The organism is Mycoplana azooxidifex (genome assembly GCF_014196765.1).
GTDB lineage: Bacteria > Pseudomonadota > Alphaproteobacteria > Rhizobiales > Rhizobiaceae > Mycoplana > Mycoplana azooxidifex.
Map to the genome: position 1 here is coordinate 392512 of NZ_JACIEE010000001.1, position 113251 is coordinate 505762.

General features: G+C 65.7%; 98 protein-coding genes, 1 tRNA gene, 1 other RNA gene and 5 pseudogenes (1 of these 105 cut by a window edge). 48 read left to right on the forward strand and 57 right to left on the reverse strand.

Annotation, left to right across the window (positions count from 1 at the left end; all coding sequences use genetic code 11):
* Positions 1-71 precede the first annotated feature (71 nt).
* Positions 72-923, reverse strand: a complete 852-nt coding sequence (locus GGQ64_RS01880) for a MetQ/NlpA family ABC transporter substrate-binding protein (protein ID WP_183798275.1) — start codon at positions 921-923, stop codon at positions 72-74.
* Positions 924-1284: 361 nt separating this feature from the next.
* Here GGQ64_RS01880 and GGQ64_RS01885 point away from each other — a divergent pair, with 361 nt between their 5' ends.
* Positions 1285-3084 carry an ABC transporter ATP-binding protein/permease gene (locus GGQ64_RS01885; RefSeq protein WP_183798277.1) on the forward strand — a complete coding sequence of 600 codons (1800 nt, stop codon included), beginning with the start codon at positions 1285-1287 and terminating at the stop codon, positions 3082-3084.
* Positions 3085-3123: 39 nt separating this feature from the next.
* Here the strand turns inward: GGQ64_RS01885 and GGQ64_RS01890 are convergent, their stop codons facing one another.
* A complete protein-coding gene (locus GGQ64_RS01890) occupies positions 3124-3585 on the reverse strand; it encodes an Lrp/AsnC family transcriptional regulator (RefSeq protein WP_183798279.1) in 462 nt (153 codons plus the stop codon).
* 124 nt (positions 3586-3709) lie between these two features.
* Between GGQ64_RS01890 and alr the strand changes: the two genes are divergently transcribed.
* The 3 genes from alr (at position 3710) to GGQ64_RS01905 (ending at position 6682) form a co-directional block, all read left to right on the forward strand.
* Positions 3710-4825, forward strand: coding sequence for an alanine racemase (gene alr, locus GGQ64_RS01895; RefSeq protein WP_183798281.1), 1116 nt, complete (start codon positions 3710-3712; stop codon positions 4823-4825).
* A 39-nt stretch (positions 4826-4864) separates the two neighbouring features.
* On the forward strand, positions 4865-6115 hold the full coding sequence (locus GGQ64_RS01900) for a D-amino acid dehydrogenase (protein WP_183798283.1): 1251 nt from the start codon (positions 4865-4867) through the stop codon (positions 6113-6115).
* A 237-nt stretch (positions 6116-6352) separates the two neighbouring features.
* On the forward strand, positions 6353-6682 hold the full coding sequence (locus GGQ64_RS01905) for a hypothetical protein (protein ID WP_183798285.1): 330 nt from the start codon (positions 6353-6355) through the stop codon (positions 6680-6682).
* 289 nt (positions 6683-6971) lie between these two features.
* Here the strand turns inward: GGQ64_RS01905 and GGQ64_RS01910 are convergent, their stop codons facing one another.
* Genes GGQ64_RS01910 through GGQ64_RS01920 form a run of 3 tightly spaced genes read right to left on the reverse strand, consistent with a single transcriptional unit; the run spans position 6972 to position 9073 of the window.
* A complete protein-coding gene (locus GGQ64_RS01910) occupies positions 6972-7688 on the reverse strand; it encodes a DUF6065 family protein (RefSeq protein WP_183798287.1) in 717 nt (238 codons plus the stop codon).
* A 48-nt stretch (positions 7689-7736) separates the two neighbouring features.
* On the reverse strand, positions 7737-8534 hold the full coding sequence (locus GGQ64_RS01915; RefSeq protein WP_183798289.1) for an anti-sigma factor: 798 nt from the start codon (positions 8532-8534) through the stop codon (positions 7737-7739).
* A complete protein-coding gene (locus GGQ64_RS01920; protein WP_183799103.1) occupies positions 8531-9073 on the reverse strand; it encodes an RNA polymerase sigma factor in 543 nt (180 codons plus the stop codon). Before GGQ64_RS01920 ends, GGQ64_RS01915 begins: the two co-directional genes overlap by 4 nt.
* Before the next feature lie 108 nt (positions 9074-9181).
* On the opposite strand from GGQ64_RS01920, the gene GGQ64_RS01925 reads away from it, so the two are divergent.
* Complete coding sequence (locus tag GGQ64_RS01925; RefSeq protein WP_343059384.1) at positions 9182-10585, forward strand: S8 family serine peptidase; 1404 nt, start codon at positions 9182-9184, stop codon at positions 10583-10585.
* A gap of 93 nt (positions 10586-10678) precedes the next feature.
* Here GGQ64_RS01925 and GGQ64_RS01930 read toward each other — a convergent pair whose 3' ends face one another.
* Together GGQ64_RS01930 and GGQ64_RS01935 are read right to left on the reverse strand one after the other, a co-directional pair.
* Positions 10679-13873: an efflux RND transporter permease subunit gene (locus GGQ64_RS01930; RefSeq protein WP_183798291.1), complete on the reverse strand. Its 3195-nt coding sequence runs from the start codon at positions 13871-13873 to the stop codon at positions 10679-10681.
* 3 nt (positions 13874-13876) lie between these two features.
* A complete protein-coding gene (locus GGQ64_RS01935; protein ID WP_183798293.1) occupies positions 13877-14998 on the reverse strand; it encodes an efflux RND transporter periplasmic adaptor subunit in 1122 nt (373 codons plus the stop codon).
* Positions 14999-15262: 264 nt separating this feature from the next.
* Here GGQ64_RS01935 and GGQ64_RS01940 point away from each other — a divergent pair, with 264 nt between their 5' ends.
* Positions 15263-15619 (forward strand): YbaN family protein, encoded by a 357-nt coding sequence (locus GGQ64_RS01940; RefSeq protein WP_183799109.1) that lies wholly within the window; start codon positions 15263-15265, stop codon positions 15617-15619.
* A 95-nt stretch (positions 15620-15714) separates the two neighbouring features.
* Positions 15715-16902 (forward strand): L-2-hydroxyglutarate oxidase, encoded by a 1188-nt coding sequence (gene lhgO, locus GGQ64_RS01945; RefSeq protein WP_183798295.1) that lies wholly within the window; start codon positions 15715-15717, stop codon positions 16900-16902.
* A gap of 113 nt (positions 16903-17015) precedes the next feature.
* Here lhgO and GGQ64_RS01950 read toward each other — a convergent pair whose 3' ends face one another.
* Positions 17016-18965: a pyrroloquinoline quinone-dependent dehydrogenase gene (locus tag GGQ64_RS01950; RefSeq protein ID WP_246422234.1), complete on the reverse strand. Its 1950-nt coding sequence runs from the start codon at positions 18963-18965 to the stop codon at positions 17016-17018.
* 29 nt (positions 18966-18994) lie between these two features.
* Positions 18995-19357 (reverse strand): hypothetical protein, encoded by a 363-nt coding sequence (locus GGQ64_RS01955; protein WP_183798299.1) that lies wholly within the window; start codon positions 19355-19357, stop codon positions 18995-18997.
* Between the two features lie 234 nt (positions 19358-19591).
* Here GGQ64_RS01955 and GGQ64_RS01960 point away from each other — a divergent pair, with 234 nt between their 5' ends.
* Positions 19592-20752 carry a calcium:cation antiporter gene (locus GGQ64_RS01960; RefSeq protein ID WP_183799112.1) on the forward strand — a complete coding sequence of 387 codons (1161 nt, stop codon included), beginning with the start codon at positions 19592-19594 and terminating at the stop codon, positions 20750-20752.
* A 51-nt stretch (positions 20753-20803) separates the two neighbouring features.
* A complete protein-coding gene (locus GGQ64_RS01965) occupies positions 20804-21394 on the forward strand; it encodes a DedA family protein (RefSeq protein WP_183798301.1) in 591 nt (196 codons plus the stop codon).
* Between the two features lie 26 nt (positions 21395-21420).
* Here the strand turns inward: GGQ64_RS01965 and GGQ64_RS01970 are convergent, their stop codons facing one another.
* The 4 genes from GGQ64_RS01970 to GGQ64_RS01985 form a co-directional block, all read right to left on the reverse strand.
* A complete protein-coding gene (locus tag GGQ64_RS01970) occupies positions 21421-22281 on the reverse strand; it encodes a shikimate dehydrogenase (RefSeq protein WP_183798303.1) in 861 nt (286 codons plus the stop codon).
* Positions 22282-22343: 62 nt separating this feature from the next.
* Complete coding sequence (locus GGQ64_RS01975; protein WP_183798305.1) at positions 22344-23360, reverse strand: TRAP transporter substrate-binding protein; 1017 nt, start codon at positions 23358-23360, stop codon at positions 22344-22346.
* Between the two features lie 76 nt (positions 23361-23436).
* Positions 23437-24717, reverse strand: coding sequence for a TRAP transporter large permease subunit (locus GGQ64_RS01980; RefSeq protein ID WP_183798307.1), 1281 nt, complete (start codon positions 24715-24717; stop codon positions 23437-23439).
* A 10-nt stretch (positions 24718-24727) separates the two neighbouring features.
* Positions 24728-25291, reverse strand: a complete 564-nt coding sequence (locus GGQ64_RS01985) for a TRAP transporter small permease (protein WP_183798309.1) — start codon at positions 25289-25291, stop codon at positions 24728-24730.
* Between the two features lie 267 nt (positions 25292-25558).
* On the opposite strand from GGQ64_RS01985, the gene GGQ64_RS01990 reads away from it, so the two are divergent.
* Positions 25559-26206, forward strand: coding sequence for a TetR/AcrR family transcriptional regulator (locus GGQ64_RS01990; RefSeq protein ID WP_183798311.1), 648 nt, complete (start codon positions 25559-25561; stop codon positions 26204-26206).
* A 20-nt stretch (positions 26207-26226) separates the two neighbouring features.
* On the opposite strand, the gene GGQ64_RS01995 is transcribed toward GGQ64_RS01990, so the two are convergent.
* Both GGQ64_RS01995 and GGQ64_RS02000 read right to left on the reverse strand, forming a co-directional pair.
* Positions 26227-27225 (reverse strand): ABC transporter permease, encoded by a 999-nt coding sequence (locus GGQ64_RS01995; protein ID WP_183798313.1) that lies wholly within the window; start codon positions 27223-27225, stop codon positions 26227-26229.
* A gap of 49 nt (positions 27226-27274) precedes the next feature.
* A complete protein-coding gene (locus GGQ64_RS02000) occupies positions 27275-28018 on the reverse strand; it encodes an ATP-binding cassette domain-containing protein (protein WP_246422281.1) in 744 nt (247 codons plus the stop codon).
* Positions 28019-28265: 247 nt separating this feature from the next.
* Between GGQ64_RS02000 and GGQ64_RS28280 the strand changes: the two are divergent.
* The 4 genes and pseudogenes from GGQ64_RS28280 to GGQ64_RS02015 all read left to right on the forward strand — a co-directional run.
* Positions 28266-28379 (forward strand): annotated as a pseudogene (locus GGQ64_RS28280) (NAD-dependent epimerase/dehydratase family protein); the annotation flags it as partial.
* Positions 28372-28542: pseudogene (locus GGQ64_RS02005) on the forward strand (NAD-dependent epimerase/dehydratase family protein); the annotation flags it as partial. The pseudogenes GGQ64_RS28280 and GGQ64_RS02005, both read left to right, overlap by 8 nt.
* Before the next feature lie 49 nt (positions 28543-28591).
* The gene (locus GGQ64_RS02010; protein ID WP_183798317.1) at positions 28592-29584 is read left to right on the forward strand and encodes a substrate-binding domain-containing protein; all 993 of its coding nucleotides are present in this window, start codon (positions 28592-28594) and stop codon (positions 29582-29584) included.
* 150 nt (positions 29585-29734) lie between these two features.
* Complete coding sequence (locus GGQ64_RS02015) at positions 29735-30625, forward strand: NAD-dependent epimerase/dehydratase family protein (protein ID WP_183798319.1); 891 nt, start codon at positions 29735-29737, stop codon at positions 30623-30625.
* A 216-nt stretch (positions 30626-30841) separates the two neighbouring features.
* Here the strand turns inward: GGQ64_RS02015 and GGQ64_RS02020 are convergent, their stop codons facing one another.
* Entirely contained in the window at positions 30842-31363 is a 522-nt protein-coding gene (locus GGQ64_RS02020) for a BA14K family protein (RefSeq protein ID WP_183798321.1), read from the reverse strand.
* Positions 31364-31618: 255 nt separating this feature from the next.
* Here GGQ64_RS02020 and gltS point away from each other — a divergent pair, with 255 nt between their 5' ends.
* From gltS to GGQ64_RS02035, 3 genes are all read left to right on the forward strand, one after another.
* Positions 31619-32824, forward strand: coding sequence for a sodium/glutamate symporter (gene gltS / locus GGQ64_RS02025; RefSeq protein ID WP_183798323.1), 1206 nt, complete (start codon positions 31619-31621; stop codon positions 32822-32824).
* Between the two features lie 130 nt (positions 32825-32954).
* Positions 32955-33212, forward strand: coding sequence for a hypothetical protein (locus GGQ64_RS02030; RefSeq protein ID WP_183798325.1), 258 nt, complete (start codon positions 32955-32957; stop codon positions 33210-33212).
* Between the two features lie 109 nt (positions 33213-33321).
* Complete coding sequence (locus GGQ64_RS02035; protein WP_183798327.1) at positions 33322-33603, forward strand: DUF2934 domain-containing protein; 282 nt, start codon at positions 33322-33324, stop codon at positions 33601-33603.
* A 186-nt stretch (positions 33604-33789) separates the two neighbouring features.
* On the opposite strand, the gene GGQ64_RS02040 is transcribed toward GGQ64_RS02035, so the two are convergent.
* Both GGQ64_RS02040 and GGQ64_RS02045 read right to left on the reverse strand, forming a co-directional pair.
* Positions 33790-34956 (reverse strand): N-acetylneuraminate epimerase, encoded by a 1167-nt coding sequence (locus tag GGQ64_RS02040; protein ID WP_183798330.1) that lies wholly within the window; start codon positions 34954-34956, stop codon positions 33790-33792.
* A 57-nt stretch (positions 34957-35013) separates the two neighbouring features.
* Complete coding sequence (locus tag GGQ64_RS02045) at positions 35014-36552, reverse strand: putative N-acetylmannosamine-6-phosphate 2-epimerase (protein WP_183798331.1); 1539 nt, start codon at positions 36550-36552, stop codon at positions 35014-35016.
* A 235-nt stretch (positions 36553-36787) separates the two neighbouring features.
* On the opposite strand from GGQ64_RS02045, the gene GGQ64_RS02050 reads away from it, so the two are divergent.
* The 7 genes from GGQ64_RS02050 to GGQ64_RS02080 all read left to right on the forward strand — a co-directional run bounded on the left by GGQ64_RS02050 (position 36788) and on the right by GGQ64_RS02080 (position 43965).
* Positions 36788-37519 (forward strand): FadR/GntR family transcriptional regulator, encoded by a 732-nt coding sequence (locus GGQ64_RS02050; protein ID WP_183798333.1) that lies wholly within the window; start codon positions 36788-36790, stop codon positions 37517-37519.
* On the forward strand, positions 37516-39102 hold the full coding sequence (locus GGQ64_RS02055; protein WP_183798335.1) for an ABC transporter substrate-binding protein: 1587 nt from the start codon (positions 37516-37518) through the stop codon (positions 39100-39102). The genes GGQ64_RS02050 and GGQ64_RS02055 overlap by 4 nt, the downstream gene beginning before the upstream one ends.
* A gap of 88 nt (positions 39103-39190) precedes the next feature.
* Positions 39191-40150 carry an ABC transporter permease gene (locus GGQ64_RS02060; RefSeq protein ID WP_183798337.1) on the forward strand — a complete coding sequence of 320 codons (960 nt, stop codon included), beginning with the start codon at positions 39191-39193 and terminating at the stop codon, positions 40148-40150.
* A complete protein-coding gene (locus GGQ64_RS02065; protein WP_183798339.1) occupies positions 40116-41024 on the forward strand; it encodes an ABC transporter permease in 909 nt (302 codons plus the stop codon). The genes GGQ64_RS02060 and GGQ64_RS02065 overlap by 35 nt, the downstream gene beginning before the upstream one ends.
* A 21-nt stretch (positions 41025-41045) precedes the next feature.
* Positions 41046-41963 (forward strand): dihydrodipicolinate synthase family protein, encoded by a 918-nt coding sequence (locus GGQ64_RS02070; protein ID WP_183798341.1) that lies wholly within the window; start codon positions 41046-41048, stop codon positions 41961-41963.
* A gap of 8 nt (positions 41964-41971) precedes the next feature.
* Positions 41972-42988, forward strand: a complete 1017-nt coding sequence (locus GGQ64_RS02075; protein WP_183798343.1) for an ABC transporter ATP-binding protein — start codon at positions 41972-41974, stop codon at positions 42986-42988.
* Positions 42985-43965, forward strand: a complete 981-nt coding sequence (locus GGQ64_RS02080; protein WP_183798344.1) for an ABC transporter ATP-binding protein — start codon at positions 42985-42987, stop codon at positions 43963-43965. Before GGQ64_RS02075 ends, GGQ64_RS02080 begins: the two co-directional genes overlap by 4 nt.
* Positions 43966-44166: 201 nt before the next feature.
* On the opposite strand, the gene GGQ64_RS02085 is transcribed toward GGQ64_RS02080, so the two are convergent.
* Together GGQ64_RS02085 and GGQ64_RS02090 are read right to left on the reverse strand one after the other, a co-directional pair.
* A complete protein-coding gene (locus GGQ64_RS02085; RefSeq protein WP_183798346.1) occupies positions 44167-45156 on the reverse strand; it encodes a Gfo/Idh/MocA family protein in 990 nt (329 codons plus the stop codon).
* Between the two features lie 2 nt (positions 45157-45158).
* Positions 45159-46139: a Gfo/Idh/MocA family protein gene (locus tag GGQ64_RS02090; RefSeq protein ID WP_183798348.1), complete on the reverse strand. Its 981-nt coding sequence runs from the start codon at positions 46137-46139 to the stop codon at positions 45159-45161.
* Positions 46140-46493: 354 nt separating this feature from the next.
* On the opposite strand from GGQ64_RS02090, the gene GGQ64_RS02095 reads away from it, so the two are divergent.
* Entirely contained in the window at positions 46494-47555 is a 1062-nt protein-coding gene (locus GGQ64_RS02095) for a GlxA family transcriptional regulator (protein ID WP_425488475.1), read from the forward strand.
* An 84-nt stretch (positions 47556-47639) separates the two neighbouring features.
* Here GGQ64_RS02095 and GGQ64_RS02100 read toward each other — a convergent pair.
* From GGQ64_RS02100 to GGQ64_RS02115, 4 genes are all read right to left on the reverse strand, one after another.
* Positions 47640-47715: transfer RNA gene (locus tag GGQ64_RS02100), tRNA-Lys, on the reverse strand.
* 210 nt (positions 47716-47925) lie between these two features.
* On the reverse strand, positions 47926-48840 hold the full coding sequence (locus GGQ64_RS02105; RefSeq protein WP_183798350.1) for a PhzF family phenazine biosynthesis isomerase: 915 nt from the start codon (positions 48838-48840) through the stop codon (positions 47926-47928).
* 96 nt (positions 48841-48936) lie between these two features.
* The gene (locus GGQ64_RS02110) at positions 48937-49695 is read right to left on the reverse strand and encodes an NUDIX hydrolase (protein ID WP_183798352.1); all 759 of its coding nucleotides are present in this window, start codon (positions 49693-49695) and stop codon (positions 48937-48939) included.
* Positions 49695-50798 carry an endonuclease/exonuclease/phosphatase family protein gene (locus GGQ64_RS02115; RefSeq protein ID WP_183798354.1) on the reverse strand — a complete coding sequence of 368 codons (1104 nt, stop codon included), beginning with the start codon at positions 50796-50798 and terminating at the stop codon, positions 49695-49697. Before GGQ64_RS02115 ends, GGQ64_RS02110 begins: the two co-directional genes overlap by 1 nt.
* 200 nt (positions 50799-50998) lie before the next feature.
* On the opposite strand from GGQ64_RS02115, the gene GGQ64_RS02120 reads away from it, so the two are divergent.
* Positions 50999-52612 carry a hypothetical protein gene (locus GGQ64_RS02120; protein ID WP_183798355.1) on the forward strand — a complete coding sequence of 538 codons (1614 nt, stop codon included), beginning with the start codon at positions 50999-51001 and terminating at the stop codon, positions 52610-52612.
* A 46-nt stretch (positions 52613-52658) separates the two neighbouring features.
* On the opposite strand, the gene GGQ64_RS02125 is transcribed toward GGQ64_RS02120, so the two are convergent.
* The 6 genes from GGQ64_RS02125 to GGQ64_RS02150 form a co-directional block, all read right to left on the reverse strand.
* On the reverse strand, positions 52659-53684 hold the full coding sequence (locus tag GGQ64_RS02125) for an ATP-binding cassette domain-containing protein (protein WP_183798357.1): 1026 nt from the start codon (positions 53682-53684) through the stop codon (positions 52659-52661).
* On the reverse strand, positions 53672-55363 hold the full coding sequence (locus GGQ64_RS02130) for an ABC transporter permease (RefSeq protein WP_183798359.1): 1692 nt from the start codon (positions 55361-55363) through the stop codon (positions 53672-53674). The genes GGQ64_RS02125 and GGQ64_RS02130 overlap by 13 nt, the downstream gene beginning before the upstream one ends.
* A gap of 6 nt (positions 55364-55369) precedes the next feature.
* Positions 55370-56350 (reverse strand): ABC transporter substrate-binding protein, encoded by a 981-nt coding sequence (locus GGQ64_RS02135; RefSeq protein WP_183798361.1) that lies wholly within the window; start codon positions 56348-56350, stop codon positions 55370-55372.
* 231 nt (positions 56351-56581) lie between these two features.
* Positions 56582-57808: an aminotransferase-like domain-containing protein gene (locus GGQ64_RS02140; RefSeq protein ID WP_183798363.1), complete on the reverse strand. Its 1227-nt coding sequence runs from the start codon at positions 57806-57808 to the stop codon at positions 56582-56584.
* Between the two features lie 141 nt (positions 57809-57949).
* Complete coding sequence (locus GGQ64_RS02145; RefSeq protein ID WP_183798365.1) at positions 57950-60523, reverse strand: sensor domain-containing protein; 2574 nt, start codon at positions 60521-60523, stop codon at positions 57950-57952.
* Between the two features lie 122 nt (positions 60524-60645).
* A complete protein-coding gene (locus GGQ64_RS02150) occupies positions 60646-61200 on the reverse strand; it encodes an alpha/beta hydrolase (protein ID WP_183798367.1) in 555 nt (184 codons plus the stop codon).
* A 182-nt stretch (positions 61201-61382) separates the two neighbouring features.
* On the opposite strand from GGQ64_RS02150, the gene GGQ64_RS02155 reads away from it, so the two are divergent.
* A complete protein-coding gene (locus GGQ64_RS02155; protein WP_183798369.1) occupies positions 61383-62183 on the forward strand; it encodes a DUF2189 domain-containing protein in 801 nt (266 codons plus the stop codon).
* A gap of 645 nt (positions 62184-62828) precedes the next feature.
* Here GGQ64_RS02155 and GGQ64_RS02160 read toward each other — a convergent pair.
* The 5 genes from GGQ64_RS02160 to GGQ64_RS02180 all read right to left on the reverse strand — a co-directional run bounded on the left by GGQ64_RS02160 (position 62829) and on the right by GGQ64_RS02180 (position 67195).
* The gene (locus GGQ64_RS02160; protein WP_246422286.1) at positions 62829-63182 is read right to left on the reverse strand and encodes a hypothetical protein; all 354 of its coding nucleotides are present in this window, start codon (positions 63180-63182) and stop codon (positions 62829-62831) included.
* Positions 63183-63256: 74 nt separating this feature from the next.
* Positions 63257-63910 (reverse strand): L,D-transpeptidase, encoded by a 654-nt coding sequence (locus GGQ64_RS02165; RefSeq protein WP_183799121.1) that lies wholly within the window; start codon positions 63908-63910, stop codon positions 63257-63259.
* Positions 63911-63951: 41 nt separating this feature from the next.
* Entirely contained in the window at positions 63952-64881 is a 930-nt protein-coding gene (locus tag GGQ64_RS02170) for an ABC transporter substrate-binding protein (protein WP_246422289.1), read from the reverse strand.
* A 563-nt stretch (positions 64882-65444) separates the two neighbouring features.
* Positions 65445-66464 carry a ketol-acid reductoisomerase gene (gene ilvC, locus GGQ64_RS02175; protein WP_183798373.1) on the reverse strand — a complete coding sequence of 340 codons (1020 nt, stop codon included), beginning with the start codon at positions 66462-66464 and terminating at the stop codon, positions 65445-65447.
* 44 nt (positions 66465-66508) lie between these two features.
* Positions 66509-67195, reverse strand: coding sequence for a TetR/AcrR family transcriptional regulator C-terminal domain-containing protein (locus GGQ64_RS02180; RefSeq protein WP_183798376.1), 687 nt, complete (start codon positions 67193-67195; stop codon positions 66509-66511).
* A 440-nt stretch (positions 67196-67635) separates the two neighbouring features.
* Here GGQ64_RS02180 and GGQ64_RS02185 point away from each other — a divergent pair, with 440 nt between their 5' ends.
* The gene (locus tag GGQ64_RS02185) at positions 67636-68019 is read left to right on the forward strand and encodes a BRA0787 family protein (protein ID WP_183798378.1); all 384 of its coding nucleotides are present in this window, start codon (positions 67636-67638) and stop codon (positions 68017-68019) included.
* A gap of 295 nt (positions 68020-68314) precedes the next feature.
* Positions 68315-68524, forward strand: coding sequence for a cold-shock protein (locus GGQ64_RS02190; protein ID WP_183798380.1), 210 nt, complete (start codon positions 68315-68317; stop codon positions 68522-68524).
* A 153-nt stretch (positions 68525-68677) separates the two neighbouring features.
* Here GGQ64_RS02190 and GGQ64_RS02195 read toward each other — a convergent pair.
* Together GGQ64_RS02195 and GGQ64_RS02200 are read right to left on the reverse strand one after the other, a co-directional pair.
* Positions 68678-69931, reverse strand: a pseudogene (locus GGQ64_RS02195) (NAD(P)/FAD-dependent oxidoreductase); the annotation flags it as partial.
* Positions 69932-70092: 161 nt separating this feature from the next.
* Positions 70093-70509 carry a winged helix-turn-helix transcriptional regulator gene (locus tag GGQ64_RS02200; RefSeq protein ID WP_183798384.1) on the reverse strand — a complete coding sequence of 139 codons (417 nt, stop codon included), beginning with the start codon at positions 70507-70509 and terminating at the stop codon, positions 70093-70095.
* 147 nt (positions 70510-70656) lie between these two features.
* Between GGQ64_RS02200 and GGQ64_RS02205 the strand changes: the two genes are divergently transcribed.
* Positions 70657-71544: an NmrA family NAD(P)-binding protein gene (locus GGQ64_RS02205; RefSeq protein WP_183798386.1), complete on the forward strand. Its 888-nt coding sequence runs from the start codon at positions 70657-70659 to the stop codon at positions 71542-71544.
* 42 nt (positions 71545-71586) lie between these two features.
* Here GGQ64_RS02205 and GGQ64_RS02210 read toward each other — a convergent pair whose 3' ends face one another.
* Positions 71587-72339, reverse strand: a complete 753-nt coding sequence (locus GGQ64_RS02210; RefSeq protein ID WP_183798388.1) for a pyridoxine 5'-phosphate synthase — start codon at positions 72337-72339, stop codon at positions 71587-71589.
* 275 nt (positions 72340-72614) lie between these two features.
* Between GGQ64_RS02210 and GGQ64_RS02215 the strand changes: the two genes are divergently transcribed.
* Together GGQ64_RS02215 and GGQ64_RS02220 are read left to right on the forward strand one after the other, a co-directional pair.
* The gene (locus GGQ64_RS02215) at positions 72615-73733 is read left to right on the forward strand and encodes a hypothetical protein (protein ID WP_183798390.1); all 1119 of its coding nucleotides are present in this window, start codon (positions 72615-72617) and stop codon (positions 73731-73733) included.
* A 215-nt stretch (positions 73734-73948) separates the two neighbouring features.
* Positions 73949-74620 carry a MerR family transcriptional regulator gene (locus GGQ64_RS02220; protein WP_183798392.1) on the forward strand — a complete coding sequence of 224 codons (672 nt, stop codon included), beginning with the start codon at positions 73949-73951 and terminating at the stop codon, positions 74618-74620.
* Positions 74621-74660: 40 nt separating this feature from the next.
* On the opposite strand, the gene GGQ64_RS02225 is transcribed toward GGQ64_RS02220, so the two are convergent.
* Positions 74661-75788, reverse strand: a complete 1128-nt coding sequence (locus GGQ64_RS02225) for an ATP-dependent DNA helicase (RefSeq protein ID WP_183798394.1) — start codon at positions 75786-75788, stop codon at positions 74661-74663.
* Between the two features lie 205 nt (positions 75789-75993).
* Here GGQ64_RS02225 and GGQ64_RS02230 point away from each other — a divergent pair, with 205 nt between their 5' ends.
* From GGQ64_RS02230 to ligD, 3 genes are all read left to right on the forward strand, one after another.
* Entirely contained in the window at positions 75994-77082 is a 1089-nt protein-coding gene (locus GGQ64_RS02230; RefSeq protein ID WP_425488476.1) for an AbrB family transcriptional regulator, read from the forward strand.
* A 164-nt stretch (positions 77083-77246) separates the two neighbouring features.
* Positions 77247-78149: a non-homologous end joining protein Ku gene (gene ku, locus GGQ64_RS02235; RefSeq protein ID WP_183798399.1), complete on the forward strand. Its 903-nt coding sequence runs from the start codon at positions 77247-77249 to the stop codon at positions 78147-78149.
* Positions 78150-78152: 3 nt separating this feature from the next.
* Entirely contained in the window at positions 78153-80759 is a 2607-nt protein-coding gene (gene ligD / locus GGQ64_RS02240) for a DNA ligase D (RefSeq protein WP_183798401.1), read from the forward strand.
* 56 nt (positions 80760-80815) lie between these two features.
* Here the strand turns inward: ligD and ku (GGQ64_RS02245) are convergent, their stop codons facing one another.
* Positions 80816-81625: a non-homologous end joining protein Ku gene (gene ku, locus GGQ64_RS02245; protein WP_183798404.1), complete on the reverse strand. Its 810-nt coding sequence runs from the start codon at positions 81623-81625 to the stop codon at positions 80816-80818.
* 214 nt (positions 81626-81839) lie between these two features.
* Between ku (GGQ64_RS02245) and GGQ64_RS02250 the strand changes: the two genes are divergently transcribed.
* The 3 genes from GGQ64_RS02250 to GGQ64_RS02260 are packed head-to-tail and all read left to right on the forward strand — an operon-like array spanning position 81840 to position 83579.
* Positions 81840-82220, forward strand: coding sequence for a COG4315 family predicted lipoprotein (locus tag GGQ64_RS02250; RefSeq protein ID WP_183799124.1), 381 nt, complete (start codon positions 81840-81842; stop codon positions 82218-82220).
* Complete coding sequence (locus GGQ64_RS02255) at positions 82204-82785, forward strand: RNA polymerase sigma factor (protein WP_183798406.1); 582 nt, start codon at positions 82204-82206, stop codon at positions 82783-82785. The genes GGQ64_RS02250 and GGQ64_RS02255 overlap by 17 nt, the downstream gene beginning before the upstream one ends.
* Positions 82782-83579, forward strand: coding sequence for an anti-sigma factor family protein (locus GGQ64_RS02260; protein ID WP_183798408.1), 798 nt, complete (start codon positions 82782-82784; stop codon positions 83577-83579). Before GGQ64_RS02255 ends, GGQ64_RS02260 begins: the two co-directional genes overlap by 4 nt.
* A 19-nt stretch (positions 83580-83598) precedes the next feature.
* Here the strand turns inward: GGQ64_RS02260 and GGQ64_RS02265 are convergent.
* Positions 83599-84185: pseudogene (locus GGQ64_RS02265) on the reverse strand (LysE family translocator).
* A gap of 124 nt (positions 84186-84309) precedes the next feature.
* Between GGQ64_RS02265 and GGQ64_RS02270 the strand changes: the two are divergent.
* Complete coding sequence (locus GGQ64_RS02270) at positions 84310-85155, forward strand: aldo/keto reductase (RefSeq protein ID WP_183798410.1); 846 nt, start codon at positions 84310-84312, stop codon at positions 85153-85155.
* Between the two features lie 92 nt (positions 85156-85247).
* A pseudogene (locus GGQ64_RS02275) lies at positions 85248-85400 on the forward strand (DUF2269 family protein); the annotation flags it as partial.
* A 6-nt stretch (positions 85401-85406) separates the two neighbouring features.
* Here the strand turns inward: GGQ64_RS02275 and ilvN are convergent.
* Together ilvN and GGQ64_RS02285 are read right to left on the reverse strand one after the other, a co-directional pair.
* Positions 85407-85979, reverse strand: coding sequence for an acetolactate synthase small subunit (ilvN, locus tag GGQ64_RS02280; protein ID WP_183798414.1), 573 nt, complete (start codon positions 85977-85979; stop codon positions 85407-85409).
* Between the two features lie 23 nt (positions 85980-86002).
* Positions 86003-87781 (reverse strand): acetolactate synthase 3 large subunit, encoded by a 1779-nt coding sequence (locus GGQ64_RS02285; RefSeq protein ID WP_183798416.1) that lies wholly within the window; start codon positions 87779-87781, stop codon positions 86003-86005.
* Positions 87782-88189: 408 nt separating this feature from the next.
* Between GGQ64_RS02285 and GGQ64_RS02290 the strand changes: the two genes are divergently transcribed.
* Positions 88190-90220 carry an ATP-binding protein gene (locus GGQ64_RS02290; RefSeq protein WP_183799127.1) on the forward strand — a complete coding sequence of 677 codons (2031 nt, stop codon included), beginning with the start codon at positions 88190-88192 and terminating at the stop codon, positions 90218-90220.
* Between the two features lie 135 nt (positions 90221-90355).
* Here the strand turns inward: GGQ64_RS02290 and miaA are convergent, their stop codons facing one another.
* A complete protein-coding gene (gene miaA, locus GGQ64_RS02295; RefSeq protein ID WP_183798419.1) occupies positions 90356-91270 on the reverse strand; it encodes a tRNA (adenosine(37)-N6)-dimethylallyltransferase MiaA in 915 nt (304 codons plus the stop codon).
* Between miaA and serB the strand changes: the two genes are divergently transcribed.
* Both serB and GGQ64_RS02305 read left to right on the forward strand, forming a co-directional pair.
* Entirely contained in the window at positions 91269-92171 is a 903-nt protein-coding gene (serB, locus tag GGQ64_RS02300) for a phosphoserine phosphatase SerB (protein ID WP_183798421.1), read from the forward strand. The genes miaA and serB overlap by 2 nt on opposite strands.
* Positions 92168-92749 carry a GNAT family N-acetyltransferase gene (locus GGQ64_RS02305; protein ID WP_183798424.1) on the forward strand — a complete coding sequence of 194 codons (582 nt, stop codon included), beginning with the start codon at positions 92168-92170 and terminating at the stop codon, positions 92747-92749. Before serB ends, GGQ64_RS02305 begins: the two co-directional genes overlap by 4 nt.
* A 151-nt stretch (positions 92750-92900) precedes the next feature.
* Here GGQ64_RS02305 and GGQ64_RS02310 read toward each other — a convergent pair whose 3' ends face one another.
* The 8 genes from GGQ64_RS02310 to GGQ64_RS02345 form a co-directional block, all read right to left on the reverse strand.
* Positions 92901-94517, reverse strand: coding sequence for a DegQ family serine endoprotease (locus GGQ64_RS02310; RefSeq protein ID WP_183798427.1), 1617 nt, complete (start codon positions 94515-94517; stop codon positions 92901-92903).
* A 238-nt stretch (positions 94518-94755) separates the two neighbouring features.
* Complete coding sequence (locus tag GGQ64_RS02315; RefSeq protein WP_183798430.1) at positions 94756-94941, reverse strand: DUF2065 domain-containing protein; 186 nt, start codon at positions 94939-94941, stop codon at positions 94756-94758.
* Between the two features lie 10 nt (positions 94942-94951).
* Positions 94952-95902, reverse strand: coding sequence for a protease modulator HflC (gene hflC, locus GGQ64_RS02320; protein ID WP_183798432.1), 951 nt, complete (start codon positions 95900-95902; stop codon positions 94952-94954).
* Complete coding sequence (gene hflK / locus GGQ64_RS02325; protein ID WP_183798436.1) at positions 95899-97029, reverse strand: FtsH protease activity modulator HflK; 1131 nt, start codon at positions 97027-97029, stop codon at positions 95899-95901. Before hflK ends, hflC begins: the two co-directional genes overlap by 4 nt.
* A gap of 167 nt (positions 97030-97196) precedes the next feature.
* Positions 97197-97718, reverse strand: coding sequence for a dihydrofolate reductase (locus GGQ64_RS02330; RefSeq protein ID WP_183798439.1), 522 nt, complete (start codon positions 97716-97718; stop codon positions 97197-97199).
* A gap of 37 nt (positions 97719-97755) precedes the next feature.
* A complete protein-coding gene (locus GGQ64_RS02335) occupies positions 97756-98343 on the reverse strand; it encodes a glutathione S-transferase family protein (protein ID WP_183798442.1) in 588 nt (195 codons plus the stop codon).
* Between the two features lie 44 nt (positions 98344-98387).
* Positions 98388-99182, reverse strand: a complete 795-nt coding sequence (locus tag GGQ64_RS02340) for a thymidylate synthase (protein WP_183798445.1) — start codon at positions 99180-99182, stop codon at positions 98388-98390.
* Between the two features lie 134 nt (positions 99183-99316).
* Positions 99317-99628: a DUF2853 family protein gene (locus tag GGQ64_RS02345; protein ID WP_183798448.1), complete on the reverse strand. Its 312-nt coding sequence runs from the start codon at positions 99626-99628 to the stop codon at positions 99317-99319.
* Between the two features lie 183 nt (positions 99629-99811).
* Here GGQ64_RS02345 and ssrA point away from each other — a divergent pair.
* From ssrA to GGQ64_RS02365, 4 genes are all read left to right on the forward strand, one after another.
* Positions 99812-100169, forward strand: a transfer-messenger RNA (tmRNA) gene (gene ssrA / locus GGQ64_RS02350).
* A 174-nt stretch (positions 100170-100343) separates the two neighbouring features.
* Positions 100344-100868 (forward strand): SspB family protein, encoded by a 525-nt coding sequence (locus GGQ64_RS02355; RefSeq protein ID WP_183798452.1) that lies wholly within the window; start codon positions 100344-100346, stop codon positions 100866-100868.
* A gap of 10 nt (positions 100869-100878) precedes the next feature.
* On the forward strand, positions 100879-101064 hold the full coding sequence (locus tag GGQ64_RS02360; protein WP_183798455.1) for a DUF4169 family protein: 186 nt from the start codon (positions 100879-100881) through the stop codon (positions 101062-101064).
* Positions 101065-101155: 91 nt separating this feature from the next.
* Positions 101156-101380, forward strand: a complete 225-nt coding sequence (locus GGQ64_RS02365; RefSeq protein WP_183798458.1) for a ribbon-helix-helix domain-containing protein — start codon at positions 101156-101158, stop codon at positions 101378-101380.
* 40 nt (positions 101381-101420) lie between these two features.
* Here the strand turns inward: GGQ64_RS02365 and GGQ64_RS02370 are convergent, their stop codons facing one another.
* Together GGQ64_RS02370 and GGQ64_RS02375 are read right to left on the reverse strand one after the other, a co-directional pair.
* Positions 101421-105155, reverse strand: a complete 3735-nt coding sequence (locus tag GGQ64_RS02370) for an AsmA family protein (protein ID WP_343059389.1) — start codon at positions 105153-105155, stop codon at positions 101421-101423.
* A gap of 131 nt (positions 105156-105286) precedes the next feature.
* The gene (locus tag GGQ64_RS02375) at positions 105287-106699 is read right to left on the reverse strand and encodes an FAD-binding oxidoreductase (protein ID WP_183798461.1); all 1413 of its coding nucleotides are present in this window, start codon (positions 106697-106699) and stop codon (positions 105287-105289) included.
* A 167-nt stretch (positions 106700-106866) separates the two neighbouring features.
* Between GGQ64_RS02375 and GGQ64_RS02380 the strand changes: the two genes are divergently transcribed.
* Positions 106867-107100 carry a hypothetical protein gene (locus GGQ64_RS02380; RefSeq protein ID WP_183798464.1) on the forward strand — a complete coding sequence of 78 codons (234 nt, stop codon included), beginning with the start codon at positions 106867-106869 and terminating at the stop codon, positions 107098-107100.
* Positions 107101-107184: 84 nt separating this feature from the next.
* On the opposite strand, the gene GGQ64_RS28040 is transcribed toward GGQ64_RS02380, so the two are convergent.
* The 3 genes from GGQ64_RS28040 to GGQ64_RS02395 form a co-directional block, all read right to left on the reverse strand.
* Entirely contained in the window at positions 107185-108834 is a 1650-nt protein-coding gene (locus GGQ64_RS28040; protein WP_281380464.1) for an MJ1477/TM1410 family putative glycoside hydrolase, read from the reverse strand.
* 174 nt (positions 108835-109008) lie between these two features.
* Positions 109009-112200, reverse strand: a complete 3192-nt coding sequence (locus tag GGQ64_RS02390) for an efflux RND transporter permease subunit (RefSeq protein WP_183798467.1) — start codon at positions 112198-112200, stop codon at positions 109009-109011.
* Positions 112200-113251, reverse strand: partial view of an efflux RND transporter periplasmic adaptor subunit gene (locus tag GGQ64_RS02395; protein ID WP_183798469.1) — the 3' portion only. It continues 139 nt past the right edge of the window; 1052 of the gene's 1191 nt are visible here — the last part of the coding sequence; its start codon lies off the right edge, out of view — the gene reads right to left on this strand; it ends in the stop codon at positions 112200-112202. Before GGQ64_RS02395 ends, GGQ64_RS02390 begins: the two co-directional genes overlap by 1 nt.

A 113251-nucleotide genomic window follows, 5' to 3' on the forward strand; every position in this document is an offset into this window, starting at 1 on the left:
ATCCGCAATGACGCGACGGCCCGCGGGCGAGCCGCAGGCCGTCGAATGTTCAACCGCAAGGGCGGTTCAGGTCAATAAGCGGCCGTGCCGGTGCCCTTGTAGACGCGGTCGAATTCCGCATTGACCGTGTCGTTCTGGTAGGAGGAGACGAGCGTCTTCACCCACAGCGCGTTCTGGTCGGCCTCGCGCACGGCGATGAAGTTGCGGTAGGGATTGTCCGCGATCTTCTCCTGGGCGATGCGGTTTTCCGCCGTAAGCCCGCTCTTCAGCGCCCAGTCGGTGTTGACGACGGCAGCGTCGAGATCGTCAGTGGAGCGGCCGACGATGCCCGCGTCGAGTTCCTTGATCTCGACGTTCTTCGGGTTCTCGGCAATGTCGGCGATCGTCGCCAGGATGCCCGCACCGTCCCTGAGCTTGATCACGCCCTGGTCCTGCAGCACGAGCAGCGCGCGGCCCTCGTTGGACGGGTCGTTCGGCACGCCGATGACCGCGCCCTCGCCGATATCGGCGATGCTGGCAAGCTTCTTGGAGTAGACGCCGATCGGCCAGACAGCGGTGTAGCCGGCGACGACGATCTTGTATCCGTGCGCCTGGATCTGGTTTTCGAGGTACGGACCGTGCTGGAAGGCGTTGGCGTCGATCTCGCCGCGCTCGAGCGCCTCGTTCGGCTGGGTATAGTCGTTGAAGGTGACGACCTCGACGGTCAGCCCCTTCTTCTCGGCCTCGGCGGCCACGACACGCCACACATCCTCGTCCTCGCCGCTCATGATGCCGACCTTGACCGTCGTCTTGTCCTCGGCCGATGCCGGCGCCGGCATCGCCGACGAGAGGAAGACTGCCGCTGTCGCAGCGAGGATCGCCGACAGCCCGGCGCGGCGGCTGACGTGAAGACGGTCGAGGGCGTGGTAAAGAGCGTTGGTCATGAACTTCCTGCTTTCGCTGCTGGAGCGGGCCCTTGGGAGGATCACCCGCTTGTTTCGCCTCCGTTAGATCGCAAATGCCCACACATAAGGCAACGGTCGGCCATTTCTTAGGCAGATGACGTGCGGAAATACCTTTCGTCCGCAAGCGCTTTCAAGGGAATTTTCCACCGTTCCGGTCGATTTCATGGATGCGATCCGCTCGAAAGGGCCGTGTGCGACTAGCCGCCGCCGCAATTCCACAAGTCACAACTATGCGTCCCGTCGGCCTTGCCGTTTGCCGTCGACGGTGTTCCAGTGTCGCAACCGCCCCTTCTTCGCAGGCGAGTCTGGGCGGAGCGCCCCTGCAGGGAAGGAATGCATGATGGCCAGTATCACCGCTCAGAACGGCAGCTCCGCCCCGCCGGCAGAGGTGGCGGAAGAGAGCCTATGGAAGCAGCTGACGACGGTCAGGCGCATCTTTCAGGCTTCGCCCGTCTTCAGGACATTGCTCGCCATTTCCGCCGGCAGCTTCTTCGTAGTCGTCTTCACCGCACTCGGCCAGGTCGTCCTCAACCAGTGGAACCAGCCGTTCTACGATGCGATCGAACGGCGCAACGTCGGCGCCTTCTTCCACCAGCTGCAGATCTTCGCCGGCATTGCCGGCGTCATGGTGCTCCTCAACATATCCCAGCAGTGGCTGAACCAGCGGTTCCGGCTGAAAGTGCGCGAGGGGCTCACCCGCGACCTGATCTGCGAATGGATGCTGCCGCGCCGCGCCTTCCGGCTGGCCAACGCCGGGGCGATAGGGGTCAATCCCGACCAGCGCATGCAGGAGGACGCCGGGCACCTCGCCGACCTGACGACCGACCTCGCCTTCGGGCTGCTGCAGTCGTCGATCCTTCTCGTCTCCTTCGTCGGCGTCCTTTGGTCGCTTTCGGAGGGATTTGCGTTCAACATCGGCGGCCGGATCGTCGACATTCCCGGCTACATGGTATGGGCGGCCATCATCTATGCCGGCTCCGCCTCCTGGCTCAGCTGGCGCGTCGGCCGCCCGCTGATCGCGCTCAACAGCGAACGCTACAATCGCGAGGCGGCCCTGCGCTTCACCATGATGCGGGTGAACGAGCACATCGATTCCATCTCGCTCGCCGGCGGCGAGACCGGCGAACGACAGAAGCTGGAAAACGACCTCGGCTCCGTGCTCCTGGCGATGCGCAACATCTTCCGGGCGCAGATCAACCTCTCCTGGGTGGTCGACAGCTATGGCTGGGTCACGGTCGTGGCACCGATCCTCGTCGCCGCACCCGTCTATTTCTCCGGGCATATCAGCTTTGGCGGGCTGATGATGGCGGTGGGCGCCTTCAACCAGGTTCACACGTCGCTGCGCTGGTTCGTCGCCAATATCGGCGCGATCACCGACTGGCGCGCGACGCTGCACCGCGTCACCGCCTTCCGCAGCGCCCTTCTGGAGACCGACGCGCTCAACGAGGCCGAGGGGCACATCGAGTTCGTCCTCAACGACGTCAACCGCATGACCATCGACCGGCTCGACGTCGTCTCGCCCAGCGGCCGCACGCGGCTGGAAGAGCCGCACGTCGAGATCAAGGCCGGCGAAAGGGTCGTGATCACCGCCGATCCAGGCATCGGCAAGACGCTCCTGTTCCGTGCGCTGGCGGGGCTGTGGCCGCTCGGCAGCGGGCGGGTCGGCCTGCCGAAGGACGAGGCGATCACCTTCCTGCCGCGCACCCCCTACATGCCGCCCGGCAAGCTGAGGGAAATCCTGTCCTATCCGCACGGCAACACCTTCAGCGAAGCGGACCTGGCCGGCGCGCTTTCCAGGGTCGGGCTGCAGCGCATGGTGCCGATGCTCGACACCGAGGCCCGCTGGGAAAGGGAACTGAGCGACGACGACGAACGCCTGCTCGCCTTTGCCCGCATCCTGCTGCACAAGCCGCGCTGGATCGTGATGGACGAGGTGCTGGAGGCGATGGAACCGCAATGCCTGCGCCGCGTGCTCGCCATTCTCCAGGATGATCTGGAGGACGCGACCGTGGTCAGCATCGGCCGCCCGGTGCCAGAAAGAAACCTGTTCTCCCGCAGACTGCAGCTGATCAAGGAACCGAGGCCCTCCGAGCGCCTCTCGACACGGCCCGACAAGAGCCTGGAGGGCACCCCTGCCTGAACCGCCTCTGTACGCCTCTGAATGCCCGCGGCCGCCTCGTCAGCGGGGCGGCAGCCGCGTCGACAGGATGTTGCGGATGGAAAAGCTCGAATGGATGCGCAGGACGCCCGGCAGCTTCGCCAGGATCTCCTTGTGGATCCTCTCGAATTCGCCCGCACTTTCCACCTCGACCCGCAGCAGGTAGTCCGATCCGCCGGTCATCAGGTAGCACTCCTGGATCTCCGGGTGCCGGCGCACCGCGTTCTCGAAGCGGTTCAGGTATTCCTCGGTCTGCCGCTCCAGCGAGATGTTGATGATCACCGCGATCGGGCTTTCGCCCTCCGCACTGCTGATCAGCGCCGTATAGCCGCGGATCACGCCCGATTGTTCCAGAAGGCCGATGCGCCGCAGGCAGGCCGAGGGCGACAGGCCGACCTCCTGCGCCAGCTTCGCATTGGTGATGCGCGCGTCCAGCCGCAATAGCCGGATGATGTTGCGGTCGATCGCGTCCAGGCCCTTCATGCAGTTTCTCTCAATCGTTCGGATAAAATTCGATAAATCGACCACAATTGGAATATCAGAGCAATAATTCGAAGAAAAGTGCCCGATCGTTTCAATAGCCTCAGGAGGAAGCTGGAGTCGGGCCGTGAACACACATTCCATAGAAATTCTCAGCCGAGACGGCGCTCCGGGCTACCTGTCCATTGACCTTGATGCCCTGCGGCAGAACTATCGATACCTGTGCGCGCGCACCGCTCCCGTGCCTGTCGCAGCGGTCGTCAAGGCGAACGCCTACGGCCTCGATGTCGCCCGCGTCGCGCCTGTGCTGCGCGATGCCGGCTGCCGCGACTTCTTCGTTGCCCATGTCGGCGAGGCACACCGCCTCAGGCAATTCGTCGACGGCGCCCGCATCTTCGTCCTCAATGGCCTGCAGCCCGGCGCCGAGGACGGCTGTGCCGATGCGGGCATCGTCCCGGTCCTCAATTCCCTCGAGCAGGCACGGAACTGGACGCAGACGGCCGCGATGCGTGGCCGGCGCCTTCCCGCCGTCCTGCAGGTCGATACCGGCATGTCGCGGCTCGGCCTGCCGCCGGAAGAGGCATCGGCCCTTGCCGCCGACGGCACCCTGCGCGACCGCCTGGAGCTTCTGTTCCTCATGAGCCACCTCGCCAGCGGCGACGCATCCGAAGACGTCCAGAACAGCGACCAGCTTGCCGCCATGAAGCAGGCCTCAGCCCTCTTCCCCAGCCTTCCGGTCTGCTTTGCCAATTCCGGCGGCGTCTTCCTTGGGGCCGGTTTTCACGGTGATCTGGCGCGCTCCGGCATCGCCCTCTATGGCGGCATGCCGACGGATGCGATCGACAACCCGATGAAGCCGGTGGTCCGGCTCGACGTGCGCGTGATCCAAACCCGCACCGTACCCGCCGGCGCGCGCATCGGCTACGGCGGCGCACATGTGACGACGGCCGAGACCCGGCTTGCGACGATCGCCGCCGGCTATGCCGACGGCCTGCCGCGCAGCCTTGGCCACAGGGGAGCGGCCTTTTTCGACGGCGTCCGCCTGCCGATCGTCGGGCGCGTGTCGATGGACAGCATCACCCTCGACATCGGCGCCCTGCCCGCGGGCACGCTGAAGCTCGGCAGCCTCGTGGAACTGATCGGCCCACACCAGACGCTGGAGGCGATCGCCGCCGACGCCGGCACCATTTCCTACGAAATTCTGACTTCCCTCGGCGATCGCTATCACCGCGACTATCGCTGAACCCGCATCCGCACACGCATTTGCATCCATGGGGCAAACATGAAGATCACCATTCTCGGCGCCGGCGTCATCGGCGTGACGTCCGCCTACTATCTCGCAAAAGCCGGCCACGAGGTGACCGTGCTCGACCGCCAGCCCGGGCCGGCGCTGGAGACAAGCTTTGCCAATGCCGGCGAGATCTCGCCGGGCTACGCCTCACCCTGGGCAGCACCCGGCATCCCGCAGAAGGCAATCAAGTGGCTGTTCATGAAGCACGCGCCGCTGATCATCCGACCGATGGCGGATGCCGCCACCTGGCGCTGGATGATGGCGATGCTTTCCAACTGCACGAGCGCGCGCTACGCGACCAACAAGGGGCGGATGGTGCGGCTTGCCGAATACAGCCGCGACTGCCTGATCGCGCTGCGCGAAGAGACCGGCATCGCCTACGACCACCGCACCCAGGGCACGCTTCAGCTGTTCCGCACGCAGAAGCAGCTCGACGGCATCGGCAAGGACGTCGAAGTGCTGCGCGCCGACGGCGTGCCCTACGAGGTGCTGGATCCCGCCGGTTGCATCAAGGCCGAGCCGGGGCTTGCCAGGGTGAAGGACAGGATCGTCGGCGGCCTGCGGCTTCCCAACGACGAGACCGGCGACTGCTTCAAGTTCACCAACAGCCTGCAGGACCACGCCGAAGCGCTCGGCGTGACCTTCCGCTACGGCGTCGACATCCGCGGCCTGAAGCTCATGGGCGACCGGATCGCCGGCGTCATGACCGCCGACGGCTTCGTCCAGTCCGACCTCTTCGTCGCGGCCCTCGGCAGCTACACGCCGGCCATGCTGAAGCCGCTCGGGCTGACGGCGCCGATCTATCCGGTCAAGGGCTACTCGATCACCGTGCCGATCGTCGACGAGAGCCGCGCGCCCATCTCCACCATCATGGACGAGACCTACAAGATCGCCATCACGAGGCTCGGCGACCGTATCCGCGTCGGCGGCATGGCCGAGATCGCCGGCTTCAACGACGACCTGCCGCAGGCCCGACGCGCTACCCTTTCGCACTCCGTCGAGGATCTCTTCGGCGGCGCCGGCGACCAGTCGAAGGCCACCTTCTGGTCCGGCCTGCGACCGATGACGCCGGACGGCACCCCGATCATCGGCGCCACCCGCTTTTCGAACCTGTACGTCAATTCCGGCCACGGCACCCTCGGCTGGACCATGGCCTGCGGCTCCGGCCGCGTGCTCGCCGACCTCATCAGCGGCCGCGAGCCGGAGATCGAAACGGCCGACCTCGGGCTCGCACGATACTGAGAAGCAAGCGGCGACTCCGGCCGACCCTAACGGCGCGCCGGCACCGTGGCGGTCGTGACCGGGACGATATCGCCATTGCCAGGCCCCGGTTCTCTCGCCGCGGCCCGCCGAAGACAGCGGATCCGCCCCCACGCCTGGCAGCGTGGGAGGCGGTAAGGCGACCCTCTCGGGCGGCCATGGAGATCGACCAACCGTCAATCGTCGCTCGACGAATTCGAAGAAGAGTTCGAGCTCGAGTTGCTCGACGAATTCGATGAACCGTTTGAACTCGAGTTGCTGGAAGAGTTCGACGAACCGTTCGAGTTCGAGTTGCTGGAGGAGTTGGACGAGCGATTGGAGCTGGAATTGCTCGACGAGTTCGAGCTCTTGTTGGAACTGGAATTGGAGTTCGAATTGGAATTGGAGTTCGAGCTCGAATTGGAGCTGGAGTTCGAGTTCGAATTGGAGTTCGAGTTGGAGTTCGAGTTGCGCGATGAGTTCGACGAACTGTTGGAATCGCGTCTCGAATTCCAGCCACTCTTGCGGTCGTCGTCGCGGTCGCCTCTCGCGTACGAAGTCTTGTTGTGACGGGTGATCTTCTCGAGGAAGCGGGCGACCGGGTCATCGGCAACGGCGGGTGCGGGCGCGACGGTGCCGACCACCAGAAATGCGCTCAGGATTGCTATCAGCTTCTTCATGGTTTTCTCCATAATGTCCAGCAGCCCTTCCGGCTGCCATGGAGAAACGCGCACCATCGGAAACTATTCCAAAAAATAAACAATAATTTCAATTTCTTATGCTGATTATTTAAGGCAAACGGGTCTGTCGCCGTTGCGCGTGGCAGCGGCGACAGAAAGCGCAGGACGGGGCGTCCTGATCAGCGCTGGGCGCGGGCAAACCTGCGGTACCAGCCGTCCGAGGCGAGTGTCTTTCGGAAGATGTTCTGTCGCACCGCGCCTTCCTCCTCGTTCTCGGCGCGGATTTCTCCGGCCAGATCGGTGGTCTCCCGCCGGAAAGGGATGATCTGGACGATGGGTGTGCCCCTTTCCAGCACATGCAGGCCGTCCTCGCCGGTGGCGAAGAAGGGGAAATGGATTTCCGACTGATAGGTGTCCGTGTCGACGATACCGGCGACGATCTCGAAGGTCCCGTTGGGGCGATTGAGCGGCGGCACGAACAGGCAGCTCCAGCCGGGTGGCGTGCGGATCGTCCAGAAATTGTGGAACTTGCACGGCGGCAACGGCTCACGCGGATTGCCGGCAACCTGATGGGATGCATGATTGCTGACCAGCGTCCGGTCGAAATCCCAGCCGCAATCCACCTGCCTGCCGCCGTCCGAAATCTCCATGCGGACGGTGCCGGCCAGGCCGATCACCCAACCGGCGGCCATGGCATCGAGAAACGGCATGCAGCGCTTCACGGTCAGCCCGCTGTTGCTGGGCGACACCTGCTGTTCCGTGACGGCAGGCAGCTTGCGGAACCAGTCCGGCAACGCCGTCTTAGCGCGCACCGGCGGCGGGATCACCCCTTCATCTTCCTTGCGGCAGAGAAAGGTCAGTTTGGGCTGCGTCTTCCGCAGGAGGGTGAGTGCCATCGCTGTTCTCCTCTTGGCTTCACCGAGAAGAACGTGGTCGCGACCCGCCTATTCCCCCTGCCCGCCGATATTTTCTCCGGTCGTATTTTCAGCGTCGCCGGAAAGAGCCGCACGTTCTTCGTCGGCAGACAGAGGCGCGCCGGCGTGGATCGACGCGAGATAGGCATCGATCGTCTCCTGCGACGACGCCGGCACATAACCGTCGGCCGGCTGCAGCGATGTCAGCGCAAGCCGTGGCAGCCATTCACCGCCGCGCCGGCAGGCGATCGTCAGCGTGCTGTTCTCACGGTCGTTCAACTGGTATTCGCGGCAGAGCTCACCGTGATCGTCGCGAAACGTCGACACCACATGCAGCACGGTGCCAGTGCCGAGCGGCACGTCCCTGCCGGATGCCTGGCTGTCGAGTGCGGCGGCGAGGTTCAGGTTCGCATCCGGGGCGCCGTTGTCCGTGCTGCGCCCGATGGCGAACCCGGCCACGCCGGCAACGACAGCGACAAGGCCCGCGGCGACCTGCATGAACCATCTCTGCGGTTCCGGTCGCCTCCGTTGCGGATGCAGGGCAACCACATTGTCCGGCGCACCGGTCTGTGCGTCCGGGCCGGTTTCGCCCTCCGCACGCTCGACCATGCGCGCCACGGCTTCCGCCAGACGAGGGGGAGCCTCGTCGTCGATCAACGGTTTCAGCGCATCGGCGACCGTGCGGCGGGTATCGAGGAAGACCGCCAGGCGGGCTGCCAAGGCGTCATCCGACGCAAGCGCCGTTTCCAATTCTATGCTCGTCGCCTCGTCCAGTTCGCCATCGGCGAACGCCATCAAGGTCTCGTCGTCGAAGTCCGTTCTCGTCATGCCAGGCCGCCTTTCGTACCGGGCGAACGTTCACCGCCGGCATTTATTCCTGTCAGCCTGACAAGATTCTTCCGTGCCCGGGCAAGCCGGCTCATGACGGTGCCGATCGGGATCGAGAGCACGTCGGCCGTCTCGCGGTAGCTGAGGTCCTCCACGCACACCAGCACCAGCACTTCCCGCTGCTCTTCCGGCAGCTTCATCAGGGCAGCCGTCACCTCGAGAAGATCCAGGCGCGCATGGGATACGATTTGCCCGTCCGGTCCGGGAATGTCACCCGCCTCGTCCAGGTCCTGGTGCGGACCTGCCGTCTTCGCCCGCCTGAGGTGGTCGATCCACAGATTGCGCAAAATCCGGAACATCCAGGCATCAAAGCGGCTCTCAGGGGCAAAGCTGTCAGCCGAACGGATCGCGCGTTCGCAGGCTGCCTGGACCAGATCGTCCGCAAGCTCGGGCGAACGGCAAAGCGAGATCGCAAACCGCCTGAGATTGGGCAGGAAGGCGACCAGCCTTTGCGGCACTGTACGCGTGTCGTCAATCATGCGAAACCTTTGGCATGGTGGGGAATAACATGTCGAGTCAAACGTCTGGAAAGGATAGACGCCCGGCAAGCGGGTCCCTTTCACGACCTTCTGCATTGGAGATCGAACGTGCTGCAGCTCTTCACGCGCCACACCAGGCTTTCGCTGGTGCTCTGTCTTGGCCTTGCCGGGGTGGTTGCAACGCCGCCCCTTCAGGAGGCCGGTTTCGTCGCCGGAACATCCGTTGCGATGGCCGATGACGACGATGATGGCGGAGACGACGACGGCGGCAGCCGGGGATCCGGCAGCTATGGGCGCCGCGGCGGTGGTGACGGCGATCGTGACCTGATCCGGCGTGCGAACCCGTCGTTCCGCTGGCCCTGGCAGCGCGCGAAACGCGAACCGGCGCGTCGCGCCCCGGTCCGCCGTCAGGTGGAAATTCCGTCCCGGGCACCCAACGAGATCGTGGCCATCGGATTGGATGAGGCGTCGATTACCAGCCTGGAGCAGGACGGCTATGTCGTCGACAGCCGCACCGGGATCGCCCTGACCGGCGACGAGATGGTCCGGCTCATCGTGCCGCGGGGCATGACGCTCGATGCCGCCCGTCAGGCAGTCGCCGCCAGGAGCACGTCGGCGTCGGTGGATTTCAACCACTACTATCAGCCCCAGTCGCTCGTCAGCCCCCCGTGCGTCGACTGCAGGCTGATGCGCGACATGATCGGCTGGCCGGCAGCCGGGGAGGAAAGCACCGGCACCTGCGCGGCGTTGCCGCGCATAGGGCTCGTCGATACGGCCATCAACGCAAGCCACTCCGCCTTTGCGGACGGCCGGCTGGAGGTGCTGCGGCTCGACGACGCGGAGAGGCCGCAGTCGGGCGAGCAGCATGGAACGGCGGTTGCAGCACTTCTCGTCGGCGGCGCGGGCAGCCGCGTGCCGGGCCTCCTGCCGGCATCGGAACTGGTCGCCGTGGATGCCTTCCAGCGGTTCCGCAAGACGGCCGACATCGCCAATGTCTTCGATCTCGTCCGGGCGCTTGATCTTCTGCTCGGACGCGACATCAGGGTCATAAACCTCAGCCTGTCGGGACCGCCCAACCTGCTTTTGGAAAAGGCGGTGCAGGCAGCGATCGAAAAGGACGCGATCCTGGTGGCGGCCGCCGGAAACAAGGGGCCGAACGCCCAGCCGGCCTATCCGGCCGCCTATCCGGGCGTCATTGCCGTGACCGCCGTCGACAGCGCGCGCAAGCCCTACCGCCGCGCCGTTCGCGGCGAGCACATCGACATCGCAGCACCGGGGGTCGGCGTCTGGACGGCGGCATCGGTCTCCGGGGTACGCCAGAAGAGCGGGACCTCCTTTGCAGCGCCGTTCGTGACCGCCGCAACCGCCGTCCTGCTCGCCGCCAGACCGGACCTGACACTGCCTGAACTCGAGGCAGAACTTGCGAAGTCGGCCGAGGACATCGGCACGCCGGGCAAGGACGCCATCTACGGCTGGGGGCTGCTGAACGTCAGGGCGCTCTGCAGCCAGTAGCTCCATAGGGCCAGGATCACGACCGACCACCAGCAGGATGATTGCTGGACGGTCCCCTCCACCTGGACCCCTGGATCGAAGAAGACGCCGGCTCTATTGCGCGGCCTGCTCGCGATCCGCAGTGGCGGCATCTTCCTTCGCCTCAACATCGGAAACATGCGCCCCGCCGATGCCGGCGAGGCGGTGGGCGCGCTCGCGCAGCCACTGGAAGGTGACGTAGAGGGCCGGGATCAGGAAGATGCCCACCAGCGAGGCGGCGAGCATGCCGCCGGCAACGCCGGTACCGACGGCCCGGCGGCTGAGCATGCCCGCCCCCGTTGCCGTCACCAGCGGGATCAGCCCGACGATGAAGGCGAAGCTCGTCATCATGACCGCGCGGAAGCGGGTGCGCGCGCCGTCGATCGCCGCATCGACGATGGTCTCGCCCTTCTCCCGCCGGAACTTCGCGAATTCGACGATCAGGATCGCGTTCTTCGAGGCGAGCGCGATGAGGACGACGAGGCCGATCTGCGCATAGATGTCGAAGGAAAGGCCCGCCACGAGGATCGAGACCAGCGCGCCGAGGACGCCGACGACGACCGACAGCAGCACCGGCACCGGGATCGTCCAGCTCTCGTAGAGTGCGACGAGGAAGAGATAGGCGAAGAGCACGGCGAGCGCCAGGATCACCGGCGTCTTGCCGGCCGCTTCCAGCTCCTGCAGCGCCGTGCCGGTCCACTCGAAGCTGTAGCCTGCCGGCAGCGTCGCCGCCGAAACGGCCTCCATGGCGGCGATCGCCTGCCCGGACGAGACGCCGGGCGCCGGCTGGCCGTTCAGCGTGATCGAGCGGTAGTTGTTGTAGCGCACGATCGACTGCGGGCCGACAATGTATTCGACGCTGGCGACCGAGGCCACCGGCACCATCTCGCCTGAGGCATTGCGCACGTGCAGCCGGTTGATGTCGTTGACCGAGCGCCGATCGGCCTGGGCGGCCTGCATCGTCACCCGCCAACTGCGGCCGTAGAGGTTGAAGTCGTTGATGTAGTAGGAGCCGAGCGTTCCCTGCAGCGTGGCGAACAGGTCGCTCACAGAGACGCCGAGCGCCTGCAGCCGGTCGCGGTCGAGGTTGAGGTAGAGCTGCGGCGTGGTCGCCGAATAGGTGGTGAAGGTCGGCCCCAGCAGCGGGTTCTGGTTGGCGGCGACGATCAGCCCGCCCGCAGTTGCCGCAAGCTCGGCCGGCGGCCGCCCCTGCAGGTCGAGAAGCTGGTATTCGAAGCCGGATCCGGTGCCGAGCCCCATGATCGGCGGCAGGTTGAAGGCGAAGATCTGCGCCTCGCGGATCACCGACCCCTTCATCATCGTCGTCTTCACCGCCGCATCGACCGAGGCTTCAGCGCTTGTCCGCTCGGCAAACGGCTTCATGGTGACGACGGCAAAGCCGCTATTGGACTTGGAAAGCCCGTCGAGGAAGCTGTAGCCCGTGACGGTGATGACGTTGGCGACGCCGTCGATCTCCGACAGCATTCCCTGGACCCGTTTGACCACGGCATCCGTGCGGTTGAAGGAAGCCCCTTCCGGAAGCCGGATCTCGGTGAAATAGGCGCCCTGGTCCTCGGCCGGCAGGAAGCCGGTCGGCACGATCCGGAACAGCCAGCCGGCAGACGCGGCCGCGACCGCCAGCAGCACCAGACCAATGATGACCCGACGGGCGATATGGCCGGCGACGAAGGCATAGCCGTCCCGCCCCTTGTCGATGCCGCGCGAGATATAGCCGAGGATGCCGCGCTTCGGCCCGTGTTGCGGCTTGAGGAGGATGGCGCAGAGCGCCGGGCTCAATGTCAGGGCGTTGATCGCCGACAGCACCATCGACACCGAGACGGCGACGGCGAATTGCTGGAACAACTGGCCGCTGAGGCCGGGAATGAAGGCGACGGGGACGAAGACCGAGAGCAGCACCAGCGTGATGGCGACGATCGCGCCGGTGATCTCGCCCATGGCGAGCCGGGCCGCCTCAGCCGCCCCCATGCCGGGGTTTTCCTCCATCACCCGCTCGACGTTCTCCACCACCACGATCGCGTCGTCCACGACGATGCCGATCGCCAGCACCAGCGCCAGCAGCGAGACGGTGTTGAGCGAGAAGCCGAGTGCCAGGATGATGGCGAAGGTGCCGATCAGCGCGACCGGAACGGCGATCAGCGGGATCAGCGCCGCCCGCCAGTTGCCGAGAAACAGGAACACGACGATGATCACGAGTACGAAGGCCTCGATCAGCGTGTGCACGACATTTTCGACGCTCGCCTCGACGAACTGGCCGGTGTCGTAGGAAACCGAGTAGGTCAGCCCTTCCGGGAAGTTGCGCGACAGCCGCTCCATCGCCTCGTTGACGCCGCGCGCGGCCGCCAGCGCATTGGCGCCGGGCGCCTGGTAGGTGCCGATCATCGCCACCGGCCGGCCGTTGAAGCGCGCCGTCGAATCGGAGCTCGCGGCACCGAGTTGCACGTCGGCCACGTCGCGCACCCGCACGAACGAGCCGTCGGCCTCGGCGCGCAGCACGATGTTCATGAACTGCGACGGATCGGTCAGGCGCCCCTGGGTCTGCAGGTTCAGCTGGAACAGCGGGTCGTCGGTCATCGGCTGGGCGCCGATGCGGCCGATCGCGGCCTGGACGTTCTGCGCCCTGAGCGCTGCGATGACGTCCGTCGGCGTCAGCCTGAGGCTCGTCAGGCGGTCGACGTTGAGGACGATCCGCATCGAATAGTCCTCGGCGCCGAACAGCGACGCGTCGCCGACGCCGGGAACGCGCTTGATCGTGTCGAGCACGTTGATGGTCGCATAGTTCGACAGGAAGAGGTTGTCGAAATCCTTCCCCTCCTCGCCGTAGATCGTGATCACCTGCATCAGCGCGGAGGATTTCTTGCGCACGCTGACGCCGGACTGCTGCACTTCCGAAGGCAGGCCGGCTTGTGCGAGCGACACCCGGTTCTGCACGTTGACGGTGGCGATGTCGGGATCGGTGCCGACCGCGAAGGTGACGGTGAGATTGTAGGAGCCGTCCGCGCCGCTGGTGGACTTCATGTAGATCATGTTGTCGACGCCGACGACCTTGCTCTCGATCGGCTGGGCCACTGTCGCCTCGACGACGTCGGCACCGGCGCCCGAATAGCTCGCCGTGACGCTGACCTGCGGCGGGACGATGTCGGGGAACTGCGCGACCGGCAGCTGCGTCAGCGCGATCAGGCCGGCGAGCGTCAGGACGATGGAGATGACCGCGGCGAAGCGCGGGCGATCGATGAAGATTTCCGAAATCATCGCTCAGCCACCCGCTGCCGGAGCCGCATCCACCACCATCCCCGGCCGGACCTTGCCGATGCCGTCGGTGATGACCATGTCTCCTTCCTTCAGCCCCGAGGCCACGACCGACTGCCCACGCGAGGACCGCGCGATGTCGATCCGCCGGAGCTCGACCTTGGAGTCCGCGCCGACGACCATCACGAAAGCGCCCTGCTGGTCGCGCTGCACCGCCTGCTGCGGGATCGCCAGGACGTCCTGCTGGTTGGACTGCTCCAGCTCGACGCGCACCAACGTGCCGTCGAGCAGGAGGCCGTCGGTATTGGCGAACTCGGCCCGCACCGTCACGGTGTCGGTCCCTTGCGAAACATTGCTGGAAACGAAGTTGATCGTCCCCTTTTCGGGATACTCGGTGCCGTTCGGCAGAATGATGCGGATATTGGCGCCGGCGCTGATCTGCCCGGCGCGCACCTGCTCGCGGTAAGTCATGTAAAGCGACGTCGCGACCGAGAATTCCGCATAGATCGGGTCAAGCCGCGTCAGCGTCGTGAGCGCGCCTGTGTCCGGCCCGACGAGAGCGCCGACATCGACCGTGGAAAGGCCGACCACGCCGTCGAACGGTGCGGTGATCTTCGTGTAGGACAGGTTCAGCGCCGCCTGCTCCCTGCTGCCGCCGAGCCGGACGAGGTCCGCCTCGGCCTTCTTCACCTGCGCATTGGCGATGTCGACCTGCGACTGCGCCACCGTATTGCTGGTGAGCAGCCGGTTGGAGCGGTTGAGCTCGATCACGGCCAGGTCGCGCTGCGCCTCGGCGGCCTGAATCTGGCCGTCGATCTCCTGCACCGCCGCCTGGTAGGATCCTTCCTCCACCTCGTAGAGAACGGTTCCGGCCGTCACCTTCTGCCCTTCCGTGAAATTCCGCTTTTCGAGGAACCCGGAGACACGGGCCCTGATGTCGATCTTCTGCGTCGCCACCAGCCGTCCCGTGAGATCGACGCTTTCACGCAAATCCATGATCTTGGCCGGCGCCACGACGACGGCCGGCGCCGGTGCCGCCGCGGGCGCCTGCTGCGCCTGCGCGACAGACAATGCCGCGCAGGAAAGACTGAGGAAAACGACGCTCGTGAGAACTCCCGGAACTCGCATGCGACATCCTCCTGCCCGACACCAACACGTTTACCTGATAGCTCGTGACAGACTAGTCACTGCCCGGCGACTTGGGAAGCCATCCCCTTGTCCGCCCACACGTTTTCCGTGCGCAGCCGCGAAACCGGCCCCGGGTGCGGCTTTCCTGCAACTGTCGGTTTTCCTGCAACCATGGTATCAACACCATCGCCTGTCACCGCCAGTCAGCACCTTTCCCGGCCCTGCCCCACGGAGCCTCGTTACGGAACCCCGATGAAACAGCCCCTGCGCATCCTCTGCTTCTGCCTCGGCTGGCTCATGGTCGCGGTCGGTGTCGTCGGCATCTTCCTTCCGCTGCTGCCGACCACCCCCTTCCTGCTGCTGGCCGCCGGCCTTTTCGCCCGCTCCTCGCCACGGTTCGAACGGTGGCTTCTCGATCATCCCGTCTTCGGCGACCCCATCCGCCGCTGGCGGGAAAACGGCGCGATCGCCCCGCGCGCCAAGGCGATGGCGATCGCCATGATCGCAGCCAGCTTCGCCGTGTTCCTCTATGCCCGCGCCCCCGGCGGATCGACGGCTGCGATCGTCGCTGCCTTTATGGCGCTCCCCGTCCTCTTCATCCTCACCCGCCCGAACACCTGAGCCGAACCTGTTGGCATCCGCCGAAGGACGGCTCTCGCACACGGCCGCGTTTCGGATATGCTGCCGCCAAGGCGGACCGGAGGAACTGGCAGGACATGCACTACGACTATTGCGTCATCGGCGGCGGCATCGTCGGCCTGGCAACGGCGATGCGGCTTCTGCAGCGGCATCCGGGCGCGAGCCTGCTCCTCCTCGAGAAGGAGGACGATCTCGGCCGGCACCAGACCGGCCACAACAGCGGCGTGATCCATGCCGGCATCTATTATCCGCCCGGCAGCCTGAAGGCCGAGCTCTGCCGCAAGGGCGCGCAGGCGACGAAGGAGTTCTGCGGCGCGCACGGCATCCCTTTCGAGGTCTGCGGCAAGCTGCTGGTCGCGACCAGCCCGCTGGAAGTCAAGCGGATGGAAGCGCTGTTCGAGCGCTCGAAATCGAATGCGATCGAGGTCCGACAAATCAGCCAGGGCGAATTGCGCGAGCGCGAACCGAGCATCACCGGGCTCGGCGCCCTGCTCGTGCCCTCGACCGGCATCGTCGGCTACGGCGAGGTCTGCCGCGCGATGGGGCGCGTCATTGCCGCGCTGGGCGGCGAGTTGCGCCTCGGCACGCGCGTCACCGCCATTTCCGAGGCTGTCGACGGCGTCACCATCGCCTCGGAGGGATCAAGCTGGCAGGCGCGAAAGCTCGTCGTCTGCGCCGGCCTCCAGTCGGACCGGCTGGCGGTGTTGGCCGGCCTGCCCATCGACCACCGCATCGTCCCGTTCCGCGGCGAATACTACCGGCTGCCGGCCGAGAAGAACGGCATCGTCCGCCATCTGATCTACCCGATCCCCGACCCCGACCTGCCCTTCCTCGGAATCCACCTGACGCGGATGATCGACGGCAGCGTCACCGTCGGCCCGAACGCCGTCATCGGCTTTGCCCGCGAAGGCTACCCGCGCCTGTCGCTCGCCCCGCGAGACGTCGCCGACTACGCATCCTTTCCGGGCTTCTGGAGGACGGTGCTGAAAAACCGGAAATCGGCCCTGACGGAGCTGCGCAACTCGCTGTGGAAGCGCGGATACCTGGAGGAATGCCGAAAATACTGCCCGAGCCTTTCGCTCTCCGACCTGCTCCCCCATGCGGCCGGCATCCGCGCGCAGGCCGTCAGGCGCGACGGCACACTGGTGCACGACTTCCTGTTTGCCGGCACGGACCGCATGCTGCACGTCTGCAACGCCCCCTCGCCGGCCGCGACCTCCGCCATCCCGATCGCCGACATGATCGTCGACCGGCTGTCGGCGTGATCGCCCGTCTTAAAGCGCGTCGCGATCCTTCGGATTCGCTTTTGGCGCTTCAGGCCGTTGTTTTAACGCATGTCTTTATCCCGAAACCGGCTCCCACTTTCGGGAGACATGCTCTAGTCCGGCAGGCTGAAGGCGACGATCTGGTCGCTCACCTTCGGCGTCAGGATCGAGTTTCCGCCGGCCGCCCAGACCACATACTGCTTGCCCTTGTATTCGTAGACCGCCGGCAGGGCGACGGCAGGTGCGTCCACCAGGGCCTTCCAGAGCACCTTTCCGGTCTTGATATCGAGCGCCCGGACGCGCGAATCCATCGAGGCGCCGATGAAGACCAGTCCGCTGGCGGTGACGACGGGTCCGCCGATGGTGATAGAGCCCCAGGATTCGGGCATGTAGAAGCCGAAGCGCTGCACTTGACCGAAGGGAACGTCCCAAAGTTGGGCGCCCGTCTTCAGGTCATAGGCCGCGATCGAGCCGTAGGGCGGCTTCCAGCAGGGCATGCCGAGCGGATTGAGGAACGTCAGGAGCTGGATGCCGTAGGGCGCGCCGCTCATCGGAAAGAAGCCACCGGTTTCCGAGCCCGCCTTTGCCGCGGCGTCGTAGTTCGACCGCGGAATCAGCTTGTAGATCTGGACGGCGCTCGAATAGTTCACAACGAAGATGCCGCTTCTCGGATCCACCGCCCCGCCGCCCCATTCGACGCCGCCGATCGTGCCGGGATAGACGAGCGAGCCTTCCAGGCTCGGCGGCGTGAACCGCCCCTCGTCGCGCAGGCTCGCAGCCGTCCGGCTGCAATAGCCGAAGCTGACCGCATCCGCGAGCGTGGAGACGCCCGGCCAGGTATCCGCGACCACCGCTCCGGGCAGCGCGACATAGGGTTGGGTCGGAGCGGCCTTCTCGCCGGGGATGGTCGAGGCCGGCACCGGGCGCTCCTCGATCGGATAGACCGGCTCTCCCGTCTCCCGGTTGAGCACGTAGAGGAAGCCCTGCTTGGAGGTCTGCACCAGCGCCGGAATGGTCAGCCCGTCCTTCTGGATGTCGACGAGCGTCGGCGCGGAATTCGTGTCGAGGTCCCAGAGGTCGTGATGGACGAGCTGTCGGGTCCAGACCACCTCGCCCGTCTCCGCCCTCAGCGCCGTCACGGAGGTTGCGAGCGGAACCGGCTCCAGCCGGTTGCCGCCGAAGAAATTCGGGCTCGGCGAACTGACCGGCAGGTAGAGCAGCCCCCGCTCGGTATCGACCGACATGCTCGCCCAGACGTTTCCGGTGCCGCTCTGCGCCGCCGCGGCAGGATCCAGCGCATGGAACGTCCAGCGCAAGGCACCGGTGCGGGCGTCGAGCGCAAAGACGGTGCCGGGCGGCGCCTGCGCCTCGGCCCAGTCCTTGCCCGCCCAGCCGACGAACAGAAGGTCGCCATAGACGGTCGGCGGCTGAAGGATCGACAACGGCCACTTGGCGTTCTCGACGTTCCACTGGTCGACATCGACGATGCCGTCGTTGCCGAAGTCGGCGCAGGCCTTGCCGGTGTCGGCGTCGACCGCATGCAGCTTGGCGTCCATGGTGCCGATGTAGACGCGCTTCTGGCACGGCTGGTCGGCGACCGGCAGCGCCGCCTGCCAGTAGGCGACGCCGCGGTTCTTCAGGTCGGGCTGCGTCAGCGCCTCCAGCACCGCCTTGCTCTCATAGGTCCATTTCACCCGGCCCGTATCCGGCTCGAGCGCGAAGATGCGGTAGAACGGCGTGCCGAGGTAGAGCGTCTCGTTGACGAAGAGCGGCGTGGCCGACCACACCGTAGGCGGCGTGCCGGCGCTGGCGCTGGCACTCTCCGGCCGGATGTGAAACCCGCCGGGCGGCGGCCCGCCGGAAGAGACGTCGCCGGTGTGGACTTCCCAGGCGACCTTGAGGTGGCCGACGTTCTCCGGCGTGATCTGCGCCAAGGGCGAATATTTCTGCGCCCCCAGATCGCCGTTGAAGGTGGGCCAGGTCGCTTCCTGCGCTTGTGCCGCGCCCCCGGCGCAGGCGACAAGAGCGGCCGACAGGACGATCAGGCGTAGAAGCGGTCTCATGCGCACCACCGGATTGGAATCTCTGGATTTCATGCGGAATAGGAATGTCTGCGCATTGCGAACATCGCCAGCCAGCCGATCATGCAGACCGCCATCGCGATCAGGAGCGGCAGGGTGTCGAGGAGATAGGCGGCAAAGCCGGTGCCGAGCACGCCGACGAGGCAGCCTGCGATGAGGAACGCCCGCAGCGCCCGCCCGCCTGTCCCGGCTGCCAGCACGAGCGCGGCAAGCAGGATAATGGCCGAAGAGGCGACGACCAGAAGGGCGCCGGCCGTGCCCGTGACGCTGCTGTCCGGCTCCAGCAGGTTCATCGGCATGATGTAGTTGTAGAGCGAGATCGCGAGCCCCACCGCAGATCCGATCGCGATCAGTCCGGCACCCGCACGCCTCATAAGCTTCCCCCAAAGCCCGATGATGTATGGGGAAACTACCATACTCCCCGCTGGCGGGCCACCCCTTCACCGTGTATCCCTTTGGCGGGGCAATCGCGCCGCGAAGGTCGACCGGCCGGAGCGGGGGCGCAATGCAGCGCAGGCAGAGATTGACCGCGCCGGACGGCCTCAGCAGAATGGTTCGCAACCCCTTTCACCAAGGACCGGCAGCTCATCATGACCGATCCCGACACCATGGACCCGGTCGGCGACGCCCTCCGCAAGGAGCGGCCGGGTATTGCCGGCCTTGTCCGCAAGGAACGCACCCTGCCGGTCGCGGTGCTGACGATGCTGGCCTTCGTCGCCTATGGCGACCGCCTCTCCTCCGGCCTGGGCAATCCGGTCCTGCTGGCCGTGCTCTTCGCCTGGCTCTTCGGCGTCATCCTGATGGCCGCGCTCTCGGTCGTGCGGCATGCCGACGAACTGGCCGAACGCCTGGGCGAGCCCTATGGCACGCTCATCCTGACGCTGACGATCACGGCTATAGAAGTCGTCGCCATCTCCGCCGTCATGTTCCACGGCGACAACAATCCGACCCTTGTGCGCGACACGCTCTTTGCCGTCGTCATGATCATCCTCAACGGCATGGTCGGCCTGTCGCTGCTCCTGGGCGCCTGGCGCCGCCCGCAACAGCGCCACAACCTGCAAGGCGCCAACGCCTATCTCGGCCTGATCGTGCCGCTGGCGACGTTGAGCCTGATCCTGCCGGAGTACGAGCCGACGCCGTCCGGACCGGCGATCTCCAGCGCGCATGAGGCCATCCTCATCTTCATGTCGATCGGCCTCTATGCCGTCTTCCTCATGCTGCAGACGGGCCGGCACAAGCTCTTCTTCACCAATCATCACCCGTCGCACGCGACCACACACACCCCGGCCCCCACGCCGGAGCACCGGCCCTCCGGGCAGCCGCTGATCCTGCATGCCGCGCTGCTGTTCGCCTACATGGTGCCGGTCGTCTATCTGGTTGATCACCTGGCAAGGCCGATCGACTACGTCGTCGAGACCCTGCGCGCGCCCATGGCGCTCGGCGGCGTCGTCATGGCCGTCCTCGTCGCCACGCCCGAATCCATCAGCGCCGTGCGCGCAGCGATCGCCGACCACCTGCAACGCTCGGTCAACATCTTCCTGGGCTCGGTACTGTCCACGATCGGACTCACGATCCCTGCCATGCTGGCGATCAGCCACCTCAGCGGTCATTCCATCGTCCTCGGCCTCGGCCGGACGGAAACGATCCTGCTGGTGCTCACCCTCGCCGTCAGCATGATCACTTTCGCCAGCGGACGGACCAACGTGATGCAGGGCTTCGTGCACCTGATGCTCTTCTTCACCTATCTGCTCTTGATCGTGGAGGGATGACCGGGTGATGAGCGCATTGCCGCACCTGATCCTCCCGCGGAGACCCGAAAATTGTCCATCGAAGTCCTGATCGAACGTTATGGTGCGCTGGCCGTGTTTCTCGGCGCGGGGATAGAGGGCGAGACGGCGGTCGTCCTCGGCGGCGTCCTGGCGCATCGTGCGCTGTTGCCGTTCTGGTCGGTGGCGGCGGCCGCCACGCTCGGATCCTTCCTCGCCGACCAGATGTTCTTCTTCGCCGGCCGCCACATGCGCTCCAACCGGTTCGTCGGCAGGATGCTGGCAAAGCCCGCCGTAGCCTCCGTCCAGCACCTGCTGGAACGCCATCCGACCGGCTTCGTCTTCGCCTTCCGCTTCATCTACGGCCTGCGCACGATCAGCCCGATCGCGATCGGCGCAACACAGATCCCGACGGCGAAGTTCGTGCTTCTGAATGCCGTTGCGGCAGCCGTCTGGGGACCGCTGTTCACCGCCATCGGCTATTTCTTCGGCGAGGGTGTCGAGCAACTGTTCGGCCGGCTCCCGCTGCCGCACCATCTGATTGCCGCGGCCATCGTCCCCTGCGTCCTGCTGCTGGTTCTCGGCCTCGTCTTCCGCAAGCGCCTTGCCAGGCTGTACCATGGGCTCGCCGGCAGGCGGGCCTGACCAGGAGCCCCGTCAGGTTGTCATCGTCAGGCGGTCATCGCGCGGAAATGCGCCAGCATCCGCTCCGAACTCGGCTCCAGCCCGGTGAAGAGCCGAAACGCCCCGACCGCCTGGAACACCGCCATGCCGCCGCCGTCGAGCGTCCGGCAGCCCCGCTGCCGCGCCTCCTTCAACAGCGCGGTCTCCAGCGGAAAATAGACGATTTCCGCGACCCAGTGGCGCGCCTCGAGCGTGGAGGCCTTCAGCGGCAGGCCGGGATATTTCGCCATGCCGGTCGGCGTGGCGTGCACCAGTCCGCCGGCAGCCTTCATCGCCGCTTCGAGGTCGGTGCCGGCCTCGATCGTGGCCTCGGGAAAAAGGGTCGCCATGCCAAGGGCGAGCTCGTCGGCCCGCTCCTGCTCGCGATCGAACACGACAAGCGAACGCGCGCCCATGGAGAGGATGGCATAGGCGGTCGCGACACCCGCGCCGCCTGCGCCCAGTTGAACGACCGCGCCGAGGCCGGCGTTCGGCAGACCGCGGCGGAAGCTCTCCGCAAAGCCCCACCAGTCGGTGTTGTGGCCGTAGCGTCGCCCGTTCTTCAGCACGACGGTATTGACGGCGCGCAGGTCCCGCGCCTCGCCCGAAAGCTCGTCGAGATAGGGGATCACCGCCTGCTTGCAGGGATGGGTTATGTTGAGGCCACCGAGCCCACGGTCCTCGGCATCGGTCAGAAGCTGCGGCAGGTCGTCGGCCGAGGCGCCGATCTCGTTCAGATCGATCAGCTCGTATTCATAGGCGAGCCCCTGCGCGGAGCCTTCCCGCATGTGCATCGCCGGCGTCAACGACGCCTGGATACCGGCGCCTATCAGGCCGGCCCTGATCGGTTTCAGCAGTGTTTCGGCCATCTGTGTGCCTTCATCGCAAGAAAAGAGCCGGCCCGCGGTCCGCCTACGGGCCGGCAGCGGCCTCAGTTGCCGCGAACGGTTTCCAGTTCCTTGAACAGCGCTGCGACGGTTTCAGGACCGATCTCGGCGCTGAACTTGTCGATCAGCGGCTTCACCGCATCGCGCAGTTTCTGCGTCTCCTCCGGCGAAAGCTCGTCGACTTGCATGCCCGTCGCCTTGATGTCGGCGATGGCCTTGGCGTCGAACTCGCGCGAGACCTTGCGCTGGTAGTCGCGCGCCTCGTCCGCGGCAGCCTGGAACACAGCCTTCTCCTCGTCGTTGAGGCCGTCCCAGAATTTTTTGCTGACCAGGACGATCTGCGGATTGTACTGATGCCGCGTCACCGTCATGTACTTCTGTACTTCGTAGAACTTGGCATTGATGATGTTGGCGGCCGGGTTCTCCTGGCCGTCCACCGTTCCGGTTTCGAGAGCGGTATAGAGTTCGGTGTAGGGCAGCGGCACGGCATTGGCGCCGAGCGCGTTGAACAGCTCGATCGGGATCGGCGACTGGATCGTGCGGATCTTCAGGCCCTGGATGTCCTCCAGCTTCGTCACCGCATGCCGGTTGTTGGTCAGGTTGCGGAAGCCGAGCTCCCAGTAGCCGAGCCCGACCAGTCCGGTATCGGGCAGAAGCTCCAGCAGGCTCGTGCCGAAGGCACCGTCCATGACCTTGTCGGCCTCCTCGCCGCTGCCGAACAGGAACGGCAGGTCGACCGCGCCGAACTGCTTGACGTTGCTGGCCAGGATGCCGGCGTTGAGCACCGTCATCTCGATCACCCCGCCCTGCAGGGCCGACACGGTCTGCACGTCGCCGCCGAGCACGCCGCCCGGGAACAGCTTGACCTCGATCTTGCCACCGCTCTTCTCGGCGATCAGTTCGGCGAACTTCTCCATGCCGGTGACCTGCGGGTGACCCTTGTTGTTGGCCGAGGCGAACTTCAGCTGGTGTTCGCGGATTTCGGCCACAGCCGGCGAACCGGCCAGGATCGCGATGGGCAAGGCAACGCCGAGCGCAACTTTCATCAACCTATTGAACATGCTTTCCTCCCAAGTATGGCCCAGCGCCCCGCTGGTGCCCGTTGAATGTCCGCTCGAAGACGGACGCGACCAGTCCCTAGCGCCCGAACCAGGCAGCCGGCACGGTCACCAGCTGCGGGAACAGGACAAGCAGGAAAAGGACGATGAGTTCGGCGATCAGGAACGGCATGACGCCCTTCATCAGCTGTTCCATCTTCAGCTTCGACACGCCGCAGATGACGTTGAGCACCGTGCCCACCGGCGGCGTGATCAACCCGATCGAATTGTTGATGATGAAGAGAACGCCGAAGTAGACCGGGTCTATGCCCGCCTGCTTGATGATCGGCATCAGCACCGGTGTCATGATCAGAATGGTCGGCGTCATGTCCATGGCGGTACCGACGGCAACCACCAGGACCATGATGGCAAACAAGAGCAGCGTCTGGTTGCCCATCAGCGGTTCGAGCAATCGGGCCAGTTCGCCGGGCACGTCGGCGACCGTGATCAGCCAGGCCGACACCGCGGCGCAGGCGACCAGGAACATCACGACGGATGTGATCCTGGCAGCCGACACGAAGACCTCGAACAGCTTTGAAGGCGGCAGTTCGCGGTAGATCACCATCGACACGAACAGCGAGTAGACGGCGGCCACGACGCCCGCTTCGGTCGGCGTGAACACGCCGAATTTCAGCCCGACGATGATGATGAGCGGCAGAAGCAGCGCCCAGATACTTTCGACGAAGGCCTTCCAGCGGACCGCGCCACTCTGCCGCGGCGGCAGTTGGAACTGCTCCTTGCGCGACACGATCAGCCAGGTGACGCAGAGCGACGCCGCGATCAAGAGCCCAGGAAAGATGCCGGCGAGGAAGAGCTTGGTGATCGAGACGCCACCGACGACACCATAGAGGATGAAGCCGATCGACGGCGGAATGATCGGCGCGATGATCGAGGCCGAAGCAATCAGGCCGCCGGCTCGTGCCGGGTCGTGGCCGGACTTCATCATCATCGGCAGCAACAGCGCGCCGAGGGCCGCCGCGTCCGCCACGGCCGAACCCGAAAGGCTCGCCATGACGCAGGCGGCGAAGATCGCGACGAACCCGAGTCCGCCGCGGATATGACCGACCATGACCATCGCCAGGTTGACGATGCGCCGCGACAGGCCGCCGACATTCATCACCTCGCCGGCCAGCATGAAGAACGGGACGGCCATCAGCGGGAAGCTGTCCGCGCCGTTCAGCACGTTCTGCGCGACGATCTGCGCGTCGAACAGGCCGAGATACATCATCAGCGCAACACCGCTGATGATCAGGGCGAAGGCGATCGGAACGCCGAGCGCCATGGGTCCGAGAAGGGCACCGAGAAAGATCGTAACCGTCATCGCGCCGCCCTCAGTGCTTCATCGCGGGATTGGAGAGTTCGGGCGTCGCATGGGCGACATGCCCCGCCTCGTCCTCGCTCTCCTGGACCAGTCCGCCGGACTGGACGTCCAGCCGCCCGGTGAGGATCGCAAACATGTCCCAGAGCACGATCAGCGCGGCCGGGATGCCGAACGCGAGGCCCGCACCGTAGAAGAGGCCCATGGAGATGCCGGTAGCGGGCGCGGAGACGTGCCAGTTGATCAGCGTCTGCGTCCAGCTGCCGCTGATCATCAGCCATGTGGCCCACAGCACCAGCGCCTGCCCGGTGAGCGCCGCAAGCCGTGCGCCCGCCGGCGGCAGCCGGGCAAGCAGCGCATCCATGCCGAGATGGGCATGCTCGCGCATCGCGACGACGGCGCCCAGGAAGGTCAACCACACGAAGCACATGCGCGAGAGTTCTTCGGAGAAGGTGATGCCGGTGTTGAAGGCGTAGCGCAGCACGACATTGCCGAAGACGAGGATGACCATCGTCAGCAGCAGAAGCGCGATCGCCGCCTTCAACAGGAAAAAGCAGAAATCGATTATCTTGGTCATAGCCCCTCCCCAGGCGTATCGCGTTTCGTGACTGTCACGGCACTGCGGCCGGGACGATCCCGAGAATGCACCCGCGCTGGTCACTCCTCCAAGCTTTCATGCGCTTCGTCAAAAATGTACGAACTAGTTAGGAAGTCAAGCGGCAAGTCTTGAAACGAAGCGCGTCGCCCAATAGAAATTGGGGAAGGATCGGGAGGAGAGTCTCGTCCGGCGGAATGGAAGGGCGAAAATGCCTTCCCGAACGACACTTTGGGAGACGAAGACGAAATGGCTCCGCGATCCGAGAACGGCAGGAAGAACGATCCGCAACGCACGCGCGAGGACATCCTGATCGTCGCCACCGAGGAGTTCGCGACCCATGGGCTGGCGGGAGCGCGGGTCGACGCCATCGCCGAGCGCACCCGCACCTCCAAGCGCATGATCTACTATTATTTCGGCAGCAAGGAGGGCCTGTACCTTTCCGTGCTCGAGCGCTCCTACCGCAAGATCCGCACGCTCGAGGCAGATCTGCGGCTGTCGAATCTCGAGCCGGAGGAAGCGCTCAGGACGCTGATCTCCACCACTTTCGAGCACGACGAGGCGAACCCGGACTTCGTCCGGCTCGTCAGCATCGAAAACATCCACCACGCAGCCCACATGCTGCGGTCCGAGGCGATCCGCGACCTCAACGTCTCCGTCATCGAGACGATCGCCGGGATCCTCGAACGCGGCCATGCCAGCGGCGCCTTTCGCCGCAAGGCCGATCCGATCGACGTGCACATGCTGATCAGCGCCTTCTGCTTCTTCCGCGTTTCCAACCGCTACACGTTCGGCACGATCTTCCGGCGCGACCTCTCCGACAAGGAAACGATGACGCGCCACAAGGGAATGATCGCCGACGCGGTGATCAGCTATCTGAGGGATCCGGCCGGCTGATCGCCGGGACCCCGCCTTTTCTACTCGCTCTGCCTGAAATTGCGGATCCGGTCGAACAGGACGGCCAGGATCGTCGCCCCGCCGATGAAGGTTCCCTGCCAGAAGGCGTTGATGCCGAGAAGGCCGAGGCTGTTGCGGATAATCTCGATCAGCGCCGCCCCGACCAGCGCGCCGAGCGCCGTTCCCACCCCGCCGGCGAGGTTGGCACCGCCGATGACCGCCGCGGCGATCACCTGCAGTTCCATCCCCGCGCCGATATTGGTGGTGACCGCGCCGAGCCAGCCGGTCTGGATGATGCCGGCGATCCCCGCCGACAGCGCCGAGATCATGTAGACCACGACCTTGATCCGCTTGACCGGCACGCCGGTCAGCGTGGCGGCGTGCTCGTTGCCGCCGATGGCGAAGAGGTAGCGCCCGAAGCGCGTCCAGCGCAGCACGAAGCCGGTCAGGAGCGCGAGCACGATCATGTAGAGCACCGGGTTGGCGATGCCGAACAGCCACGCGCCGCCGCCAAGCGCGAGCAGCTTGTCATGGTCGGGTCCGAACTGGAACACGACCGTATTGTTCGACGCGACCATCGCCAGGCTGCGCGCCACCGAGAGCATCCCGAGCGTGACGACGAAGGGCGGAAAGCCGAGATAGGCGATCAGTGCGCCGTTGAAGGCCCCGATCGCGAGCGCTGTTGCAATCGACGCCGCTATGCCGACCTCGATGCTGTAGCCCGCATTCATCACCACGGCCAGGATCATGCTGCACAGGCACAGCACCGAGCCGACCGAGAGGTCGATGCCCCCGGTGATGATCACCAGCGTCATGCCGAGCGCGATGATGGCGACGAAGGTGACGTTGCGGGTGATGTTGTAGAGGTTCTTCGACGTGGCGAACGCATCGGTCGCAAACGACAGGAAGATGCAGGCGAGGATGACGGCGACCAGCACCCAGAAGGTCTGGTGCCCGAGGATGGACGCCCATACCGTCTTCTGCTTCTGCTCGATGGTCTGGTCTAGGGTAACAGCCATCCGCGACCTCGTTTCCTTGCACTGGTTCCTGCTCCGGGCAAGCGGTTCATTATACCATCTCGATGGCGCCGGTGATCAGCCCGGTCACCTCTTCCGGCGAACTGCGGGCGATCGGCTTGTCCGCGACCTTCCGCCCCCGCCGCATCACCACGACCCGATCGGCGACCGAAAAGACGTCGGGCATCCGGTGGCTGATCAGGATGACCGCGATGCCCCGGTCGCGCAGGTGCCGGATGTGGTTCAGCACCTCCGCCACCTGGCGCACCGATATCGCCGCGGTCGGCTCATCCATCAGCACGATCCGGGCCTTCGACAGCATGGTCCGCGCGATCGCCACCGCCTGGCGCTGCCCGCCGGACATCTGCCGGACCAGATCGCGCGGCCGTGTTTCGGATTTCAGCTCGCGGAACAGCGCCCCTGCATGCTGATACATCGAGCGATAGTCGAGAATGCTCACGGGACCGAAGCCTCGGCGCAGCTCGCGGCCGAGGAACACGTTCGCCGCCGCCGTCAGGTTGTCGCAGAGCGCCAGGTCCTGGTGGACGATCTCGATGCCATGCCGGCGCGCATCCAGCGGCTTGTGCAGCACGATCTCCTGCCCCGCCAGCGCGATTGCGCCGCTGCTCGGCCGGAAATTGCCGGCGATCATCTTCACCAGCGTCGACTTGCCGGCGCCGTTGTCGCCCATTAGTCCGAGCACCTCGCCCGCGTCGAGCGAAAACGACACGTCGTTGACGGCCTGGATGGCCCCGAAATGCTTGGAGATGTTGGTGAGCTCGAGTGCGGCCACCAGCGGACTTCCTCCCGGAAACTGTGGTTCGCCGGCCGGCCGGGCTACGCGTCCGGACTTGCCTGGCGATCTCGCTTCCTGCGTTCCTCCCCGGAAGCGATCGGCATATTTACGCAAACGCTTGCAAAACCGTCAATGACGTACGTCGCGCAACAGCGTCGCGCGCGGCAATTATTAAATTATTATAAGTATGACAAATACGTGTTGACGCCCGGAGCCAGCGGATATTAGCTGTAGCTGGAGGGAGAGCATGCTGATCCTTGTGACTGGACCCACGGGCAAGGTCGGGCAGCATTTCATCGCGGACCTGCTCGACGCGCCGCGTTTTGCCGAAGCGCGTATCCGCGCGCTCTGCCATAGCCAGCAGCGACCACTCCAACTGGATGGACAACAGCAAGGCGAAGGCCCTGCTGGACTGGCTGCTACTGGACTGGCGCCCGCGATACGACCTCGAAATGCTCATTGACTCGGCCTGGCGATACGAGCGCTCGAAGACCGACCCTCGCATCCTCTGGTACCCGGGTTGATCGCCTGGCGGGCACGTCAGACCCGCCTAGTTCAACGGGAGGAAAACAGATGAGGAAAGCATTGTTGCTTGCAGTCGCGGCGCTGGCCCTTGCGGCCAGTCAGGCCGGGGCACAGGAAAAGAAGCAGTTGGTGATCGTGGTGAAGGGGCTCGACAACCCGTTCTTCGAGGCGATCAACCAGGGTTGCCAGAAGTGGAACAGCGAAAACGCCAGCTCCGAATACGAGTGCTTCTACACTGGTCCGGCCTCGACTTCGGACGAGGCAGGCGAAGCGCAGATCGTCCAGGACATGCTCGGCAAGGCGAGCACCGTCGCCATCGCGATCTCGCCGTCGAACGCGAAGCTGATCGCCCAGACGATCAAGACCGCCAATCCGACGGTCCCCGTCATGACGCTCGACGCCGATCTCGCCGCCGAGGACTCCGCTTTGCGCAAGACCTATCTCGGCACCGACAACTACCTCATGGGCTTCCGCATCGGCGAATACATCAAGAAGGGCAAGCCGGACGGCGGCGAGATCTGCACGATCGAGGGCAATCCAGGGGCCGACAACATCCTGCGCCGGGCCCAGGGCATGCGCGACGCGCTGACCGGCCAGAAGGGACTGACGGAGCTCAAGGGCGAAGGCGGGTGGACGGAGGTCGCCGGTTGCCCGGTCTTCACCAATGACGATGGCGCCAAGGGCGTTCAGGCGATGACCGACATCCTCGCCGCCAACCCCGATCTTGACGCCTTCGGCATCATGGGCGGCTGGCCGCTGTTCGGCGCCCCGCAGCCCTACCGCGACCTGTTCAAGCCCCTGGCTGACAAGATCGCAGCCAACGAGTTCGTCATCGGCGCCGCCGACACGATCGGCGAGGAAGTGGCGATCGCCAAGGAAGGCCTCGTCACCGCACTGGTCGGCCAGCGGCCGTTCGAGATGGGCTACAAGGCCCCGTCGGTGATGATCGACCTGATCGAGGGCAAGGCGGTGGAGGACCCGGTCTTCACCGGCCTCGACGAATGCACCAAGGACACCGCAGATACCTGCATCCAGAAATAGCGACCCTTCGGGGCGTCGTGCTTGCGACGCCCCGATCTTCCGGCTTGCCCTCGACGCGTTTATGCTCTCCTGTGGCGGCGGGCGCGGAGGCAGTGCTGCGCGAGGAGACGTCCGGTTCCGGCAACCGGCGCATGAAGCGGGAGAGATTTGATGGCAAAGCGGGTCATGTTTACCGGGGGAAGCGGCAAGGCGGGACGGCATGTCGTCCGCTACCTCGTCGACCAGGGCTACCAGGTCCTCAACCTCGATACCCGGCCGCTCGACAACCCGAGCGTGCGCACCCTGATCACCGACATCACCGACAGCGGCCAGGTCTTCAATGCGCTGTCGAGCTACATGGGCCTGCACGAATTCGACCCCTCGCTGCGGCCGCAGCCCGTCGATGCCGTCGTTCATTTCGCAGCGATCCCGCGCATCATGATCACGCCCGACAGCGAGCTGTTCCGCATCAACGCGCTCGGCACCTACAACGTCATCGAGGCGGCGGTGAAGCTCGGCATCCGCAAAGTCGTGATCGCCTCCAGCGAAACGACCTACGGCCTTGTCTTCGCCAACGAACCGCGCGACCCCGCCTACTTCCCCCTGGACGAGGACTACGACGTCGACCCGATGGACAGCTACGCGCTGTCCAAGGTCGTCAACGAGAAGACGGCGCGCGCCTTCGCGCTCAGGAGCGGCATCGACATCTACGCGCTGCGGATCGGCAACGTGATCGAGCCGCACGAATACGAGCTGTTTCCGAAATGGTTCGCCGATCCCGGCTTCCGCAAGCGCATTGCCTGGAGCTATGTCGATGCGCGCGATCTCGGGCAGATCACCGCCCGCGCGATCGAGACCAACGGTCTGGGCTACCAGGTCTTCAACGCCGTCAACGACGAGACCTCCTCCGACCTGCCGACGCGCGAGCTTCTCGACCGCTTCTATCCCGGCGTGCCGCTCAAACGCGAGCTCGGCGAGTTCGAGACGCTCCTGTCCAACAAAAAGGCGAGGGACATGCTGGGCTTCCGCCCCGAGCACAGCTGGCGGAACTACGTGACCTAGGCAGCGCGCCGCAGCCGCCGCCAAGGCAGACGGCGACGGGCGCCTTCCCCGGATGCGGCGACCGCTCTGACCGACCGGATGCGGCGACCGCTCTGACCGATGGTCGATCACGCTCTCTCGCGCAACTTCAAGGAGTCGCGCGACTTCCTTCATGCGATGGACGAGGCAGGCAGCGGCGCCGGAACGACGCCCTGCCCGTCATCTTGTCAGCCGCCATCAGTATGGCGAGACGCAAACCCGGCGCGGGCCGTAATAGGGCTGGAACGTGTTGTCATATGCCCGGTAGGACCGGTAGCGTGAATAGCACCAGCTCACATGGCCGTTGCCGCCATAGTAGCGCGGGGCGTAGTAACGCGGCTGCGCGGCCAGTCCGCCAATGATCGCTCCGGCGGCAAAACCGCCGAGAGCCGCGCCGAAGTCGTCGTAGCCGCGATAGTAGCCGCCCCCGTAGTACGGACGATAGTAGCCCCCGTAGTTGGGACGATAATAGCGCCCGTAGGACGGTCGATAATAGCGGCCGTTATAGGAACCGTAGCGGCGGCCATAGCGGTATCCGCCGTTGCGCCAACCATCGCCACCGCGCCAGTGCCGACTGCCGTGCCCCCGCCACTTCTCCCTGACCTGAACGACATCGGATGCGTCTATCCGGGGACCGGAAAACGAGGGAAACGCCTGCGCCGGCAGGACGCCCGAGACGGCAGTCGCCAGCGAAAGCCCAATGATTGCGAGCATCTTCATGTGCGTCACCTTGCCTTTCGAAAAGGCAAACGCATCATACGGCAAATTGTGCCGCCGCAGCATGGGGGTAACGACATTGTGAAGGCCGGGCATATGGCCAACGCACGGGCAGCGGGCGCGCTTTCACGCGCAAAATTCAAACTCACACTACCCGTAGTCGCCGTCGCCTAGACCGAATGCCCGTCCCGGTGTAACTCTGACGCGTGCGAGGCAACGCCGGTTGCGTGATGCCGGCCATCGGGAGACGACCGACGGATGACGACGATCCAGATACCGGGCTTCGTGACCTTTACCATCGCCATCGTCGTGTTCTTCATAGGCTCCGGCCTCAACAGGACCCTGGCCCCGCTCAAGCGCTGGAATATACCCGAGGCCGTGACCGGCGGCCTGGTGGCAGCACTGCTCACGCTTTCCGCTTATCGCTTCTTCGACGCCGAGATCGTCTTCGATCTCGCTGCCCGCGACATGCTGCTCCTCTATTTCTTCACCGGCATCGGCCTGAACGCCCGCTTCAGCGACCTCAGGGCGGGCGGCAAACCGCTCGTCATCCTGCTGGTGCTGACCCTGACCTACCTTCTCCTGCAGAACCTGATCGCGGTCGCAAGCGCAGCGGCGCTGGACCTGCCGGAGGGCATTGCCGCCCTGCTCGGCTCGGTCTCGCTGATCGGCGGCCACGGCACCACGATCGCCTGGGCTCCCCTCATCGCCAACCGCTTCGGCCTCGGCAACGCCCTGGAGATCGGCATCGCCTCGGCGACGCTCGGCCTCGTCATCGCCAGCCTCGTCGGCGGCCCGGTCGCCCGCGTGCTGATCAACCGCCATCATCTCAGCGGCCAGCCGGCCGAGCCCCCGAGCATCGGCCTGCCCGACAAGTCGGCGACGCAGCGCGAAAGCAGCATCAACCACGTCAACCTGCTGCGGACGGTGCTGATCCTCAACGTGGCGATCCTGATCGGCTTCGCGCTCGACGAAATCGTCGCGGAGACGGGCATCAAGCTGCCGCTCTTCGTCGTCTGCCTGCTGGTCGCCATCGTCATGACCAACACCATCCCCCGCGTCTTCCCGCATATGTTCTGGCCGTCGCGCTCGCGCTCGCTTGCGCTCGTCTCGGACCTGTCGCTGAACATCTTCCTGGCCATGTCGCTGATGAGCATGCAACTGTGGACGCTGGGCGGCCTCGGGCCGGCGCTCGTCATCGTCCTCGGCGTCCAGACGATCGTAGCCGTGCTGTACATGATCTTCATCGTGTTTCCGGCCATGGGCCGCGACTACCAGGCTGCTGTCATCTCGGCCGGCTTCAGCGGGATCAGCCTCGGCGCCACCCCGACGGCGATCGCCAACATGACCGCCGTCACCAAGGCCCATGGGCCAGCGCCGACCGCCTTCATCATCCTGCCGCTCGTCTCCGCCTTCTTCATCGACATCGCCAACGCGCTGGTCATCGGCTTCATGGTCCGATAAGCGAAGCGCCCCGGCCGCCGGATCCACGCGTCGCAGAACTGCAGCCAAGCGCATGCCTTGGTTAGTGGCGCCGCCGAACGTGAAGGCGCACACTGCCGCCATTCTGATGTCGTCAACAGGACGGAGCGAGATGGCAAGCATGCACTACGACGCCGCCGGGTACCCCATGTTTCCGGGCGGTCGCGAGTTTGAGACGCAGTTCGGTCCAGACGACCTGAACCGGCTCCAGGAACTCTTCGACGACTGCCGTGATGAGTGCCACTTGGCGATCGACTGCGAAAGGGCCCGCATCCTCGGGCGCGCGCTCGTTCGCCTCTACGCCCAGGGACAGCATGATCCCAACCTGATCAGGGCATTGCTGATACCGTCGTTCAAGGAGCGCTCCTAGCCAGGGCAGGTGAGCCTCCGGGGGAACAACCCGCCTCGCCTTCTCGTTTCTGCAATCTGGGCGTTCTACTATCTGGCCCATCGCAATCTGCAAATCTGGAGGGATCGTCATGCAAGACCATGAACAGAAAATCCGCGAACGCGCCTATGAGATCTGGGACCGCGAAGGCCGTCCGCTGGGTCGCGAGCTCGAGCACTGGGCCCAGGCCGAACGCGAACTGGCCGCCCGCGAAATTGACCAGGGCGAAGGTGAGATCGAAGGCGACGACGTGCCGAATCTCCAGGCTCTGCGCGAGGCCGCCCGGCAACACACCGACGCCTACATCGTCAAGACGGACCTGGAAGACGCCGACCAGCGCGAAGCCGCCCCCGGAACGCGCGAGCAACCGTAGCGCAAAAGCCCTCTAGGGGAGTTCGGCAGAAGTGCCTGCAGCGCAAAGAGATACCGTGCCGATGCTTGAGGACGTCGGTGCGACCCTGCCGGTGGTGGCGGCATGGCCCGTGCCAGCGGACACGACGGATACTGCATACAACGACGACCATGGCGGAAAGCCGGCTTTCCGCCATGGTCGCCCGGCTCAGTTCTCGACCGCGAGTGTCTGCCCGTCCCATCTGAGCAGGAAGACTTCGGTGCGCGGCTTGCCCTCGCCATCCTCGCCTCCGACGACAAGAACGCCGCCGGGCACGGCAAAGGAAGCGCCATAGGCCAGTCCCCGCGGCAGTTTGCCCACCTGCCTCCAGCCATTGCCGTCGAAGGCGTAGACCTCGTCGCGCCAGCCCTTCGTCAGCCCGTCATGGGCGAACCATTTTCCCGCCGCGGCATTGGCCTGCGCGCCCTTGAAGTTCGCGCCACCGGCGACGAGGACGTCGCTGCCGGCAACGCCGGCATAGGCCCCCGCCACGCCTTCCTGCGGTTCGGATCCGGAGATGGCCGGCAGGTCCGCGAGTTTCTGCCAGGACGCCTCCTCCCCCTCGACCTGCACCAGCTTGACTTCGGGCGTGCGCAGACCCGGCTTGATCTCGCCGCTGATCACCATAAAGCGGTCCTCGCCTTCGGCGACCACGGCGGGGTCGCAGTTGGGCAGGAACGGATTGTCGCCCAGCGTGCCCCAACTGTTGCCGGCCGGGTCGTAGACCAGCACCTTGTCGTTCCAGCGATAGTCCTTCGGCTGCATGCCCATGTAGCCGTCGACGAGCGTCTTGAAGCCTTGCGGATCCTTGTCCTTGTCGATGGCGCTCACCTCGGCCAAGTATTTGTCGAACAGCTCCTTGTTGTAGCCGCCGACGATGGCGATGCGCCCGTCACCGAGCGTCACCGCCTTCGCACCCGAAAGGCCGGCGGGCGTCTGGGTATCCAGCTTCGACCAGGTGTCGGCCTCGGTGTCGTAGGCATAGACGGTGTCGAAGATGATCGGCGAGTTGGCGGCCGCGTCCGCCTTGCCGTTGCCGCTGAAGGCAAGGATCGTCTTGCCCGAGATCGCCACGGCCGCGCCATTCGTCGCCGGCCCCGTGAAGGCTGCGCGCTTTACCCAGCCCTTGGCCGGGTCGGCCAGGTCGAGTGCGTAGAAGTCGGTTCCGGCCGAGCCGAGCCCGACATAGGCCATATCACCGACGCGCGCGGCGATCCCGTTCTTGACGGCGACGGGCAGATCCGGCCAGGTTTCAGCGGCCATGACGGCACCGGTCGATAGCGCAATGGCTGCGACACCCGCCGCCAGTCGTTTTCCAAGGGTCACTCCAGGCATTCATCGTCTCCTCTCCATCGGTCGACAAGGTTGGGAAGGCGTCGCCGCCGGCGCTCGTCATGACGCAGCGGCCATGTCGGCCACGCCGATGATACCGGCATCAGCACCGAGATCGGCAGCAGCAAGCACAGGCACGACAGCCTCCGGATAAACGGCGAGCGTTTCGCGCAGCAGCTCGAGGAAGCCCTCGGCCAGGCCGACGCCGCCGCCGATCACGATGCATTCGGGGTCCACCACGGCCTGCAGGCCGGCGATGGCGGCCGCAAGCCGGGTTGCCGCATCGCGCAAGGTGTCCTGCGCCCAGCTTTCGCCGGTATGGGCGGCTGCGAAGACCGCGCGGGCGTCGCCGTCATGACCGCGGCGGCGGGCCGCTTCCGCGATCCCGAACCCGGAGGCCAGCGTTTCCAGGCGGACCGGGCCGGTCGGCTCGAAAACGGGCACCTGCCCGAGGCTGCCGGCAATGCCACGCGTACCGCGAAGCAGGCGGCCGCCGAGGACGATGCCGCCGCCGATGCCGCTGGAGACCGTCAGGAACGCCATGTCGCGCCCCTTGCCTGCGCCGAAGCGATACTCGCCCCAGGCGGCCGCCTGCGCATCGTTGACCGCCAGAACCGGGGTGCCAAGCGCGACGCCGAGCACATTCGTCAGCGAAAACCCCTGCGGTATGGCGAGCGTACCGGGATTGAGCGCCGACCAGACGTCGCCGTCGATGCGGCCGGTCACCGCCGCCGCGGCGCGTTCGTATCGGCCGTCCCAGCCTTGGGCCAGACCGGCGATGGCGGCGATCCAGCCCTTGCTGCCTACGTCCGCCGGTGTCGGCATGACGCGCCGCTCGAACACGGTCTCTCCCTGCACCAGGGCGGCGAGCGTCTTGGTGCCGCCGATGTCGAAGGCGAGCACCGGCGCGAGCGGCCGCGCGGCTCCCTCCACCGCCTGTCTGAACCAGTCGGCGATGTGCTCGGGGCGCGTGATCGCCGAACCGACGACCACGGCGTCGGCGCCCGCCCGGATCGCCGCCGCCGCCAGTTCCGGACTGTTGTAGCGTCCTTCCGCGAACACCGGCGCACCCAGGCGGGCGCAGCGCCGCACCAGTTCGAGGTCCGGCGCCTTCGGCGGCGGCGCGTCCCCGGCATAGCCCGACATGGTGGTTCCGACGATATCGGCCCCGGCCGCGAGCGCGGCGCGCGCCTCGGCTTCCGTGGAGATGTCGGCCATCGCCAGCCGGCCGCGACGCTTGATCTCGGCAAGCAATTCGGACACCGGCACCGGGCGCGGCCTGTCCGTGGCATCGACCGCGACGATGGCAGCGCCTGCCTCGCAAAGGTCTATGACGTCGCTCAGAAAAGGCGTGATGCGCACCGCGCTGTCTTCGAGGTCGCGCTTGACGAGGCCGATGACCGGCAGCCGGCTCGCCTGCACGACCGCGGCCACGTTGGCGTCGCCTTCGATACGCAGCCCGGCGGCCCCCGAGGCTTCGGCGGCGCGCGCATAGGCGACGACCGATGCGACAGTGTCGAACGGACCGTCCGGGACCGGCTGGCAGGAGATGACGAGCCTGCCCCGCAGGCCTTCGATGATATCGCGCCCAGTGCTCATGGCGGACCTCCCATAATCAAGTCGCGGGCAACAGCGGTCGCCCCATGATGCATCCAATGAAGTCAGGCCGAGATACACTCCAAGCGCGATTTTCATTCGCGAAAGCGAGCATTTCGGGTATCTCCGGACAGCTACAGTTATTGGCAATTTCAATATCCGATTGACAGATATCCTACAAGTGGATAAATGTGCAGCCACTGTCTTTTCGGAGTCATGAAGGCAACCGGAGACGAAGATGAACGTGAAGTCGATCAAGCCCCTGAAGCGCGCGCCGCTCCTGCACGTATCGGTGCAGGAAAGCCTGCGCGCCTATATCGAGGACAACCGCCTCGATCCCGGCGCGCCGCTGCCGCCCGAAGGCGAACTTGCCACCCAGCTGGGCGTGAGCCGCAACTCCGTGCGCGAGGGTATAAAGGCGCTGGAGTCGGTGGGCGTACTGGAGTCGCGCCGCGGCATCGGCGTCTTCGTCAAGGCCTTCTCGTTCGAGCCGTTGCTGGAGAACCTGGCCTACGGCCTGGGCGGCGCGCTGAAGCAGATCGAGGAGGTCATCACCATCCGCCGTACCCTCGAGGTCGGCCTGATCGACAAGACGCTCGCACTCATCGGGCCGGACGACATCCGCGAGTTGCGCGAGACCTGCGACAAGATGAGGGAACGCGCCGAGCGGGGCGAGAGCTTCCCCGACGAGGACCGGCGCTTCCACCAGTTGCTGTTCCGCTGCCAGAACAACGAGGTGCTTCTGCGCCTGCTCGAGGTCTTCTGGCTGGCCTTCTACAAGGCGTCCGATTTCGTCAATCTCGACAATTCAGACCCGACGCAGACCTGGCGCGACCATGCCGCGATCGTCGATGCGGTCGAGGCGCGCGATCTCGCGGCCGCCAAGGACCGGCTAGACAGGCACTATGCCGGGATCAACCGGGTGATCGCCCAAAGCAAGACAATCACACCTGTAGGGAGGACTACATGAATCTGAAGACCACGATCTCGGCGCTCGCCCTGTCGGCAGCGCTTTTCGGCGGCCTCGCCGCCACGCCCGCGCCGGCTTTTGCCGAAGGCGGCACCATCACCGGCGGCTTCGATGTCGGCCCCGGCGGCTTCCAGGGAAACTTCAACCCCCTCGCGGCGACCAGCGGCTTCACCTGGCTCGTCACCTATTTCGAGCCGCTGGTCATCTATGACGACAAGCTCGAAAAGGTCGTCGGCGCGTTGGCCGACAGCTACGAAATCAGCGACGACCAGAAGACCTATACCTTCAAGCTCGCCGACACCAAGTGGCATGACGGCAAGCCCTTCACCGCCAAGGACGTCAAGTTCACCATCGATCTCGCCAAGAACGACAAGGCAGGCTCGGTCTTCGCGGCCCGCCTCGGCGCCATTGAATCCGTCGAGACGCCCGACGACCGCACGGTCGTGATCAAGCTGTCGACAGCAACGCCGAGCATGCTCGACACCCTTACCAAGGTCATGGTGCTGCCCGAGCATGCGCTGGCCTCCATCCCGGTCGAGCAGATCGCCAAGAACGCCTGGTGGTCGACCTCGCCGATCGGTACGGGTCCGTTCAAGTTCACCAAGTACGTCGCCGACCAGTATGTCGAGCTCGCCGCCAATCCCGACTATCGCGGCGGCAAGCCTGCGGCCGAGAAGCTGATCAACCGTTATTTCGCCGACCCGGCCGCGGCCATCGCCGCCCTGCGCTCGGGCGAGATCCAGTTCACCTACGTCGATTCCAACGACGTCTCCACCTTCAAGGACGACGGCGCCTTCCGGGTGATCGAGGGCAACTCCTATGTCGTCAACTATGTCGGCTTCAACCAGGAAGTGCCGCTGTGGAAGGACCTGAAGGTCCGCCAGGCCTTCATGCACGCCATCGACCGTAACGCCATCATCAACAGCCTCTATGGCGGCGCCGCCAAGCCGGCCAACTGCGTCTACGCCGCCGACCGTCTGGTGCCGGAGGGCATCGATACCTACGACTACGATCCCGAGAAGGCCAAGCAACTGCTGGCCGAGGCCGGCTGGGACAAGATCAACGGCGACAAGCCGATCACGATCCTGACCTATTACACCTCGCCGCTCGTGGCCAATGTGCTCGCCGCTATGCAGGCGATGCTCGGCCAGGTCGGCATCAACATCGTGCCGCGCGCCGTCGATACCCCGACCTACAATTCGATCGTCTACCAGCAGTCGGGCAATGCCGGCGAATTTCCGCTGATCTTCGCCGGCCTGCAGAACGGCCCCGATGCGTCCAACATCAACATAGGCCTGAACGAGAAGCAGATCCCGCCGGCCGGCGCCAACCTCATGCGCATCCGCATGCCGGAAGTGACCGATGCCCTCGACGCGGCACTGGCGGAGACGGACGCGAGCAAGCACGACGCCCGCTACCAGGAGGTCTGCAAGGCCACCAATGCCAACCTGCCGTGGGGCACGATGTGGGTCGGCAACCGCTACGGCGTCGCCTCGACGAAGCTGAACGACTTCGTCTGGACGCCCGCGCCGGCCGGCGGCCCCTATCAGGCCCACCCCGAGAAGTGGGCGATCGCCGAGTAGGCCAATTTCCTCCCTGGGGTGGCCGCTTCATCGGTCACCCCCATTTTTCGGAAAGTTCGGAACTCCCTGGAAAGGGTGCTGATCACCTATGCTTCGCTACTGTCTCCATCGCCTGTTGATCGGTCTCGGCATGCTGCTCGCGCTGACCGTGCTGATCTTTGTGCTGTTGCAGCTGACGCCCGGCGACCCGATCGACGCCTATATCGATCCCAACGTCGCCATGACGAAGGAGGCGATGGACGCCCTGCGTGCGCGCCTCGGCCTCGACCAGCCCCTGCCCGTCCAGTACCTGGCCTGGCTTTCACAGGCCGTGCAGGGCGATCTCGGTCATTCGCTGCAGCGCTTCAACGAGACCGTGGCCGGCCTGATCGCTTCGCGCATCGGCCCCACCCTGCTGCTGATGGGAGCGGGCCTCTTCATCGCCATCGTCGTCGGCATCGCCGCCGGCATCCTCAGCTCTGTACGCCGCAACTCGCTGCCGGACTATTCCTTCTCGGTGCTGGCGCTGCTCGGTATCTCGAGCCCGGCGTTCCTGACGGCACTGCTCGGTCTCTACGTTTTTTCGGTACGGCTGAAATGGGCGCCCTCGGGCGGCATGCTGACGCCCGCGACCGAGTTCTCGCTCAGTGATCTCCTGCACCACCTGATCCTGCCGGCAGTCGTGCTCTCGATCGGCCATGCGGCGCTGATCATGCGCTACATGCGCGCCTCGATGCTCGAGGTCCTGAACCAGGACTATGTCCGCACGGCGCGGGCGAAGGGCGTAAAGGAATTCTGGGTCGTCACGAAGCATGCGCTGCGCAACGCGCTGCTGCCGGTCGTCACCCTCATCGGCTCGACCATCGGGCTTGCCGTCGGCGGCGCCATCTTCATCGAGAGCGTCTTCAACTGGCCGGGCATGGGGCTGCTGCTCATCGACGCCGTCGAGACCCGCGACTATCCCGTCATCATGGGAGCGACACTGGTCATCGGCGCCTGCGTCATCGTCGTCAACATCCTGACAGACCTTACCTATGCGGTCATCGATCCGCGCATCGAGGTGGCCTGACATGAGCCTGTTCACCCTCTCCTCCTCCGGCCCGGTCGCTCGTGCCACCAGCCGCTTCACCCACAACAACGCAGCGCTGTTCGGGGTCGTCCTGCTCGTCCCCCTGCTCCTGGCCGTCCTGACCTATCCTCTCTGGCTGCCCTACAAGCCGAACGATATCGATCTCCTGGCCATGAACGCCGGGCCGTCCTGGAAGCACTGGTTCGGCACCGACGGGGTCGGCCGCGACGTGCTCGCCCGAACGCTCGAAGGCGGCCGCATCTCGCTCCTGGTCGCCGTCTCCTCGGTCGTGCTGTCGACGGCCATCGGCTTTCTCGTCGGCGCGATCTCGGCCTTCGGCGGTCGTTGGGCCGATGCGCTTGCCATGCGCTCCGTCGATCTCGCCATGACCCTGCCGCCGGTCATCTTCCTGCTGGTGCTCGCCTCCATCGTCGGCTCCGGCATCTGGTCGACCGTCTTCGTCATCGCATTGCTATCGTGGCCGGTGCTGTCGCGCATGATCCGTGCCCGTTTGCTGGAGCTGCGCGAACGCGAATTCGTCATGGCCTCGCGCGGCATGGGCGCCGGCATCGGCCATCTGCTGTTCCGCCACGGCCTGCCAAACTCGATCGACATCCTGGTCGTCTACGCCACCCTGCAGGTCGCCAACGCAATCCTGCTGGAGGCCGGACTGTCCTTCCTCGGCCTCGGCGTGCCGCCGCCGGCCGCGAGCTGGGGCAACATGCTGAACGCGGCGCGCTCCACGGCGGTCCTCGAGCAATTCCCCTGGCAATGGCTGTTTCCCGGCGGCGCCCTCGTGCTCGCAGTCCTTGCCATCAACTTCATCGGCGACGGTCTGAGGGATGCCTTCGACCCCCGATCCGAACTCAACTAACCTCTGGAAGAGAAGTAAACCATGTCCAAATTCTTCGGTGTCGTTCCTCCCGTCGTCACCCCCCTCAACGAGGATTTCTCGGTCGACTACGCCTCCTACACCCGTGTCCTCGAACATCTGATCGACAACGGCTGCCATGGCCTGTTCGCGCTCGGGTCGACCAGCGAGGTGGTGTTCTATGACGATGCGGAACGCCGCAAGATCCTCGAGCACACCGTCAAGGTCGCCAACGGCCGCGTGCCCGTCATCGCCGGCGTCATCGACCCGACGACCGACCGCGTCATCCGCCATGCCCGCACCGCCAGGGACGTCGGCGCCGACGCCGTCGTCGTCACCGCTCCCTTCTACACCGTTACCAGCCAGGCCGAGACGATCGACCATTTCCGCATGATCCGCGACGCGGTCGACATCCCCCTGATCGCCTACGACATTCCGGTCTGCGTTCACGCCAAGCTCGCCCGCCAGACCGTGGTGACGCTCGCCAATGAAGGCACGATCATCGGCCTGAAGGATTCCTCCGGCGACGACGGCAACTTCCGCTACGCGCTGAGCGACCTTTCCGGCAACAAGGACGTGTTCCTGATGACCGGCTCGGAGATCGTCGTCGACAGCGCCCTGCACATGGGCGCGCACGGCGTCGTCCCCGGGCTCGCCAACGTCGATCCGGCCGGCTACGTCCGCCTTTGGGACCATGCCAAGCGCGGCGACTGGGACGCCGCACGCAAGGAGCAGGAGCGCCTGTGCCGCCTGTTCGAGATCGTCTGGGTCGCGGCCGGCCGCGTCAGCGGCGGAGCTACGGGCGTCGGCGGCTTCAAGACTGCGATGCGCAGCCTGGGCATCATCTCCACCAATGTCATGGCGCGTCCGCGCGCGCCGCTCAACGACGCCGAGGCGCGCAAGGTCGATGAGATCCTGCGTTCCGCCGGCCTGCTCGACTGAGGATACCGATGACACCCGAACCCATTCTTCAGATCAAGGGCCTCAGAACCGTCTTTCGCGTGCGCGCCAGGGAGATCGCCGCCGTCAACGGCATCGATCTCGCCGTCCATCCTGGCGAGACGGTGGCGCTGGTTGGCGAATCGGGTTCGGGCAAGTCGGTGACGAGCCTGTCGGTCATGCGGCTCCTGGCCCGCAAGATCGGCTCGATCGACGCAGGCTCGATCCGCTTCCGGGGCAAGGACGGCAAGGTCAAGGACCTCGTCGCGCTGAGCGAGGAAGAGATGCGCCACATCCGCGGCAACGACATCGGCATGGTCTTCCAGGAGCCGATGACCAGCCTCAACCCGGTCTACACCGTCGGCGACCAGATTTCCGAGTCGCTGCGCGTCCACCGCGGCATCGGCAAGCGCGACGCGCTGGAGGCCGCGGTCGGCCTGCTCGAAAAGGTCGGCATTCCCGACGCCCGTCGCCGGGCCCGCCAGTATCCGCACGAGATGTCGGGCGGCATGCGGCAGCGCGTCACCATCGCCATGGCGCTCGCCTGCGATCCGACGCTGCTCATCGCCGACGAGCCGACCACCGCACTCGACGTCACCATCCAGGCGCAGATCCTCGATCTCATGCAGAAGCTGCAGCGCGAGCGCAGCATGGGCATGCTGTTCGTCACCCACAACCTCGGCGTCGTCGCCGAGATCGCCCATCGGGTCGTGGTCATGTATGCCGGCCGCATCGTCGAGACCGGCGCTGTCGCCGAGGTCTTCCGCGACCCGCGCCACCCCTACACGATGGGATTGCTCAAATCGATGCCGCGCCTGGGCACGGCGACCGCGATGAAACGCAGCGGCGAGAAGTTGCCCGCCATTCCCGGCATGGTGCCAAGTCTTGCCGAGATGCCGGCCGGCTGCGCCTTTGCTCCCCGGTGTCCCTTCGCGATCGATGCCTGTCGCACCGCCGTGCCGGAACTTGCCGCCGTCAACGAGGGCCATGGCAGCCGCTGCATCCGCTGGCAGGAGATCTCAGCATGACCACCGCCCCGTTCCTCTCCGTTCGCGGCCTCGCCAAGCACTACCAGACGCGCGGCGCCACGCTGAAGATCCTGCAGGACATATCCTTCGACATCGCCAAGGGCGAAGTGGTCGGGCTCGTCGGCGAATCGGGCAGCGGCAAGACCACAATCGGCCGCTCCGTGCTGAGGCTCATCGAGCCGACCTCGGGTGAGGTCGTCTTCGACGGCACCGACCTGACGGGGCTATCGTCCGGCGAGATGCGGCGCCAGCGCCCGCGCATGCAATACATCTTCCAGGATCCCTACGCCTCGCTGTCGCCGCGCATGACCATCGGCGAAATCCTCACCGAGGGCCTGAAGATCCAGAAGATCGGCACCAAGGCGGAACGGCTCCAGCGGGCCAGGAAGGCGCTGGAGCAGGTCGAGTTGCCGCCGGACGCTATCGACCGCTACGCGCATGAGTTCTCGGGCGGCCAGCGCCAGCGCATCGGGATCGCCCGGGCGCTGACGCTTGCCCCCGACTTCATCGTCGCCGACGAACCGGTCTCGGCGCTGGACGTGTCGATCCAGGCACAGGTGGTCAACCTCCTGCGCGACCTGCAGCAGCGGCTCGGGCTCACCATGCTGTTCATCTCACACGACCTTGCGGTGGTCGAATACATCTGCGACCGCGTCATCGTGCTCTATCTCGGCCGCATCATGGAGATCGCCACGGCCGAGGATCTCTATGCCCGACCGCAGCACCCCTACACCCGGGCGCTGATGTCGGCGATCCCCTCCCCCGATCCCACAGCCAGGACGAAGCGCCAGATCCTGAAGGGGGACATACCGAGCCCCGCCAACCCGCCGAGCGGCTGCGTCTTCCGAACGCGCTGTCCGAACGCGCTCGACGCCTGCGCAGCCACCGTGCCGGAACTGCGCGAGGTGGCGCCGGGGCATTTCAAGGCCTGCATCCGCGACGATCTGGAGGGAAGCCTGACGCCACCCGGCGCCTGACCTTTTCGAGCCTGACCTCTTCGCCCGGGCCCGGCCGCCAGACGGACGAAATTCCGTCCCAACCCCGCACCTGATCCGCCTCCCAAGGCAAAGCGAACGGCCTCGCCACCCTCCCGGGCGGCGGGGCTTTTCATTTCATGGTTCTCGCCTCATGGGGAACCGGTGCCGCATCGCCGGGCAACGGAGTACCGCGGGCCGCGCTCAAACCTCGACGGTAACCTCGCGGCGCTCGCGCGAGGCCTTGAAGGCCGCTTCGATGCAGGCCACCACATGCAGGCCGTCCGCTCCGGTCACGGGCGGGGTCGTGCCGTTGACGATGGCGTCGGCGAAAGCCTGCCACTGGCGCGCGAGGCCGCGACCGGCGACGTCCTGCTCGATGGAATTCTCTACCGGCTGCCACGTAAGGTCCCGGCCAAGCGTGACGCCCTTGAAGAAGTCGACACTCAGCACGCCCTTGTCGAAGATCAGTTCGTCGCCCGAGATGAAGGCGCCGTCGGCATAGCCGATGCTGGCGACCTGGCCCGCAGCCTCGTCGCCGAAACGAATGAGCAGCAGGGCCGCGTCGTCGGCCTTCTGCTGGTGGAAGCTGGTGGCGGTGATGGCGCTGACATGCGTAGCGCGCTGCCCGGCAAAGGCCAGAAGCCGGTCGAGCGCATGGATGCCGGCGGTGAACAGCATGCCGCCGCCGGCCGCCGGATCGAGGTGCCAGTCGCGACGGTTGCCCTCCATCCACAGCTTGATCATGCGGCTCGAGCCGTAGCGCATCCGCCCAAGCCCGCCATCATCGATCAGCCCGCGGGCGGCGAGATAAGGCAGGGTGAAGCGCATGGTATGGCCCGGCATCAGCACCACGCCCGCCTCATGTGCTGCGGCAAGGATCGACCGGCACTCGGCGACGGTCGGCGCCAGCGGCTTTTCGACCATGATGTGCTTGCCCGCCTGCGCGCAGGCGATCGCCGCGTCCGTATGCAGGTGATGCGGCAGCGCCACCACCACCGCGTCGACATCCGGGTCGGCGAGAAGGTCGCGATAGTCGACATAGCCCTTGCCTCCGAATTCCGCGGTGAAGGCTGCAAGTCCCGCCGCGTCGTTGCGGCAAGCGGCCACCAGCCTCGCGCCGTTGACGGACCGAAGCGCCCTTGCGTGCGCAGCGCCGAAGTGCCCCGCACCGATGATGCCGATGCCCAACATGTTCAGTCTCCCCTGTTCCCGGCCATAGCGTAGCAGCGGTCGATGATGTCCATTGCGCGCCAGAGATCGCCGAGCGTGACCGCCGGCTTCAGTCCGCCCTTCAGGCGATCGATCGTGTCGGCCATCATGTCGTCGTAGCGGCGGGCCACGGGCGTCGCGGCCATGTCGCGCATGCCGCCGTCATCCAGCGTAATGACGTGCAGGCGGCCGTCGCGGTCGGCAAGGCTCGCATTCCGGGCGCTGACCCGCCATTCGAAGAGGCCCTGCGTCATGGACGCATAGGTATAGCCCGCCTCGACGATCCCGATACCTCCGTCCGCCGCCCGCAGTACGACGAGCGCATAGTCCTCGGCCGACGTGCCATGCAGTTGCCGGCCGAAGGAGACGTGCTCGACCTCGACCTCCTGATCTCCGCACAGGTTGATGAAGGCGTTGACGCCGTGAATGCCGAGGTTGCGCAACGCGCCGCCGCCGCTGACCGCCGGGTCCAGCACCCAGGCAACGCCGTCGTCGACATAGCGCTGCGGCGGACCGTTGATCAGCCGGAAATGCGAATGCGAGACCGGTCCCAGCCGGTCCGCCTCGCGCAGCGCGGCAACCTCCTGCAGAAGCGGGCTGAAGCGATGGGCCAGCGCCACCGAGGCGAAAGCCCCATGCGCCGCAGCAAGCTCGGCCACCGGCTTCAGCGCCGTGCCGGAGACGCCCACCGGCTTTTCGATCAGCATCGGCAGGCCCTCAAGGATGAAACGCCGTGCCAGTTCGGCCATTTCGCCCGGACGACCCATCACGATTGCCAGATCGGGCTTCAGGGCCAAGGCCGCATCAACGCTGCGCGTTGCCAAGCCGCCGAACCGGGCGGCGAACAATGCGGCACGGTCCGGATCGCCGTCCCACGCCCCGACGATGTCCGCGCCTGCGACCTGCGCCGCATGGGCATGCATGTCCGCATGCCAGTGTCCAACACCAAAGAAAACCAGCCGCATCCCGCGATCTCTCACATGTCATTTGAAGGATATCCTACAAGTACACATAGTCCGTTTTGATCAAGGCGCGCAAGGCCGGAAAGCCACCTTGTATCGCTGTTGTCGGCTTGGCGGTCGCATCGACCTGATCGGAAAAGTGCTCATTTGCTGCTGCGCGAGCAGTGCAACCGGATGCCGACGGAAAATTAGAAGTTCCAATGCACCCACAAGGGATCCATAACTATCGGCTTCAAGGGCGAAGGCCGCTGCTCATGCCGGCATTTGCAACTGAAATTTCGTGTCACTCCGCCCGGTGTATGCGTTGTCCCGGTCGGGGCAAATCCGAGCAAGTTGCTTGAGGAGCAGGTGCAGCCCGTGAATGAGCATGGAATTGGTTATGGTGTCGCCGGAAGCGGGCGGGACCGCGGCTCGGCCACCGGGTCAGGCAAGCGGCTGAAGGTCGGCTTCCTCCTTGCCCGGCAGTTCACGATAAGCGCGTTCGCCCTCTTCGTCGACACACTGAGGCTTGCCAGCGACGTCGACGACAAGTCAGGCCGGCTGTTGTGCGACTGGGAGGTGTTGAGCCCGAGCACGCACCTGATCCGGTCGAGCTGCGGCATCCAGGTCGCTCCGACATCGGGCCTCGGCGATCCGGAGCGTTTCGACTTCATCGTCGTCATCGGCGGCCTTCTCGGCGTCGAGGAGCCGCTGGCCCATGAGGCGATGTGCTTCCTGCAGCACGCCTCGCAAAAGGGCGTCAACCTGATCGGTGTCTGCACCGGCAGCTTCATCCTTGCGAAAGCGGGGCTGCTTGCCGGCAAGGAGGCCTGCGTGAGCTGGCTTCATCATTCCGAATTCAGGGCACGCTTTCCGAAGATCCGGCTGACGTCGCAGCGGATTTTCGTCGAGGACGGGAAAGTGACGACCTGTGCCGGCGGAAGTGCGGTCGCCGATCTTGCGGCCCTTCTCGTCCGGCGCCATGTCGGCGAGGTGGCGGAACGCAATGCCATGGAAATCCTCCACCTCGATCGCCGGAGGGACGGCTCGAACCTGCAGAGCCGCACGCCGATCGCCCTGCCCGTTCACAGCGACGACCGCATTCGCGCCGCGCTGCTGTGCATGGAAGAAAACATCGACGACAGATGGGATATCGAGCGAATCGCCGGCCATGTGGGCCTGTCCCGGCGGCAATTGGAGCGGATCTTTCGAAGCAAGACCGGCATCTCGCCCGCCTCCGCCTATGAGAAGGTCTGCATGAAGAAAGCGGCGCTGCTGCTCGAGCGGACATCCAAGTCGATGATCGAGATCGCCCTGGATGTCGGATTTGCAAGCAGTTCCCACTTCAGCAGACGGTTCCGCGCAAACTTCGGCATCACCCCCAGGCAGCTTCGGGAAAGAATGCGCAACCGAAGCGAAACGGCGGCCGCAACCAGCTGACGTGTCTTTGCCGGCGCGCGCGCCTATTCTGAAAGGCCTCACGCGCCGCAAAGCGGCGACCAAATCATTGATTTATGAGAGTTTTGGTGGGTGATCACGGGCTCGAACCGTGGACCCGCTGATTAAGAGTCAGCTGCTCTACCAACTGAGCTAATCACCCGTCCAGGACCACATCGCTGCGGTCTGGAGGGGCGTATAATGGCCTTCGCGAACCTTGTCTACCCATCGGTGGAATTTTTCTTCCGAAGGCTGCGATTTTTCGAGGGGTGAACAGGCGGGCCTCGCATTGCAGGGCCTTCGGCACCTGCCTGGCCCCGGCCCTTGTTCGATAAGGCATTGGATTTTTTTTTAAAATAATCTCCGCGGCGGGCTAGATGTCGAGCACACCGGTGGCAAGGCGGATCGCCTGGCCGCCGATGCGTGCGCCGGATATCTGCCCGGCGGCGATGTCGAGATGCAGGTGGATGATCGAGGGCCGGCCCATCTCCACTCCCTGCTCCACCAGCATGGGATGATGGCCGTCCACGAACTGGTCGAAGAACTGGATCGCGCCCGAAAGGGCCGCCACCGCCGAGCCTGTCGCCGGATCCTCGCGCCCCATGTCGGACGAGAACATCCGGGCATGGAAGCGGGCCAGATGGTTGACCGCGCCGCGACAATAGAGATAGGCGGATGCGAGCCGGCCCTCGGCGAAGGGAACGCAGCGTTGCCAGAGCGCCGGATCGAACTCCGCCTCGGACGCTGCGGCGAGATCGTGGACCGGCACCAACACGAAGGCGACGCCTGCGCTCCACAGCGAAGGAATGTGGTTCTCGAACCCGATCCGGCTGGCCTTCAGCCCGAAGGCGTCGGCGATCGCCTGGCGGTCGAGAGCTGCATCGAGCCGCATCGACTTGCGCGGCAGGTCGAACTCGGCGAAGGCGGCCCCGCTTTCGGGAAGCTTCACCGCGCAGCGCACGGGTCCGACGTTCTCCTCCAGGACGCAGACCATGTCGTGCGGCCGGCCCGCCTCACCGTTCACGCTCTCGGCGATCGCGACCGCGGCCCCGACGGTCGGATGGCCGGCAAAGGGCAGTTCGTGCACCGGCGTGAAAATCCGCAGGCGCGCCGTGTGCGCGGGATTTTGCGCGCGCTTTACGAACACCGTCTCCGACAGGTTGAACTCACCGGCGATCGCCTGCATGGCCGCATCGTCCAGCCCATCGGCATCGAACACGACGGCCAGCGGATTGCCGGCCAGCTTGCGGTCGGTGAAAACGTCATAGACGGCGTATCGACGCGACACTGCCTACTCCTTCGCACGATCGTCCCCTCCCGCAACCTGCACGAGGCCCCCGTCCCCGGCAAGCGCAAATCATCCCTCTCCCTTCATCTGGCCCTCTCATCCCTGCCCCTCTCGTCCCTGTCCACGGTCGAACAGCCAGGCGAGCACGGGCGGCATGAAGGCGGCATAGGCGTGGCGGGCCGGATCGCTGTCGAAGATCGCAACCGCCCCGTCGATCTCCTGTTCGGTATCCGTGCGCATGTGGCGGTCGATGACGGCGAGAAGCTCTTCCGCCGTCGCAGCGAAGCGATAGGAGCGGAAGATCGTGATGATGCGGTCGAAATGAAGGGCATGCAGGCCGGGATCGGCCACGGCCTGGCGCAGGTCCAGCCCCGTCTCCTCGGCCACTTCGCGCGCCATGTTGGCCTCCAGGTCGCAGACCCCGTCGACGATGTCGTTCTCGTCGAGCGAGCCGGCCGCGCAATAGACCTTGCCAGGATTGGCAGTGTGCTGCGCCATGCGGATGGCAATCACCGCGCCGTCCGACGACACGATCACCGGCAGGCCGAACAGGTGATGGCCGACGACGTCGGGCCTGCTCTTGCGCCACAGGAGGAAGGTCGAGAAGGACACCGGGTGCGCCGTCGTGCGGATGCCGGCCTTGGAGATCGAGACGTCGCCCTGCAGCAGCATCTGGCCGTTGAAGAGGGCCGGATTGGCGGCGATTTCCGTACGCCAGTTGTCCAGGATCGCCCCTTCCCGACCGGTGGAAAAGGGATGCGGGGCCCGGGAAACGCGAATCTCGAAGCCCTCGATCGGAAAGATCTCGCCCTCGGGCGGCCAGGCGGCGGGGGTCTCGTCGATGGAACGGTTCATCATACGTCCAGGGTCATGACGACGGGGCAGTGGTCGGAGGCCTTCGGCCGGTCCCAGCCGATGCGGGGATAGCGCTCCACCTCCTGCCCCGGCGGGAAGACGGTGCGATAGGGCTGCCCGCCGCGGATGATTTCCGGCACCCGCTGCTGGTTGCGGCGCGCCAGCGCCGGCGACAGCAGGATGTAGTCGAGCTGGCACAGGTGCCGGTCCTGCGGCCCCATGTTGTGGTAGAGCGTCCAGCGATCGTCCTCGGGGCGCTTGTCGACCGGATTCTCGGCGAATCCGTCGCGGGTGAAGACGTCGAGCGAGCTCTTTTCCTCCACCACCCGGCGGAAGGTGTATCCGTTGCGCCGATCGCCCTCGACGACGAGCCGCTCCTGGTAGTCGTTCATGTCGCCGCAGATTGCAAACTGCTTGTTGGCGGTGCCTCCGGCACCGAAGCGGTTCTCGATGATGCGGCGCACCGCCCTTGCCTCGGCCGTGCGCATCGCCATGGTCGAGGAACGCCCGTCCAGCCCCTCCCGCCCCGGGCCCATCGACTTCAGGTGCACGACGTAGAGCGTCAGCGGGCGGCCGCCGATCCGCAGGTCGAGCTCCAGGCAGTCGCGCTTGAAGATGCGGTCGGTCGACAGGAGCGGGGCGAGCTCGGGCGCATGCAGGCCGAAGTCGTCGAAGGTCACGCCCGCGTGGCTGCGCACATCGACGCACTCGATCTTCTGGCCGTCGCGCGTCTGCTCGCGCATCAGCACGGCCACGTCGATGCCGCGCTTGTCGTTGCCCTCGATCAGGAAACGCTGCCGGTAGCCGTTACCGACCATCTTGAACAGGTAGCCGTATTCGAAGGCCTGCAGCGATTCCATGTTGTCGACCTCCTGCAGGCAGAGGACGTCGGCATCCGCATCGGCGATCGCCAGCGCCGACTGCTGGCGCGCATCGTCGGCGAGCGCAATCGCGCGCGCCTCCTCCAGCCGCTGGAACTCGGCCTCGGAGCGGATGCTGAACAGCCGCAGCACCCGGTCCTGCCGGGTCTGGTTGCGAAATCCGGTGAAATCGAACCGGGAAAGCAGGTTCTCGACGTTGAAGGTGGCAAGGCGAAGGGACATCGGGCAAACAACCATTGAATCGACAGGGAGTTTAACGATCGCCGGGCGCTTGGGAAGCGGTTAAATCATTCCGCCCGGCAACCGGGAACAGTGGTGGGCACGCACGCGGTGGGCAAAAAGCGGCTTGTCTGCCGTGACCTCCGGCACCATGATCGGCCCCGAGATCGGCACTGCGATTCGACGCCTGGGGGAGGATCGTCATGAAGGCGAAGACGATTGCGGCGCGCCTCCTGGTCGCCTGCCTCTTCGCTGTGCTTCTGTCCGTGGCGCCCCCGGCCCGCGCCGACAGTTCCTATATCACCGACCCCGGCGAGGCCGCACGCGCCTTCGACGCCCTCGTCGCAGAAGCGGGCGGCAGGCCCCGCCTGTACGCGCTGGAACTCTCCGACCGGCGCCTGACTATCGACATCCGCGGCAAGCGCCCGACCGAATTGGACGAATGGCAGATCGGCAGGGTGAAGCGCCTGTTCTTCGCGTTCGAGACGACGGTCGGCCCGCGCCCGACCCGCTCGGCAGGCCTTGTCGGCGACATCGACAGCGGCTTCTTCGATCGCAGCGAGATCGCGCTGGAGAAAGTGCCGGAGGTCGCCGCAAACGCGATCGCCTACGCGAGGCTGGACGAGGAAGCCCATGTCCAGTCGATCGAGATCGCCCGCCATATCGATATTCTCCCCATGCCCGCCTATGGCGACATCCGCTGGTCCATCTATGTGACCTCGGGGAGCGAGAGCGCGATCGTCCGCACTGATGCCGCCGGCAACATCATCGGCGCCGACCTCGCCAACACCAACCGCGCCCGCAACATGGACCTGCTCGGCGACGGCGACTGGCCGCACAGGGAGGCCAGGGATGCCCTTTTCGCCGTCTTCGGCGACGAGCGACGCCTGCGCGATTTCACCGTGCGTCCGCGCGCAATCTCCGTCACCGCCGACTACCCCGCTGCCCCCGGCCGCAAGGAGGACTACAACTGGACGATCTCCGGCGTGACCCGCTCGCCGCTGCTTTCGCCGCTGATGCACGGTGCCGGCGAAGACGAGCTGTTCTCGCTGCAGGAGGTGGATCTCACCGCGCTCGCCCGCATCCGCGCCATCGCGCGCAATGCCTGGGGCCATGAAAGCGCGAAGCTGGAATACATGACGCTCCGGCGCGTGAGCGAGACGGCGGGAAAGCCGGAACTGCGCTGGATCGTCACCTTCACCGAGCGCAGCACGAAGGCAGGCGTTGCCGACGCCTCGGGAAGCGTCGAGGTCACGCCGGACGGCACGGTGCGCAAGGTCACGCTCCCGGCGGGTCGCGCGTCGGGCGCGGACTGGCTGGCGCCGGCGACGATATCGGCGACGCTCGGACGGATCGGCAAGGACTTCGGCCCCGGCGGCCGCTTCGCGGAGATCGTCTTCGACGCCGACAAGGCGCGCATCCTCGGCGAGGATCCGGTACGCCCCGGCGCCATGGCCGGGTTCGAGGCCGATGCCAGCGGCATGTCGCGAATCCGCAGGCTGATGCCCTGGGACGAGCAGTACCGCAAGGAACGCCTGTTCGACCTGGAGGCCTTGAGCGTCTTCACGCAGGGCGACAGCCTCGCGGACTTCACGGCACGCACCTACCGGCGCCTGCAGGTGGACGAAGCGACGATGCCGCAGATCCGCTACGCCTTTGCCATTGGCCAGATCATGGGCCCGGACGGAACCTATATGGTTCCTTCGCCCGACGGCCGCCCGACGCTGCAGGTGCGGCTGGAAAGCGCCGACGGCAGCCGGAACGGGCGCGTCGTCTATGACAGTTCGGGCCAGGAGATCGATGTGCGCATGCCCTGAGGCGGCAGGCTCGATCATACCCGAAAGGTAGGAGCACGGGCGACGCTCACAGGCGCCAGCCGCGCTCGACCGAAAACACCGCCATGGAGCCGGGTGCCAAGCGCTCGGCCGAAAAGGCCTTCAGCAGCGACCCGTCAGCGCGTGCCAGCGTCAGCGCGTGGCGCTCGCCGGTGAACACGCATTCGCGCACCTGAAGCGCGATGCCGTCCACTGCCGGGCGGACATGCTCGGGGCGGATCAACACGTCGCACAGGCTTCCCCCCGCCTCGCCGAGAAGCAGCGCATGGCAGGCGGCGCGGTCCAGGCTCCGCTCCCGCCCCTCGCCGACCGGCAGCGACAGGATGGTGCCCTGCCCGATCAGCCCGCCGACCACCCGGCCCTCCGGGTGCGCGTAGATCTCGTTCGGCGGGGCCACCTGCAGGAACCGGCCTTCCGACATCACTGCGATCTCGGTCGCAAGCGCCATCGCTTCCGCCTGGTCGTGCGTCACATAGATCATCGTCGCACCCGACCGGGCATGGAAGTCGCGGAAGGTTTCCTCCATCGCCGCGCGCAGGTGCCGGTCGAGATTGGCGAGCGGTTCATCGAGAAGCACGACGTCCGGCGACGTCACCAGGCACCGCGCCAGCGCCACGCGCTGCCTTTGCCCGCCGGACAGCGCCGCCGGCCGCCGATCGGCAAGGTCGGCCAGCCGCACGACGTCCAGCGCCTCCATGGTCTTGCGGCGCAGGTTCTCCCCCTTCACACCGCGCAATTTCAGCGGATAGCCGACATTCTGTGCCACCGTCATGTGCGGCCAGAGCGCGTAGGACTGGAACACCATCGCCATGTTCCGCCGCTCCGGCGGCAGCACGCCCTCGGCCGTCGAGATCACCCGCTCGCCGAGCACGATCGAGCCGTCGCTCGGCTGCTCGAAGCCGGCGATCATGCGAAGCAGCGTCGTCTTCCCGCAGCCGGACGGGCCGAGCAGCGCCAGGAAGCCCCCGTCGCGCACGGTGAGCGAGACGCCATTCACCGCCGCCCGCCCGCCGTCATAGGCTTTAGAGAGGTGGTTGAGGATCAGCGTCGCCACGGCAGCACTCCGTCCGGCAGGTAGCGGGCAAGGACCTCGAGCAGCGCCATCAGGGCGACGATCATGGCGACGACGAGGACCGACAGCGCCGATGCCAGGTCGGAACTGCCGCTGTCGTCGAGATTGAAGATCGCCACCCCCAACGTCTGCGTTCCAGCCGACCACAATAGAGCCGAGACCGTCAGTTCGTTGCACGCGATCAGAAAGACGAGGACGACCGAGGCGCCCGCCGCCGGCGCCATAATCGGCAGCAGGACATCGCGCATGCGCCGGGCAAGACCGGCGCCGGACAGCCGCGCCGCCTCTTCCAGCGCCGGGTCGATCTGGCGGAAAGCGCTGAGCACGGGCTTCAGGCTGACGGCGAAGAAGCTGGAGAGATAGGCGATCAGGATGATCCAGATCGTGCCGTAGAGCGAGAAGCCCAGCACCGGCAGCGGCGCTGCGAAGAGCAGGATGAAGGCGACCGCGAGCACGATCCCCGGCAGCGCGTAGGGGATTTCGATCAGCACCAGCAGGAACGCCATCGCCGGCCCCTTGCGGTGAAGCAGCAGATAGGCCGTCGCAAAGGAAAGCACGAGCAGGCCGAGCGCGGCCGCCGTGGCAAGAAACGCCGAATTGCCGAAGGCGGTCACGGTCACGCTCTGGCGAAACAGGATCTCGCCATAGGCGCGCAACGATACGGTCTCGGCGTTCAGCGGCACGCCGTAGGCGGGCACCAGCGAACTCGCCACCAGTGCGGCGAAAGGGGCTGCGAGGATGAGAAAGAGCACAAGCCACAGCGCGACCTCGACCGGTGCGCGCCAGGGGCCGAGCGAAAAGACCGGCGAGGTGCCCGAAAGCCCGATCGTGCGGTAGTCCCGCCCCGAGAGCGCCCGTTGCTGCACGGCGAGCCCGGCAGCGCAGATCACAGCCATCAGCAGCGAAAGTGCTGCGAGATCGGCAAAGGTCTGCGAACCGAAGCTTGCCAGCCGGCTGTAGACCAGCGTCGGCAGCGTCAGGATCGAAGCGGGAATGCCGAGGATCGCCGGGATGCCGAAATTGCCGACCCCGGAGACGAAGGCGATCGAGGCGCCCGCGATCAGCCCGGGCAGCGCCAGCGGCAGCACGATGTCGCGCAGCACCCGGCGGGGGGCCGCCCCCGACAGGCGGGCCGCCTCGATGCCATCGCGCGGAATGGCGGAGAGCCCCGCCTGCATCGCCAGGAACACCAGCGGCGCGTGCTGGACGCCCAGAAGCAACGCGATCCCGCCGATCGAATAGAGCGGCTGCGGCGTGCCGAGCGGCGGGGCGATGCCGAGCGTTTTCAGGAGCGGGCTCGCGGGTCCGGACATCTCGACCCAGGCAAGGGCAGTGATCTGCGGCGGCACCATCATCGGCAGCATGAAGGCGAAGCCGAGCAGGCGCTTTCGCCTGATGTCGGTGAGCGATGTCGCAAGCGCAAAGGCGACCCCGAGCGCGACCGAAACGAACATGCCGAGCACGGAGGTGGAAAGCGTGTTGGCGAAGGCCCGCCAGGTGCCGGTCTCGAAAAGGACCGGCGGCAGGCCGCTCCTGAACGTGGCTGCCAGACCGGCATAGGCCAGCCGGCCGAGCGGCACGGCACTCAGGAGAAGGATGACGAGGAAGACTGTGGGAAACAGCCAGCCGGGCTGGCTGTTCGCATTTGGCAGGCGGCGCATCCAGGATCAGTTGGTGCCGAAGATGTCCGAAAACGACTTGATGTCGCTCTCGCTGGTCTTCAGCGCCGAGGCGGCGTCCAGCGGCAGCACCTTGATCTGCTCGCGTGCCGGGAAGCCTTCCGGCATGGCGACGCCGTTGCGGGCGGGGATGTAGCCGAGCTTCGTCGAGACCTGCTGGCCCTCCTCGGAGAGAACGAAGTCGACGAACTTCTTCGCGTTCTCCTCGTTCTTCGTACCGCCAAGGATCGCCACCGGCTCGGTGACGGCAGAGACGCCTTCCGCGGGGAAGACGAATTCGATCGGCGCGCCCTTGGCCTTCTCGCGAATCGCCATGTAGTCGACCAGCATGCCATAGGCCTTCTCGCCGGTGGCGACAGCCTTCAGCACCCCGCCATTGCCGCCCGATGCCGCAGCGCCGTTCTGCTGCAGCGCCTTGTAGTAGTCCCAGCCGTAGCCTTCGAGGCCGGTCAGCACCTGCGCATGGATCAGCGCCGCGCCGGAGGTCAGCGGGCTCGGCATCATGACGAGGTTCTTCGCTTCCGCCTTCGTCAGGTCCTTCCAGCCTTCCGGCTTCAAGTCGGCTGCTGTGTTGTAGACGATGCCGGTGGTGATCAGCTTGGTCGAATAGTAGGCGCCGTCGGCATCGTAGAGCGTCGCGTCGAAATGGGCCGCCTCCGGGGACTTGTAGGCGAGAAGCTGGCCGGCTTCCTTCATCCGCTGCAGCGTCACCGTGTCGGCGATGAGGAGCACGTCTGCGACCGGGTTGCCGGCCTCGATCTCCGCCATCAGCTTGGCCATCAGCTTGGTGGTGCCATCGCGGACCCACTCGACCTCGATGTCCGGGTTCTTGGCCTTGAAGGCGTCGACGGTCGCCTGCGCATCCTCGTTGGGCTGGCTGGTGTAGAGCACGAGATCGGCCGCAGTCGCCGTCGTGGCGAGGAAGGTGGCGGCGGCGAGCGCTGCGAGGGTGGAAACAAGCGTCTTCATCGGAACATCCCCTGTTGGAAGATGCCGAGGCTTAGTGATGTCGCTTAACAGAGATGTGACAGCAACCGGAGCCTGTCGCGGGGCGAGCCGTCACACCCTCCCGTCATATCCGACCCTGTGCCGCATGCGACAACGACTTGGGCGATACCGCAAGCGCCATTGAGCCCATGTCTGTCTGGTCAGACCCTCGGGCGCGAGCCCGAGGGTGATGAATGGAACCGCCCGCCCCTCTCAGGCGGCGCCGGTCTCCTCGCGGATCAGCGCGCCGAGGCGGGAGATGCCCTCGTCGATCGTCTTCTCGTCGGCGCAGGAGAACGACATGCGGAAGGTGTTGGCGCCGCTGCCGTCGGCGTGGAACGCCTTGCCTGGCACGAAGGCGACCTTCTTCTTCTCGATCGCCTTGGCAAGCAGGCTGGCACCGTCCACGCCATCAGGCAGCGTCACCCAGATGAACATGCCGCCCTCGGGCCTGGTCCAGCGGACGCCCTGCGGCATGTAGGTGGCGAGCGCATGAAGCATCGCGTCGCGGCGCTTGCTGTAGGCGGCCTTGATCTTTTGGACCTGCGCCTCGAAGCCGCGCTCGGCCACGTGCGCGATCGCCATCTGGTTGATGGTCGAGGAATGGAGATCGGCGGCCTGCTTCATCAACACCAGCTTGCGGATGACCTCCGTATTGGCGACGACGAAGCCGACGCGCAGGCCCGGCGCCAGCGTCTTGGAGAAGCTGCCGCAATAGATGGTGCGGGTATGGTTGATGTCGCCGCCCTTGCGCTTGAGTTCCAGCGCCAGGATCGGCGGGATCGCCTCGCCGTCGTAACGCAGCGACTGGTAGGCGGCATCCTCGATGATGGCGATGTCGAGCTCGTCGGCAAGGTCGATCAGCTTCTCGCGCCCGGCCCGGTCGACAGTCTCGCCGGTCGGATTGGAGAAATCGGCTGAGAGATAGGCGAACTTCACCTTGCCGCCCGCCGCCTGCGCCGCCTTGCGGTAGGAGTCCGGCGTGCGGTTGCCGGTCAGCGTGAGCTGGTCGTAGGTCGGCTCGTAGGCGTTGAAGGCCTGCAGCGCGCCGAGATAGGTCGGCCAGGTGACGAGTGCGGTGTCGCCCGGCGACAGGAACAGCTTACCGAGATAGTCCAGCCCCTGCTGCGAGCCGGAAACGATGAAGACGTTGTCGGCGGTACAGGTGACGCCGATCTTGCCCATCTCGGCGACGAGCCATTCGCGCAGCGGCTTGTAGCCCTCGCTCACCGAATACTGCAGCGCAGCGTTCACCGCGGCTCCGGAGAAGATGTCCGCATAGGCCGCCTTGAAATCCTGGTCGGGAAACAGCGCCGGATCGGGAATGCCGCCGGCAAAGGATATGATGTCCGGCCGGTCCAGCAGTTTCAGCAGTTCGCGGATTTCCGACGCCTTCATCCGGGATGAACGCGTGGCAAAGATATCTTCCCAATTCAGCATGGGGGTTTCCTCGGAATTTTGTAGTGCGGGAGAGGAACACACCGGCCAATTTAAGTCAACGTTACTGACCTAAAATGCTTCTCCCTGCGCAGGCCGTACCACCGCGGGCCCAGTGCGGCAAGCAGAACCTTCCGGGTGATGCTAGACCGATCCCCTCAACCGTTCCGGCAGATCCGGTGCCGCGTCCTGCACGTCACGCCAGCGCTCCGAGTGGACGAAATCGACGATCTCCAGCGCCGGCATCGGCCGCGCCAGCGCAAACCCCTGGAGCAGGTCGCAGCCCATCTCCCGCAGCAGCCGCACATGCGCCGCCGTCTCGACGCCCTCGGCCGTCACGGTGATGTCCAGCGAGCGGCCGATCTCGATGATCGTGCCGACGAGGCGCCGCTGCGCCTGCGACCGCACGATCGGCTTGACCAGTTGGCGGTCGATCTTCAGCCGGCGCGGCAGGAGCTTCATCAGGCTGACGATCGAGGCGTGGCCGGTGCCGAAGTCGTCGACTTCGATATCGATGCCGAGCTTGCGGATCTCCGCCAGGCTTTCGAGGATCTTCGGGTCGCAGTCGTCGAGGAAGATCGATTCCAGCAATTCGAACGACAGCCGCCCTGCCTGCAGCGGCAGCGCCCGCAGCGAGGCGCAGAGGTCGGGGTCCTGCAGCCGGCGCGAGGAGACGTTGACCGAGAGCTTCGGCACGACGACGCCCTGCATGTCCCAGGCGGCGAGGTCGAACAGCGCCCGCTCCAGGATCTGCCGGTCGATCGCGCCGACGGCGTTGATGTCTTCGGCTATGGGCAGAAACGCAGCCGGCGCCAGAATGCCGCGTTCGGGATGGTCCCAGCGCGCGAGCGTCTCGACACCGGCCACATCCAGCGTCCGGGCGCAGAACTGCGGCTGGTAGTAGGGCAGGAAGCGGCGCTGCTCGAGGCTTGCCATGATCTCGTCGGCGGTCTTCTTGCTGACGATGATCTGCGCCTGGAATTCGCTGGTGAAGAACTCGTGGCGGCTGCGCCCCTTGTTCTTGGCGCGATAGAGCGCGAGGTCCGCGTTGATCAGGAGTTGCCGTCCGTCGATCGAGGATCCCGCCGCGCTGGCGATGCCGATGCTCGCGCCGAAGCGGCAGACATGGCCCTCGAAGGTGACGGGTTGGCGCATCGCCGTGACGATCCGCTCGGCAAGGTCGCCGAGGTTGCGTTTTTCCGGGCCGCAGACCAGGAAGACGAATTCGTCGCCGCCGATGCGGGCGACGAAATCCTCCGGTCCCATATGCGCCCGAAGCACGCGGGCCGCATGGGTCAGCATCCCGTCGCCGGCGCTGTGGCCGAGCGTGTCGTTGATCTCCTTGAAGCGGTCGAGGTCGATGTGGAGGATCGACAGGCGCGCGCCGGCCGCAGCCGCCCGGATCGCCCGCTCCTCCAGCGCCACGTCGAGGTAGCGACGGTTGGGAAGCTGCGTCAAGTGGTCGTGCAGGGCGTTGTACTGAAGCCGCGCCTGCGCTTCCTCCAGTGCTGCGCTGCGCGCCTCGGCAAGGTCCTTGGCATGCTGCAGTTCCTGTTGCAGCAGCACGTCCTCGGTCACGTCCCAATTGGCGCCCACCAGCCGCGGCACCCCGTCGGCATCGACGAAGGTGACCCCGCGCGAGCGGATATGGCGGATCTCGCCTTCGCCGCGGACGATGCGGAACGCCTGGCTATATTCCCTGCCGCTTTCGATCGCCTGCGCGACCCCGGCACTTGCGTGGTCGCGGTCGGCCGGGTGGATGGAATCCTCCCAGTCCGTCCGTCCGATCGCCCCCGTCGCTTTGCCGTAGATCTGGCGGATGCGCTCGTCCCAGGCGACGGTCTTGTCGTGCAGGTTCGATTCGAACACGCCGATGCGCGAGATGTCCAGCGCCAGCTCCAGCCGCCGGGACAACTGCACCATCCTCTCCTCGGCCTTCCGGCGCTCGGTGATGTCGGTGTCGGTGCCGGCAATGCGCGACGGCCGGCCGTCGGGGCCATATTCGACGACGGCGCCGCGGCTTTCGATCCAGACCCAGTGCCCGTCGCGATGGCGCTCGCGATAGGAAAAGACGTTGAAGACCGCCTCCGCCGATTCCTGCCGCTCGATCTCCAGGAGCACGCGTGCGCGATCGTCGGGATGAACGCTCTGGATCCAGGTCTCCAGCGTCCCGTCCACCGCTTCGTCCGGCGCCATGCCGCGGATGGCCTTCCACTGGCGGGAGTAGAACAGCTCGCCCTTGGCGAAGTCATGGTCCCACACCCCCTGCCCCGCGCTCTCCAGGGCATGGTTCCAGCGGCTTTCGCGATCGGCAAGATCGAGTTCCCGGCGCTTGCGCTCGTCGATGTCGACGAGTTGCAGCAGGAAGGCCGGCGCCTCGGCACGGCCGACGTCGAGGATCGACAGGAGACACCAGAACGCACTGCCGTCCAGCCGCCGGATCCGCAGTTCGCGGGGTTGCGAGGCGATGTCGCCGGCCTCATCGGTCTCACCGGCCTCGGGCAAAGCCAGGGTGACATCGTCGCCAAAGGCGATTTCGTCCAGCGGCGGGAGGTCTTCGACGCCGGCGGCGCCGAACATGCGCAGCAGCGCGGAATTGGCCGATACAAACCTGCGGCCCGCGTCGATCGTTCCCATGCCGAACGGCGAAAGCCGGAAAACCGCGTCTTGCGGCCGGCCGGCGGCGGATATCGTGTTCGCAGATCGGGATGAGCCCATAGACGCGGCGCCTACTCGCACTAACTCACGCTAACCATATATTGGACTTCAATGAAGTTCCGATTAATACCGGCCGTGCCGCATCGGCACAACGCCCAATCGCAGCGCTCGAGCTGATTGTCTCAGGGCTTCAGCCGGCTCAGGAACTGGGCAAACACCATGCCGCCCTCCGGCCACGGTCCATGCCCGGAGTCGGCATTGATATGGCCGGAATCGCCTGCATCGACGATCATCGAGCCCCAGGCGTTGGCGATGTCGTCGGCGTGGTCGTAGGTCCCGAACGGATCGTTTCGGCTTGCCACCACCAGCGAGGGAAACGGCAGCGGGTCGCGCGGATACGGGCCGAAGGTCATCAGGTGCTTCGGACGGATATCCGGATTGGCGACGTCCGGAGGCGCCACGAGGAAGGCGCCGGCGATCTTGTGCCCCACCTTCGGCACGGCATGGACCACCGTTGCGACGCCGAGCGAATGGGCGACGATGACGACCGGCTTCGTTGCCGCCTCGACCTCCTCGATCAGGCGGCCGACCCAGTCCTCGCGCACGGGCTTCGACCATTCCGCCTGCTCGACGCGACGCGAGCTCGACAGCCTCGACTGCCAGCGGGTCTGCCAGTGGTTCGGCCCGGAATTGGTGTAGCCCGGAACGATCAGGATCTCTGCTTCGGATACTTTCATGGTGAGGCGATGTGCGTTCGCCGATGCTCCGTGTCAAGGGTTGCCGCGGATCATCTCGTCGAAAGGCGGGACAATCGGCCGCAACGATGCTATCGTCAGACGATCTAGGGTACCACCGTGCGGTGGCTCAAGGTCCTGCCCGCGGCGGCCCTTTCGGTTCCAACCGGCAAGGAGGACTGAGCATGGCCACATTTCACGTGATGTCGGACGCCGAGCACGCGGTCGCCCATCCCCAGATCAACAAGATCACCATGGGCCAGGTGTGGGACGCCTTTCTCCTGGGCATAGACGACTTTCGCGAACAGCCCTCGCACTACGTATTTCTCTGCCTGCTGTTTCCGCTGTCCGGCATCATCCTGATGATCTGGAGTTCCGGCGCCAATCTCATGCCGATCATGTTTCCGCTGACGGCGGGCTTCGCGCTGCTCGGCCCCCTGCTCGCGGTCGGCCTGTACGAGATCAGCCGCCGGCGCGAGGCAGGGCTTGACACCTCCTGGCGCCATGCCTTCGAGGTGCGCCACTCCCCGGCCATGCCGGCGATCATCGTGGTCGGCCTCATGCTCCTGACGTTGTTCGTCGCCTGGCTCCTCGTCGCTGACAGGCTCTATGTCAGCCTCTTCGGCCCCGAGCAGCCGCAGTCGTTCTCGAGCTTTTTCCAGCAGGTGCTCGGGACGCGCGCCGGCTGGACGCTGATCGTCGTGGGCCACATCATCGGCTTCTGCTTTGCAGTGGTGGTCCTGGCAACGACCGTCGTCGCCTTCCCCCTCCTGCTCGACCGCGACGTCGGCGCCGTCTCGGCCGTCGAAACCTCGCTCAGAGCAACGATCGCCAATCCCGTTCCGGTCACCTTCTGGGGCTTCATCGTCGCGGTCTGCATGATGATCGGATCGATCCCGGTCTTCGCCGGCCTGGCCGTGATGATGCCGATCCTCGGCCACGCCACCTGGCATCTCTATCGCAAGCTCGTCGCCCCGGTGAAGTGACGATCGAGACGCAACAAAGCCAAGCCTTCGCAGCGCCCGCCCGCATCACGGATGGGCGCTGCCGCACGTCAACTCCTGCGGATAAGACATTGAATCCGTTCCCTTTCGGGCACAGTCACAGTTGATTTCCGGATGAAGGCACGGGAAGGAATCCGGCAAGTGGAAGTCGGCTCCGATGGCACGGGCGGGCAGCATCTCGCCAACGATCAGAGATCGAAGCGCAGTCAGGAAGCGCAGCCAAATGGCACGGCGCACGACACGACTCCGCCAACCGCTGCCGGCGGCGCCTTCATCGTTCGGCGGCCGCTCGAGACGCGACCTACCGGGCTCTTCCTTCTCCGTACAGGCTCGCCAGGATCAGCGCGGCGATCACGCTCAGAATCGCCAGGTCGAACCAGGCGAAATGATACACCAATGTTGTCATCACACTCTCCTCCCTGATCGTGGAACGACAGAAGGAAGTATGTGACAAAACTGTAACTATTTCAATCAGGGATATCGAAGGACACAAACCTGCCAAGCCAGGTTGCCGCGCGAAGCCCGGCGAGACGTCGCAGGTTCACGTGATGGTCACCGAAGCCCCCTAGCCGATCGGGTTGCTCCCGACCGGATGGCGAGCATCGCGTCGCGCCTGCTGCGCCGCCGCTAGCCCGCCTCGGCCGTCGCGGGCGCTGCCCCCGTGGCCGCTGCCGCCGGGCTGACCGACTTCACCGATCCGCTGCTGTCGATGAGGCAGGTGTACTTGCTGCCGGCCGCATCGAGATCGACGCGGTAGTTGGCCGCGTCGAGTTGGGCCGAACTCGTGGGCAGGATCCTGCTGCTGTCTACGCCGGTCGGCCCGGCCGCAGCGCTGGCGCACATCAGTTGCAGGTCGGCAGGCGCGGTGCCGAGGCTGGTCCGCGCCATGTCCTGCGGCGCCGGCGTCGATGACTGGCAGCCACCGGCCAACCCCGCTGAGGCCAGCATCAGCCAGCCGAATGTGATCCCCCTTGCATCCATCCCCGACACGTCCTCTCTCCGCTGTGGCGGTCAGTCCCGCCAGGCTCACATCTTCGTCTCTCGGTACGGTCTCGTCACACGCCCTTGTAGAGCGCCGCCCCCTGCATCAGTACGATCACCTTGGCCCCGACATCCACGCGGCTGTAGAGGTCGATGACGTCCTCGTTGTTCAGCCGGATGCAGCCCGAGGAAACGTCGAGGCCGATCGTCCACGGCTCGATCGTGCCGTGGATGCGGTAGATCGTGTCGCTGTCACCGACATAGAGATACAAGGCGCGCGGACCGAGCGGATTGTCGGGCCGTCCGCCGGGCATGCCGGCCGCCCATTTCGCCGCATTGGGGTCGCGCGCCACCATCTCGGCCGGCGGCGTCCAGCTCGGATTTTCCGCCTTGCGCCCGACGCGCACGATGCCGGCCCAGCCGAAGCCTTCCCGCCCGACGCCGATGCCGTAGCGGATCGCCTGCCCGCCCGGCTGCACGAGGTAGAGGAAGTGCTGGTTGCCGTCGATAATGATCGTGCCGGGTGCCTCCGCGGTGCGGAACGGCACGATCTGCCGGCGGAACGCCTCCGGCAACTGTTTGTTACGGGCATAGAGCTGGCGCGCCTTCTTCTTGTCGTAGTCGACCCACTTGCCCGTGCGCGCGTCGTAGATCTGCGTCTCGGCCAGCGCCACGAGCGGCCCGAGGCAAAGGCTGCCGGCCACAAGCATCAAACCGAATCGGCGCATCTTTCCCATGGTCGTGCCGCGCACTCCGTCTGTTCTCCTCGTCATGGCTTGCCCCACCCTTCGACACGCGCAGCATTCTGTTCGACCCATTTCCTGGCGTAGTCGAGCGGCTCCTGGCGCTCGACACCGAGCGCGTAGCTCATCTGCGTCACCTCTTCCGGGGTGAAGTCCACTTTCTCCAGAAACTGCGCGACCTCCGGCCGCTTCTTCGCAAAGGCTGTCGCGTAGCCGATCTGGAAATGCCCCGCATCCCAGGCGGTCGTGGCACTCGACTTGGTAATCCAGAGCGGGTCCTGCGCCGATACCAGTTGCCATTTCGCCGGATCGTGCGCCGGCTCCTCGAGCCTCTCGATCTCGTGCAACTGGAAGACATGGTGCGGCGCGTAGCAATAGAACACCATCGGCTGGTCGGTCGCGACCGCCGCGTCCACCGCCGCCATCGCCACGTCCTCCTCCACCTCGACGAGGTTCAGGTTCTTGTCATAGCCGTAGCTCTTCGCGCGCACCCGTTCGATCCCGGTCGAGAGCCAGGTCGGGGCGCCGATCCATATCTCCCCCCGCCCGTCGCCGTCCGTGTCCAGCACCTTGGTCTTTTCGGGATCGCCGAGATCGGCCACCGACTTGAACGTAGCCGCGGCCGCAGGCGTAGCGCACAGCCCCTGCCAGGCGGATACGTGCTTGCCCGCAAGCGTCACCGCCCCCTTCCCGTCGACGTACTTTTTGACCAGTTCGTCGAAGTTGGGTCGCCAGATCTCCGGCTGGATATCGACCGAGCCCGCCTCCAGGCCGACGAACGAGTTCATCGTCCCCATGGGCTTGACCTCCACCTGAAGGCCGAAATCCTTTTCGATGCCGACCTTGAGGATGTTGGCGGTGGCCTGCCCGGAGGGCCAGTTGGGTGCGGAAATGGCCAGGTCGGCTGCTTGCGTGGGTGGGGCCGCGAGCAATGTCGCAACGGCGGCCAGCGGCAGGTAGTTCCATGCGCTTCGCTTCACAGTGCACTCCCAGGTGTTCCGATAAGAACAGGTATGCCAGAAAGAACTGCATGCACGTGGAAGGGTGGTCGTCTGTCGTGGAAAATGTCGCTGCATCGCTCCGAAGCATCGAAGCGTCCCCTCCAGCAGCGGTCCCGCATTTCGTGGGCGAGGATGCACCAGCTTGCTTGGCCGCGTCAACTTGCCGTTGCCCCTTATTTTGGCAGGCCCCAAAAATCTGGGGGAGGCAGGAAAAGCAGAAGCCGGGCAGATGCCCAGCTTCCACAGACTGCTGACAAAGTCTTGTTCCGCTCGTCCAATTCTTAGAACAGGCCACCAAAGGGGCCCGTCATGCCGGACTTGATCCGGCATCCAGCGCGCTCAAGTCCTTGAGCGCAAAAGACACTTTCTGCGCCGCCGACGCGGCGCAACTGGACCCCGGATCAAGTCCGGGGTGACGAAGGAAAGGGGATTCCGACAAGAACGGGCTTGTCAACAAACTGAAGAAGCCGGGCAGATGCCCGGCTTCCACAATGTCTTCGGACGCGTCCGCCGATCGATCAGTTGACGGACTTGTCGACCAGTTTGTTCTTGCCGATCCAGGGCATCATGCCGCGCAGCTTGGCGCCGACTTCCTCGATCTGGTGGCTGTCGTTGTTGCGGCGGATACCCTTGAAGCGAGCGCCGCCCGCGCGGTATTCCTGCATCCAGTCGGAGGTGAACTTGCCGGTCTGGATGTCCTTCAGGACGCGCTTCATCTCCGCCTTGGTCTCGTCGGTGATGATGCGCGGGCCGGTGACGTATTCGCCCCACTCGGCCGTATTGGAGATCGAGTAGTTCATGTTGGCGATGCCGCCTTCGTAGATCAGGTCGACGATCAGCTTTACTTCGTGCAGGCACTCGAAATAGGCCATTTCCGGCGCGTAACCGGCCTCTACCAGCGTCTCGAAGCCGGCGCGGATCAGTTCGACCAGGCCGCCGCAGAGAACGACCTGCTCGCCGAAGAGGTCGGTTTCGCACTCTTCGCGGAAGTTCGTTTCGATGATGCCCGAACGGCCGCCGCCGACGCCGCAGGCGTAGGACAGCGCGAGATCGAGCGCGTTGCCCGAGGCGTTCTGGTGAACGGCGACGAGGCAGGGAACGCCGCCGCCCTTCTGGTATTCGCCGCGAACCGTGTGGCCGGGGCCCTTCGGCGCGATCATGACGACGTCGACCGACGACTTCGGCTCGATCAGGCCGAAATGGACGTTGAGGCCGTGGGCAAACGCGATGGCGGCGCCGTCACGGATGTTGCCGGCGATGTCGGCCTTGTAGATGTCGGCCTGCAGTTCGTCCGGGGTCGCCATCATCAGGAGGTCGGCCCACTTGGCGGCTTCGGCCACGGTCATGACCTTGAAGCCGTCGGCCTCGGCCTTCTTGATCGTCGGCGAACCGGCCTTGAGCGCGATCGCGACGTTCTTGGCGCCGGAATCCTTCAGGTTGAGGGCGTGGGCACGGCCCTGCGAGCCGTAGCCGACGATGGCGACGTTCTTCGCCTTGATGAGGTTGAGATCGGCATCACGATCGTAATAGACGCGCATTGTTGTTTCCTTCCCTTGTTATCAAACAGGTTCGGTCGACCGCCCTATGCGGCCGCCATGGCTCCCACGCCGTAGAGGGTCAGGAAGGACGCAACCGCCCTCTCCGCCCGCCCGGCGAATTCCTTCTTCAGCGCGGCCGGGTCGAAGCCCAGCAGCATGCGCAGGTGCGCATCGGTCACGATCAGCCCGTAGAGCGTGCCATAGGCCTCGTCCGCATCGTCGAACGAAAGCAGCCCCGCCTTGCGCCCGGCTTCCAGCAGCGTGGTCGCACGCCGGCCGATCTGCCGCCGTCCCCGCTCCTCGAGAAGCCGTCCGAGCGTCGGCCCCGCGCCGCGCGCGTCGCGCACAGCGGTCCTGCCGACCGTCTGCCCGATCGCCAGGCGGTTCAACGCCAGCGAGACCTCGCCCGAGAGCACGTCGAGCAGATCGAGCGCAAAGGCGGCAAGATGCTTGCGCAGGCCATCCGCCGTCAGCGTTTCCGACCGGACTTCGACGGTGCGCACCTTGCCGGCCTGGTAGGATATCATCGCCGACAGCAGCCCGTCGCGATCGCCGAACCACTTGTAGAGCGACTCCTTGGAGCAATTGGCAGCCCGCGCGACACCGGCTGTCGTGACCGCCTTCTCGCCGCCGTCGACAAGCAGCTTGAGCGCGCTTTCCAGCACGGCGTTCTGGCGCTCGTTCAAGCCCGCCCTCTCCGCCTTTGCTCCGCTTTCGTCGACGATCTGCACGCCTGCTCCCTCGGCAATCCACCCGGCTTGAAACCGGACAATTGCGTACCGTACGGTACGGTTCGGCGCTCTTCTATGCCGATCGCAAATCAGGGTCAACAGATTTTTCGGTCGCAGACTGTAAGCGCCGAACCACAGTCGTAGCCGTTTCGGCGCGATTCCTCCGGAAAACACGCAGAACGGGCAGGAGAGAAACCTGAACGGGAGATGAATTTACGAGTTAAGAGCAAACATCAACCGATTGAATTGAAACATTATTCTGGAGAACCCTGATCCGAGCACGCTTTCGCGCATCATTTTTCTCTTCCCAAGACATTTCAACTCGATAGAATTGGTGAGGCCGCTCATGAACGACAGTGGTCGTGACGCGGCTCCACATGACATGTTTCAATCGCCGCTGCAGGAGTAAGCAGCCAGCCCCGACGCCAAGGAGACAGAAAATGTTGAATTTCCTGCCTGACCTTCACGAAGGACACGCTCCGATCACCCTGCAACATCTCTTTCGCGATGCGATCGATACCTTCTACGACTGGAAGACCGACGAGCCGGAGCCTTCCGTCATGCACGAGGGAACGCTGATCCCGATCAGCGCCGTTTTCGATGCCATGCGCGAATGCACCGACATCGTGCCGAAGAGTGTCATGGAAATGGTGGCCGAACGGCTGACCAAGCGATGGGACGGAGACGGCCCGCTCGACGTCATGACGTTTTCCACCGCCGCCCGCATCATGGGCATCCTGATCCGCAAGCGCCGCCGTCAGGAAGGCGAAGCGCAGGCGGTCTTTGTCGAGGCCTCGCGCCTCGCACCGCCTTCGCTTCACTGACGGCTTCGCCCGCTCTCATCGCGATCGCCGCGCTCCGACCGGGCGCGGCGACGGTCTCGTCGGGCTCTACGGGCAGCCTGGTGTATCGATACGGGACGAATGCGGCATTGCGGCACGCCTTGACCTCATCGGACGAAGCACTTATCTTGCGCCGCATCGAGATTTGAACGACGACTTTTGCTCTTGCGCTCAGGCGCAGATTGACGAACTTCCCCTTCAAATTCGACTAAGATAGGATAGTCGGCTCAAGGGCCGGATATCCACCCAAAAGACGCCGGAGAGGAAAGGTTTCGTCATGGCAACAGGTACCGTTAAATGGTTCAACACCACCAAGGGCTTTGGCTTCATCGCTCCCGACAATGGTGAACCGGATGTATTCGTACACATCTCGGCCGTACAGCGCGCAGGCCTCGCCGGCCTGGACGAAGGCCAGAAGGTGAGCTACGAGCTCGTCCGCGATCGCAAGTCGGGCAAGATGTCTGCAGACCAGCTGCAGGCAGCCTGAGCATAAGATTTCCGCCGCCGGCCACGCGTATGGTTGCAGCGGCAGGGATCAAGGGAAAGGCCGGCATTCGCCGGCCTTTCTTCATTTTGTGGCTGCCTCCCGGTCGCGGGAGGCCGTGTCACCGACCACTGGCTTTCCGATCTCGCGTTGCGGGATCGTCTCCTTCTGCGTGATCAGGCGGGCGCTGTGCTGGCCGCTCAGGAAGGTCCATAGCCAGCTCCAGGCAACCGCGAAGCGGCTGCGCGTTCCGATCAGGAAATAGATGTGGGCGATGCCCCAGAGCCACCAGGCGAACGCGCCCTTCAGCCTGAAGCGGCCGAGCTCGATGATGGCGGCGCGTCGGCCGATCGTGGCGAGGCTGCCCTGGTGGCGATAGCGGAACGGCCCCGGCGAAGGCTTGCCGGCGAGCCGCGCCCGGATCAGCCGGACCAGATAGGCGCCCTGCTGCTTTGCCGCCGGCGCGATTCCCGGCACCGGCTTGCCGTCCTCCTGCATCACCGCAGCCGTGTCGCCGATCACGAAGACGTCCGGCAGGCCGGGCGCCGAAAGATCCGGCGACACGATCGCCCGCCCTGCCCTGTCGGCCGGAATACCGAGCCAGCGCGCCGCCGGCGAGGCCTGCACGCCTGCGGCCCAGACGATCGTCCGGGCGGGCACGAAGACGTCGCCGATCGTCACGCCGTCGGCCGTGCACGATGTCACCGGCACGCCGGTGCGCACCTCCACGCCCAGTTTCTCCAGTGAACGGCGCGCATAGTCGGACAATGGCTCGCTGAAGCCGGCCAGGATGCGCGGGCCTGCTTCGACGAGCATGACCTTCGTCTGGCGGGTATCGATATGGCGGAATTCGTCGGGCAGCGTGCGCTGCGCAAGCTCGGCGATGATGCCGGCGAGCTCCACGCCGGTCGGACCGGCGCCGATGATCACGAAGGTCAGGAGTGCTGCGCGCTCGGCGGCATCGGTCGCAAGTTCGGCGCGCTCGAAGGCGAGCAGCAGCCGGCGCCGGATCGTCGTCGCATCCTCCAGCGTCTTCAGGCCGGGCGCGAACGGCTCCCATTCGTCATGGCCGAAATAGGCATGCGTCGCCCCGGTGGCGAGCACGAGCGTGTCATAGGCGACGCTGCCGCCGTCAGCAAGGCTGACCGTCTTTGCCGCCGGATCGACCCCGACCACCTGGTCGAGCAGGGTCGTGACCTCCGCGCGGTTGCGATAGAGATGCCGGATCGGCCAGGCGACCTCCGACGTCGCCAGAACGGTGGTCGCGACCTGGTAGAGCAGTGGCTGGAACAGGTGATGGTTCCTGCGATCGATCAGCGTGATGCGGACGGGCGCCCCTCTCAGCGCGTTGACGAGCTGGAGGCCGCCAAAACCGCCCCCGACGACGACCAGATGATGAAGGCTTTCCATGGCTGTATTCCGTTTCATTCATGTCGGACCGCGACCGCGTGCAGTCTTTGTGTTCGACGGACGAGGCACGGCCGCGCCTTACAATCTGTGCATTCGATGGTGAGCGCACAATGGCCGTCTCGGCATGCGTGCCTTGCGCTGCGGACACGCGCGACCCGGCCCTAGCGTCCCTTGGCGTCCTGCGCGTCATAGGCGCTGCGGGCCTGCCGGATCGTGGCGTGGTTGTTCTGGGACCACTGCACGAGCACCCGCACCGGCGTCAGCAGCGAATGTCCGAGATCGGTCAGCCGGTATTCGACGCTGGGCGGCAGCGTCGGATAGACCGTGCGGGCCAGATAGCCGTCGCGCTGCAGGTCGCGCAGCGTCTGCGTCAGCATCCGCTGCGAGATGTCCGGAATGAAGCGGCGCAACTGCGAAAAGCGCATCGGCCCATCGGCAAGCGCGAGCAGCATCAGCGAATTCCATTTTCCGCCGATGTGGTCGAGGACGTCGCGGACCGGGCAGTCGTCCATCGACATGGGCACGCCGTCGATGACGAGCACCCTTTCGCCTTCGATCCTGCTCGCAATCTTGTTCATCGCGGTTCCCTCCAGGTAACCAGTGGAGCCAAAACTGCCTCCTTTACAAGGTCCGTCCCGTGGTCGATGAAGACGAACTCTCTTTTTGAGACCATATTCCGGACAGATACCATCGTCTCGTCCGGATGCCAACGAAAGGAAGCAGTCATGTCGGAAACAGTTCTCATCACCGGCGCCTCCGGCCAGCTCGGCCGCATCGTGCTCGACCGGGTGCTCGCCTCGGGCAAGGTAGCGCCCGCCTCGGTCATCGCCGCCTCGCGCGACATCTCGAAGCTCGCCGACTATGCCGCAAGGGGCGTGGCCGTGCGCGAGGTCGACTTCGACGACGCCGCAGCGCTGCCGGCCGCGTTCGCCGGCGCCGACAGGGTCCTGATCATCTCGACCGACGCCGTGGGCGAACCCGGCAAGCGCCTGGCCCAGCATGTCGCCGCAGTCGAGGCCGCAGCCTCAGCCGGCGCGAAGCGCATTCTCTACACCTCGATGCCGCAGCCTGACGATTCGGCGGTGACCTTCGCCGGCGACCATCTCGGGACGGAGAATGCCATCAAGGCGACCGGGGTCCCCTACACGATCTTCCGCAACGGCTGGTACATGGAAAACCTGTTCATGGCCCTGCCGCATGCGCTGCAGGCCGGCCAGTGGTACAGCTCCGCCGGCGACGGCAGGATCGCCCACGTCGCGCGCCAGGACGTCGGCGCGGCGATCGCCGCCGGGCTGCTCGCCACCGACGAGAAGAGCCGGATCTACACGCTCACCGGCGCTGTGGCCTACACCACCGAGGAGATCGCAGCCGCAGCGTCGCGGGCAACCGGCCGGCCGCTTCGGGTCTTCCACGTCACCGACGACCAGCTTGCCGGCGGACTGAAGGCCGCAGGCCTGCCGGATTTCATGGTGCCGACCGTAGTCTCCTTCGATACCAACACGCGCGAAGGCAAGATCGCCATGGCGACAGGCGACGTGGAAGAACTGACGGGCAAAATGCCGCTGGCTCTCGATGCCTTCCTGGCCGAGAACGCCAAGGCACTCCTGGCCTGAGAATATCCTCCCCGCAGGGGCGGGACCGGATCGGGGCAGCCGCTATACCGGCTGCCCGCAGGCCCGGCAGAAACGCCGTATCGTCTCGGCCATTCCGTATTCCAGCGCATCGGCGGTGAGCCCGTGGCCGATGGAGACCTCGTCGAGCGCCGGGATGCGGGCGGCGAGCGGCGGCAGGTTGGCAACGGTCAGGTCGTGCCCGGCATTGACGCCGAGCCCCAGTTCGAACGCGATGTCGGCCGTGGCCCCGAGCGCCTCGACCAGAACGGCCGCGCGGGCCGGGTCGTCGTAACAGCCGCCATAGGGACCGGTATAGAGCTCGATTCGGTCTGCCCCCACGTCCCGGGCGATCTGCAACGCCTCCCGGTCGGGCTCGGCATCGGCAAAGAGCGATACGCGCAGGCCCAGTCCCTTGAGCCGGCCGACCACCTTTTCCAGAACGCCGCGCTCCTTGCGGAAATCCCAGCCGTGATCGGACGTCGCCTGTGCGGGATCGTCCGGCACGAGCGTCACCTGCTCGGGGCGATGCTCCTCGACGAGCCGCAGGAAGCCCTCCTCCGGATAGCCCTCCATATTGAATTCGGCCTGGGGAAACTCCGCGTCGATCAGAGACCGGATCGGACTGAGATCGGTGAAGCGAATGTGCCGCTGGTCCGGCCGCGGATGCACCGTCAACCCGCTGGCGCCGGCTGTAAGCGCGATCTTTCCGAGGCCCGCGACGCTCGGCCACGGCAGGTCCCGGCGGTTGCGCAGCATCGCGATCGCATTCAGATTGACCGACAGTTTCGCAGGCATTGCAATCTCTTCCCTGTTGTCTTCGACAAGCTCTAGCCTGTTGCCGTCCGTCGTTCAATCGGGCCGGTTCGGCCCGGCACATATCCGCCTGCACGTAAGCGCAGCGGGGGGCTGTCTTGCGGGACCGCAATAACGTGTGCTTTTCGCCTGTCGACCGCTTGCCGACGTATCAGAATCAACGCTAGGGTCTCATCCTGGCGAAAGGTGAGCCTTGATCATCTTGGGCAATCATGCGGGGCGGACGATCAGGGGATGATCGCAACTAGACATTGGCATTGAACAGCGCAGCGCACGCGGCTGTGATCAGGGAGCACGTGGACGAGATCCTCTCCAGCAGGACGTTTGCGCGCTCCGGGCGTCTGCGCGCCTTTCTCGACTATGTCGTCGAATGCGCGCTTGCCGGCAAGGCCGGCCAGTTGAAGGGCTATACCATCGGCATCGACGTGTTCGGGCGACCGGTCGGCTTCGACGCCGGCAGCGATCCGATCGTCCGCGTTCAGGCCGGCAAGCTCAGGAAGCTGCTCGAACAATACTATGTCGCCGAAGGCGCGCGCGCGCCGCTCCGGATCCGCATTCCGCTCGGCAGCTACGCCCCGGAGATCGCGTGGGAGGGACGTGCCCTTTCGCAGGCCGGCATGAGCCTGGCCGCAGCCGCCTCGCCGGCGCCCGAACCGGCGCCACCGATACCGCTGCTGGCCCGCAGGAGACGAAACGTCTCGCGCGGCAATTGGCGACCCGCCCCCATTTCCTCGCATCTCGCCCTGTTCACGCTGCTGCCCATGCTGCTGCTCGCCCCGGCCCCGCAATCAGGGCTCGCGATCACCTCGATCGCGAATGCGCGCATCTATGTCGAGAAGGCGCGCGCGGCCATGGACCTGAGCGGCCGGATTCCGGTCGTCAGCATCGAGCATTGCTGGCCGGGAACCGGCGTCTGCCGCCAACTCGCCGACGCCATCCAGAAGGCCGTCGGCTACTACAGGACCGTCCAGCTTGGCGACAGCCGGGAGAGCAGCGATGCGGATCCGCTCGCCTACCGGATCCGCATCGAGGCGCAGGGCCGTGGCGAGACGATGTATGCGCGGCTCATCCACGTGCAGAGCGGCCTGACGGTGCATGCAGAGCAGTTTCGCGCCGCCGACCTGAACGAGGCCACGATCAGCTACGAGGCCTTCACCTTTGCCGGTCGCATCCTGTCGGCGAACGGCCGCATCTACCTACATGCGCAGCGGCTCGGTGCCACCAGCCCGACAATGCGCTGCCTGCAGCAGGCCGATCGCCGGCGGGAACCAGGCTCCGGCTGTCTGCATCTTCCGCTGATTCAGGCATCGACGGCGCCGGAAGCGGCGGAACGACTATCCAGGGACGACCACCTGCACCCCGCCCGCGCGCTCTGAAAAACCCGGCGCTATTTCAGATACATCCCTAGATATAGGGGTATTCAAACCACTCCGCCCAGCGCTAGTCTTTTTTATCCGGATTCGCCCAAGCGTCTTCCGGTGCAGGGGAATGGACCGCGGAATCGGGCAATGTCGCACATCTTGACGCCCGATCCTGCGAACAGCGAGGGATGTGTGCTAATGTCGGCTCTTTCATGCGGGTGGTTGTCGTGATGATCAGCGAACCCAGAAAGACCACCGCTGCCGGTGAACGTGCCATACGCTTCCTGCCGTCCGCGCCATTGCCGGAAAATCTGCCGGAAGGCCGGCTCGCCATCGCCGACATGGCAAATGCCTTCGGGGTGACGCACCGAACGCTGCACTTCTACGAGGAAAAGGGCCTCCTGAGCGCCACGCGCGTCGGGCCCATGCGCGTCTACGGCCCGCAGGAGATCCAGCAGATGGCGGTGGTGAATACCTGCCGCGAGACCGGGATGCCGGTGGCCGCGATCCAGGAGCTTCTCGAGGCACTCTGCGACGCCGGCAGCCAGCAGGAGGCGGACGCCATCTTCCGCGGCGCCATGGTCGCCCGCAAGCGCGAACTGACCGCGCAGCAATCGACAATCCGCCGCCAGATGCAGCAGATCGGCGAAATGCTCGAATTCACCGCCGGCCAGGAAATCGAACTGAACGACAATGCCCGCCCGGAGGCGCTGTCCGACCAGGAACTGCGCTGCCTGACACTGATGGCCGAGGGCTATCCGACCACCCGTATCGCGCGCGCCCTCGAGGTCGATCCCGGCCAGGTGCAGGGGATGGAGAAGGAAATCATCCGCAAGTTCGCCAGCAACAACCGCTTCCAGGCGGTGGCGAAGGCCGTGCTGCTCGGCATCATCGGCCACTGATCGAAGGACGTTCCCCGCGGCACCCTTCCCTTGGGGGACATCAGCGCACGATGGTCAGTGTCTCTGCCGCGCGCGTGATCGCCGTGTAGAGCCAGCGCTCGCGCGTATCGCGGAACGCCCAGCTTTCGTCGAACAGCACCACGTTGTCCCACTGCGAGCCCTGCGCCTTGTGGACAGTGAGCGCGTATCCGTAATCGAACTCGTCATAGCGCTTGCGCGTCGACCAGGGGATCTCCTCGTCAACATTCTCGAAGGCCGCCTTCAGCAGCTTTATCTTCGCAGCGCCCCGGTCCATGTCGTCGTCTTCGGGGCGGATCATCAGGTTGATGCCCGGCTTCACCGTCTCCTTGGACGAGGTCATCACCTGCCAGAGCGACCCGTTCAGGAGTCCCTTGGCCGGGTCGTTGCGCAGGCAGACGAGCTTGTCGCCCGATTGCGGATACTCGGTCGCAAATCCCTTCAATTCCCTGAGCCGGACGTTGTAGCGCCGCCGCGTCCTGTTGGTTCCGACCAGAACCTGGTCGGCGTCGAGCACGAGCGGCTGGGTGACGTCGCCCTTGCCGATCACCCTCGCCGTACCCCAGTCGCCGTGCATGATCTCCTTGCCTTCGCGCACATGCATGGCGAGCTGGATGATCGGATTGTCGCGCGCCTGCCGGTGGATGTCGGTCAGCAGGAAGTCCGGCTCCTGGCTGGTGAAGAAGCCGCCTCCCGAAACCGGCGGCAGCTGGCCCGGATCGCCGAGGACGAGGATGGGCGTCCCGAAGCTCATCAGGTCCTTGCCGAGCGCCTCGTCCACCATGGAGCATTCGTCGACGATGATCAGCGCCGCCTTTGCGACCGGGCTCTGGCGGTTGATCGAGAACATCGGTGCGATCGACGTCTTGCCGGTTTCCTCGTCGGAAACCTCTTCCTCGCCACGGGGACGATAGATCAGCGAATGGATCGTCCGGGCGTTGCTGGCCCCCTTAGAGCGCAGCACCTGGGCCGCCTTGCCGGTGAAGGCGGCGAACAGCACGTCGCCGTCGACATGCTCGGCGAAATGGCGGGCGAGCGTCGTCTTGCCCGTGCCGGCATAGCCGAACAGGCGGAACAGCGGCGAGCGACCTTCCTTCAGCCAGCGCGAGACGGCCTTGAGCGCCTCATCCTGTTGCGGTGCGAATTCCATGGGCCGACTTGGCAGGATTCGACCCTCGAACGCAAGGAAAAGCGGGACCTCGTCATAAACGGGATCGGCATTCCGGGGTATGAAGACAATAGCCGCACAGCGACGGCTCCTGCATACTGCATTTTACCATGGCGCGTTGCAGCATTTGCCCATATGTAGACGCCATGATTGTCCCGATCGAGATTCGTATCGTGGAATGCCGCCTGTGAAAGACAAGCCCCAGCATCCGGACAGTCCGGAAGACCGTTCCGGGATCGGGTTGCTTCGCAAACCGGTGCAATGGCTGGTCCTGATCGCCCTCTCCGCTCCACTTGCCATATTTTTCGAGATCGCCGGCATCCCCGCCGGGCTGATGATGGGCCCGATGCTTGCGGGCGTCGTGGTCGCGATCAACGGCGGTACGATCCGGCTGCCGCGCATCTTCTTCTTCGGCGTGCAGATCGTGCTGGCCATGATGATTGCCGGCATGGTGTCGCCGAACCTGATCGATACCTTCCTCAGCCGCTGGCCCATCTTCCTGGCGATCGTGCTCTCGGTGATCGCGATGAGCACGCTGAGCGGCTGGGTGATCACGCGCATGGGCATTCTCCCAGGAACGACGGCGATCTGGGGGTCGTCGGCCGGAGCGGCGTCGACCATGCTCGTCATGGGTGGTGCCTACGGCGCCGACGTCCGCCTCGTCGCCTTCATGCAATACCTGCGGGTCGTGTTCGTCGCCACCCTCGCTACGCTGATCGGCCATTTCGGCGGCCACCAGGCGATGGCGCCGGACAGCGTGCCGTTCTTCGGCCCGTTCGATCTCCAGGCCTTTGCGCTGACGCTGGGCGTCGGCATCGGCGCCGGCATTCTCGGCCGGCTGCTGCGGATACCGGCCGGCAGCTTCCTGGCGCCCTTCGGCGTCGGCGCGCTCTTGAGCCTCACCGGGACGATCCATGTCGAGCTGCCGCCCTGGCTGCTTGCGACCGCGTTTGCGTTTCTCGGCTGGAGCATCGGGCTCGGCTTCACGCGCTCGATCCTGCTGCATGCGCGCCGCGCCTTCGTCCCCACCGTCATCTCCATTGTCGTGCTTCTGGCCTTCTCCGGGCTGCTCGCCTACCTGCTGGTGATCGGGCTCGGCATCGACCCGATGACCGCCTATCTCGCCACCAGCCCCGGCGGCCTCGATTCCATCGCCGTCATCGCCGCCTCCAGCAATGTGGATCTCTCTTTCGTCATGGCCCTGCAGACGGCGCGATTGGTGATCATCACGCTGCTCGGCCCGCTGATCGCCCGCTTCGTCGCCGACCGCGCCTGAGGTCTCGGCCACGGCAGGCCCGCGAATCACGGCGGCCGCGCAATTCACCTGATTTTCCCTCGCCTTCGGGGTAGAGTGTCCGGAACAAAGAAAAGTCGCCTGCGTTCAATTCGTTTGCTCCCCTTTCTTGCTGGCCCCTTTTGCTGGCTTCGAGGACACCGCACATGGCACCGCGCGCGCAATGGAAAGGCTTTCTGAAGTTCGGCGAGGTCGTCTGCCCCGTCGCGCTGTTCACGGCCGCCTCGACCTCCGATCGCATCGCCTTCCACACCGTCAACCGGGACACCGGCAATCGCGTCCGCCGCGAGTTTGTCGACAGCGTCACCGGCGAACCGGTCGGGCGCGACGACCAGGTGAAGGGCTACGAGGTCGGCAAGGACGACTACATCGTGCTGGAACCGGAGGAAGTGGCGGCCGCGATCCCCGAAAGCGACAAGACTCTGGCGGTCGAGGCCTTCGTCCCGCTGTCGGAGGTCGACGACCTCTATTTCGACAAGCCCTACTACCTGTCCCCCGCCGAACGCATGGCCGACGAGGCCTATGCGCTGATCCGCGATGCGCTGAAGAAGAGGCAGTCCGCGGCCATCGCGCAGGCGGTGCTCTTCCGGCGCATGCGCACCGTGCTCATCCGGCCGCAGGGCGACGGGATGATCGCCACCACCTTGAACTTCGACTACGAGATCCGCCCGGCCAAGGACGCGTTCTCCGACATTGCTTCGCTGAAGATCAAGGGCGAGATGCTCGACCTAGCCAAGCACATCATCGGCACGAAGAAAGGCATGTTCGACCCGAGCGGGTTCCACGACCGGTATGAGGAAGCCGTGGCCGAACTGGTGAAGGCGAAGATCGAGGGCCGGACGATCGAGCCCCGCAAGGAACCGAAGCGCGAGAAGGTGACCGACCTGATGGAGGCGCTCCGCCAGAGCGCCGCCCTGGGCAGCAAGCAGGACCAGCCGACAAAGCGCGGATCGAAGACGGCCGCCAAGACTGGAACCAAAACCGCAGGCAAGACTGGAGCCGCGGCGGCAGCAAAGAAGGCGCCGGCATCGCATCGCAAGGCCGGATGACCGATGGCGCTCGAAACCTATCGCCGCAAGCGCAACTTCGAGAAGACGTCCGAGCCGCGGGGCGGCAAAGCGAAGGCCGGCGGTGCCAGCTTCGTCATCCAGAAGCATGACGCGCGCCGGCTTCACTACGATTTCCGGCTCGAGATGGACGGCGCCCTGAAGAGTTGGGCCGTGACGCGGGGACCGAGCCTCGTTCCCGGCGAAAAGCGGCTGGCGGTCCACGTCGAGGATCATCCGCTGGAATATGGCGACTTCGAGGGCACGATCCCGAAGGGCGAATATGGTGGCGGCACGGTGATCGTCTGGGACCGCGGCACCTGGGAGCCGCTGGAAGATCCGCACAAGGGCTACGCCAAGGGCCACCTCGAATTCGAGCTCCACGGCGAGAAACTGCACGGCCACTGGCATCTCGTCCGGATGGAGGGCAAGCCCGGCGAGCGCAGGGAGAACTGGCTGCTCATCAAGGGCGAGGACGACGACGCCCGCGACGAAGGCGCGCCCGACATCCTCGAGGAGCGGCCGGAATCGGTCAAGACCGGCCGCGTCATCGCCGACGTCACCGGCGAGGAGCCCGGCTGGTCGTCGAAGACGGGCCGGATCACGAAGAAGGCTGCGCGGAAGACCAAGACGGCTCCGCCCGACATGGACGACGCGGCGCCGGCGGCGGTCACGCCCGGCGATCCGGCGAAGATCGAGGGCGCGCGGAAGGCGCGGCTGCCGGCCTTCGTGGAGCCGTCGCTGGCGACCCTTGCGACGAGGCCTCCCGCCGGCGCGCGCTGGCTGCACGAGATCAAGTTCGACGGCTACCGGCTGCAGGCGCGCATCGAGGCCGGCAAGGCCAAGCTTTTGACCCGCAGCGGGCTGGACTGGACCGACAGGTTCGGCAAGCAGGTCCTGGCGGCCTTTCGAGACCTGCCCGTCGGCAATGCGCTGTTCGACGGGGAACTCGTCGTCGAGGGCGGCTCCGGCGCATCGGACTTCTCCGCCCTCCAGGCGGATCTCAGCGAGGGCCGGACCGATCGTTTCGTCTACTATGCCTTCGACCTCCTGCATCTCGACGGCTACGACCTGACTGGAGCGACGCTCGTCCGACGCAAGGCATTGCTGCACACGATCATCCCTTCGGAAACCGGCATTCTTCGCTACAGCACCGACTTCGAGGACGACGGCGAGGTGCTGCTGACGCATGCATGCCGGCTGGGCCTGGAAGGCATCGTCTCGAAGGTCGCCGACGATCCCTACCGGTCCGGCCGCAGCAAGGGCTGGCTGAAAGCCAAGTGCGCCCTCAGCCAGGAATTCGTCGTCGCCGGCTGGGTCCCCTCCTCGACCGCGCGCAAGGCGGTCGGATCGCTCGTCCTCGGCGTCTACGACGGCGACCGGCTGGAGCACGTCGGCCGTGTCGGCACCGGCTTCAGCCATGCACTCGCCATCGACCTGGCAAAGCGCCTCGAGCGCCTGAAGGCCGAGGCCAGCCCCTTTGCGCAGCCGCTCACCGCCGTCGAGGCCCGCGGCGCGCGCTTCGTACGGCCGGAACTGGTCGCCGAGGTCGAATTCCGGGCATGGACGGCCGACGGCCACCTGCGCCACGCCTCCTTCCGCGGCATCCGCGAGGACAAGCAGCCGAAGGACATCATTCGCGAAACGGCAAGCACCGCAACCGGCGCCGGAGGCAGAAACAGAAACGGAAGCAAGGAGTCGACCATGTCGAAATCCACCGCCAGGCCGAATTCATCCGTGGAACTGACGCATCCCGACCGGGTCTACTGGCCGAAGGAGGGCGTCACCAAGGGCGGCCTTGCCGACTACTACGCCGAGGTCTGGCCCTTCATGGAGCCCTTCGTCGTCGATCGGCCGCTGGCGCTGCTGCGCTGCCCGGACGGCATAGACGGCCAGCAGTTCTTCCAGAAGCATCCCTGGAAGGGAATCAACGCGCACATCACGCTCGTGACCGACCCCAAGGAACCCGCCGAGGCGCCCTGTATCGCGATCGGAGATTTCGACGGCCTGACCGGTCTCGTGCAGTCGGCCGCGCTCGAAATCCATCCCTGGGGCTCGACGACCGCCGCCTGGGAAAAGCCCGACACCATCATCATGGACCTCGACCCCGGGCCGGGCGTCGCCTGGAGCGACGTGATCGCCGCGGCGGAGGAGATCCGCGACCGGATGAAGGATCTGGGCCTTGCCACCTTCGTCAAGACCTCCGGCGGCAAGGGGCTTCATGTCGTCTCGCCGTTGAAGCCGTCGGCGGAATGGCCCGACGCGAAGGCCTTCACCAAGGATCTGGCCGACCGCATGGCCGCCGACAGCCCGGACAAATACGTCTCGACGATCGCCAAGGCCAAAAGGGGAGGCAAGATCCTGATCGACTACCTGCGCAACCAGCGCGGCCAGACCGCGGTCGCCCCCTATTCCACCCGGGCGCGGCCGGGCGCGCCGGTCTCGATGCCGCTCGCCTGGGACGAGCTCGACGCTTCCCTCGGCCCCGCCCATTTCACGGTCCTCAATGCGGGAAAGCGGCTGGCGGCGCTCCCGTCCGACCCCTGGGCCGATTTCCGCAAGTCCGCCGCCCCGCTCCCCGGCGCGGGTGCGCGCAAGGGGCGTGCGGCCTGATCACGGCCAGTTGACGGCGGTCAGGTGGCGGGCTGGGAAGACTGCCCGAAGGCCAGTCACGTCTTCTTCGGCTTGCGCTCGGCCGCCACGCTCTTTCGCAGCGCATCCATGATGTTGATGACGTTCGAGGCGGTCGCCTGCGGCGCGTCCGCCTTCTCCTTGGCGGGCTTCTTGTGCCCCTTCTTCTTCGCTGCGATGATCTCCAGCAGCCTGTCCTGCACCGGGTCCTGCGCCATCTCCGGCGTCCAGGGTCGCGTATTCTCCTCGATGAAGGTCTCGGCAAGCGTCATCAGCTTCGCCTCCGCCTTGGTCTTCTTCATGTCCTCGAAGTAGGCGTCGGGCTGGCGCACCTCCTCGCCGTAGCGCAGCGTCCAGAGCACGATGCCCCGGTCCCGCGGTTCCAGCAGGACGGCGCGCTCGCGGCGATACATCACCAGCCGTGAGATGCCGACCATCCTGCTCGCGGCCATCGCGTCCCGGATGACGCTGAACGCCTCCTCGCCGACCGGATCGTTGGGCGTCAGGTAGTGCGGCTTGTCGAACCAGATCCAGTCGACGCTGTCGCGCGGCACGAAGGTCTCTATGTCGATCGTGCGCGTGCTATCCAGCGCGACCGCATCCAGTTCGTCGTCCTCGAGCAGGACGAACTCGCCCTCCCCGCGTTCGTATCCCTTCACCTCGTCGTCCTGGTCGACAGGCTTGCCGGTGACGGAATCGACGTACTGGCTGACGACGCGGTTCTGCGTGGAGCGGTTCAGCGTGTGGAACCGCACCTTCTCGTCCTCGCTCGTCGCCGGCGTCATCGCCACCGGGCAGGTGACGAGCGAGAGCTTCAGATAGCCTTTCCAGAAGATGCGCGTCGCCATGGCTTCTTTCTCGGTGAGCAGGAGTGGAAACGTGTTCCCCCTGCAATTCGTTCCCCGGAATGCGCTCGATGGGCAGAGCCTGCGCTTGCTCTTTCTCCATGGCAAGCCGCCTGGGCGTCCGATGCGGGAATAAACCGCCGTCCTCCTTTGTCCCATGGCTGCACCCGCTCGAGCCGGGATCGCCTTTGCGCAACGAGGAGCCGCTACCATGAGAATGAGAACGACGACGCTTGCGACTGCCGCCACCGCCCTTCTGCTCTCCGCCGCCGCGGCCCTCGCCGCGGCCCCCGTCAAGACCGTCAACACCGACAAGGGCGAGGTGCTGGCGGGCGAGAACGGGATGACGCTCTACACCTACAAGGAGGATAGCAAGGACGCCTCGACCTGCTACGATCAATGCGCCGTCAACTGGCCGCCTTTGATGGCGGGCGCAGATGCGATGCCCGGCGACGGCTACAGCCTCGTCGAGCGCAAGGACGGCACGAAGCAGTGGGCAAAGGACGGCATGCCGCTCTATTTCTTCATCAAGGACAAGAAGGAAGGCGATGTCGCCGGCGACGGCGTGAAAGGCGTCTGGGATGCCGCACGGCCCTGAGGACGACGCAGACGGATCGGGGCGCCGGGCAGGCCATGCCCGGCAGGCGCCGGATGAAGGCGCGGCCGGCGCCTTCGAGGATGCCCTGCTGGTGCTGGTCCCCGGCCTCAGGCGCTATTCGCACAGCCTCACCCGCACTGATGCTGACGGCGAGGACCTCCTGCAGGACTGCGTGGAGACGGCGCTTCAACGGCGCGCCCAATGGCGCGGCGTCAACCTGCGCGCCTGGACCTTCACCATCATGACCAATCTCTACCGCAACCGTCATCGCGCGCGCGTCCGATGGCCGACCACGGCAATTGATGAGGCGCAGGAGATCGCCGATACCGACCGCACCGGCGATCCACTGGAACGCACGCGCATCCGAACCGCCCTCGACGCGCTGCACCCCGACATCCGCACCACGCTGATGCTGGTCGTCGTCGAGGGCTACACCTACCAGGAGGCGGCCGGGATCATGCAGATCCCGATCGGCACGGTCATGTCGCGCCTGTCGCGCGCCCGCCACCAGTTGGCCGAGCTGTTGGCAAAGGACAACATCGTCCCCCTCAGGAGACCGAAATGAACGAAGGAAAGGCCACAGTCGGCGAAAACGACCTGCATGCCTATGTCGACGGCCTGCTGGATGACGGCCGCCGCGCCGAGGTCGAGGCTTGGCTCGAGGCCCATCCGCAGGAGGCGGAGCGCGTGGCCGGTTGGTGGAGCCAGAACGAGCGCATCCGCGACGCCTTCGCCGGCGACTACATCGCCCGCATCGACGACCCCGACCTGCTCAGGCCCGACGGCAGTCCGTCCGCCGTCGCCGGACACCGCGCCCGGATCGCACGCATCGGGCTGGCCGCTGCAGCGACACTCCTGATCTTCGCCGCAGGATTCGGCACCGGCCGGATGCTGCCTGCAGGCACCGTGCCCGCAGCCGGGGCCTCCGACACGTCGCTCGCGGCCGAGGCGCGCTCGGCTTTCCTGATCTATACCAGCGAAGTCCGCCATCCTGTCGAGGTGGGAGCGGACCAGCAGGAGCATCTGGCCGCCTGGCTGGGCAAGCGGCTCGACTATCGCCTGCGCGTCCCCGATCTCTCCAGCCTCGGCTACGCCCTCGTCGGCGGCCGGCTGGTTCCGGTCGCGGGAAAGCCCGGCGCACTGCTGATGTACCAGAACCCGGCCGGCCAGCGGCTGACGATGATGATCGGCCGCAACGACGAGAACAGCGAGACGAGCTTCCGCCTCGACGTGCAGGCGCCCTTGCGCACCTTCTACTGGATCGATGGCCCGATCGGCTATGCCGTCACCGGCGAGATCTCCGCCGACGCGCTTCGCGCGGTCGCCGACGAATGCTACCGGCAGATGGAGGAAGCCTGAGGCCGTTCACGCGGGCACGTCAGCGCAGCATCGGCCAGAGGCTCGCCACCAGCAGCAGCGCCATCGTCACGTTGAAGGCGCGCAGCCTCACCGGAACCGACAGCCATTCGCGCAGCACCGAGCCGAAGCCCGCCCAGGTCGAAACGCTCGGAAAATTGACGACGGCGAACGCCACTCCGACGAGAAGCACGTGTAGTTGGCAGGCTCGGTGTAGGTCGCCATGGCTGACACCGCCATCACCCATGCCTTGGGATTGACCCACTGGAAGGCGGCAGCCTCCAGAAACGTCATCGGCCGCGCCCCGGCCTTGCGGTCGCTCAGGCTGTCGGAGGTCGCGATCTTCCAGGCGATCCAGACGAGGTAGGCACCGCCCGTGAACTTCAGGGCCGTGTAGACGAGCGGCACGGATTCCAGCAGCGCCACGAGCCCGAACCCGACGCCGAGAAGCAGCGTCAAGAACCCGGCGCCGATTCCGCACATGTGCGGAATGGTGCGGACGAAGCCAAAATTCACGCCTGAGGCGAACAGCATCATGTTGTTCGGGCCCGGCGTGATGGATGTGGTGAAAGCGAAAACGACGAGCTTCAGGAATATCTCGAACGGCAAGACGCCCTCCGTGGCGCGTGTCATATCCAGCCTTGATAGGCGATGCGCATGGAAGGACCAGCCAATTCTTGTCATACTGTCATTCCTTCACGTGATGAATGCCCCCTTCCCCCGGGAGAACGACATGAGCGCCAAACCGCACAAGATCACCTTTCCCGACGGTCGCAGCGTGCCCGCCCTCGGACAGGGAACGTGGCACATGGGCGAGAGCCACGCCGCCGCGCCGGCCGAGGTCCGCGCCCTGCAGGCCGGCATCGACCTCGGCATGACGCTGGTCGACACCGCCGAGATGTATGCCGACGGCGGTTCGGAGCAGGTGGTCGGCGAGGCGGTCCGCGGCCGGCGCGACGGCGTGTTCCTCGTCAGCAAGGTGCTGCCCTCCAACGCCAGCCGCAGGGGCACCATCGCCGCCTGCGAGGCGAGCCTGAAGCGGCTCGGAACCGAGCGGATCGACCTCTATCTCCTGCACTGGCGTGGTCGCCATCCGCTGGCCGACACCGTCTCGGCCTTCGAGGAACTGAAGGCGGCCGGCAAGATCGCCGCCTGGGGCGTCTCCAACTTCGACGTCGACGACATGGAGGAACTGCTTTCGGTCGAAGGCGGCGGCAACGTCGCCGCCAACCAGGTGCTCTACAACCCCGCCCGCCGCGGCGTCGAGTTCGATCTCCTGCCCTGGAGCGCCCGTCGCGGCATCGCCACCATGGCCTATTCGCCGCTCGACGAGGGCCGCCTCGTCCGCCACCCCGCTCTGTTGCGCATCGCCGGCAGCCACGGCGCCACCGCCGCCCAGGTCGCGCTCGCCTTCGTGCTGGCACGCGACCATGTCATCGCCATCCCGAAGTCGTCCTCGCCGGAACGCGTGGCAGAAAACCGCAAGGCCGCCGACCTGGTGCTGCCCCCCGAGGACATCGCCGCCCTCGACGCCGCCTTCCCGCCGCCGAAGCGAAAGGCGCCGCTTGCGATGATCTGAGCGAGCTTGATGGCGCCGTGCTCGTGTTGCCGGCGCGACAATCGGGCGCCGCGTCCTTCGCTATCGATGCCGCAGCGTCCCAATCTTCTTTCATGGCGCGCAAGGCTGCAGCCGACGGCAAGCCGATGCCGGCGGAATGGCGCAGGCTCTACCGCATCTGGTCCGCCTGCGGCTTCCCCGCCTTCCTCGCAGTGCTCGGCATCATCTGGCTGATGCTGGCAAGGCCAGCCATCAGCCTGTTCTGACGCCCCTCACATCCCCTGCGGGCCGCGGTTCATCGCGGCGATGCCGGTACGGCAGACTTCGATCAGCCCTAGCGGCTTCATGATGGCGATGAACTGGTCGATCTTCGACACCTTGCCGGTGATCTCGAACACGAAGTGCTCGGTGTTGGCGTCGATGACGGAGGCGCGGAAGGCATCGGCCAGCCGCAGCGCCTCGACCCGGTGATCGCCGGTGCCCGACACCTTCACCAGGGCCAGTTCGCGTTCCAGCGGCCGCTCGTGGCCGAGATCCTTGGCGCGCACGGTCAGGTCGACGACCCGGTGCACGGGGACGATCCGTTCGAGCTGCGCCTTGATCTGCTCCATCACGTGCGGCGTGCCGCTCGTGACGATGGTGATGCGCGACAGGTGGGCCTGGTGCTCGGTCTCCGAAACCGTCAGGCTCTCGATATTGTAGCCGCGGCCGGAGAACAGGCCGATGACCCGGGCCAGCACGCCAGGCTCGTTGTCGACGAGGACGGAAAGCGTGTGGCTTTCTGCGACCTGCGTTTCGGCTGCGATGAAATAGGCCGAGCCGGTCGGCTGAAGATGTGCGTTCATGATCGTTGTTCCTTCCCCGTGTCTCAGACCAGTTGGCGGCCCTTGGCGTCGATCGCGTTCGCGACCACCTCGTCCGTCGCCTCGTCCGGCAGCAGCATCTCGTTGTGTGCCTTGCCCGACGGGATCATCGGGAAGCAGTTGGCGAGGTTGGCGACGCGGCAGTCGAAGATGACCGGCTTCTTGACCGAGATCATCTCCTCGATCGCCCCGTCGAGATCGCCGGGCTTTTCGCAGCGCAGGCCGACGGCGCCATAGGCCTCGGCCAGCTTGACGAAATCGGGCATCGCCTCGGTGTAGGAATTCGACAGGCGGTTGCCGTGCAGCAGCTGCTGCCACTGGCGCACCATGCCCATGTACTGGTTGTTGAGGATGAAGATCTTGATCGGCGCGTCGTGCTGGATCGCAGCCGACATCTCCTGGATGCACATCTGGATGGAGGCGTCGCCGGCGATATCGATGACGAGCGCGTCCGGATGGGCGATCTGCACGCCGAGCGCCGCCGGCAGGCCGTAGCCCATCGTGCCGAGGCCGCCCGAGGTCATCCAGCGGTTCGGCTGTTCGAAGCCGAAGAACTGGGCGGCCCACATCTGGTGCTGGCCGACTTCGGTGGTGATGTAGGTGTCGCGATGCTTGGCCAGCTCATAGAGCCGCTGGATCGCATATTGCGGCATGATGACGTCGTCGTGCGGCTTGTACGCCAGCGAATTGCGCGCCCGCCACCTGGCGATCGAGGTCCACCAGTCGGCCAGATGCTCCTTGCCCGCCTGCTTCGAGGTGGCACGCCAGAGCCGGACCATGTCCTCCAGGACCCGGCCGACATCGCCCAGGATCGGAATGTCGACACGGACGTTCTTGTTGATCGAGGACGGATCGATGTCGATGTGGATCTTCTTGGAATTCGGCGAGAACGCATTCAGGCGGCCTGTGATGCGATCGTCGAAGCGCGCACCGATGCAGACCATGACGTCGCAGTCGTGCATCGCCATGTTCGCTTCATAGGTGCCGTGCATGCCGAGCATGCCGAGCCAGCTCTTGCCCGAAGCCGGGTAGGCGCCGAGCCCCATCAGCGTCGAGGTGATCGGAAAACCGGTCAGTTCGACCAGTTCGCGCAGCAGGTGCGAGGCTTCCGGGCCCGAATTGACGACGCCGCCGCCGGAATAGATGACGGGCCGCCGGGCGCCCTGCATCAGCTCAACAGCCTCCTTGATGCGCGCAAGATCCCCCTGGACCTTCGGCTCGTAGGCATGCCGGGTCGACGTGGCCGACGGGGCGACATAGGTGCCGGTGGCGAACTGGATGTCCTTGGGGATATCGACGACGACCGGGCCCGGACGGCCGCTCTGGGCGACGCGGAAGGCCTCGTGAATGACCCGCGCCAGGTCGTTGACGTCCTTGACCAGCCAGTTGTGCTTCGTGCAGGGCCGCGTGATGCCGACGGTGTCGCATTCCTGGAACGCGTCCGATCCGATCAGCGAGGTGGGAACCTGTCCGGTGAGGCAGACGAGCGGAATGGAATCCATCAGCGCATCCTGCAGTGGCGTCACCGCATTGGTAGCGCCCGGACCGGAGGTGACCAGCATGACGCCGACCTTGCCGGTCGAGCGGGCATAGCCCTCGGCGGCATGGCCTGCCCCCTGTTCGTGGCGAACGAGGATGTGCTGGATGTCCTCCTGCTGGAAGATCTCGTCGTAGATCGGCAGGACTGCGCCGCCCGGATAGCCGAAGATGTGTTGGACGCCGTTGTCTCTCAGCGCCTGCAAGACGATCTCGGCACCCGTCATCTGGTTCTCAGTTGCACTCATCGGAATGTTTCCGTCCGTTATTGTGTTTTGAAAGTGTGATTAGCGAAAACGCGGGCATAAAAAAAGGCCCCGTGTGGAGCCTGCTTACCGCGCATGGGAGCTTTCGCCCGGTGGTTACACCACCTTGCCCATGCGCCATCCCACCACAAGAATCTTCGCGACGTTCGAAATCATGGGGCGGAGTGATAACCGCTAATGCGCAAGCCGTCAACCGGTCGTAGCGTCCGCTCGGTTTGTCCCGTTCCGGCACACCGTCGCGGCAACCGTCGATGGTTTCGCCCATCCGGGCATACGGTCGCGAAACGCATTATTAAGCGGCTGCTGTTATTCTTTTAGGTACTGCTGTTATTCCCCCCGGCAAACGGACCCGGAGTGCTTCGATTGCGAAACACCGATTTTCACCACTCGATGGCGGCTGGCGAACAGGAACGGCGCGACGAGGAAGCGCCCGGCAACCGCAATCTCGGCCGCGTTGTCGCCTGCAGCGGATCGCGCGCGACGATCAGCGCCGTTGCCGAGGCCGGTGAGACCGCGCTCACCGAGCTCTGGTCCGTCGGCCGGCTGATCTCCATCTCCGTCGGCGAGAACCGCGTCGTGGCGCTCGTCTATGCGATGGGCACCGACCAGCAGACCTGGTCCATGAGCGGCGACACCGTCTTTCACGTCGAGGTGGAATTGCTGGGCGAGGTCCATATCGGCCCCGACGGCCGCGAGGAATTCTCCGCCGGCATCACCCGCTATCCCTATCTCGGCGCGATCGCCCACCGCATCCGCGCCGCCGACCTCGCCCGCGTCTACGACACCGGGCTGAACGACGTCTGCGTGATCGGCAAGCTGACGCAGGACGAGACGCTCGACGCGACGATCCACGTGCCGTCGATGCTGGCCAAGCATTTCGCCATCGTCGGCACCACCGGCGTCGGCAAGTCGACCGCAGTGACGCTGCTGCTGCACAAGGCGATCCAGGCCGATCCCAAGCTGCGCGTCCTCATCCTCGACCCGCACAACGAATTCGCCGCCGCTTTTCCCGACCACTCCGTCGTCATCGAAACGGATACGCTGGACCTGCCCTTCTGGCTGTTCCGGCTGGATGAGTTCTCGGAAGTCGTCTTCCGCGGCCGCCCGGCCATCCCGGAGGAAATCGACGTCCTGCGCGACCTCATTCCGGAAGCGAAGAAGGCCTTCCGCGGTTCGGGCGAATCGAACCTCATGCGCCGCGGCACGGAAAAGAGCTCGATCACCGCCGACACGCCGGTGCCTTACCGCATGGCCGATCTGCTGGCGCTCGTCGACGAACGCATCGGCCGGCTCGAGGGCCGCACGGAAAAGCCCTACCTTCGCTCGCTGAAGGTCAAGATCATGTCGGCAATCAACGACCCGCGCTACCATTTCATGTTCTCCTCGAACACGATCACCGATACCATCCTCGACACGATCGCGCGGATTTTCCGCATCCCCGGCGAAGGCAAGCCGATCACCACCTTCCAACTGGCCGGCATTCCCTCCGAAGTGGTCAATTCCGTCGCCTCCGTGCTCTGCCGCATGGCCTTCGAGATCGGCCTGTGGAGCAATGGCGGCGTGCACATGCTGGTGGTCTGCGAGGAAGCGCACCGCTACGTGCCTGCTGCGACCGGGCTCGGCTTCCTGCCGACCCGACAGGCGATCGCCCGCATCGCCAAGGAAGGGCGAAAGTACGGCGTCTCGCTCGGCATCATCACCCAGCGCCCGGGCGAGCTCGACCCGACGATCCTGTCACAGTGCTCGACCGTCTTCGCCATGCGCCTCGCCAACGACCAGGACCAGGAGATCATCCGCTCGGCCATCCCCAATTCGTCGTCGTCGACCACGAGCTTCATCTCCTCGATCGGCAACGGCGAAGCAATCGCCTTCGGCGAGGCCGTGACCGTGCCGATGCGCATGAAGTTCACCCGCGTGCAGGAAAACCGCCTGCCGAAGGCGAACGGCATCGCCGTCAAGGCCAGCGACGATACGCCGGACAGCGTCGACCTGCGCTCCATCGTCGGCCGCATGCGCTCCGTCTCCGGGCCGGACATCTCCGCCTTCCAGAATTCCTTCCTGGGCGCGGAGACCGAAATCCCGCAGCGTGAAGCAACGCAGTACGCCGACCCCCATGCGGGAATCGATGACGGCGGGGTCCGCAGCGACCCATCGCCAGCCGCGCGCGAAGCCCCCCTTGAGAGCGAGCCTTACCGGCCGGAAATGCTGCCGCGCGTGCCGGAGGGACCCAACCCCCTGTCCGCGCATGATCGCTTCGAGGCGCTGCGGCGCGAATTGAACGAACAGGCCGGCGACCGGGCCGCACAGGCCCGCCAGCCGCAGCGTCCGGCCTTCGGCGAAGGCGGCGGCGAGATCCGAAAGGAAGGATCGATCAGGGACCAGTTGCTGAAGAAGCCATTGAGCAGCCTGCTGCGGAAGTAGCCTGTCCGCACGGCGGGCGGGGGACAGATCGGCCGCGCCGCTCGTCTGGGAATTGCATCGAGCCTGTGCCTCACGTGCTTGCCTAGCACTTGCTGCCTGCGAGGCCGAACGGCCGCCGGCGGTTCAGGCCGACCATCAATCGAACGTCGTCGAAAGACCGTCGGTCCTGATCCAGCTTTCGTCCATCTGGTTGCGGAACCACGTCATCTGCCGCTTGGCATATTGCCGGGTCGCCGCAGCACCGCGCTTGATTACCTCGGCCTCGCTCATCTCCCCCGCCAGGTGGGCTGCGATTTGCGGCACGCCGATCGCCTTCATCACCGGCATCTCCGGCGGCAGGCCGAGCGCAAGCAGCGCGCGTACCTCTTCGACCGCGCCCGAGCGCAGCATCTGCGCGAAGCGCTTGTCGATGCGCGCGTGCAGCAGGCTGCGCTCCGGCAGGACGACGAGCTTCAGCGCACGGGCGGGATCGACGATCGCCGGCCCCGCCGCCGACTGGAAGTCCCGGATAGAGCGGCCGCTGACATCGAGGACCTCCAGTGCCCGCAGGATGCGCTGCCCGTCGGACGGCCGGATCGCCCCGGCCATATGAGGGTCGCGGCGCGCCAGTTCGCCATGCAGCGCCTGCGATCCCTCTCCTGCCAGCCGCGTTCGCAAGGCTTCGCGGACGTCGGCCGGTATCGGCGGCATGTCCGACAACCCGCCGGTCAACGCCTTGAAATAGAGGCCGGTGCCGCCAACGAAGACCGGCAGCTTTCCCTTCCCGCGCAGATCCTGCGTCACCTCGGCCGCCTGCCGCAGCCAAACCCCGCTGGAGTAGGCCTGCCCGGCCGGCACATGGCCGTAGAGCCGGTGTTCGATGCCGCCCGTCTCCTCCGGCTGCGGCCGTGCGGTCAGGATGTTCAGCGTGTCGTAGACCTGCATGCTGTCGGCGTTGACGACGACGCCGCCATGCGCAACTGCGAGCCGAACCGCGAGAGCGGACTTGCCGCTCGCGGTCGGGCCGGTTATCAGGATTGCGCCAGTCTCAGCTTCAGGAATTCTCGCCATGGCTCTCGTTGCCACGCTTATCGCCAATCCGTCAAATCCGGTCCTTAAAGCAGCACTCGGCGAGAAAGCCGCGGACCTGGTCGGCGCCTCCGGCCTCTACTGGCTCGCCGACGGGATCGCCTGCGATATCGCCCTTCGCGACGGCACCGAAGAGGCGACGGCGCGTATGCATCTGCTCGCCGCCATCGGCACAGCCCCGGTCGACCTCGTCGTCCAGGAGGCCGAAACCCGCCGCAAGAGGCTGCTGATCGCCGACATGGATTCGACCATGATCGGCCAGGAATGCATCGACGAACTGGCCGCCGAAGTCGGCCTGAAGGAAAAGGTCTCCGCCATCACTGCCCGCGCCATGAACGGCGAGATCGCCTTCGAACCGGCGCTGCGCGAACGCGTGGCGCTGCTGAAGGGCCTGCCGCTTTCGGTGGTGGACGACGTCATCGAAAAGCGTATCACGCTCACCCCCGGCGGCCCCGAACTGATCGCCACGATGAAGGCGCACGGCTGCTATACCGCGCTCGTCTCGGGCGGCTTCACCGTCTTTACCGGCCGCATCGCGGCACAGCTTGGCTTCGACGAGAACCGCGCCAACATCCTGCTGGAGGACGGCGGCCGGCTGACCGGCGAAGTCCGCGAACCGATCCTCGGCAGGCAGGCGAAGGTCGACGCCCTGGAGGACATCTCCGCCCGCCTCGGCATTTCCACCGACGAGGCCATGGCCGTCGGCGACGGCGCCAATGACCTCGGCATGCTGCATCGCTCCGGCGCGGGCGTCGCCCTTCATGCCAAGCCGGCGGTCGCGGCCGAAGCAAGTATCCGCATCGACCACGGCGACCTAACCGCACTCCTCTACATCCAGGGCTACCGCAAGACCGACTTCATATCGCCCGCCCGGGCCGGATGAGCCCGGTCATCCTCAGGACGGAACGGTTGACGGTCCGCAATTGGATCGAGACAGACCGCGATCTCTTTCACGAGATCAATTCCGATCCGGAGGTCATGGCCTACTTCCCCTTCCGCCGCAGCCGTGCCCAGTCGGACGCCCTGTTCGACAAGCTCCGGAGCACGATCGGCGAAACCGGCTTCGGTTTTTTCGCGATCGCGCTTGCGGGCGATGACCGGCCGATCGGCTTCTGCGGCCTTGCCCGCACCGATCTCGAACCCGTCCTGCCCGACGGCACCGTCGAGATCGGCTGGCGGTTGGCGCGGCGCCATTGGGGAAAAGGCTACGTGAGCGAGGCCGCAGCCGCGCTGCTCGAACACGGCTTCGAAAGCTGCGGCCTGCAGGAGATCGTCTCTTTCGCGATCAGGGACAACACCCGCTCCACCGCCGTCATGAGCCGCATCGGCATGCGGCCCGACCCCGCGCGCGACTTCGACCACCCACGCGTCCCCGCCAGTCACCCCCACCTCGTCCGCCACGTCTTCTACGCGATCACGCAGGACGATTGGCGGCAGCAACAGTTCCGGGCACGAAGCTGAATCAGCATGCGCCACGGTGAATCATTTTCACCGCACTTCGCCGCAACGGATTGATCCATAAGAGAAATAGCACCCAGACCAAGCTTTGGGGCAAGCTCCGCCGGATGCCGGCGCAAACCGGCATCGCGGAGATTGAGCCATCGTCGGCCTGCTACTCGATGCGGACCGTGACGAAGCGCAACGCGCCGGTCTTGTCGGCGAGCATCAGCAGCGCATTACGGCGATCCTGCGATTTCAGTTCGCCTATGCGCTTGCTCACGTCCTCGGGCGAGGACACGGCCTCCTGGCCGATCTCGACGATCACGTCGCCGGGCTGGACCCGCCGTTCGGCAGCGGCGGATGCGCCGTCAACGGCCGTGACCACCACGCCATTGACCGTGTCGGCGATGGAGAAGGACTTGCGTGCCGCTTCATCCAGCGCGCCGAGCGTCATCCCGAGAACGACGGGGGCTGCCGGCGTCGGCTGCCCGGGTGCTGCCTTGTCGTCCGGCTTCGCGTCCGGGGTGGCGGTGGCCTCGGCGATCTTCTCGCCATCCTCCAGCCGGCCGAGGGTCACCTTGACGGTCATCTCCTTGTCGTCGCGGATCACCACGACGTCGACGGCCTTGCCGACCGGGCTTTCGGCCACGGCGCGCGGCAGGTCGCGCATCTCGACCACGTCCTTGCCGTCGAAACGAATGATCACGTCGCCGGTCTTCAGGACGCCGTTGTCCACCGGCCCGCCCTTGATGATGCCCGCCACCAGCGCGCCCTTCGCATCGGCCATGCCGAGGCTTTCGGCGATCTCGTCGGTTACCGGCTGGATGCGCACTCCGAGCCAGCCGCGGCGGGTCTCGCCGAATTCGCGCAATTGCCCGATCACATTCTGGGCGAGTTCCGTCGGCACCGAGAAGCCGATACCGATCGAGCCGCCCGACGGCGATATGATCGCCGTGTTGATGCCGATCACCTCGCCCTTCATGTTGAACAGCGGCCCGCCGGAATTACCGCGGTTGATCGCGGCATCGGTCTGGATGAAGTTGTCATAAGGCCCGGCATTGATGTTGCGGCCGCGCGCCGAGATGATGCCGACCGTCACCGAGCCGCCAAGGCCGAACGGGTTGCCGATCGCCATCACCCAGTCGCCGATGCGCATCTGCCGGGAATCGCCGAAGGGCACGGCCACGAGCGGCTCCTTGGGCTCGACCTTCAGCAGCGCCAGGTCGGTCTTGCTGTCGACGCCGACCAGCGTGGCCTTCAGCTTCGAGCCGTCGGCGAAATTCGCCTCGATGTCGTCGGCGCCCTCGATCACGTGGTTGTTGGTGACGATGAAGCCGGTCGGGTCGATGACGAAGCCGGAACCGAGCGAATTGACGGTGCGCGGCGCGTTGCCGCCCTCGCCTTCCTGACCCTTGAAGAAGTCGTCGAAGAGGTCCTGGAACGGCGAGCCCTCCGGCACCTGCGGCGCCGGCGCATCGTCATCGGCCTTGACGTTCTGCGAGGTCGAAATGTTGACGACCGCGTCGAGCAGGCGCTCGGCGAGGTCTGCGACGGACTCCGGCCCCTGCGGCGACTGCAGCGGCGCCACCGCCGGCGGCTGGATCGCGCCACCCGGCGGCGGCGGTGCCGGCGTTCCGATCGGAGGCGTCGCCTGCACGGCACCCTGCGGTGCGATCTGCGCCTGTGCATGGGCAGCCGCAAACGGGAGCGCTGTGCCTGCGACGAGCACCGAAAGCGCCGTCGCCAGCACCTGCGTGCCGTAGTGTCGTGACCTGCTGCTCGATGCCATCTGCACTGTCCTTTCGCTTCACTGGGCCGTTAATCATCGCCACGGATGCGGCGGAATTGGGGATATTGGAACCGCCGGACAACGGTCGTCCAGTCGTCGTCCGTTAAATCTTCGTGATCGGCCCGCGATTGAGCCCCGCCTTGGTCCTAGCCCTGATCCTGACCTTGGTCGGACAGATGCGCCGGCAGGGCGGCATCTCGCAATCGCAGCGCCCCGTTATCCACAGGAGCCGCCTGCCCTATCCGCGGATCAGCCAGACCAACCCGACGCCGAGGGCAATGGAAACGAGGCCGAACAGCCGCAGTTGCGCCTCCGGTAGGGTTGGCAGCAGCGCCGCCATCCGCTTCAAGGAAGAAGGGGCCAGTGCGTACACCAGCCCCTCGATCACGAGAAAGAATGCGAACCCCGTCAGGAAATCCGCCATGGTCTGCGGTTCACTCCGCCGGCGGGGGAGCCGCCGGTACAGCCGGCGCCGGCTCTGCCGGGGCACCGGGGGCCGCAGCACCGCCGTTGAGGTTGCCGAAGTAGCGGAAGAACTCCGATTCCGGCGACAGCACCAGCGTCGTGTCGCTGACCCCGAGGCTCTGCCGGTAGGCTTCCATCGACCGGTAGAAGGCGAAGAAGCTCGGATCGCGCTGGAAGGCCTCGCCGAAGACGCGGTTGCGTTCGCCGTCGCCCTGGCCCCGGATGATCTCCGATTCGCGACGGGCCTCGGCCACGATCTCGACGACCTGGCGATCGGCGATGGCCCGGCGGGTCTGGCCCTGCTCGTTGCCGCGGGCGCGGATGAGCTCGGCCTCGGCGAGACGCTCGGCCTTCATGCGCTCGAAGGTCTGCTGCGAGACTTCCTGCGTCAGGTCGGTGCGACGGATCCTGACGTCGGAGATCGTCAGGCCGAGGTTCTCGGCATCCGGCGTCAGTTCGTTGCGCACTTCGCGCATCATCGAGGCGCGCTCTTCCGACAGGGCGGCCTCGAAGCCGCGCAGACCGTAGACACGGCGCAGCGCAGCGTCGAGACGGGTGCGAAGCCGCGCCTCGGCCGCATCGCGGTCGGCCGAGACGGCCTCGCGGAAGCGGCGTGCGTCGCTGATGTGGTAGACGACGAAGGCATCGACTTCATAGAACTTGCCGCCCGAAACCTGGACGCGGATGTTATCCAGGTCGAACCGCAGCGCCTGGTCGGAGACGAACGTTACGCGATCGGCATCCATGAAGGCGAAGGGCAGCTTGAAGTAGATGCCCGGCTCGGTCTTCACCGATTGGATCTCGCCGAAGCGGACGACGATCGCCTGCTGGCGGGCGTTGACCACGAAGACCGACGAATAGACGAGGAACAGGACGACGGCGATGCCGACGAGGATGGCTGGCAGACGGCTTCCCATCATTGCGTGCCTCCCTGGATCTGGCCCTGGACCTGTGCCTGGCCCGGCGGGGTCCTGCTGAGCTCGTTCAGCGGAAGGAAGGGCACGACGCCCTGGCCGCCCTGCTTTTCGTCGATGACGACGGTCTTGGAGCCCTTCAGGACGCCCTCCATGGTTTCAAGGAACATGCGCTGGCGGGTCACGTCCGGCGCCAGCCTGTACTGTTCGTAGATCGAGATGAAGCGCTGCGCCTCGCCTTCCGCCTCGTTGACGACGCGGTTCTTGTAGGCGGCCGCCTCTTCGCGGATCTGCGCGGCTTCACCGCGGGCGCGACCGAGCCTCTGGTTGGAATACTGGTTCGCCTCTTCGACGAAGCGGTCCTCGTCCTGCTCGGCGCGCTGCACCTCGTCGAACGCGTCGGCCACTTCGCGGGGCGGTGCGGCATCCTCGATCGCAACGGTGTTGACGGAAATGCCCGCACCGTATTCGTCCATCGTCGCCTGGATCGTCGCCTTCACGGCTTCGGCGATCGCCTGGCGGTTGTCGCGGAAGATGTCCTGGGCCGGCCGGCGACCGACCACCTCGCGCATCGCGCTTTCGGAAACCTGCTGCAGGGTGGCGGACGGGTTTTCGAGGTTGAAGAGATAGGCCCGCGGATCGGTGACCGAATAGAGTACCGAGAACTGCACGTTGACGATGTTCTGGTCGCCGGACAGCATCAGGCCGCTGTCTTCGGCGTTCACCGAAGCGCCCTTGCGGCCGATGTTCTGCTGCTGCTCGGTGATCGTCACCATCTCGACGGTTTCAAACGGCCAGAAATGGAAGTGCAGGCCGGGCATCGAGATCTCGTCCTTCGGCTTGCCGAAGCGCAGTTCGACGCCACGCTCGTCCGGCTGGACGGTGTAGATCGAGTTCATCAGCCAGAACACGCCGATCAGCAGTGCTGCGATGACGAAGATGCCGCCGTTGAAGCCACCGGGAACCACGTTTTTCAGTTGGTCCTGTCCGCGCCGGATGATCTCCTCGAGATCCGGCGGGCCGCCACTGCCGCTGCCGCGGGGGCGGTTCGGTCCCTGCCCCCATGGTCCCTGATTGTTGCCGCCGCCGCCCCCCCAAGGGCCGCCGCCGCCATTTTGATTGCTCCAGGGCATCAATACCTCTTTCTCTGGAATCTCCCGCTCTCATGCGCGCGGCAGTGCCGCGGTCACATGATGTGAACCCGTTATATGTATCCCCCATGCGGCTTTCAACGGAGGCGACCCAACTTCGGGGCGGATGCGGCAAAATAGTTCGTGAACAGGGCCTTAGAAGCGTAAAATCACGTCGGATTCCGCCGTGCATAGGTCAGGAAGTGCATTCGGTGGCTGTCTTTTTCCCCCTGCGGGATCTCCTCCTCGGTCACGACCTCGAAGACCTCGGGATCGATCGTAGGAAAACGGGTGTCGCCCTCGACCTCGGCCTGCACTTCCGTGACATGGATGGCGTCGGCGTCCGCGATGGTCTGGCGGTAGATGTCGCCGCCTCCGATGATGCAGATCTCGTCCGCGGCGAGCGCCTGCGCCTCCCGCCGGGCATAGACCAGCGCCTCGTCCACCGAGCGCGCCACGATGACGCCGTCAGGGCGGAAGGCGGTGTCGCGCGTGACGACGATGTTCGGCCGTCCCGGCAGCGGCCGGCCGATCGACTGGTAGGTGCGCCGGCCCATCACCACCGGCTTTCCGATCGTCAGTCGCCTGAAGCGCTTCAGGTCCGACGGCAGCCGCCACGGCAGGTCGCCGTCCCGCCCGATCACGCCGTTCAGCGCCGCAGCCACCACCAGAACGATCTTCGGCTCACTCATGCCAGTGCCTCATGCCTCTTTGCCATGCCAGTTCATGTTATCCGTTTTCCCGCGCCTGCGCGCGGGCCAGCGCCGGGCGTCCGGCCATCCGGCCGATATAGGCGTCGACGGCCGGGCTGTCCGGCAGGATGCCGCGGAACCACATCAGCGAGCTGGAAAGGATCACGTCGACCGCGCATGGCTGTTCGCCGAGCAGGTAGGGCTGGCGCGCCAGCGTCGCGATGAACCGCTCCGACATCGCCTGGTAGAGGCGCGCGGCCTCCGCATTGCTCGCCGTCCAGCCGGTCATGTGCGCGATCGCCGCAGGTTCGGCGACGCCGGAGTAGTAGGAGAGCCAGGAGAGGTACGGCCCGCGTTCCGGCGTGCCGACGTCCCGTCCCATCTCGCAGCCGGGGAAAAGATCCGTCAGGTACAGCGCGATCGCCGTCGATTCCGTCACCACCGCGCCGTTATGGATCAGCGCCGGGACCTGGCCGTGCGGATGCGGATTGTCCGGGTCGGGCCCGCCGGAACCGTCGGCGCGGCGGATGTCGACCAGGCGGATGTCGTAGTCCGCCTCGAGCTCTTCCAGCAGCCAGAGCATGCGAAACGAGCGCGATTGCCGCGCGTGCACGAGCGTCAGCATGGTTTCCTCCCTTTGCCGGCCGGCAGCGTTCCGGTGGCGCGGCCCTAGACTGCGATCGGCGCCTTGATGCTCGCATCGGCCTCGTAGCCCACGAGCTCGAAATCCTCGTACTTGAAGGACAAGAGATCCTTCACCGCCGGATTGAGCTTCATGAAGGGCAGCGGCTTCGGCGTGCGGCCGAGCTGCCGTTCCGCCTGCTCGTAATGGTTCGAATAGATGTGCGCATCGCCCAGCGTGTGGACGAAATCCCCCGGCAACAGATCGGTCACCTGCGCCACCATCATCGTCAGCAGCGCATAGGAGGCGATGTTGAAGGGCACGCCGAGGAAGATGTCGGCCGAGCGCTGGTAGAGCTGGCAGGAGAGACGGCCATCGCTGACATAGAACTGGAACAGGCAATGGCAGGGCGGCAGCGCCATCTCGTCGACCAGCGCCGGGTTCCAGGCGGACACGATATGGCGGCGCGAATGCGGGTTCTTGCGGATGCTGTCGACCACCGCTGCGATCTGGTCGATGTGACGCCCGTCCGGCGCCGGCCAGGAACGCCATTGGTAACCGTAGACCGGCCCCAGGTCACCGTTCTCGTCGGCCCATTCGTCCCAGATGGTGACGCCGTTGTCGCGCAGGTAGGCGATGTTCGTCTCGCCCTTCAAGAACCACAGGAGTTCGTGGATGATCGAGCGCAGGTGCAGCTTCTTCGTCGTGAGCACGGGGAAGCCCTCCGACAGGTCGAAGCGCATCTGGTGGCCGAAGACCGAGCGCGTGCCCGTGCCCGTCCGGTCGGAACGGTCGGTGCCGTTCGTCATCACGTGGCTGAGAAGGTCGAGATACTGCTTCATGGGTCGGCCGCCGATTCTGGTGTCGCTCCTAATCTAGGGCGAGCACGGCCTGCGACCAACGGGAAAAGGGAAGTTTCCAGTAGTTTTGGGCCCGCCGGCCAAAACCGGCGGGTGGGCGACCTGAAAGGTCCGGCTCAGGCGAGCGCGCCGAGCTTGTCCAGTTCCTTGGCCGTCAGGTAATAGAAGGTGACGCGCGACTTCGTGCGGTCGTCGGCCATGGCGGTGCAGACCTTCTCGACCGCCTTGTCGGCCGCGTCGCCCGTCACGCCGAGCTTCTTGCCGCACCATTTCTCCTTCACCCGATCCAGTTCCTCGGGATCGGAGCAGGAGACGAGCGAGGAATCGCGATTGCGCAACGCGATCCCCAGATGACTGACGATCTTCTTCACGACGGCCTCGTCGGCGCCACTGTCATACTTGCGAACATCTGCCAGATAGTCGGTCATGCTGTCTCCTCTTTTCAGTTGGCCCGACAGGCCGGGTCGATATGTGAGCAATCCGATGTGTGAATGGATTCATTGCTCTAGGGGTCAACGCCGGCAGTGTTTCACGCAAAGATGGCAAGTCAAGCGTAATCCCGTTCGCAAGCTGGTTTTCAACCGCCCGCCTGCCTCAAAAAATGTCATAAAGACCTTTTCTTGGGCCTCGGAAGCGCCTATATCTCTGCTGCTGCCTCGTGCAGCTATGGCAATAAACGGGCGGTGTAATAAACCCATTGGACCCGGGGGCGGTACCCGGCGCCTCCACCAAAAACCGATCTTTCGCGATCGGCTTTTGATGGGGGCGAAATAGGATCGACAAGGGCGTAAAGATCGACTTTTTGCTCGGCATTGTACCACCGTTATCGGGCTAAAATTGTAGTTGCAAACGACAACTATGCTGAAGCACGTCTCGCTGCCTAACGGCGGTGCGACACTTCAAATCAAGTCCTTGCGGGTAGCACTGTAAGGCGGGGTCCGAAGGCACCTGGCAACAGAAGCCTTCACCTTCTCCCCTCTTTCGAAATGGTTTATAGCTGTCATTCGGGATGACTCGCAGCGGGCGAACGCCTCGAGGAATAACGGGCCGGAAACGGCCGATCGCGTTTGACGCCGGCGCCGGTTTTCGGCAAAAGGCAAAAAATGTGAACAGAAGTGTGAAACAGCAGAAAGACGGGCTCTGATGGCGCAAGACCACATCCGCTACGACATACTCGCCCAGGACGCCCTCCGCAGCGTCATCCGCAAAGTCCTGACCGAAGTGGCGGCAACGGGCCACCTTCCCGGCGACCATCATTTCTTCATCACCTTTCTCACCGGCGCGCCGGGCGTGCGCATCTCGCAGCACCTGAAGTCCAAGTATCCCGAGCAGATGACCATCGTCATCCAGCACCAGTTCTGGGACCTGAAGATCACCGAGAGCCTGTTCGAGATCGGCCTCTCCTTCTCTGATACGCCCGAAAAACTCGTGATCCCCTTCAACGCCATTCGCGGCTTCTACGACCCCTCGGTCAGTTTCGAGCTCGAGTTCGACGTCGCAGCCGGCGAAGAGGAGGAGGAGGACGAAGCCGCTTCCGCCGAAATCACCGCCTATCCGGTCGAAAAGACCGAGGAAGCCGACGGCGAGACAGTTGCTGCGGGCGAGGACGGCGAGAAGAAGCCCGGAGGTTCCGTCGTTTCGCTCGATTCCTTCCGCAAGAAGAACTGACGGAGGCGGCATGAGCGGCGACGTCGTCAATCTCCGCCAGTTCCGCAAGCAGAAGGCCCGTTCCGACAAGGAGCGACAGGCCGAGCAGAACCGCATCGCCCACGGCCGCACGAAGGCGGAAAAGACCCTCACCCGCGCCCTGAACGACAAGGCGGAAAAGTCTTTGGACCAGGGGCGCATCGACAAGCCGGAATGACCTGAGCGGCAAAAGCGCCCCGCATCAAGGACTTGCGACCTTTCCCTGAATCGATCCGCGAACCCCTTGACCAGATCGAAAGCGAGATGCGGTGATCCGCAAGCATTCCGCCACCCTGCACGGCCACCGCACCAGCTTCAGCCTGGAGGAGCCCTTCTGGCTGGAACTGAAGGCCATAGCCGCCACCCGCCGAATGGCGCTTGCCGAACTGCTTTGCGAAATCGACGACGCCCGGCCGCCAGAGAGCAATCTGTCCTCGGCATTGCGTGTCTATGTGCTGGACACACTGAAGCGGAAAGACGGCTCCGAAGCCTGAAGACGGCGTTCGGCAAGGGCCGCTCAAACACGACAGGCCCTCAGTTCACCCCCGGAAGCGAATCGAAATTGAGACGCTGGCCGCTGACCGGCGGCAATGGCTCCCGCACGACGCCTTCCTCGGGAGCGACACGGAAACCGCCCTCGGGCGCAGCCTGCTGTCGCCGCTTCTCCGCGGCCTGCTTCTCCGCAGCCAGGCGCTCCGCCTCCAGCCTCGCACGTTCTTCGGCCCGCTGGCGTTCGACCTCCAGTCGTGTCGCTTCGCGCCGGCGTTCTTCCTCCAGCATCTGCAGGCGCGTGGCCTCGGCCAGCGCCGCCCTCTGCTCGGCGCGCGACCGGTAGAGCGCCGCCTCGCGGCGCAGGCGCTGCTTTTCCAGCATGCTCGACTGCAGCATCTCCACCCGCCGCCGCTCGCGCTCGAAGCGGCGCAGCGACAGGTAGCTGGTGAGCGGCTGCGCATCGAGGCGCACCCGCGGCGCAGCAAGCGGCCCTTCGAAGACGAGCGCCACTTCGGGCTCGCCGCCGGTCATCGCCTCCTCGCCGGCCCGCAGGCGCATGACGAGCTGGCCCTGCAAGGTCCGGTCGGCCAGGCCAATCTCGGCTGCGCCGTTAAAGCTCGCCGCCCCGTCGCCCCCGGTAATCGTATCGGCACGCACCCGGCCTGATGCGATCGTAAACGGGATGGTCACCGTGCCGAGCGAGACGTCGCCGCCGAGCGCCTGCTCCCGCGCGATCGTCTCGACGCTGCCCTCGCCGATCTCGCCGTCGATCGCGTCCGCGGCAGACAGGATCGCGCCGAAGCCGCCGCTCTTGATCCCCCGCAGCCGCAGCTCCTCGAGTTGGGCCTCGCCGGACCCGCTCGCCGCCGCAACCATGTCCGCGATGCTCGCGCCCGAGGCGTCCAGCGCCAGGTTCACGAAGGCCTTGCCCTCGGCCACCGGGCCGGCCTCGCCGCTCCAGACGAGTTGCGAGAGGGCGGCGCCCGCGAGCGTCACCCGCGCTTCCAGAAGACCGTTGGTCCCGGCATTCGCCAGTTTCAGCCGGCCGCCGACCCTTCCGCCGAGCCAGTCACCGCCGATTTCTTCCAGCGCGAGGTCCCCGCCCGTCCAGGCGAGCCTCGCTGCAAAATTCTCGACCGGGCCGTAGAGCCCCGTCCAGAACTGGCCGGCGGCAAGCCGCAACCGGAAATCGGCATTCTCGCGCGCCGGGCTGCCGATCGCAGCACGGCTGAAGCCGAGCCCCTCCATATCGTCGACGGGACCGAGCACGGCTTCTGCGAGCCAGGCGAGATCGACCGTGTCGAAGGTCAGGCTGCCTGTTCCCTTGGGGATCTCGGCCGTGCGGTCCAGCGCAAGCTCGCCCGAGACACCGTTGCGGTTAACCGTCCCGGAGATGTCGGCAAGGCGGACGGTTCCGGCATCGATGGTCGCCCTCGCCTTCAGCGCCACGGGAAGGCCGGTGCCGGTCTGCGGCAGCACGATGTCGTTCATCACCAGGTAGGGTTCGATGTCGCCGGCGTCAGCCGACAGGTCCAGCTCGCCTTCAAGGAAATGCTCTGCCGAAAGGTCCGCCGTTCCCTCCGCGGTAATCGAGGTGGCGCTCGTCGTGAAGGAGACGTTGAGATCGGCAGCCGCACCGCCGGCAGGCTGCGAGACCTTGATCGCGACCGTACCGTCCGCCTCGGCGTCGAATGGCAGCGGCTGGAGGCCGAGCTGGCCGGCGAGCACCACCGTTCGCGGATTGGTTAGGGTCGCCTCCGCCTCGATGTTGCCGCCCGCGAGGAAGTCGCCGAAATTGCCGGCAGACGCGCGCGCCTCGATGCGCCCGCCATTGGCAGTCCCGGACACGATCAGGCCGATCGGTCCGTCGCTGCTCCCCGGCAGGGCCAGCGTCATCTTCAGGTCGGCGCCGTCATAGTAGCCGGCGCTCGCGACCAGGCGAGCAACCGCCGGATGCGCAGGCAGATGCCGCGCCAGCATCTCCATGACCGGCTGCATCTGCTCCGCGCGCATCGACAGGTCCAGCCCCGCCGAGGGCAGGGCCAGCGTGCCGCCGAGCTGGCCCTTGATCGAAGCGGATGCGCCCGCGATCGAGCCGATGTCCAACCGGCTCACGCTCAAGGCGCCATCCCTCAGCGTCAGCAGCGCATCGACCTTGCTCGCCTCCTCGCCGAAGGCGGTGAACCGCTCGGCCTTCAGGTCGAGCGCGATGGAATGGCCAAGCAGCACGTCTGCGGAAGCTTCGCCCGCCACGAGCCCCGCTAGCGCCCGCAGCGTCTCGATCTCGACTGTGTCGCCGCCGAGCTGGATGGAGAGGCTGGGCGCGTCGTCGTTGGGCGACTGGCGTTCGATCCGGCCCTTCAGCGTCGCGCCGCCGGCGGCGATCTCCAGGTTCTCGAAACGCTGGACCTGGTCCGTCAGTTCGACTTCCGCGGCAAAGCCCGCACTGCGCAGCCTGCGGATCTCCGGATCGACCGAGCCGGCAGCCCAGGCGGCAAAGCCGGAGGGCTGGTTCGAGGCGACCAGCAGATCGCCGACGAAGGCGCGCGTACCCTTGAGCGTCAGCCGTCCCTTTGCATCGACGGTGGTGCGGCCCGGAAATTGCGCGGTTCCGTGCGCCACCGTCCAGCCGTCGCCGTCCGGCTCCACGTCGAGCATGACATCGCGAATGGTCGTGTCGCCGACGACGATCGCCGGCAGTTTCAGGCTCGCCCGCCCCGGCACCTGCGGCACAGGTATGTCGGCCAGGATCGAAAGCAGCCCCTCCAGGCGCTGGCGCGCCGAGGTCTGCGCGTTGCGCCCCGTCTTGCCCTGTTCGCCGTTGCGGCCGATCCGGCTGACGTCGATCTGCTGGCCGTCGGCGATCAGCAGAAACTCGGGCTGCTTGCCGGTATCGAGCGTCGCCTCTCCGGTGACGAGATAGGGATCCGCCGGATCGCCGGCCTGGAGAGTGTAGCGGGGAACGCGCAGGCGGTCGTTGGAGAGTTCGAAATCTCCGCCGACGCGGATCGGGTTCGGCGCCGGCTTGCCGTCGGCGGCCGGCTTCTGCCCGAGCGCGAAAGTGCCCCGATACTGCGGCCTGAAATCCACGACCTCGAGGTCGCCGTCGAGATCGACAGTGAAGCCGATCTGGTCGGGGACCACGCGCGCCTTCATCTTCAGCACGCCGCGCTCGTCTGTCTGCCCCGTCGATATCTGGAAGGCACCGGCGTTGCCGTCGAGCACGCCGCGGCCGTCGATGCGCCACGGCCCGTTCAGCGAGCGCGCCGACATCCGGGCGTCGAGGGTGCTGATACGGCGCGTGCGGCCGGCCTGCTCGTCGATGAACTCGATCTCGCCGCCGGTCACCGCCACGTTCTCGAGCACGACGGTCTTGGCCGGAATGTCGGACTTGCGCCCGCGCGCCCAGTCGAGCGTGCCGTCGGCCATGAGCTTCAGGCGCACCCTCGGCTCGTCGATGCGCATGTCGAAGATCAGCGCCTCTCCGCTCAGGAACGGCGCCAGCTCCGCATCCATGGAGAACCTGCGAATGGTGATGGCCGCGTCGCCGCCCTCGTCCTCGCCGACGCGGACGTCGTGCAGGGTAACGGAGGGAAAGGGGATGAGCCTTGCATCCACCTTGCCGTGGACGACGACGTTGCGGCCGACGATCCGGCTCGCCTCGCGCTCGAAATCCTGGCGGAATCCCGTCCAGTCGATGAAGTACGGGGCCAGCAGTGCGCCGAACAGCGCCAGCACGACCAGACCGCCAATCGCCAACATCACACGTGCGAGCACGCTGCCAATCCCGACACTACCGACACACGTTTGCCGCCGGGAGCGGGCCTACGTTCATGTCCATTTCCATACCCGGCGTTTCTTCCGCCCTCGTATCCTCTGCGACTATAAGCAGATGTTGGGCACATGTCTCACCCCAAGCGAAAAATCTTTCCGGGGTTGAGGATGTTGTCGGGATCGAGCGCCCGCTTGATCTGTCGCATGACATCCACCGCCTCGCCCAGTTCCCGAGGCAGGAAGGCCTGCTTTCCCTGGCCGATGCCGTGCTCGCCGGTGCAGGTGCCGTCCATCGACAGCGCCCGCCCGTTGAGCCGGCCGACGAAGGCCTCGACCTTCTCGATCTCGGCCGGGTCCTGATCGTCGAAGACGACGCTGACGTGGAAATTGCCGTCGCCGGCGTGCCCGACGATCGGCGCCAGCAGGCCGTGCTGCTCGATGTCCGCTTCCGTCTCCGCCACGCAGTCGGCGAGCCGCGAGATCGGCACGCAGACATCGGTGGCAAGCACGGCCGCACCGGCGCGCAATGCCTTGGCCGCCCAGTAGACGTTGTGGCGCGCCTTCCAGAGCCGCGCCCGCTCGTCTGCATCCGAGGTCCACTGGAAGTCGCCGCCGCCGCATTCCGAAGCCACCTCGCCGAACTGCCGCGACTGCAGCGCGACGCTCTCCTCGCTTCCGTGAAACTCGACGAACAAGGTCGGCTGTTCGGGCAGGGTGAGGCCGGAATAGGCGTTGCAGGCCTTGATCTGCAGCGCGTTGAGGAGCTCGATGCGCGCCACCGGAATGCCGAGCTGGATCGTCATGATCACCGCGTTGCAGGCATCCTTCAGCGTCGGAAACCCACAGATGCCGCCGGCGATCATCTCCGGTATCCCCTGCAGACGCAGGGTGACGGAAGTGAGCACGCCAAGCGTGCCCTCCGAACCCACATAGAGCCGCGTCAGGTCGTAGCCGGCCGACGACTTTCGCGCCCGCCTGGCCGTCCGGATCTCCTCGCCCCTGGCCGTCACGACGGTCACCGCCAGCACGTTGTCCTTCATCGTGCCGTAGCGGACCGCATTGGTGCCGGAAGCGCGCGTGGAGGCCATGCCGCCGATCGAGGCGTTCGCGCCCGGATCGATCGGAAAGAACAGGCCGGTGTCGCGCAGATAGGCATTCAGTTCCTCGCGTGTGATGCCGGGCTCCACCGTGCAGTCGAGATCCTCGGCGTTCACTTCAAGAACCCGGTTCATCCGGCTGAAATCGATGGAAATGCCGCCATGCGGCGCGTTGACCTGCCCCTCCAGCGAGGACCCCGTTCCGAAGGGGATGACCGGAACCCTGTGTTCGGCGCAAAGCCGCACCGCAGTCGTCACGTCCTCCTTGCCCTGGGCAAACAGGACGCCGTCGGACAGCTGGGCCGGAATATAGGTGGTCGTGTGGGCATGCTGCGCACGGATCGCCTCGCCGGTCTGGAACCGATCCCCGAAGACCTGCCGGAAGGCCGAGACCGCCGTTGCGATCGCCTCCTCGTTCCGCAACCCCGTCCTGATATCCGAAAGCGCCATCGATCATCCTCCGCTGCATATACGTCGCCATATGGGCGACCCGCAGTGCTTCTGTCCAGAGTAGTTTCGCAAGCCCTCCGCACCTTCGTGCGCCTATGTTATTAGTTTGTAATATACAACGCGATGGCGGATAATTGCAGCCATGGATGGAAAGAGGAGCGCAAGCCATGAGCCAGCGCAGCGTCTGGACAATCATCGCCATCGTCATCCTTCTGGCGATCATGACGGTCAGCTATCGGATCACAACCGAAAGAGGAACGACAGAGACCACGGCCCTGCCCCCGCCCCCGTCCAGCGAACAGACGGGTTCGACGACCACAGGCACCGCAGCGCCTTCAACGGACATGGCGTCGGAGCCGAAACCGGTCGAGGGCACGCAACAGCCGGCAACGGGCAACTGACATCGCTCCGGGGCGTCCGCGCCCGTCCCCGCACGGGTAGCCCGCGCGTTGCCGCGGGGCCTGCCGCGTTGTCTGTCGAGACGGTCAGAAGATCAGGAAATCCGCAGCCGTGAGGTCGAGGCCCGTATCCAATCGTGCGATCCGGACGGCTTCCCCCTTGCCCGAGCCGTCGGCGTCATAGAAGAGGTCGCCCGTCCGGCTGTGATACACGATCCGGTCGTTCGCATCGTGCGCCTCCGCCCCGACGGCGAACGCGGACCTAGCGAGTTGGCCGACCTTCAGCGTCGCGAACACGTCGCCGTCGAGCAGGATACGGTCCTGCGACACGTCGAAATCGGCGATCCTGTCCACATTGCCCTTGCCCGGCTTCGTATCGAAGACGAACTGGTCCCTCCCCGATCCGCCGGAAAGACTGTCCAGTCCCGAACCGCCCTTGAGCCGGTCGTCCCCGCCGCCGCCGGAGAGCGTGTCGGCGCCGCCCCCGCCTGAAAGCGTATCGTTGCCCGTGCCTCCGGAAAGCCTGTCGTTTCCGGAACCGCCGCTGAGCGCATCCTTGCCGGATCCGCCATAGAGGCGGTCGTCGCCTTCGCCGCCAGAAAGGCGATCGTTGCCGCTGCCGCCGTAAAGGCGGTCGTTGCCGGCATTGCCGTAGAGCGTGTCGCTGCCGTCGCGCCCGTCCACCCTGTCGTTGCCGGCAAGGCCCTCGATCTTGTCGGCCAGCTTCGAGCCGCGCAGCGTGTCGGACTTGGCCGTCGGCCTGATATAGGCGGGATCGCCGTCATGGGTGCCGACCAGGCGGTCGAGGTCGCGCTCGGGTGCGGCGAACGGGATGAAGCCGTCCTCGAGCGCCAGCTTGTTGAACTGCGCGACCCGCATGCTGCCGTTGACATAGTCGACGGCGAAAACCGGCTTGTCGTTCTTGAGGAAGTCCCGCTTGAGGATCGCGATCGTCTCTTCGTCCGCGTTGAGCCGGTTGTTCTCGTCAGCATCGCCGCCATAGTAGACGTCCTCGACGGCAATGCCGCCGATCGCATCCAGATAGGCCTTCTTGCGCGCGGTGTCGGAACCGAGGTCGTTGATGATCCAGGCGCCGTTCTGCGGGATGACGAAGAAATCCGGATTGGTCTCGCGCGCATGCTCCGTCAACGCGACGATGAAATCGACCATGCGCTGCGCCGCCTGCTTGACGTTCTTCGGATCGCCCGCCTCCCGGTCCTTGTCGGCGACTTCGGCGCCCCAGAAGTAGTAACCGTCGACGATGTCGAGATAGGCCGCGTCGAAGCCGGTCTTGACGATGGCGTCGAGGTCGCCGGTCTTCCTGTCGTTGAACATGAGCTTCTGCCAGTCCGGGTCCCAATACCGGACCTTGCGCGATTCCGGCCAGTCCGGGTTGACCGGCCCGAGCCAGTCCGGCGCCTTTCCGGTCAGCTTGTCGGGCGCGTCCCCGCCCGTGGTCCACTCGTCGCGCCAGTAGTCGCGGAAATCCGAGGCCTCGCCGATCGAGATATAGGAGACGACCACCGACCGGCCGCCCATGCCGTCCTTCATGCGGGTGATCTCGTCGTGCGAGAACCGGCCGGCATTCGTGCCGTCGCGCGAGGAATCGATCACCAGCAGGTCGTGGGTCGCCTGGGCGAGCAGGTCGGCTCTCGCGGCCTTGCCGTTCAGTCCCTGCAGGGCGTAGCCCCAGTTGTCGACCGCGACGGTCCCCGTGGAAGTCCTGAATTTCACCATTGCACTGCTCGATCCCGTTTCAACCCGCGCGCTCGCCCGGCTGGCGGCGCGGTCGCACCAAGGCGATCCTGGGCGATGAATACGACGCGAATGCTAACAGGGGGGATGGTTTGCGACCGGCAATTGCAAAAAGGGTTGCCGAGGGGTGAACGAATGCCGCCGGCCGGCGCCTGCCTACTCCGCGGCCTGTGCCGGCGGGGGCGGCAGCAATTCGCGCCCCTCCATGTCGACCGCCTTCGGCTTGAGGCCGGCAGCCGCCTCCATCTCCTTGCGCAGCCGCCGTTCCTCGTCCGCATGCGGCTTGGCGAAGCGCGCCATGGCGAGGTAGGCGACCGGCGTCAGGTAGAGCGTGACGACCGCGGCAAGCCCGAGGCCGCCCACGAGGACCCAGCCGAGCGCGATGCGGGCTTCCGCCCCTGCGCCACTCGCAAGCACCAGCGGCAGCGCACCGACGACGGTTGCGATCATGGTCATCATCACCGGCCGCAGGCGGATGTTGGACGCGTTCTCGATCGCGCTGCGCACGTCCTGCCCGCGATCGCGGAGCTGGTTGGCGAATTCGACGATCAGGATGCCGTTCTTGGCCATGATGCCGACGAGCAGGACCAGGCCGATCTGGCTGTAGATGTTCAGCGAGGTGCCCGTCAGGATCATGGCGAAGATGGCGCAGGCCAGCCCCAGCGGCACCGTCGTCATGATGATCAGCGCGCTGACGACGCTTTCGAACTGGGCGGCCAGGACGAGGAAGATGATGACGAGCGCAAAGCCGAAGGTGATGATCAGGCCGTTGGTGTTCTCGTCGAGGGTCGCGGCCTCGGCCATCGGGATGAGGCGCGAGCCCGGCGGTAGCAGCGGCTCGGCCATCTGCTCCACCATCGTCAGCGCATCGCCGAGCGCCAGCCCGCCCTTCAGCCCTGCGGAGAGCGAGACGGACCGCAACTGCTGCTCGCGAGACAACTGCGGCGCCACCGCCTTCTCCTCCAGCGTCGCGATGGAGGACATCGGCACGATCTTGCCGTCTCCGGTTTTGAGGAAGATGTTCTCCAGGTCGGTCGGATCGTTGACCGGGTTCGTGGTGGACGAGATGACGACAGGATAGGCCTGCCCCTCCACGTAGACGTCGACGATGCTCGTGCCCTCGAGAATGGCCTTGAGCGCCGCCGAAAGCCCGTTGATGTCGACGCCGAGGTCGGACGCACGCTCGCGGTCGATGGTGACAGACAGCTGCGCCTGGTTCGCCTCGTAGTTCAGGCGGACGTTCTCGAACCGGCCGCTGTCCTCGATCTTCCTGACGAGCTCGGCCGCCGCCCGTCCGAGCTTGTCGTAGTTGTTGCCGACAAGCGCCACCTGCAGGCCGTTGCCGGCGCCGCGGATGCCGAGGCTGTTGGGCTGGATGGCGAAGGCGCGCACCGAAGGCACCTCGGCGGCGGCCGCGTTGATGTCGGCGACGATCTGCTGCTGGGTGCGTTCGCGTTCGCTCCAGGGGGCGAGCGTGAGCACCATGAAGCCGCTGTTGGTCGAGCCGCCCTGCCCCGAAACGGAGTAGATGTTGACGATCTCTCCCTTGTCGTAGAGCGGGCGCAGCTTCTCCTCGATCAGGCGCATCTGGTCCTGCGCATACTCGAGCGAGACCCCCTGCGGCGCCTGGATGCGCATCATCACCAGCGAGCGGTCCTCGCTGGGGGTCAGTTCTGACTTCAGCGACAGGAACGATCCGGCGCCGAAGGCGGTGAACAGCAGCGCCACGGCGAAGACGACCATGGGCGCGTTGAGGCAGGCGTTCAGCGAGCGGCGATAGAAGCCCGCGCAAAAATCGCCGAACCGCCCGAGGATCCCCCCGTGGCCATGCTCGACATTCTCCTTCGTCAGCATGCGCGAGGCCAGCATCGGGCACAGCGTCAGCGCGACGAAGCCCGACAGCAGCAGCGCGAAGGCCAGCACGAAGCCGAACTCGCGGAACAGCCGGCCGGTCTGGCCCGGCAGGAAGGACAGCGGCACGAACACCGCGCACAGCGTCGCGGTGGTGGCGATGACGGCGAAGAACACCTCCAGCGTCCCGAGCACGGCGGCCGCCCGCGGGCCGAGCCCTTCCGCGCGTCGGCGCACGATGTTCTCCAGCACCACGATCGCATCGTCCACGACGAGGCCGGTGGCAAGCACGATCGCCAGCAGAGTGAGGATGTTGATCGAGAAGCCGGCGAGATAGATCGCCGCGATCGTGCCGATCAGCGCGATCGGCATCGAGATCGTCGGAATGAGCGTCGCCCGCCAGTCGAGCAGGAAGAGATAGATCACCAGCGTCACGATGATCACCGCGACCGCGAGCGCGATCTCCACCTCGTGCAGCGCGCCCTCGATGAAGACGGCGTCGTCGCTCGTGACCCTGAGCTCCGTGCCCTCCGGGAGGATCCCCTTCAACTCTTCGACGGTGGTGCGGATGCCTGCGGAAATGTCGAGCGTGTTCGACTGCGCCTGGCGGATGATGCCGAGCCCGATGCCCGGCTTCCCGTTCGAGCGCAGCGCCGTGGTGCCGTCGTCGGGTCCGAGCGTGATCGTCGCCAGGTCGCCGAGCCGGACGCGGTTCTGCAGCATCAGGTTCTCGAAGTCCTCGGGTTTGGCGAGGTCGGCCGTCGCCCGCACCGTGATGTCCTGGTTCATGCTGGTGAGCGAACCGGCCGGCACGTCGAACGATGCCGTCGCCAGCGCATCGCGCAGGTCGGCGATCGTCAGCCCACGGCTCGCGAGCTTCGCCTGGTCGATGTCGACGCGGAAGACCTTCTCCTGCTCGCCCGACACGTCCACGTCGGCGACGCCCTCGACGGCGGCGAGCCGGTCGGTGACCTCGTTCTCGGCAAGCAGCGTCAGGTCCTCCATCGACAGGCGATCGGAGGTGAGCGCCAGCCGCATGATCGGCTGGCTGTCGGCATCCGCCTTGACGACGCGCGGCTCCTCGGCACCGTCGGGGACCTGGTTTGCCACCCGGCCGAGCGCATCGCGCACGTCGTTAGCCGCCTGGCTGACATCGGTCGTGTCGGAAAACTGCAGGGTGACGCGGCTGCGTCCGAACGACGAGGACGAGGAGATGTCCTTGATCCCCTGCACGCGCGACACCGCCCCCTCGATGACGTCCGTCAACTCGCGATCGACCGTCTCCGGCGAGGCGCCCTCGAATTCCGTGGTGACGGTGATGACCGGCTGGTCGACGGACGGCAGCTCGCGGATCTCGACGCCGTTGAAGGCTGCAAGCCCTGCGACGACGATCAGGGTATTGACGACGAGCGCGAAGATCGGCCGGCGCACGAACAGCGCCGTGAAGCCGCCCTGCCCGCCATGGATGTCGGTCTCTGCGCCACCCTTTGCCGCCATCACGTCCCCTCCGCAGCGGGCGGCTCGCGCGCCCGGTTTTCCGCCCCCATCACCTTGACGTCCGCATCGTCGCGCAGCCGCTGCAGGCCTTCGGTCGCAACGACTTCGTTCTCAGTAAGCTTGGCATCGACGAGCACCCGATCGGGATTGCGCTGGATGATCTTCACCGGCACTTTCTGTGCCTTGTCGCCGGCGATCCGCCAGACATAGGAGCCATCGGCGCTCCACTGCAGCGCCAGCGGATCGACGCTCGGATAGCGGTCGCCTTCGAACAGCATGCTGACGGAGAACGACATGCCGGCGCGCAGGATGTCTTCCGGGTTGTCGATGCGCGCACGGATCCTGAGCGTGCGGCTCGCCTGGTCGATGCGGTTGTCGATGGCCTCGACCGAGCCGGTGAACACTTCGCCGGGCCGGGCGATCGCGGTGGCGGAAATCGGTCCGCCGACGCGCACCTTGGTGGCGAAGCGTTCCGGTACCCAGAAATCGCCGAGGATGTCGGAGCGGTCGTCGACCCGGGCGATCTCGCTCGAGGTCGTGACGTAGTCGCCGACGTTGACGAGGATGATGCCGACCACGCCGTCGAAGGGTGCGTTGATGTCGCGGCGGTGCAGGTCGAGTTCGGCCTTCTGCAGCGCCAGTTCCGCCGCCTTCAGCTCGTCGCGCGCATCCTGGATCGCGACGTCGGTGACGGCTGCGGCCGCCTTCAGGTTCTCGTAGCGCTTCAGCTTGTCCTGCGCCCGGTCGCGGGTCAGGCGCGCCTGGTCGGCGGCGATCCTCTGCTCGTCGTTGTCGAGGCGCGCCATCACCTGTCCCTGCGCCACCCGGTCGCCGGACTTGACGAGGACCTCGATGAGGTTGCCGGTGGAATAGGGCGTCACGATCACGGAGCGGACGGCCTCGCCGTCGCCGATCGCGTTCAGCCGGTCGTTGACGACCGCGAGCTCGACCGGCCTGGTCACGACGAGCGCCGGCCCGCCGAAGCCGCCGGCCTGGCGGCGGCCGCCGCCCTGCCCTTGTCCCTGTCTACCGCCGCCGGCTTCGACGGCCG

Coding starts and splice junctions, on each gene's coding strand:
- GGQ64_RS01880 (WP_183798275.1), bottom strand. CDS start 923: ATGACCAACGCTCTTTACCACGCCCTCGACCGTCTTCACGTCAGCCGC.
- GGQ64_RS01885 (WP_183798277.1), top strand. CDS start 1,285: ATGGCCAGTATCACCGCTCAGAACGGCAGCTCCGCCCCGCCGGCAGAG.
- GGQ64_RS01890 (WP_183798279.1), bottom strand. CDS start 3,585: ATGAAGGGCCTGGACGCGATCGACCGCAACATCATCCGGCTATTGCGG.
- GGQ64_RS01900 (WP_183798283.1), top strand. CDS start 4,865: ATGAAGATCACCATTCTCGGCGCCGGCGTCATCGGCGTGACGTCCGCC.
- GGQ64_RS01910 (WP_183798287.1), bottom strand. CDS start 7,688: ATGGCACTCACCCTCCTGCGGAAGACGCAGCCCAAACTGACCTTTCTC.
- GGQ64_RS01915 (WP_183798289.1), bottom strand. CDS start 8,534: ATGACGAGAACGGACTTCGACGACGAGACCTTGATGGCGTTCGCCGAT.
- GGQ64_RS01920 (WP_183799103.1), bottom strand. CDS start 9,073: ATGATTGACGACACGCGTACAGTGCCGCAAAGGCTGGTCGCCTTCCTG.
- GGQ64_RS01930 (WP_183798291.1), bottom strand. CDS start 13,873: ATGATTTCGGAAATCTTCATCGATCGCCCGCGCTTCGCCGCGGTCATC.
- GGQ64_RS01935 (WP_183798293.1), bottom strand. CDS start 14,998: ATGCGAGTTCCGGGAGTTCTCACGAGCGTCGTTTTCCTCAGTCTTTCC.
- lhgO (WP_183798295.1), top strand. CDS start 15,715: ATGCACTACGACTATTGCGTCATCGGCGGCGGCATCGTCGGCCTGGCA.
- GGQ64_RS01950 (WP_246422234.1), bottom strand. CDS start 18,965: ATGAGACCGCTTCTACGCCTGATCGTCCTGTCGGCCGCTCTTGTCGCC.
- GGQ64_RS01955 (WP_183798299.1), bottom strand. CDS start 19,357: ATGAGGCGTGCGGGTGCCGGACTGATCGCGATCGGATCTGCGGTGGGG.
- GGQ64_RS01960 (WP_183799112.1), top strand. CDS start 19,592: ATGGACCCGGTCGGCGACGCCCTCCGCAAGGAGCGGCCGGGTATTGCC.
- GGQ64_RS01970 (WP_183798303.1), bottom strand. CDS start 22,281: ATGGCCGAAACACTGCTGAAACCGATCAGGGCCGGCCTGATAGGCGCC.
- GGQ64_RS01975 (WP_183798305.1), bottom strand. CDS start 23,360: ATGTTCAATAGGTTGATGAAAGTTGCGCTCGGCGTTGCCTTGCCCATC.
- GGQ64_RS01980 (WP_183798307.1), bottom strand. CDS start 24,717: ATGACGGTTACGATCTTTCTCGGTGCCCTTCTCGGACCCATGGCGCTC.
- GGQ64_RS01985 (WP_183798309.1), bottom strand. CDS start 25,291: ATGACCAAGATAATCGATTTCTGCTTTTTCCTGTTGAAGGCGGCGATC.
- GGQ64_RS01990 (WP_183798311.1), top strand. CDS start 25,559: ATGGCTCCGCGATCCGAGAACGGCAGGAAGAACGATCCGCAACGCACG.
- GGQ64_RS01995 (WP_183798313.1), bottom strand. CDS start 27,225: ATGGCTGTTACCCTAGACCAGACCATCGAGCAGAAGCAGAAGACGGTA.
- GGQ64_RS02010 (WP_183798317.1), top strand. CDS start 28,592: ATGAGGAAAGCATTGTTGCTTGCAGTCGCGGCGCTGGCCCTTGCGGCC.
- GGQ64_RS02015 (WP_183798319.1), top strand. CDS start 29,735: ATGGCAAAGCGGGTCATGTTTACCGGGGGAAGCGGCAAGGCGGGACGG.
- GGQ64_RS02020 (WP_183798321.1), bottom strand. CDS start 31,363: ATGAAGATGCTCGCAATCATTGGGCTTTCGCTGGCGACTGCCGTCTCG.
- gltS (WP_183798323.1), top strand. CDS start 31,619: ATGACGACGATCCAGATACCGGGCTTCGTGACCTTTACCATCGCCATC.
- GGQ64_RS02030 (WP_183798325.1), top strand. CDS start 32,955: ATGGCAAGCATGCACTACGACGCCGCCGGGTACCCCATGTTTCCGGGC.
- GGQ64_RS02035 (WP_183798327.1), top strand. CDS start 33,322: ATGCAAGACCATGAACAGAAAATCCGCGAACGCGCCTATGAGATCTGG.
- GGQ64_RS02040 (WP_183798330.1), bottom strand. CDS start 34,956: ATGCCTGGAGTGACCCTTGGAAAACGACTGGCGGCGGGTGTCGCAGCC.
- GGQ64_RS02045 (WP_183798331.1), bottom strand. CDS start 36,552: ATGAGCACTGGGCGCGATATCATCGAAGGCCTGCGGGGCAGGCTCGTC.
- GGQ64_RS02050 (WP_183798333.1), top strand. CDS start 36,788: ATGAACGTGAAGTCGATCAAGCCCCTGAAGCGCGCGCCGCTCCTGCAC.
- GGQ64_RS02055 (WP_183798335.1), top strand. CDS start 37,516: ATGAATCTGAAGACCACGATCTCGGCGCTCGCCCTGTCGGCAGCGCTT.
- GGQ64_RS02060 (WP_183798337.1), top strand. CDS start 39,191: ATGCTTCGCTACTGTCTCCATCGCCTGTTGATCGGTCTCGGCATGCTG.
- GGQ64_RS02065 (WP_183798339.1), top strand. CDS start 40,116: ATGCGGTCATCGATCCGCGCATCGAGGTGGCCTGACATGAGCCTGTTC.
- GGQ64_RS02070 (WP_183798341.1), top strand. CDS start 41,046: ATGTCCAAATTCTTCGGTGTCGTTCCTCCCGTCGTCACCCCCCTCAAC.
- GGQ64_RS02075 (WP_183798343.1), top strand. CDS start 41,972: ATGACACCCGAACCCATTCTTCAGATCAAGGGCCTCAGAACCGTCTTT.
- GGQ64_RS02080 (WP_183798344.1), top strand. CDS start 42,985: ATGACCACCGCCCCGTTCCTCTCCGTTCGCGGCCTCGCCAAGCACTAC.
- GGQ64_RS02085 (WP_183798346.1), bottom strand. CDS start 45,156: ATGTTGGGCATCGGCATCATCGGTGCGGGGCACTTCGGCGCTGCGCAC.
- GGQ64_RS02090 (WP_183798348.1), bottom strand. CDS start 46,139: ATGCGGCTGGTTTTCTTTGGTGTTGGACACTGGCATGCGGACATGCAT.
- GGQ64_RS02110 (WP_183798352.1), bottom strand. CDS start 49,695: ATGAACCGTTCCATCGACGAGACCCCCGCCGCCTGGCCGCCCGAGGGC.
- GGQ64_RS02115 (WP_183798354.1), bottom strand. CDS start 50,798: ATGTCCCTTCGCCTTGCCACCTTCAACGTCGAGAACCTGCTTTCCCGG.
- GGQ64_RS02120 (WP_183798355.1), top strand. CDS start 50,999: ATGAAGGCGAAGACGATTGCGGCGCGCCTCCTGGTCGCCTGCCTCTTC.
- GGQ64_RS02130 (WP_183798359.1), bottom strand. CDS start 55,363: ATGCGCCGCCTGCCAAATGCGAACAGCCAGCCCGGCTGGCTGTTTCCC.
- GGQ64_RS02135 (WP_183798361.1), bottom strand. CDS start 56,350: ATGAAGACGCTTGTTTCCACCCTCGCAGCGCTCGCCGCCGCCACCTTC.
- GGQ64_RS02140 (WP_183798363.1), bottom strand. CDS start 57,808: ATGCTGAATTGGGAAGATATCTTTGCCACGCGTTCATCCCGGATGAAG.
- GGQ64_RS02145 (WP_183798365.1), bottom strand. CDS start 60,523: ATGGGCTCATCCCGATCTGCGAACACGATATCCGCCGCCGGCCGGCCG.
- GGQ64_RS02150 (WP_183798367.1), bottom strand. CDS start 61,200: ATGAAAGTATCCGAAGCAGAGATCCTGATCGTTCCGGGCTACACCAAT.
- GGQ64_RS02155 (WP_183798369.1), top strand. CDS start 61,383: ATGGCCACATTTCACGTGATGTCGGACGCCGAGCACGCGGTCGCCCAT.
- GGQ64_RS02160 (WP_246422286.1), bottom strand. CDS start 63,182: ATGGATGCAAGGGGGATCACATTCGGCTGGCTGATGCTGGCCTCAGCG.
- GGQ64_RS02165 (WP_183799121.1), bottom strand. CDS start 63,910: ATGCGCCGATTCGGTTTGATGCTTGTGGCCGGCAGCCTTTGCCTCGGG.
- ilvC (WP_183798373.1), bottom strand. CDS start 66,464: ATGCGCGTCTATTACGATCGTGATGCCGATCTCAACCTCATCAAGGCG.
- GGQ64_RS02185 (WP_183798378.1), top strand. CDS start 67,636: ATGTTGAATTTCCTGCCTGACCTTCACGAAGGACACGCTCCGATCACC.
- GGQ64_RS02190 (WP_183798380.1), top strand. CDS start 68,315: ATGGCAACAGGTACCGTTAAATGGTTCAACACCACCAAGGGCTTTGGC.
- GGQ64_RS02200 (WP_183798384.1), bottom strand. CDS start 70,509: ATGAACAAGATTGCGAGCAGGATCGAAGGCGAAAGGGTGCTCGTCATC.
- GGQ64_RS02205 (WP_183798386.1), top strand. CDS start 70,657: ATGTCGGAAACAGTTCTCATCACCGGCGCCTCCGGCCAGCTCGGCCGC.
- GGQ64_RS02210 (WP_183798388.1), bottom strand. CDS start 72,339: ATGCCTGCGAAACTGTCGGTCAATCTGAATGCGATCGCGATGCTGCGC.
- GGQ64_RS02220 (WP_183798392.1), top strand. CDS start 73,949: ATGATCAGCGAACCCAGAAAGACCACCGCTGCCGGTGAACGTGCCATA.
- GGQ64_RS02225 (WP_183798394.1), bottom strand. CDS start 75,788: ATGGAATTCGCACCGCAACAGGATGAGGCGCTCAAGGCCGTCTCGCGC.
- ku (WP_183798399.1), top strand. CDS start 77,247: ATGGCACCGCGCGCGCAATGGAAAGGCTTTCTGAAGTTCGGCGAGGTC.
- ligD (WP_183798401.1), top strand. CDS start 78,153: ATGGCGCTCGAAACCTATCGCCGCAAGCGCAACTTCGAGAAGACGTCC.
- ku (WP_183798404.1), bottom strand. CDS start 81,625: ATGGCGACGCGCATCTTCTGGAAAGGCTATCTGAAGCTCTCGCTCGTC.
- GGQ64_RS02250 (WP_183799124.1), top strand. CDS start 81,840: ATGAGAACGACGACGCTTGCGACTGCCGCCACCGCCCTTCTGCTCTCC.
- GGQ64_RS02255 (WP_183798406.1), top strand. CDS start 82,204: ATGCCGCACGGCCCTGAGGACGACGCAGACGGATCGGGGCGCCGGGCA.
- GGQ64_RS02260 (WP_183798408.1), top strand. CDS start 82,782: ATGAACGAAGGAAAGGCCACAGTCGGCGAAAACGACCTGCATGCCTAT.
- GGQ64_RS02270 (WP_183798410.1), top strand. CDS start 84,310: ATGAGCGCCAAACCGCACAAGATCACCTTTCCCGACGGTCGCAGCGTG.
- ilvN (WP_183798414.1), bottom strand. CDS start 85,979: ATGAACGCACATCTTCAGCCGACCGGCTCGGCCTATTTCATCGCAGCC.
- GGQ64_RS02285 (WP_183798416.1), bottom strand. CDS start 87,781: ATGAGTGCAACTGAGAACCAGATGACGGGTGCCGAGATCGTCTTGCAG.
- GGQ64_RS02290 (WP_183799127.1), top strand. CDS start 88,190: ATGGCGGCTGGCGAACAGGAACGGCGCGACGAGGAAGCGCCCGGCAAC.
- serB (WP_183798421.1), top strand. CDS start 91,269: ATGGCTCTCGTTGCCACGCTTATCGCCAATCCGTCAAATCCGGTCCTT.
- miaA (WP_183798419.1), bottom strand. CDS start 91,270: ATGGCGAGAATTCCTGAAGCTGAGACTGGCGCAATCCTGATAACCGGC.
- GGQ64_RS02305 (WP_183798424.1), top strand. CDS start 92,168: ATGAGCCCGGTCATCCTCAGGACGGAACGGTTGACGGTCCGCAATTGG.
- GGQ64_RS02310 (WP_183798427.1), bottom strand. CDS start 94,517: ATGGCATCGAGCAGCAGGTCACGACACTACGGCACGCAGGTGCTGGCG.
- GGQ64_RS02315 (WP_183798430.1), bottom strand. CDS start 94,941: ATGGCGGATTTCCTGACGGGGTTCGCATTCTTTCTCGTGATCGAGGGG.
- hflC (WP_183798432.1), bottom strand. CDS start 95,902: ATGATGGGAAGCCGTCTGCCAGCCATCCTCGTCGGCATCGCCGTCGTC.
- hflK (WP_183798436.1), bottom strand. CDS start 97,029: ATGCCCTGGAGCAATCAAAATGGCGGCGGCGGCCCTTGGGGGGGCGGC.
- GGQ64_RS02330 (WP_183798439.1), bottom strand. CDS start 97,718: ATGAGTGAGCCGAAGATCGTTCTGGTGGTGGCTGCGGCGCTGAACGGC.
- GGQ64_RS02335 (WP_183798442.1), bottom strand. CDS start 98,343: ATGCTGACGCTCGTGCACGCGCGGCAATCGCGCTCGTTTCGCATGCTC.
- GGQ64_RS02340 (WP_183798445.1), bottom strand. CDS start 99,182: ATGAAGCAGTATCTCGACCTTCTCAGCCACGTGATGACGAACGGCACC.
- GGQ64_RS02345 (WP_183798448.1), bottom strand. CDS start 99,628: ATGACCGACTATCTGGCAGATGTTCGCAAGTATGACAGTGGCGCCGAC.
- GGQ64_RS02355 (WP_183798452.1), top strand. CDS start 100,344: ATGGCGCAAGACCACATCCGCTACGACATACTCGCCCAGGACGCCCTC.
- GGQ64_RS02360 (WP_183798455.1), top strand. CDS start 100,879: ATGAGCGGCGACGTCGTCAATCTCCGCCAGTTCCGCAAGCAGAAGGCC.
- GGQ64_RS02375 (WP_183798461.1), bottom strand. CDS start 106,699: ATGGCGCTTTCGGATATCAGGACGGGGTTGCGGAACGAGGAGGCGATC.
- GGQ64_RS02380 (WP_183798464.1), top strand. CDS start 106,867: ATGAGCCAGCGCAGCGTCTGGACAATCATCGCCATCGTCATCCTTCTG.
- GGQ64_RS28040 (WP_281380464.1), bottom strand. CDS start 108,834: ATGGTGAAATTCAGGACTTCCACGGGGACCGTCGCGGTCGACAACTGG.
- GGQ64_RS02390 (WP_183798467.1), bottom strand. CDS start 112,200: ATGGCGGCAAAGGGTGGCGCAGAGACCGACATCCATGGCGGGCAGGGC.